Here is a 113,640-nt window from a genome sequence, read left to right on the forward strand (position 1 = left end):
CCACGGGCCCGGAAATCTGGCGCGATACCGGAGGGCGGGTCACGCACTTTGTGTCGTCGATGGGGACCACCGGCACCATCATGGGAACGGGGCGTTTCCTGAAGGAAGCCAATCCGGCGATCCAGATCGTCGGTGTGCAGCCGATGGATGGCGCGGCGATTCCCGGCATCCGCAAGTGGCAACCGCAATATGTGCCGGCGATCTGCGATTTCTCGAAGATCGACCGCATCCTGGAAGTGGGCCAGATCGAAGCCGAGGAAATGGCGCGGCGGCTGGCCCGGGAAGAGGGCATCTTCGCCGGCATTTCGTCCGGCGGGGCGCTGGCGGCGGCGCTGCAATTGTCCGCGCAACTCGAAAACGCGGTGATCGTATCGGTGGTCTGCGATCGCGGCGACCGTTATCTGTCCACCGGGGTGTTTCCGGTCTGAAAGGCCGGTGATGAGCGGCCGATGACCGCTCCGGACAAGGCGCGAAACGTGGCCGGGGCCGGAGGGCCGGGTCGGTCGCGCCAAGGAAAATGAAATGAATATCGTCGATACGGTCGGCCTGCTGGCCGGCGTCTGCACTACGTTCGCATTCGTGCCGCAAGTCCTGATGGTGTGGCGCACCCGCTCCGCGCGGGATATCTCGCTCGGCATGTACCTGATCTTCGTCACCGGCATTGCGTTGTGGCTGGCCTATGGCCTGATGGCCCATGCCATGCCGGTGTTCGTCGCCAACAGTGTCACCTTGCTGCTGGCCGGATCGGTGCTGGTGATGAAGCTGCGCTTCGATCTGGGCGCGCGCCGGGCGCGCAGCACCTCGCCATGACGCCCGTCGATCTGCATTGCCACTCCACTGCCTCCGATGGCCTGCTGCCGCCGCGCGAGGTGGCCCGGCTGGCGGCCGAGCGCGGTTGCCAGTTGTTCGCGCTGACCGACCACGACGAACTGTGCGGGCTGCCCGAAGCGGCCGATGAGGCCGCCCGGCACGGCATGCGCTTCGTCAATGGCGTCGAGGTCTCGGTCAGTTGGGGCAAGCACACGCTGCACATCGTGGGCCTGGGCTTTGACGCCGCCAACGAAACGCTGCGCGCGGGCCTGGCCGACGTGCGCGCAGGACGTGACGCGCGCGCGGTGGCAATGAGCGATTCGCTGGCGCGCGCCGGTATCCCGGGCGTGCTCGAAGGGGCCAGGCGCTATGCGGACAATCCGGAGATCATCAGTCGCGCCCATTTCGCCCGGCATCTGGTCGAGCGTGGGCTGGCCAAGGATGTGAAGAGCGTCTTCAAGAAGTACCTGGTGCGTGGCAAGCCCGGCTTCGTCGAGCACGAATGGGCGCGACTGCACGATGCCATCGACTGGATACGCGGCGCCGGTGGCGTGGCGGTGCTGGCGCACCCGGCGCGCTACGATATGGGTAACGAAACGATGCGCGTGCTGCTGACCGAGTTCCGCCGCCTGGGCGGCGAGGGCATCGAAGTCGTGTCCGGCGTGCACGGTGTGCACGAGGTGGCGCGCTACGGCAGGCTGGCGCAGGAATTCGGGCTGCTGGCCTCCAGCGGCACCGACTACCATGCCACCGGCGAAGGTGCGCGCGACCCCGGGCTCAATCCCGACCTGCCGCTGGGCTGCGACCCGGTCTGGTCCCGCTGGCTGGAGGCCGCATGACACGTCCCCTCGTCACCCTGTACATCGCCACGTCGCTGGACGACCACATCGCCGGTGTCGACGGCGGGCTGGATTGGCTGCCGCAGATCGCCCCCAGCGGCGAGGACTACGGCTACGGTGAGTTCTATGCCGGCATTGATGCGCTGGTCATGGGGCGGACCACCTACACCCAGGCGCAGGGCCTGGGCGACTGGCCTTATGCCGGCAAGCCCAGCTACGTGTTCACGCACCGCCCGCTGGAGCACGCGCCCGCCGATGTCCATGCGGTGACCTGCTCGCCGGAAGAACTGCTGCAAACGCTGATCGAACGCGGCAGCCGGCACGTCTGGCTGGTGGGTGGCGCACGGGTGGCGCAGGAATGGATGGAAGCCGGCCTGATCGACGAATTCATCTTCACGCTGGCGCCGGTGATCCTCGGTACTGGCATCAGCCTGTTCGCCGGGGTGCCGCCGACGCGGCTGAGGCTGGTTTCCAGTCGGGCCTACGCCGACGGGCTGGTACAACTGCACTATCGCCGCCGTACCTGATACCGCGCAAAACCGTGGTAAATCGGACGCGTCCGCAACGCCGTCGCGCATAGTTCATTTCTTGCTGGCCGCGCTGGATAGTAAACTGTCGGGATGTCCCAATTCTTCTCGATCCATCCCGAAAACCCCCAGCAACGCCTGGTCAAGCAAGCCGTCGATATCATTCGCAAGGGCGGGCTGGTGGTTTACCCCACCGACTCCTGTTACGCGCTGGGTTGCAGCCTGGACAACAAGGACGCGCTCGAACGCATCCGCCGGATACGCCAGCTCGACGAACGCCACCATTTCACCCTGGCCTGTCGCGACCTGTCGCAACTGGGCAATTACGCCCGGGTGGACAACCAGGCGTTCCGCCGGCTGAAAGCGGCCACGCCGGGCAATTACACCTTCATCCTGCTGGCCACCAAGGAGGTGCCGCGCCGCGTCTGGCACCCCAAGAAGCAGACCATCGGTCTGCGCGTGCCGGATCACCCGGTGGCGCTGGCACTGCTGGAAGAACTGGGTGAGCCGATGCTCTCCAGCTCCCTGTTGCTGCCGGGCGAGGAGTACCCGCTGACCGACGCCTGGGAAATCCGCGATCGCCTGGAACGCGATGTGCAACTGGTGATCGAAGGGGGCTATTGCGGTCTGGAACCCACCACGGTGGTCGATCTGTCCGGCGACGCGCCCACGATCCTGCGCCAGGGCAAAGGCGACGCGGCGGTGTTCGGTCTGTGAGGCCGCCTGAACGTCGGCATGCCCGGTTTTCCTCGTTGCACCGCGCCAAAAGGCGCACCTTTCCGATCCCCCTCGCCGAGACACCATGGAACTGAACCTGATCCAGCAGATCGCCATCTGGACGCTGCCGGTGCTGTTTGCCATCACGCTGCACGAGGCCGCGCACGCCTATGCCGCCAAACACTTTGGCGACCCCACCGCCTTCCTGATGGGGCGGATGACGCTCAATCCGCTCAAGCATATCGATCCGATCGGTACGGTGCTGCTGCCGTTGCTGTGCCTGATGCTGCCCGGCGGGTTCCTGTTCGGCTGGGCCAAACCGGTGCCCGTCAATTTCGGCGCCTTGCGCAATCCGCGCGCCAACGGGCGCTGGGTGGCCGCCGCCGGGCCGCTCGCCAATCTGGCGATGGCCGCCTGCTGGGTGTTGATCCTGCGGCTGGCGGTGAACCTGGACGGCAATTATTTCCAGTTGCCGCTGGCCTATATGGCGCAGGCGGGCATCACCATCAACGTGGTGCTGATGGTGCTCAACCTGCTGCCGATCCCGCCGCTGGACGGCGGGCGCATCCTGGTCTTCAGCCTGCCGCGCGAAGCCGCGGCGGCGGTGTCGCGGATCGAGCCCTACGGCATGATCATCCTGGTGGTGCTCTTGGCAACCGGGATACTGGGCGGCATCATGCAGCCGTTGATGAAGCTGGTATACGGATTCTTGGCCCTGTTGGGTTGATGTTCAATAAAATCATATAGATAACAAGGATTTTTCAAGGATGTTCCCAGATCGGATCCTCTCCGGCATGCGTCCCACCGGCAAGCTGCACCTTGGTCACTACCACGGCGTGCTCAAGAACTGGGTGCGCCTGCAACGCGACTACCCGTGCCTGTTCATGGTGGCCGACCTGCATGCGTTGACCACCAGCTACGACGACGTCAGCGTCATCGAGCGCAGCGTGTGGGACATGCTGGTCGACTGGCTGGCTGCGGGGGTTGATCCGGAACAGGCGATCATCTTCATTCAGAGCCAGGTGCCCGAGCACGCCGAGCTGCATCTGCTGCTGTCGATGGTCACGCCGCTGTCGTGGCTGGAGCGTGTGCCCACCTACAAGGACCAGATCGAGAAGCTGTCGCACAAGGACTTGGGCACCTACGGCTTCCTGGGCTACCCGGTGCTGATGACCAGCGACATCCTGCTGTATCGCGGCAACCTGGTGCCGGTGGGGGAGGATCAGGTGCCGCACGTGGAAATCACCCGCGAGATTGCGCGCCGCTTCAACCACCTGTTCGGCAAGGAGCCGAACTACCAGGAACTGGCCGAGGCTGCGATCAAGAAAATGCCGGGCAAGACCGGCAAGCAGTACGCCCAGTTGCGTACCCGCTACCAGCAGGAAGGCGACGCCGAGGCGCTGCTGGCCGCGCGGGCGCTGCTGGCCGAGGTTCAGAACCTGAGCGCCGCCGACCGCGAGCGCCTGTTCGGCTATCTGGAAGGTGGCGGCAAGATGATCCTGCCCGAATCGAAGCCGCTGCTGACCGAAGCGTCGCGCATGCCGGGCCTGGACGGCGCCAAGATGTCCAAGTCCTACGGCAACACCATCAGCCTGCGCGAGGACAGCGAATCGGTGACCAAGAAAATCCGGCAGATGCCCACCGACCCGGCCCGGGTGCGCCGTACCGATCCGGGCAACCCGGAAAAATGCCCGGTGTGGAAGCTGCACGAGGTGTATTCCGATCAGCCCACCCGCGATTGGGTGGTGCAGGGCTGTACCAGCGCCGGGATCGGCTGCATCGAATGCAAGCAGCCGGTGATCGAAGGCGTGCTGGCCGAGCAGAAGCCGATGTTCGAGCGCGCCCAGCGCTACCTGGAAGACCCGGCGCTGCTGCGCCGCATCGTCGATAACGGTTGCGAGCGCGCCCGTGCGCTGGCGGCCGACACCATGCGCGATGTGCGCCAGGCGATGGGCCTCAACTACAAGTAGGAGCTTTTCATGCAAGACGACGACAAGCCCCGACCGGCGCGCGTGCGCATCGTGGGGGCGTCATGCTGATCCGTGCCGCCAACCATTGCGATGCGCCGCGCATCCATGCCATTACCGCTGCCGCGTTCGGCCAGGTCGCCGAGGCCGACCTGATCGACGCGCTGGTCCACGGCGGACACGTCACCATGTCGCTGGTGGGCGTGGGCGAGTCGGGCGATATCGTCGCCCATGTGTTGTTTTCCCCGGTGGAGTGCCCTGGTGCCGACGGCGAAGTGCTGGGCCTAGCCCCCATCGCCGTCGATCCGGCCTGGCAGAACCAGGGGCGTGGCGCGGCGCTGGTGCGGGAGGCATTGCGCCAGTTGCAGCAGGACGGCATCGCGGCCGTGGTGGTGCTGGGCGACCCGGCCTACTACCAGCGCTTCGGCTTCGTGCCCGCCAGCCGGTTCGGCCTGTCCTGCGCCTACGATGTCCCGCATGAATACTTCATGGCGCTGGAGCTGATCCCCGGCGCGCTGGCGGGTGGCAACGGCGTGGTGATCTACGCACCCGAATTCGCCGCCCTGTAACCGAGAGAGGCTACCCCTTGCGCAACGCACTGGTTCCCATCGCATTGATCGTCATCGGCGCCGGCTGGCTGGTGAACAGCCTGAATGTCGCCCCAGCCGTGAGCTGGATCGTCGTGTTCGGGCTGGTGTGCGCCGGCATCGGCGTGCTGCTGGTCGACGGCTGGAACAAGCGCACCATCGTCAGCGGGCCACTGTTGATCCTGGGTGGCGCGGCGGTATTCGCCAACCAGCAGTACGGCCTGGGCTGGGGCATCCTGTTGCCGCTGCTGATGATGGGGCTGGGATTGCTGATGCTGCTGGCGCGGATGGAAGCGGTTCCCGACGCGCCGGGCCCGGAGCCGATGCGCCTGCCTGGCCAGGACGACGATCCGGCATGAATGCCATCGTCGATGCCGGCGCCATCGACCCCGTCGCCCACCTGTTCGGCGAGCCGGTCACCGAGCTGCCGCAGGATCTGTACATCCCGCCCGACGCGCTGCGGGTGCTGCTGGAATCGTTCGAAGGCCCGCTCGACCTGCTGCTCTACCTGATCCGCCGCCAGAACATCGATATCCTCGATATCCCCATGGCGGCCGTCACCGCGCAATACATGCAGTATGTCGAAGCCATGCAGGCGTCGCGGCTGGAACTGGCGGCCGAATACCTGCTGATGGCGGCCATGCTCATCGAAATCAAATCGCGTCTGTTGTTGCCCCGCCCGGTATCGAGCGAGGAAGGCGACGAACTCGATCCGCGCGCGGAGCTGGTGCGGCGTCTGCTGGAATACGAGCAGATCAAGCTCGCCGCCTATGAACTGGATCGCCTGCCGCAGGCCGGCCGCGATTTCCTGTTGGTGGCGGTGCTGTTCGAGAAGGAGGCGGTGGTGCGCCTGCCCGATGTCGGCCCGGCCGACCTCAAGAGCGCCTGGCTGGCCATTCTGGCGCGTGCGCGGCGCCAGCAGCATCACAAGGTGCAGCTTGAAGCGTTGTCGGTGCGCGAGCAGATGAGCCATATCCTGCGCCTGCTGGCCGGTGGTCGTTACCTGCCGTTCCAGGACCTGTTCGACACCACGCGCGGCGTGCCGCTGCTGGTCGTCACCTTCATCGCCGTGCTGGAGCTGGTCAAGGAAAAGCACATTCTGGTAACCCAGGATGAAGGCTACGTGCCGATCTACGTGCGTCTGGCCGGCGCGGGCACCGCGCGGGAGGGGTCGCTGGTGGAGCAGGCAGCATGAGCGAAACACCGGAAAAACTCGACGACGCCGAGCGGGCGCACCTGAAAAAAGTGCTGGAGACCGCCTTGCTGGTCGCCACCGAGCCGTTGCCGGTCGCCACCTTGAAACAACTGTTCACCGTGCCATCCGGCGCGGCCGTGCTGAACGAGTTGCTCGACGCCATCGCCCACGACTGGAATGGCCGGGGGGTGGAGCTGGTGAGGCTGGCATCGGGCTGGCGTTTTCGCGCCCGGCTTGAGATGCAGCCTTACCTGGAGCGGCTGCACCCTGAAAAGCCGCCACGCTATTCGCGCGCGGTCATGGAAACGCTAGCGATCATCGCCTACAAACAGCCGGTGACACGCGGCGAAATCGAGGAGATTCGCGGCGTGACCGTGTCGAGCGCCATCATCCAGGCGCTCAAGGAGCGCGAATGGATCGACGTCGTTGGCCACAAGGAAGTCCCCGGTCGCCCCGAGTTGCTCGCCACCACGCGCGCCTTTCTCGACGACCTGGGCCTGTCCGGCTTGTCCGATCTGCCGCCGCTGGCCGAACTCGGCAACCTGGTCCTGCCCGAACCCGCGCCGGCGGCGCCGGCCTCCGAGGTGTAACGCCCGGCAGGCGCTACCCGTGCGCTGCCCAGGCTTGGAGTCGATCCAGGCACGCTGGCATGGGTAAATTGTCCATGGGCGATACTGGGTCTGACCGGAGCGGAATCCGGATCACCCGGAACCGATTGGTGCAAGTCCGGAACAGGCTCTAGAATCGCGCGATGCAACTTCATTTAGTCATTCCCCATGCCGCTTGGCCCGATCGCGATGCCGAAGCAGAGATCGTCACCGGCCTGGCGCTGCCTGCGCTGTCCTGGCTGATCGGGCGCGGCGCGCGAGAAAAACATCTCCCCCTGGATTTCCACACCTGGCTGGCCCAACGCTATGGCCTGCCATCGCTGCCGGTGGCCCCGCTGACGCTGGCCCTGGATGCCCCTGGCGAAGCGCCGGGGTACTGGCTGCGTGCCGACCCGGTGCACCTTCGCGCCAACCGCGACCAGCTCACGCTCAGCGATGCCGCGCCGCTGGCGATCCAGCCGGCCGAAGCCGCCGCGCTGGCCGAAGCCCTCAACGGCCTGCTGGCCGAGGACGGCCTGCGCCTGATCGCGCCGACGCCCACCCGCTGGTACCTGCATCTGCCCGCCGACCCCGGGCTGGACACCACGCCGCTGCATGCCGTGGTGGGACGCGACATCCATCCCGCGTTGCCCCGGGGGCCGGATGCCCTGCAATGGCACCGGCTGCTCAACGAACTCCAGATGCTGCTGTACGCTCATCCGGTGAACGACGCCCGCTTCGAAGCCGGGCAACCGCAGATCAACAGCCTGTGGCTATGGGGTGGTGGCGACTGGCCGCTGCCGGCCACGCCGGAAGCACCGTCGGATACGGTCTACACCGCCGACCCGCTGGTCGCGGCCCTGACCGCGGCCGGCAAGGGCAGGGTGGAGCCGCCGGCCCGGCCGGGCGAACTGGCCGAATCCGGCATGCTGGTCCTCGATCAACTGGCCGATCCGGCGGGCTATGGCGATGCCCATGCCTGGCGCGAAGCCTGGCTGGCGCTGGAGCGCGACTGGTTCGCGCCGCTGACCGAACGCCTGCGTCGGGGCGAGCTGGAAGAAGTGGCGCTCACCTTCCCGGAACTGGGGCTGGCGGTGGAAACCGGTACCGGCGCGCGTTGGCGCTTCTGGCGCGGCGACCGTTTGCCATGGGCGGGGGCCTGACATGCCCTTGATCCGCACCCGCGACGTACCGCGCGACAGTCATGGCTCGCTGCTGGCCGCGGGCCTCACCGCGCTGGAAGCACGCCTGTATGCCGCGCGCGGCATCGGCGATGCCGGCGAACTCGAACACGACCTGGCCCGCCTGTTGCCGTTTTCCGGGCTGAAGGATATCTCTGCCCTTGCCCAGCGGCTGGCGGACGCCATCGCCCGCCGCGAACGCATCCTGGTGGTGGCCGACTACGACGCGGACGGCGCCACCGCCTGCGCCACGGCGGTCAAGGGGCTGGGCCTGCTTGGCGCCGTGGTCGATTTCGTGGTGCCCAACCGCTTCGAATATGGCTACGGCCTCACGCCCGAGATCGTGGCGCTGGCCGCGCAGAAATCCCCCGACCTGATCGTTACCGTGGACAACGGCATCGCCAGCGTGGCCGGCGTGGCGGCCGCGCGCGAGCGGGGTATCGAAGTGCTCGTCACCGACCATCACCTGCCGGGCGACGTGCTGCCGGATTGCCTGATCGTCAACCCGAACCAGCCGGGCTGCACCTTTGCCAGCAAGAATCTCGCCGGCGTGGGCGTGATGTTCTATGTCCTGATGGCGTTGCGGGCCGAACTGCGCGCGCGCGGCGCGTACGCCGGCGTGACGGAGCCCAACCTGGCGCAATTGCTGGACTACGTGGCGCTGGGCACGGTAGCCGACGTGGTGAAGCTGGACGCCAATAACCGCATCCTGGTCGAACAGGGGCTCAAGCGCATGCGCGCCGGCCGCGCCAGTGCCGGGGTTCTGGCATTGTTCGCGGCGGCCGGGCGCAACGCGCAGAAAGCGAGTTGCTTCGACCTGGGCTTCACGCTGGGGCCACGCCTGAACGCGGCGGGCCGGCTGGATGACATGAGCCTGGGCATCGCCTGCCTGCTGGCCGGCAGCGAACAGGCCGCCATGCCGCTGGCGCGCGAGCTGGACCAGATGAACCGCGCCCGGCGCGAGATCGAATCCGGCATGCGCGAAGAGGCCGAGAACGTGCTGGCCGGCATGTCGCCCGAGGCCAGTTATTCCATTTCGCTGTTCCGCGCCGACTGGCACCAGGGCGTGATCGGTATTGTCGCCAGTCGGGTCAAGGATCGTTTCCACCGCCCCACGCTGGTGTTTGCCGAAGCCAGCGACACCGAAATCAAGGGATCGGGGCGCTCGATTCCCGGCCTGCACCTGCGCGACGCGCTCGATCTCGTTTCCAAGCGCCATCCCGACCTGATCCTGAAATTCGGCGGCCACGCCATGGCGGCGGGCCTGAGCCTGCGCCCGGCCGACTTCGACCGTTTCAGCGCCGCGTTCGAAGCAGTATGCCGCGAGCTGATGCCGGAAGAGGCTCTGACCCGCGTGATCGAAACCGACGGCGTGCCGGAAGCCGACGACTACGCCATGCACGTCGCCGAGCGGCTGGAGCGGCAGGTGTGGGGGCAGGGCTTTCCCGCGCCGCGTTTCCACGACGAATTCCGCGTGGTGGAACAGCGGGTGGTGGGCGAGCGCCATCTCAAGCTCAAGCTGCGCAACCGTCACGGCCTGCTGATCGAGGCCATGCGTTTCTCGAATGCCGACCCGTTGCCGGCCAGCGTGAGCGCCGTGTTCACATTGAGCGTCAATGAATTCAGAGGCGAGCGGATGCTGCAACTGATGATTGAGCACTGCGAATGAGCTGGAGCGGCTGACAAAGCCCTTCTGGCTGCGTCATGCTTACGTGCGTACGCTGGTACTGTCTGCGTGCGGTACTTCTTGCCAGAATTGCCAGGCTGGCTCTTGCCAGCCCCCGAGGCTGCCGGTCGTCTTCACGGCAGCGCTCGCACCGGTGCCCCGCGCGCGCCGGATCATAACAGCCGCCAGCGCGGCACAAGGATGGATGGCCGATGAATCGATTCCGCACGATTGCCGCCCTGATCGCGGTCAGTCTGCCCCTGGCCCACGCCGTGCTGTTGACGCCCTCCGAGGCGCAGCAGCAGGGCGACCGGGCCTGCACGCCGCTGGATAATGGCATGCTCGATTGCGTGGACATCGCGCCGCCCGCGCCGGGCCCCGCCAACGACCCCAGTATCGAACCGCTGCCGCCGATCGAGTATCCCGGCGAGCAGTTTCCGCCACCCACCACCGAGGCGCCGATCAAGCCCGCGCTCGATCCGATTCCGGAAAAGCTCACCGGCAACCGGCTCATCATCGGCTGGGACATCGGCTTTGGCACCACCGCGCAGTATTGGGAAGTGTGGGACAACGGCGAACTGCGCATGCGCAGCCGCAACTTCACCACGCGCCGGCTGGCCGGCAGCAGCGTCGAGGGGGCGGAGCAGATGACCGAAACGCAGGTGATCTCGGTGCAGAGCGGCGTCTACACGCTGACCAACCTGCCGGAGGGGCGGCACGATATCGAAATCCGCCTGTGCAACACCGACCGCAATGGCGATCCCGCCTGCACGCCGCTCAAGGCCAGCACGTGGGTGGGTGCGCAGCACGCCGGTGCGGACGACGACGAACAGCTCACCGGGCAGCCCAGCGCCCCGCAACTGGACTGGCTGCCGCAGGTCAGCACCGGCGAGCCGGTGGAGCTGGCCTGGAATGTCTGGTGGGGCAAGCCCGGCCGCTACTGGCAAGTGCTGGATGGCGACCAGGTGCTGTACGAATCCACCGCCTTCAAGGAAGTCACCCCCAACAGCCAATCGGCTGGCATGACCCTGGCCGGGCTGCCCAAGGGCGTGCACAACCTGTCGGTCAAGTTATGCAACCAACTGGAATGCGCGCGTAGCGAGCCGGCGCGGCTGGAGGTACTGCTGCCGCCCGAAGGTACCGTCAAACCGCTGATCACGCTCAATCGCGGCACGCCCGACAGCGTGTTGCTGGCCTGGGCGCTGCCGCAGGCGCAGGCCGAAGGCCGGCCGGATAGCTGGCGCCTGCTGGACGCGGTCACCGACGATCCGCTGCCTGAGCCGTTGGGCAATCTGCGTAGCGATGTGCGGGTCTGCCAGAGGACCGACGCGGCCAATCCCGGCGTCACGACCGCCAGCTACTGCGGTGACCTGCGCCTGCCGATGCAGGTGGCGACGTTGAACGGCAGTACCAGCAGCGTGCGGGTGGCCGTGTGCCGCAAGGAGGAATGCGTGGAGAGCGATGTGGTGTCGCTCTTGCCGGATCAGCCCGCCATCGAGCCGGTACCCGCATCGGCATCCAGCGTATCGCGCGGCGCACCCAGGACGGCAAGCTCGACCACGGCGCCGGCCGCAGAGATCGATACGCCGACGCCGACGCCCGTTCCGCCCGCGCCGCGTGGTCGCTTTGTCCTGCCCGACGAAGTGCTCGATTCGCTGCTCGACGAGCGCGAACTGTCGGCACCCAAGCCCAGCCGGCGGTGAACGCACCCATCCTGGTGTTCGTCTACGGCACGCTCAAGCGTGGCGGCTGGAACCACCACTGGCTGAACGGCGCGCCTTGTCTGGGCGTCGCCAGCACGGTGGCGCATTACAGCCTGTACGCGCACAGCTACCCCTTCCTGGTAAAAGCGCCGCGCTATCCGGTGCGCGGCGAGCTGTATGCGGTCGATGCCGGCACGCTGCACGACCTGGATCGGCTGGAAGGGCACCCGGACGACTATCTGCGCGAGCAGATCGACGTCCGTGGCGTCGATGGCGAAACGGTGCGGGCCTGGGCGTATTTTCATCCGCGTCCCGACGGCGTTCTGCTGGCGGAAGGCGAATTCCGCAAAGCGCAAGGCAGCGACCCGCCGGTCGGATAGCGCCGCAACCCGCGTCAACGGTGCTTTTGCTCACCCTGTGAGGGGATCACCATAGGGTATCTCCATTATTGCCGCCAAATGTTGCATTGCGGGATAAAGGGATATCGTTTTCCTCGCACAGGGATGGCCGACATGACGCGCATCCTGTTGATTACCGATACCGACATGCCTGTCGCCGCCCTGGCGCCCGCGCTCCAGGCCGCCGGCATGGAAGTGGTGGGCGAAGCGAACAGTACGCGTTTCCTGGTGCAGCGGCTGGCCAGCCTGGGCCCGGACCTGGTGCTGATCGCCGTCGATTCACCGCTGCGCGACACGCTGGAATCGTTCGCCATCACCCATCCCTATGGCCCACGGCTGGCGGCCAGTGCCTTGCGGGTGGCGCTGGCGACCGGTGTGGCCGTCTACGCGGCGCAGGATGTTCCCGAATCCGTATCGCAACACGCCTTCCTGGTGGCGCGCGCCATGCTGGCGGCGGAGCGCCCCACGCGTGTTTCCGCGGGTGAACCGCCGGATCGCGGCTTGATCGAGCACGCCAAGAATGTGCTGATGCACGAGCAGGGCATGCCCGAAAACGAAGCGGTGACCGCGCTACGGCGCCAGGCCCGCGACCAGGGCGTCCGGCTGGTCGACGTGGCGCGCAGGGTGATTGCCATGTCGGTGCCGCCGCGATGAATCCCCATCTCGAAAAGACCCATCTCAAGCTGGGTTACCTGCCGTTCACCGATTGCCTGCCGCTGGTGGTGGCACAACGGCTGGGCCTGGCCGCCCACTATGGGCTGGAACTGACACTGAGCCGGCAACCGACGTGGTCGTTGCTGCGCGACCGCCTGCTGGTGGGCGAGCTGGATGCCGTGCAGTCCTACTACGGCCTGCCGCTGAGCCTGCATCTGGGCTTGGGCGGCCCCGCCTGCCCGATGGCGGTGCTGATGACGCTGAGCCAGAACGGCGAGAGCGTCAGCGTCTCCAGCCAGTTGGCGGGTAATGTCCGCGATGGGGACAGCCTGTATCGCGCGGTGCTGGCGGCCACGCGGCGGCTGGTGTTCGCGCATCATCTGCCGCCCAGCGCGATGTGGTTCTACTACTGGCTGGCATCGCACCGCATTCATCCACTACGCGACGTGACGATGCTGGTCACGCCCGCCACCGAACTGGCGACGGCGCTGACCCGGGGCGAACTGGATGGCTACGGCGCCAGCGAGCCGTGGGGCGCATTGACCGAACTGGATGGCAGCGGCCACACCATCGTCAGCAGCGCGCAGGTCTGGCCCGATCACCCCGGAAAGGTGCTGACCACCACGGCCGCCTTTGCCGACCGCTACCCGAACACCGCGCGGATGCTGGTGGCGGTGCTCCTGGAAGCCTGTCGCTGGCTGGATCACCCGATGCATCGCGTCGAAGCCACGCCCTGGGTGGCCGAAGCCATCGGCGTGCCGATCGCCGCCATTGCGCCGAGGCTGGTGGAAGGGCATGGCTGGGGTGGCCAGTCGCACGCGGTGCGTTTCTTTGGCGCCAAGGGCGAGGTGGGCATGCCGTGGTTGTCCGACCTGATCTGGTTTCTTACCCAGCTTCGTCGCTGGGGCATTCTGGAAACGGCGCCGGACTATCGCGCGGTGGCCCGCGAGATCAATCGGGTGGATGTATTCCGCGATGCGGCGGCAATGGCCGGGGCCAGCGCACCGACGCACGACATGCGCCGCAGCGTGCTCAACGATGGCCGGGTCTGGGATGGTAGCGATCCGGAGGGTTATGCCACCTCGTTCGCGCTGCACAGCCTGGCAACGGAAAGCGGGCGACGCGAAATCTGGCACTGAACTTGCCAGCGGGAGCGTCTACAGGAAGTAGTTCAGCACACCGTCCAGGCCCACATGGTTGATCGCGTAGGGCGCCTCCGCCTGAACCTTGGGCTTGGCATGGCAGGCCACACCGAAACCGGCTTCATGCAGCATCGGCAGATCGTTCGCGCCATCGCCCAGCGCCACCACCTGCTGCCGGGCCAGCCCCAGTTCATCGCGGTAGCGCATCAGTTCATCCCGTTTACGCGTTGCATCCACGATGTCGCCGTTCACCTGGCCGGTGAGCTTGCCATCGGCCACTTCCAGCACATTGGCGATGGCGCGGCTCAGGTCCAGTCGCGTTTGCAGCCTGTCGGTGAAGAAGGTAAATCCACCGGAAATCAACAGAGTCCTGGCGCCTGCGGACTGAAACCCCTTGAGCATGCGTTCGGCGCCCGGCATCAGCCGCAGGCGTTCGTCGTACACGCGTTGCAACGCGGCGAACTCCAGCCCCGCCAGCAGCGCCACGCGCCGTGTCAGGCTTTGTCTGAAATCCAGCTCGCCCCGCATGGCCGCCGCCGTGATCTCGGCCACTTGCGGCTTGAGGCCCACCATGTCGGCGATCTCGTCGATGCACTCGATCGTGATCAGCGTGGAATCCATGTCCATGACCACCAGCCCGATGTCGGCAACGGTGATGTCTTCGGGGATGAAGGCGTAGTCCAGTTGATTGGATTCGCAAAAATCCGCCACGGCCTCATCGTTGTCCACGTGCGCGCCCAGCAGTTTGAATGCCTGTGGCGTAATGGCCTGGATCTCGTAGGCATCCGACAGGCGGGCGAGTTGCTTCAGATCCTGGGTGGCGACTTCGGGCGCCTGGATGACGAGACGGTACATGGTGGCGGGGTCAAGGCGGGAAAGAGCCGCGATTGTAGCAGGCCCGGCCAGTGCCGGGCCCGTGGTCAACGGGCCGATACCGCCTAGCCGTGCAGCGCCCGATACGCTGCCTGCAACGCGGCCAGCGGCACGCCATCGATGATCAGTCCGGCAGTGTCGCAGCCTTCGATGCGGACATCGCGCAGGTTGCAGCCCACGATATGACTTCCGCCCAGGTCGCTGGCATGAACAGTGAGCGGCTTGCGTTCCCCGGCCCAGCCCAGATGGCAATGATCGATCCGCGCGCCGCCGAGCGACACATGATGCAGCGCCAGGCCATCGAGCCGCGAGTTGCCGAAGGTGGCATCGCTGACATTACAGTTGGTGACCAGCAGGCGCTGGAGACCGGCGTTGCGGATGCACGTATCGGCCATGCCGCTGTTGCTGATGCTGGCCTGCGACAGATCCACCTCGTTGAAATCGGCCCCGCGCAGGTTCGTGGCGCGAAAGTCGCACCCCTCACGCAACCCGGCGGCGCCGGGCAGATGCTTCACCAGGTAGTACTCATCCTCGTCCTCGCCCGTGACGACATAGCCGTGCCGTTGATAGAACGGCAGGTTGCGCGCGCTGTGGCGAGTGGTATCGAGCGACCAGGTATGGACTTGCGGATATTCTTCCTCGATCCGCTTCAACACCTGTCCACCCAAGCCCAGCCCCTGATGGGCCGGATCGAGGTAGAGCAGCTCGATGCGCGCATGTTCGCGGCCGCTGCTACTGACCAGCACCACGCCGGCCAGCATGCCGTCGAACACGATCTTGCGATAGTCGCCGGTGCGCCGATGAAAGCGGTGCATCGCCGGCAGATGGTGATTCGGAATGAATGGGCTTTCGCCATCCAGCCAGTGCCGCGCCTCGTGCTCCGCCACGCGAACCAGCAAAGCGCTGAGCGCGGTTGCGTCCTCGTCGAGCACCGGCTCCAGGGTCAACACGGCAGCGGGACGTTCCAGCACGAACAACTCAAAGCGCCCGCCCTCGTCGCACACCGCATGCCCGCGCGGCGCGAAGCCGCTGGCGAGTGCCACGCGCCGCGATGGCGTATCGGGTTCCTTGACCAGCGCCATCAGCGCTGGAACCGGCCCTTGCGCGAAAAACCAGCGTGTCGCGCCGCGAATGGCCTCACTGGTATAGCCCTTGCCGCGATGCGCGGGTGCCAGCGCATACAGCAGCTCCGGCATCGCCAGATGTGCGCTGGGCCTGGGCCGGATGCCCAGCCAGCCGATCAGCTCACCGTCGGGTAGGCAGATCGCCAGAAATAGGGTGGGCGCGGCAGGGCTGAAGTGGTCGAGCTGGGTGACGTGCCGATCCAGCCACGCGGTGCAGTGCTCGTGGCTTGTTGCCCAGCCGGGCGGCGGATCAGTGATGGAGGACTGCCGGGCCAGCGCATGCAGCGCATCGAGATCGGCAAGGGAAAGTGTGCGCACGCACAGGCGTGCAGTAGGGATGCGCAGGGCGCGCAGCGAACGTTCCATGAGTGTTCCTGATCGGTATGCCAGACGCACTGCCCGTGGGCAGCGTTGCGAAATGGGAAGGGGGCCGATCAGAAGGGCATGGGAGCATCCATCACAGGTTGTGAACGGCACGATAACGCCATCCGGTGATACGGACAAGGCCAAGGTTGGCGAGGGGCGAGGGGCGTGCCGGTTGTGGGGGAGGGGGGCGTAGCGGCTTCGTTTGCTAATTCATTATCTATTGTTTTTCAATTGAAAAATCCAATGAAATTACTTTTGAAAAATCCTCGCCATCATTTGAAACAACCTCTAGATAGTCAATTTTTCCAAAGCTGAAATGAAGTATTGCTGAGGCATCTCCCTTTAGCTGCGGAGAAATGACCTTTACTCCATGAATTGCATGATTATCAACTTGTTCAAGCTGCGTGTCGGGCGGGGCATCTTCAATCGAAAAGGCCAGAAAAACCCCAGAAGGTGAGTACTCAATATTAACAATTGTTGCCGATGAAATTTGACGCTCGATTTCTGAAGATTCGGCAGAAAATGAACGAAGTAATTTATTCCATTTGTCAATTTCATTTTCCTTCACTTGAAGTCCCCCTGTTCTCTTTCATCGTGTTTCTTGTTGATGTTCCGGGGTGGGTGTTTGTATTTTTCACCTCCCCTTGGGGTATATTTGCCATTGCTGTAGCCTCACTATCGCTTATTGTCGCAGCAATAGAGTTGTCTCCTTCCTTAAGGGGCCTTTCTTCAATGGCTTTCTCCATGGCCTTCTTTTGTTGAAGCTTTTGCCTCATCTTTGCTTCCGGGTGAATCAAATTTTTCTCTTGAGAGTTTTTCCTGCCGATCTCCATGTGCCAAATTGCCCAGTTAATTTACACCATTTTCCAAAATCAATACGGCATTCATTTTTTTAATACGATTAAATAAGTTGCTATTTTTCAATATCGGATTTATCGTCACCAGCACACACAAAAGCTTTTCAGTAAACCCAATAACCGTATCCTTGTAAGTATTGCGGCGCACCGTGGAAATATGAGCCAGCTCCTCCCATTGCAAACCCAGGCTCGATGAGAACAGAAGATCCTTTTGAATTGGCGAACCAACTCCGATTGAAATATCGTCACCAATGGGGTTCATTAGCAAATACAGGTTTTGGTGGCCCGGGTCGCAAAATGCCACTCTATTCCCTTTGCTTAGTTCATGGCACGACTTTAAAAAAAACAAAGCGAGATCACTCAGAATATACCAATTTGGCACATATTCCTCATCTTTATGAAGAGTCATCCCATAAGAATTCCATTTCCCCTGCCCCGACACTTCAAACATGCCATAAATTTAAATGTCTTCCAAATCGGACACTGAAGCATTTTTCAAAAATCCATTTTCGTCGCCAACTACAAATTTTATAATCACTTTATTTAACTCAAAAATCAGAGAAGACAGGCCCTTTGTACCAGTACTAATTGGAATCCCAGGCAGCCCTCTGGTCCTCCTTCCGCCAGACCAACCGTTGCGGTTCACCATTTATGATCATTGAGAATTTGCCACTCCTAACTCCGGCTTCCACTGCTTCAGCATATGCTTTTGGTACCGCTGCCTCTATCTCTGCTTCGTACCATGAGGAGTGGTGGTGCTGTTCTGGATGCCCACCAGTTTGGTGCGGCCATGGTAGATGCAGTCTTTGGTTACGTTTCTGAATATGCCCCATCTATTCTCGTGGCCTGATTTTCCATAAATTCTTTCAGCCCTTTTTTCCAATCGTATCCTCAACCTGAAGAGTAGCCCCATCCTGTATCGCGTCCAAAGTTAGGGCGCCACCATGATCTAGCCCCCAGCCTTTACGCATCCCAGCCAAAACCCTCTCTCCAGTGAATTTCATTTAGTGTATATTTTCCTATTGAAAATCCATCCGGGTAATCTCGAAACCCCGGGAGGTTCTTTAGAAATTCAATCGCTTTTTCGGCTTCTATTTTTGATTCAAAAACTCCTAAAAACTTGTAACTTTCGGTCTCATCATCACCATAGGTATGCTGCAATATATATACGTTCATTAGCTTTTATTCGCTCCGATTTTATTTTGGGTTGACAAAACTTCTATCCCCTCATTTATATATTCGATTAGATTTCGTTCCGGGCCCCGCTTCGTTTGTTAATTCACCTTTCTTAACTTTCAACAGATGCCAATAGCGCCTCGTGAATTTCGACAGAAGTGCCATCTTCGAATTCAATCGAGTAGATTATGCCTGGAGGAAATTTTTCAAAGAAACCCTCTTTCCTTTCTTGGAAAACACCAACAATCCAAGCAATACACCCGGGCCGATATTCAGCCGGGGCCCTTTCGACAACCCTGACAATATCATCATAAGAAAAGCCACTCATTAATTCACCCATTTAATTGGAAGATGCGGGTTTCCAGTGTAGATCAGTAGCGATCCGTGCGTTTTGAGCGCTGCGTTGTAGTCATGCCAATTGGTGGTCTTGTCCCGTCATCAGGTTCAGGTGCCCTTGGCGCGCCATGGGAAGTGGCATTTGCCTCCAGCCTCTAAAGCGTAGCGCTATTCTAGACTGGGTAACGTCGAAACATTTTCGAAAGTAATCCTCTCTGCCAACACACAGACCTGAGCCCCATAAACGGGCTTAATTTCCAGATATTTCAAGCTGCCATTCTTAATATGCTCCACCTTCTCTATTAAAGGCTTCCATGTAAAATCTTCATCGTGAGGCTCACGGCCTCTCATAAGAGCAAAAACTCTCGCCTTTATCAAAAGTTCATCTTTTTTTTTCATCAAAAAAAACAATCCTATCAACAACATTGGAAAGGCGAACCTCAGAAATAAAAATATCATCGATTCCTTCTGCAAGAATCCGCCACTCCCTCTCTGCTTTTTCAAAATAAAGCTGCAACATCCTTTCCTTTTTCAAAAATAGTATTCTTGAAAAATTCGCCTCAATTAAAGCAGTGTATTTATCCATAAAGATTCCAAAAACATTAAAACGAACAGGAGAAACATCTCGGTCAGGATGTTCTCTTTTTCCATCCGGCCATTCATGAGCGTGATACCGATCATAACCCTGATGAGGCTTGTCAATATCTATATCCGGCTTCCCATCCTTTGTATACTTACAAGAGCACCGCGCCGTAGTAGCTCAGCCCCATTTGCTCCTCAAACGGTCTGCCGATGAACCACTGGGTGTTCTGGTCGGTAGCCCCACCAGCTTCTCGCCGTACGGACGATAGTTGGTACGCCAGGCCAGTACGCCATTCTGGTCGGTCGCCGCCATGGGGTTGCCGGCCGGGTCGCTGTGGTACCAGGTGGTGGTGGCGCCTTCGATGTTGGCCAGTTTGCTGCGGCCGTGGTAGATGAAGTCTTTGATCGCGCCGGTGGTGAGGTTGATCTCGTGATACAGCAGGCCGTTGGCGCCGATGAATTCCAGATAGGCTAAATTTGGCAGCTTTGTCTGTTAATTCATCTTTTATTTCAATTTTATCGGCAACAACCGCGAGGTTAACCTCATTGATATAGCTGATCATCGACGGCGACGAATTATTGGCGAGCTCAACACAACAGTTTCGCTCGTTAAATCATTCAATCTTCTGCATTACAAAAAGCAGAAACTGTTTTTTCATTTTCAAACCAGATTTGAATTCCAAAACTGAAATATTCATATGGGGTTTGCAATCTTTCCTCACTAACCCACAGGCTCTCTCCTATCTCATCTGGCTGACCCAACAAGGAAATTAACTCATCTTCCGCCAATCCAATCAATGGCTTCCCAAACAAAAAGCACTCTGTAAAGCAAGCTATGCAGACCACAACCCCATCTTCAATGTAGCACTCTGGCATGTCTTTTTTTTGTATATAATTTCCACTTTGTTATATCGTCATAGGCCTCAAAATCTTCTGAATATCCTAGGGAAACCAGAAAATCAACATCACAAAAAAAAGGAATTCCGCCGATATTTTTCTTTGGGTAAATATTAGTCATCGCCATTTTCCTTTCATTCAGTGGGTTTCTCCTTTTTCATTTTTCTCAGCCGTTTTTGAAGTATTTCTGATTTTCCTATTTGTTTGAAACCTTTCTGTTCTCGTTGTTGCCTTTTTCAAATTTTCTTCGAACTTTTCAATATCCCGCTGTGCTTTGCCAAGGGCATTTTTATCCCCATGCTTATCGCTCTTGCCAGTTTCTTTGCCCTTGGGAGTCTTATCCTCGTCATCAAAGCCTTCCAATCCACCGGGTCCATCGCCATGAACCGGCCCAAGGTCGGGTCATACCACCTTGCTCCGTAATAGCTCAGCCCGATCTTGTCCTCAAACGGTTTGCCGGTGAACCACTGGGTGTGCTTCTTGTGATCGCACCATGATCTGGCAGCCAGTTCCTTTGCTACCCTGTTCTAGTCATGATCCTTAGATCACCGCCCGGAATGCGACAACTACCTATATGGATTAATTCCAATAAAAGTTAATAATTTCGCCACCATCCAACGCCAGAAATAATGCGTAACATACCCCATTGAGCCAAACAACATACACAAGAGAAATTTGAAATAATTCCAAACCCCTCCGGCTGCAACACTTTCTTCACTAACTCCAAGAAAAAACATTGAAATTTTAAAAAAAACGACAAGGGAAATACTGCAAAATGCAATACTGACCACCAAAACAAATTGACTATATTTTTCTTTTTCCCATTTCATTTTTTATCTCCCGGCGATTGCTGACTATTAATCACAGTTGCTGTTGTCTGCGTCGCCGTAACTCCTGTGCTGTAAGCAGATCCGGCGGGAATTTCACTAGCCGCCCTAGTTGCATCTTCCGTTACTTTACTCGGAATACCACTAAGTCTCTGCGTCTTTCCGGCCAGTCGATCTGCAATAGCAGTTGGCAAAGTTTGGCCTGGGTAATTCTTTGCAGGTGTCAGCGCGCTACCTTTGCCCGGAATGCTGAGCAGCGGAATACCCAACCGCACCCCGCCAGTGAAGACGTCGATGTCTTCGGCCAGTTGCTGCGCACCGCCGCGTCGCTGGCTGGCGTGGTCTTCGCTGTAGTAGTCCTGGGCGGTGACGGCGATGCCGCCGCCCACTGCGTCGGTGGGAGCGGCGTGGAGAAGGGCAGGCAGCAAAATGGCCGTGCACAGCACGGCCACGAAACGATGGGCGAGGGAGGACGACATGGCGGGGAACGCTTTTTATTGGTATGAGGAGGTGCCGCTTATCTGTGCGCGGCGATGCAGATGTTTACACCTCCTCCTCTAAATATCAAACCGTCTCCCACCCTTTGCTTACAGAGCATTTTGATCGCTGGATCAGTCTCACCCCACCCATGTTTTAAGGGTCATCTTTTGGTATCACTGCCTTGCGGGAAGGTTGGGCTGCCGTGGATGGGAAACGGCGCCAGCGGGCTCGCCCTCTTGCGTGCGTTGTTTGAAAGAAAATGGAAAGAATAAAACCGACTTGATTTGATCCGGATCAAGAGGGGCAGGGGGCTGCATAAGCCCAGAAGGGGACCAAGCGGCTCCGGATTCCCCTAAACCTTCAACAATCCCTGCTCGATCAATTCATCCAGCAAATACGAGAAGTCGTTGGCCGCGCCGCTTTCCGGGGCAAAGTTGAAGAGGTCTTCGCCGCTGTATGCCGCGCGGGCCAGTTCCGGTTCTTCGCGGATGGCGGTACGCAGCAGTTCGTCGCCGTAACGTTGTTTGAGCTGGGCAAGCACCTGTTCCGATGTGTCCTGACCGGGAAGGTAACGGTTGATCAGGTAGCGGCGCGGGACGCGGCCGCGAAAGCGGTTGAGGCCGGCCAGGGTGCGGTCCAGCAGTTGGGCGCCGTGCAGGGCGAGGTAGTCGGCGGCAACGGGAACCAGCACCAGGTCGGCGGCGAACAGGGCGGAGAAGGCCAGCGGCCCCAGTGCCGGGCTGCAATCGATCAGGATCGGCATGCCGCTGCCGGCGAGCATTTCGGCTTCCAGGCCCAGTTTCAGGCGCCAGATGTGATCGCGATGGCGGATCACCTGGGCATCCACTTTGGATAATTCCAGCCCCGATGGGACAAAGTGCACGCCGCCCGGCAGGGGCCGGGCGAGGTCGGCGAGTGGCGTCAGGCCCTGGTAGAAGCGCAGCACCGAATCGCCCGGCGTCACTTTCTGGCGCCACATCGCGGTCAGGTGGGCCTGTGGGTCGAGGTCGATCACCAGCGGTTCGATGCCGTTGCGCGCCAGCGTTGCGGCGAGATGCGCCGTGACCGTCGTCTTGCCGACGCCGCCTTTCTGATTGAACACCGCAATGACCGTCATGGGGGCTTCGCACTCCGCCTGGGATGTTGCCGGGCCGCCCGGCTGAACTGCGTATTCTGCCATCGCGAGCGATGTTTGCGGGGTTGGGGCGGGCGGGATCGTGGTCGTGGATGGCGGGCCGCGCATGAATAACGGCGCATGGTTGTCATGCGCGCTGGCCGCTAGCGCCATCTGCGCGGCACGGTTCTTGTTCCATGGTGTGATCGCGCTGTCCGCGAGGACCCCCCCCGTGAAACGATCCAGTCCGACCGTGCTGCCGTGCGGTGCGGGCATCGATCAGGCAAGCCCGGTTCAATGGGTGGCGCCACTGGCCGGGCGCGTTGCGCCGCTGACTGGTGGCGTACCCGTGCTCGCTGTGCCACTGGCGGGGGTGGTCGTGGTACGTGGCGCTGTGCCGCTGGCTGGCGCGGTGACGGTGCCGGATGCGGCGCCGCTGCCCGACGCTGTCGTGGTGCTGCCGCTGGCGGCGGTTGTGCCGCTGCTGCTGCCGGTAGTGGTGCCGGTGCGCTGGCCGGGGATCGGCAACGGCGTGCTGGCCGGGGCCATGCGGCTGGCGGCGTCGATGGCGCCGGAGATCGAGCTTTGCCGCTGTTGTTCGGCGGTATGCTGTGCCGCCAGCCGCGCCTGGCGTTCCGCACTGGCACTGGTTGCCGAACTGGTCTCTGCCACGGGGTTGAGCGAGGCATTGCGGATACGGTCGGCCTGCGCGTCGGCCGCCATGCGGTTCAGTGGCAGGTAGTCGGTACGGAAATTCAATTCCACCGACGAATTGAGTTCCACGTCGGTGTTGATTTCCTCGGTATTCTGCGTGCGCTGCGTGGAAACATAGCTGATGGTGTTTTCCACCTCGGCGCTCGCGCCCCATGCGCCGATGCCGAATGATCCACCGGCGCGCACACGGTTCTGCATGCCGAACTGGCTGCCCTGGTCGCTGTTGGCCGCGCTGCGGGTGTCGATGTGAAAGCGCATCGCCGCGTTGATCTTGCCGCTGTCGATCACGATGCGCTGCATGCCCATCTGTACCATCGTCGCCAGCATCTGCTGCCGTTGCCGTGCGATATGTCGCCGGGCCAGCGGTACCAGTTGCTCCGGGTTGCCCGCATCCACGCTTTCGGTCGGCTCCATGCCCAGCACCGCGCGGATATCCTCAGCCGACGGCATGCGCGCGCCGGAGCGCAGGCGGAGCTGGATTTCCTCGGCGGCGCGCACATCGTCCGGGTCGGGCGTTTCGCCGGGTTCCAGTTCGGGCTCGTCGTATTCGATGCTTTCGGGAAAATGCTCTGCCACCCAGCGTCGCACCGCCACCAGCGGGTACTGCGTGCGCTCGAACCCTTCGGCCGATGCCGAGACGTTGTTCAGCAACTGGACGTACATCTGCATCTGTTGCGAGGTGGAATCGAGCATGGCGCGGAATACGCCGTTCACCAGATCGGTGACGAAGCGCGGAAACGAGATCGCGCCCAGCACGTTGCGCGTGGTGTCGGCAATGCGGTCGGTGGCGGTGCCGAAGGGTGGGGCGTCCATGGCGCGCGCCACCGGGCGCTGCGCGGCTGGGTCCGATGGCGCGGCCAGTGCCTGGGCTTGCGCGCTGGCGGTTTCGATCTGCGCCTGGGCTTCGTTTTCCTCGGTGAGCAGGTCGGCCGCCATGGCGGAAACTCGCACCATCGACTGCGCCAGCGCGCGGCGGTGCTCCGGTGACAGTTCGGCATATCCCGGCGAGCGTTCCAGTACTTCGCGTACCGCGCCGCGCAGCCAGTCCGGTGGCGGCGATGCGGTCGGCGCGGCGGGTGGGCTGGCCAGGAAAGGCCGGACGGCGACGACGTTCATGCCGCGCCGGCCAGCGCGGGAGCGGGGCGGGTGCCCGGCGATGTACCCAGGCTTTCCTGGGTCATCAGCCAGCGCTGCGCGGCGGCGAACAGCCGCGCCGAATCGTCGTTGCCCGCGTTGAGCGATGCCTGACCGGCATCCGCCCGTGCCACCCACGTCAGCAGGGTGACGCCGGCGTTGGCCAGTTCGACATGCTGGCGTACCTGGTATTCGGTGCGTTCGCCGTTGGCGGCCAGCAGCCCCCACATGCTGCGTACCGAAAACGCCGCCAGTAGCCGGGGATCGCGCAGGAACGCCACGGCATCGCGCACGGCGGCCAGGATATCCTCCGCTGCGAACGCCACCATGCCACCGGAGCGTTGGAACAGCAGTTCGCGCACGCCACGCAGCGCCAGGTCCAGTGTCACTTCCTCGCGCGCGTCGCGCGTGCCGGCGTTGTCCGCCAGCGCCAGCATGGCGCCGCACAGGCGTTCCAGCGCGCGGTCGAACACGCCCGGTTCGAACACCTGCTGCAACATGGCCGTGCGCTCGGTGCCCGACAGCCGTTCGCGTCGCTGACGCCAGAAGCGCGTGATGAGTTCGCCGGTGGGGCCCAACGGTTGGGTGATGGCGCCGCTGGCGAATAGCCCCGCCACCTGGTCCGCCATCGGCAACAACCCCGCCTGCTCCAGCTCGCGCGCCAGGTAGAGCGGGCCGAGCGGCACCAGTTGCGACAGGTCGTCCGTGGTCGGCGCTGCGTCGGGCAGGTCGATATCGCCCAGGTCGGCCAGCGCCAGCGCCACGGCCTGCCGATGCGTATCCAGCGCCCATTCGGCTTCGGCCAGGGCGAGCGCCAGTACCAGGGAGGGGTCTTGCGCGGTCATGGTAAGCGCCCGTCACAGGTCCAGGTGTTGATCGGCAGTCATGGATGCCACGCCTTCGCGAGCCAACACGCCCTCGCCACAATGCCCTCGGCGCTGCCGTGCGCCCCAGCCCGGTGGCCTGCTGCGCTGTAATCGACCGCAAACTGCTGCGCACGCATCACGGCATCCCACGAGCAATGCGAGGCTCCCGCGCGGCGGCGAGGGCGGGGGGATCGAACAAGGTGCGCCAATGCCGGCACATTGCTTCTGCTGAGCGTCCGGCCTGGCCGGGCGCCTGGCGGTTTGCGATCGACAACCGACAGATGCGCTTTCATGGTGCTGCGCTAGCCCGCTGCCGGCGCCGGTGCCGGGGTGCGCGCCTGCGGCACCACGTTGGGGTCGGCCGGTGTGGCGTTGCCCTGGATCGAGGCGATCATCTGCGGCGATGCCAGCTTTTCCATCGGGAAGTAATCGCTCTTGAAGTTCACCTTCACTTCGCCGGTGAGTTGCGCCTTCATCGTTGCCTTCGATTCGGAGGTTTCGTCCACCGACGACGACACTGTGGTCATGTGCTTCTGCTCGTTGGTGTTGTCGGTGGCGGCGCCCCAGCCCCAGCCGCCGGCTGCGGCGCGGGTACGGTTGCGGTTGGCGCTGGATTGCTTGTCGTACAACGATGCCTTGGCGTCGCGCTGGGCGGTGTCGGAGCTGCGGAAATCGAACACCACCTTGGCGTTGATCGCGCCATCGGTGACCACGATGCGGTTGATGCCCAGGATGACCATGGAGGCCAGCAGTTGCTGGCGGCTGCGCGCCATCTGCAAGCGGGCCGACTGCACCAGCCGGCCCTCCTGTTCGGGGTCCGAGAGGTCGGTGATCGGTTTCGCCAGGCTCATTTCCTGGTTCAGCCGGGCCAGGATGCCTTCTTCGTTGTCGCCCTGCACCGCGAGCGACGGGCCGCCGGTTTCCTCGGCGTTGCTGTCATCCAGCCCCAGCTCGCCGGGGAATTTGTCCACCAGCCAGTCGCGGGCGTTGTTCAGCGAGATGTTGTCCTGCGCGAACTGATCCACCGTCTGCGCCACCGATTTGAGCATTTCGGCGTAGGCGTTCATCTGCTGGATCGACGCATCGACGATGGCCTGGAATACGTTCTGGATCAGTCCGCCGACGAACTTGGGGAAATCCACCGAGCCGACGAACTTGCTGAACTGCTCGCCGCCTTCGCGCATGGCACCGGCGGTGAAGTCCTTGCCGGCGAAGGTCCCCACTTTGTCCGAGGCTTTTTTCTTGGCGTCGTCCACCGCGTCCTGCGCGCGGGACAACACGCCTTTGCCGGGGGTGAGTTCTTCCTTGGCCAGCCCCTGCGGGTTACTCATGTAGGCCGCTACGCGCACCATGTTGCGGGCGATGTCGCGTTGCTGTTCCGCGGGCAGGGCGCGAAAGCCGGGCGATTGCTGCAACAACTGGCGTACGTGCGGGCGCACCGCGCCCAGTGTGTCGTCATCCAGCCACGCGGGGTCGCCGGCCAGTGGCCGGGCGGTGGGCGGAGGGTAGGTGGTCGCGCTCATGGGGCACCTGTCAGGTCGTCGGCGTGGCGGGGGCCGGGGCGGGCGTACCTGCCGGTGCGGGCCGGCTGGCCATGGTCTTGACCATGCCCGGCTGCGCGTTCATCTGGATGGCGGCGATCGATTCGGGGTTGGCCAGCTTTTCCAGCGGCAGGTAGTCGCTCTTGAAGTTCACTTCCACCACGCCGGCCAGTTGCGCCTTGGTGGTCAGGCTGGCGTCCTGGCTGGTCTGGCTGACGGTGGAGAGCTTGAGCACTGGCTGCGCCGAACTCTTGTACTTGCCTTTGGAGTAGTAGCTGGCGTCGCGCTGGTCGTCCTGCCAGCCGTTATCCTTGCTGCTGGAACGGGTGCGGCTACCGCCCTGGTAGTCGGTTTCGGATTCGCCTTCGCTGCTGTAGACGTACTGGTCGCCGTAATCGAAGCTCTGCGCGGTCTTGCGGAACTGCATGTTGTCGCGCGCCTGGAAGTCGTACATCACTTTGGCGGAAATCTTGCCGTCGGTGACCACGATGCGGTTGATGCCCAGCATGATGGTGGTGGCCAGCAATTGCTGGCGGCTGCTGGCAAGCTGGCTGCGTGCGGCGGGCACCAGCAGTGCCTCCACCAGTTCGTCGTCCAGCCGCGTGGCCGGCTGATCCAGCGGCAGCGACTGGTTGATGCGCGCCAGCGCCTGTTTTTCATCCACGCCTTCGCGGATGGTGACGCGCGGGCCGGGCGGTGGCGCGGGCTGGCCGTCGTCGCTGCCGAAGCCACCGAAATCGCCGCCGAAGCCGCCGCTGTCCATGCTGATCTGGAATACGTCGGGGAACTGCTCCACCAGGTGGTCGCGGCCCTGGTTGGCCGTGGTGTTCTCGTCGCGGAACTGGTTCAGGCTCTTGGAGACATCGGCCACCAGCTTGGCATAGGCTTCCATCTGTTCGATCGAACTGCCGACGATGGAGTGGAACACCCCGTTGATCAGCCCCGATACGAATTCGGGAAAATTGACCGCGCTGAGCAATGCGCCCGCCGCCGCCGCGCCTTCGCGCGCGCCCTGGGCGACGAAGGTGCCGTCGGCCTGGGTGTTGTTGCCGGCGCTGGCAACCTGCCGGCCCGAGCGCGCAATGCCTTGCTCGGCCAGCGCGCGCACTGCCGGTGCCTGCTGTGACGGGTTGATGCGTTCGCCGCCCGGCTCGACCAACTGGGTGCCGATCTGCACCAGGTCGTTGGCCAACTGACGGCGCTTGTCGCCATCCAGCGCGCTGAATGCCTCGCTGCGCTCCAGCAACGCACGCACAGCCTGGCGCGTGGCATCGATGTTTTCCCGACTGGTCGGCATGGCGTGCTCCTTGGTTTTTTCTGCTGGGAAGAGGGAAGGGAGAAGGGGAAAGATGAAAAGCAGAGTCAAAGCCGGTGATGGCGTTGTGCCTTGACTCTTCCTCTTTCCCTTTCTCTCTTCCCGCGTCGGGCAAGCCCGGCGCTTCACCCAAACGCGCGCGATTCTTCGATGGTGTCGCGCATTTCGAATTCGATCGGCCGTACGTACAGGCTGATCCGCGCCGGAAAGCGCGCGCTGACGCGTACGCTCAGCACCGAAAAATGGCCTTGCTCGTTGGCATCGTCCACGCCGAACGCGGTCAGCCAGCGATCCAGCGCGGCGACCTGGCGCGGGCGTTCGGCCAGCCCCAGGCGTAGCAGGTCGAGGAAGCGGCTGGGCAGGTCGGGCAGCGAAGCCAGCAGGATTTCCAGCTTCAGTTCCACGCCGTCGCTGGTTTCGCGCAGGCCCAGCAGCACCCCGCCATTGGGCAATTCGAAGCGTCCGCCGAGCGCTACGCCCACCACGCGCATCAGGCTGGGCAATTGGTGGCCGATGCCGAGGCGGTTCATCAGCGGCCCCAGCGACGACACCACCAGCGGGCCGCGATGCATGAAGGTGACGCGCTGGCTGCCGATGTCGCGCTTGCAGCCAATGGAGGTGAAGATCGGCAGCAGCGTCGGCATCTCGCTCATCAGCATCCGCGTCAGCCGCGCCAGGTTGGGTGACAGCGCTTCGATCTGGCTGGGCATCAGCTCGTAGTAGATCTTGGTGGCGTAGAGGCCGTCCTCGTCGAATGCGCTGCCGAACCACGCACCGTAGGACATCCAGCCCAGGCCGTTCATGCCGCGCCATTCCTCGCTGCGGCTGTCGAACCAGCGCAGCGCATCCTTGCCGAAGCAGGGCGAGATCAGCCGCCGCATCTCGCGCGTGGCTTCGTCGCGGCGCGCTACCGGCGACGCATTGGGGCCGAGCGGTTCGATGGTGAAGCGCAGTGTGTCCGGCTCGGTTTCGGAGAATGAGGGTTCGTAGGGTACGGCGCCGGGCGTCAGTGCGTTGTCGGCATAGGACAGATCGTCCTCCGGCAGGCTGAAGGTGCGGTCGAGCAGGCCATCCACGTAGGGCAACGGGCTGCGCACGCCCAGCGCGTGCGAGGCGTGCGCCAGCGAATGCTTCACATAATCGGCCATGGGGCGTTTGCCGTTCGGCATGGCGGTTCTCCTGATGTGTCTAAAACCGGCGGGGCTTTGAACCTCAGAATCTGTGGACACAGAGTGCACAGAGGCCACAGAGAACGGCAAAAACGGGGAGTGACCGCTTTTCGCTTGGGCTCTCTGTTTTTCTCTGTGTTCTCCGTGTACTCAGTGCGCTCTGTGTCTACAGAACTGGGTTTTACATCCCGTGGTTACATCCCCGGCAACGAAATACCCACGCTGTCGAGCACGTCGCGCGCTACGCGCGGCATTTCGATCGGCTTGCTGGTGATGACCGGCGATTCGATCGGTTGCGAGTACTGTTCGATGCTCTGGTCCTGCACGCCGCCGACGGCCAGCCATTGTTCGCAGGCGTTGACCAGATCCCAGTCGGACGGCGATACCAGCGGGCGGTCGCTGCTCAGGGCGCGCAACTGCGGGTTGGTCAGGGCATCGATCGAGATCACGTCCATGCCGTAGCGGCCTTGCAGCCGCTGCTGGTTCTGCGCCAGCCAGCGCACGATGATGGCGCCGGAGTTCGCCTGCACGCGGTAGCGATAAGTGTTGCGCGTGCCACCCAGGTAGTTGGCGTTTACCTGATCCACCACCTGCCACATGTCGCGTGCGCCGAAGGCGCCGCGCACTTCGGGATCGGACAGGATGTCGCGGAACTCCAGGATGCTCTGTTGCAGGTCGGTGGCGGCGAAGTAGGCGATGCCGTAGCCGTGCAGCGACAGGTTGGCCGCCAGGTCGCGCGCCGATTTGCGTACCTGTTCCTGCGACACGGCCATCGGTACGTTCTGCCGCAGCAGTTTTTCCACCGAAATCTGCCGGGCGAAGTTGGACACCGCCGAGACAAAGCGCAGCCACAGTTCGTTGAACTCGCGGTTGGGCATGCTGCCGTTGGGGTCGCCCCCCGGCGCGCCGAAGGCCCGCATGTACAGGTCGCGACGCTCGGCTTCGGTGATGCGTTCGCCCGCTGTCTTGTAGTAGCGGAACAGGTAGTCGCCGGCTTTGCCGCGCCCCAGTGGCAGCAGGCCCTGGCGGAACAGATCGACGATGCGCTCGACCACCTGGAACAGCCGCGCTTCCTCCAGCATGTAGCTGAAGTAGATGGCCTGGACCGCGTGCAGGTTCTCCTGGACGATTTCCACGTCCGAGGCATCGTCCAGGTCGGGCAGGCAGATTTCCAGCGACGAGGCCGGGCCACCGGCCAGTACGCCAGTCAGCGAATCGAAGGCGGCGTCGATGCGGCTGGACAGCCACGGATCGGCAGCGCTGACGCGATCGGCCGCCAGCTTGCGCACGATGCCGGCCACGCTGCGCGTGGACAGCGCCGCCACGACGGTGTCGCGGCCGGGCAGTACGCCTTCGCCATCCTTGATCTCACCGCTGTACGGATCGCGCCGGCGGCTGATCAGCTTGTTTGGCGTGATGCAGCCGACGATTGCGTCATCCACCAGCCCTTGCTGAATCTGGCTGCGCACCGATACCAGATGCTGGCCGGACAACGCGCTGAATACGGCGGTGAACAGCTCGCGGTGTTCGCGGTATTCGCCTTGCGCCTGTGTCACCTTGGCGCGGAATCCGGGGCGGTCGGGTTCGGTGTAGTTGTCGAGCAGCAACAGCCCGCACACAGCGGCGGCTTCGCGCTCGCGGCCGTCCAGCCCGGCGCCATCGCCCGGCACGCCGCGCTGCGACCCCAGAATGCCGTGCGCGTGCAGCAGCTCGCTCAATGTGTCGCTACTGCGTTGCAGCAGCGTTGCCACTACTTCGCGGTAGAACGGGTCCATTACTTCGTCGAGGTCGAGCTTGCGGCGGTACTGGTCGTATTCCAGGCGCTGCTTGGCGGTGAGGCCGCCGCTCTTGTCCTTGGTCTCGTCGATGGTCTTGTAGCGCTGCACGATCTCGGCGACCGTGGCGCGGCGGCGCAATTCGCGTTCGCTCAGGTCCACCAGCAGGATGCGGTTCATCTTGTTGTCTCCATACGGGTACATGCCGTCTTTCTTGATCGTGTCGTAGCCAATCTCTTCGGCTGCTTCGGCCGTTTCGACCGTGGCGGGCGCCGCGGGCTTGCGTGGCGCGGGTCGTTTGCGCGTGCCGCCCACCACCTTGGTTTTCGTGACGAGGAGTTTTTCCGGCGCGGCCTCGCTGGCCTTGCTGTCCTCGGGTTTGCCGGCAGGGGCCGGCGCCTTGTCGTCATTCGCCATGGGCTGAGCTCCTTGTCTGGTTGCCACCGGCATGAGGGTGTGTAGCTGGTTTGCCGCGACTTCGTGGTGCGTCGCGCGGCGAGCGGCGTCGTCGCGCGGTCATGGTTCGTCCTCCAGCAGGCTGTCCAGCCGCGCATCCAGCGCCTGAAGCGCGGCCAGTGCGTCCAGCACGCCAGCGCCGGCGCCTTCCACGCCCGCGCTGGCGAAGGGCCTGGCTGAGGCCACCAGCACTTCGCGCGCCAGTTCGGGCGTCAGCGGCATGGCGCGGCGCTGGGCGTACGACGCCAGCAGCGCGCATACGGCCGATACGAAGGGTGCGGCGAAGCTGGTGCCGGTGGCGCGCTGGTAGCCGCTCAGGCCGGCGGTCCAGATGTCGCGGCCCGGCGCCGACAGCGCCACGTGCGCGCCGCGCGTGCTGAAACCGCAGGGCTTGAGCGATTGATCCACCGCGCCGACGGCGATCACGCCGGGATGCGCGGCGGGGAAGTAGCGTTCTTCCTTGCCGGAGTTGCCGCTGGCGGCCACCAGCAGCACGCCGCGCGCCAGTGCGTAGCGCACCACTTCCTGGTGCGGTGGCGTATCGTCCGCGCGCAGCGCGGATTCCGGCGTGCCGAAGCTCATGTTGATCACCTTCACGCCCAGGTCGATCAGCCGCTTCATGCCGGCGTCGATGTTGGATAGCGCGCCGATGCCCACGCGTTTGTCGTTCTGCAACGCGGCACCCAGTACCCGCACGGGTGTGAGGCCGCACTGGCCGGCGCCGCCGGGCGGCAGCGACAGTCCGCCCGCGTGCAGGATGCCGGCGCAGCCGGTGCCGTGGCCAACCTCGTCGTCCGGCTCTTCGTCGCTGGCGGTGTTGTCGCCGACCAGGGTCAGGCCGGCGGCGATGGTGGCGTCCAGGTCCACGGTGTCGAAGCCGCGCCGCAACGGGTTCAGGTCCTGGTGGCTGGCCATCACGCCGGTGTCGGCCAGGCCCACCAGCACCGCGGGATCGCCCGGTTCGAAGCCCAGCGCTTCGGGCAGGCGGATCAGTTCGCGCGGTTGCCAGGCCGCGGTTTCGTCCGGCTGGCCGGGCGTCGCCACGCCGTCGAACGGCGTGCCGCTCAGGCGATCCGGCCGCACCTGTTCCACGGTGGCCACCTGCGCCAGCGCCTGCAACAGTGCCGGCATGTGGCTGTCGTCCTGCACCAGCACGCGCAATACCCGCGCCACGCCGGTGAGTTGTTCGATGTCGTCGTAGCGGCGGGCGCCCGCCACGCCGGGGCGCTGGTCGTGCCGGGTGCGTGCGTTGTGCAGCCGGGTGCAGCGCAATGCGCCGCCGTGGTGGCGCAGCAGGCGGTCGATGGGGCCGCCGTCGATGCGGTCGGCGGGCGCCACGCCGTAGCGGCGGCAGGCCAGCAGGCTGGGCAGGTGCTCGGGTGCTTCGCCCAGGCGCAGTGTCAGCAGCAGGCGGCGCGGTACGCGAATCATGAGCGCCTCCCGTCGTCGCGCATCCGGCCGACGCTGCCGGCGGCCAGTGCCACGTGCCCGACCTCGCCGTCGCCGAAATCGATTTCGGCCTCGCAGCCCAGTTGCATCGCCAGCGGCGCCAGCACCATGCGGCCGTCGCTGGCCTCCACCACCGGCACCGCTTCGCCGGCGGCGCGCACCAGCGGCAGGCGGCCGGTGCGCAGCAGCGGGCTGGTGAGGTGGACGCGGTTGCTGGCGCTCACGACGCCACCGTTGCCGGCCTCGGTGCGGCTTTCCACGTCGGTGACGCGCGGCGCGGCGGCGCTCAGCAGCGCCTGTTGCAGCCGGTTCACCGGCAGCCGCGCCAGCCGTGCTATCACGTCGGTGCCGGCGGTCTTGCGCAGTTCGGTGAGCTGCTGCACGTTGCGCACGCCGATGCGTTCCAGCCGGCGCTGCATGTCTTCGCTTTCCTTGCTGTCGCCCAGCGCTTCGCGCAGCGAGAACTTGGGGTCCTCGGGCTGGAAGTCGATGGCGTTCTCTTCGATCATCGGCTTGGTGATGGTGGTCAGCGCCAGCTTGATGGTGCTGGCTTCGGCGTCGCCGGGGCCGGCGGGGCGCACGAAGACGTCGTCGTCCACCATCTGGATGAAGGCGCGCAGATCCAGCGAGACCTCCTTCACCGCGAAGGTGAGTGGCAGTTTGCCGACCCGCGCCTTGAGCGCCATCGCGGCCTGCGCCTTGTCGAGCTGTTCGGTCAGCGCCTGGATGAACATGTCGAATGGAACGCCGCTGTCCTGCACCAGCGGTGGGATGCCGGGATTCATGGCAGTTCCTCCGTCGGCATTTCATTCCAGACCACCTGCAGGCGGGACGGCGACATCTGCCAGCCGCTGTCGGCGTAGTTGCGCAAGACGTCGGCCAGCAGTACGCAGCCGCCGTCACGGAAGATGGCGCGCACGTCCATCGGCAGCGTCATCTCTGCCTGCGTCAGCCGCATGCCCAGCCGCCAGCGCGCGCTGGCGCCGGTGACGCCTTCCTGCAATTCGACCAGTACGTCGGAGAGATCGCGCAGCATCAGCGACCTCCCGCATCAGGCACCGGCGCGGCGGGCGCGGCCGGGGGTTGTGGCGCAGCCGGCAGCGGTGGCGCATTCAGGCTTTGCATGCCGGGCAGGTTGCGCTGTACCAGCGCCATCTTGGCCGCGTCGGCCAGCTTGTCCAGCGGCAACGTCTCGCTGACGAAGTTGAGCTTCACCTCGCCGAACAGGTCGGCGCGCAGGTTGGTATCGTTCTGTGCGTTGACGCCCAGCGTGGACACCATGGTGTTGCCGCCGGAATAGGTGTTGCTGCCGCGCTGTCCCCAGCCGGTGGATTGCTGCGCGGGATCGCTGCCGGCGGCGTAGTTCACCTTGGCGCTGTCCTGCGCGGTGGCGCGGAACATCACCTTGGCGGTGATCGAGCCATCGCGCACGGCGATGCGGTTGATGCCCAGCGTGACCATCGCCGCCAGCAATTGCTGGCGCTCGGCGCCCACGGCCAGCCGCACCCGTGGCAGTACGCGCTTTTCCAGCAGCTCGGTGGTCATTTCCTCGCCGGCCACGCCGTAGTCGGCCAGCCATTGCGGGCTCAGCCCCTCGGCGCGCGGCACCAGTTGTGGCGTCGGTTGTTCGGCGGTGGGCAGCGAGATCGCCACTTCGCCGGCATAGCGCTGCGCCAGCCAGTCGCGCGCCTGGTTGGGGGTGATGTTCTCTTCGGTGAACTGGTCCACCGTCTTGGCCACCGCCGACACCAGGCTGGAATAGCTTTCCATCTGCCGGATCGCGGCATCGACGATGGCGTCGAAGGTGCCGTTGACCAGTTGCGAGACGAATCCGGGAAAGTCGATTTCATTGACCAGCGCGCCAGTGCGCGATGCCAGCGTTTCGGTGGCGGGCGGCTTGGCCGGTGGCGCGGCCGGGTCGGCGGCCGGCGCCGGATCGGCCAGCGCCCGCGCCGGCAGGCGTTCGCTGTAGCCGATCAGGGGCGGCGGGGCGGGGGGACGGTTGGTCATGGTCGTATCCGGTCAGAGGGATGACGGGAACCATCGACAAAACCCGGCGAAGCGATGCTGGCAAGGCGTGCGAGGCGCGGCCAGCGGGGTTTTGTCGAGGGCTCCTAGAACATGCCCGTCTGCTCCCAGCGGAACTGCACGTTGCGCGTGCCGTTGCCGTACAGCCGCACGTCCACGATGGCGATCTGGTCCTGCACCAGGACGTGCGTGAAGCGGTACTCGAAGCGGATGCGCAATGCCGCGAAGGTGGGGTTGTCGCGCGGGTAGACGATGTTGTCGTCCATGATCTTGGCCTTCACCACCAGCCCCCAGCCGATGGCGTCGTTGGTCGAGATATTGCTGATCAGTACGTTGCCCACCGATTTGCCGGTGTATTGCCAGTTGATCTCGAAGCCGGCGTAGATATCGTCGATATACGAATCGCTGACGCGTGGCCAATCCTCCAGCCGGATCACCTCACCGTCGCGCGTGGCGGGCGCGGGGTCGGGTGCGCGGTCGTTCGGGTGCTTCATCCCGCGCAACTGGTCCAGTTCCCACGTGATGTCGCCGACGTTGTTGGCGACACGCTCCATGGTGGCGCCGGCAATGGCGGACGCGATCTCCACCGCCACGCCCGGCCCGGTCAGCGCGTGCGAGCGGCCGGAGTACGACAGCGCTTCGCCCATCGGCGGCGGCGCCGGTGCGCGGCTGAAGCGCGGGGCCTGCGAGGTGTCGCCGCTGGCCGAGTCGGCGGTTTCCAGCGAGAACGGCGCGGCGGTGACGGGACGTGCGTGCGACGGAATCGACGCCGCATGCAGCAACTGGTACTGCAATTGGCCACCGCTGTTGCCGGTGCGGCCTTCGTACAGCGCCAGGAAGTCGGCGTAGCTGACCTTGATGCGGCCCGGCGTGCCGTACCAGGGGTCGTGCAGGTACATGAAGGTATCGCTGCCGTCCTCGGCGCCGTCGCTGGTCATGCCGACCAGTACCCGTACGTGACCGCCGCCGTCGGTGTCCCAGGTCATGTCCACGTAGACGGGGCCATGGTTTTCCAGCAGGCGGCGCCATTCGCCGATGGGGTAGGACGCGGGCGGCTCGGCCACCAGGTTCCAGGCATCGGCCAGTTGCTGGCGCTGGCTGGGCCACAGCCCGTTGCGGTAGGCATTCAGCACCGGCACCATGCCGGCGATTTCCTGGTCGGTGACGCGGCGGTTGTCGCGCCAGCCGACGATCATCGCCGCGCTGGCGGCCCAGCACGAGCCGTCGCTGGTCTGCGGGTAGTACGGCGTGGTGTCCCAGTGCACCGAGAACGATTCGCCGGACAGGCCGCGCGCCAGGCCCAGCGGGCGCGAAACGCCCAGCGACAGTGGGATGCCCAGCGGCACGTCGCTGGCGATCAGGTGGCCGACATAGCCCAGTTGTGTGCCGAACAGATCGACGATATCGCTGGGGCGGCTGTCGGTGGGGCGGGCGCCCGGCAACGGGATGCCGGCGTCCTGGAAGGCGTCGTACACCAGCTCGGAGCAGTAGGCGGCGCCAGCCTGGCCGACTTCCAGTCCCAGCACCCGCGCCAGCGCGTCGATCAACGCCGCGCCGCCAGGGTTGAGGATGCGATAGCCGGTGAATGCCACGCCGGCATAGTTATACGGGTTGCCGACGCGGCCGCGCGCATAGGCCACCATGGCGGCCGCCTTGCCGCTGTCCACGCGCGGATCGCGATATGCCACGGCCAGCAGCGCGCCGTTGATGGCGGTGGCCAGCGTGGTTTCGCGCACGCCTTCGCCAACGGCTTCGATCACCTTGCCGCCACCTACGTAGAGCATGGCGTGGCTGATCGCCGACAGCGTGCCGGCGCGGATGCCGTACGAGACGATGTGGCGCGCGGTGGAGACAATGACGTCGCCCGGTTGCAGCGCATCCAGGCCGATGGAACGGCCGCCGTCGCCCGGATCGAGCGGAATCGCCAGCGCGCGTGCCGCGAGCGCGAACGAGGTGGCGCGGCCTTCGATCCAGTCGATCTTGCGCGGCGTGATGAAGCAGCCCCGGTTCAGCCCCTGCGCCGCCGGTTCGCCGGTGACGTGCACCGCGCATACCAGGGCGCGTAGCGTGCCACCGTCGTTGGCGATGTGATACACCGGCGAGCCACTGGCGCCTTTCAGCGTGAGGATCGGGTATTCGATCACCTCCGGCCCGCTCTGGCTGGCGGCATAGCCGCCGTGCAGGTGCTGCATGTCGCCGTCGATGGCCTGTGTCAGCGCGGGCACCGCCACCGATTGCAGCGAGTAGCCGCAGACCACGATGGGCAGTTGGTCGGAGGGCGTGGCGTTGAGGAACTCGAACCATTGGTCGTTCGGCGCCGCCAGCGGCACGTTGTCGATCACCGCCAGATCGTTGGCCCAGTTGCCGCTGCCGGTGTAGCCCGGCGCCACGCGCCACGACGACGATTGTACCGTGGTTTCGCCGAATGGCTTGCCGCCCGCGCCGTTGCGCCCCGGGATGATGGTGACCCGGGTCTTGCCGTGCAGGTTGTGTGCGCAGGTGAGGATGCGGTTGCGCCCGATGTAGAAGCCGGTGCCCTGGTAGACGCTACCGTTGGGCGCTGTCATCAGTAACTGGCAGATTGCTGAGTGCGGAAAGAGGGTGGTGTTGGGCACGCCGGCGAACCACTGTTCGCGCTCCGCGCTGAAAGCGTCGTTCTGGCAGGTGAGGGCGCTGGATGGATCTGCCGGGTCGTAGAACGGCGTGAGGATCTCCTGCGCGCGCACCAGCGCCGCACGGCGTTGCGGCGGCGCGTAGCCCTGTGCCAGCGCCAGGCCCGAGGCGTAGCTGCCCTGCAACGACAGGAACACCTGGATCGGTTCCACGCCCAGGCCCAGGCCCAGGCCGAAGGTCACGCCCTGGAATTGCAGCGAGGTATTGAACAGCGCCTGCGCGCTGACCGATACGCCGGCATCCACTTCGGCCGCGACGGCCCAGCTGATGCCGCCGAAGGAATCGATGCCGCCGCCGACGATGGTGATCTGGAGTTCGACCGAGGCGCTGTCGATCCAGCCGCCCCGGATGTCGAACTGGCCGTAGTAGCCGATCTGGTCGCCCGGCGCGAAAATCAGGCCGGCGCCGATGCCGCCGCCGATGAGAAAGCCGACGCTGGCCGACGGCCCGATGCCGATGCTGACGTTGAAGCGGTTGGCCACCGCGCGCAGCGCCAGGATGGTGCCGGCCAGGCCGGGGTTGAGCACGCCGAGCACGCCCAGCGCGATGGCGGCCTCGGTACTGCCGAGCGTACCAGTGGCGGGAAAGCGCGCTTCGCGGCGGTTGGTATCCAGTGCCACCACCGGGTAGGCACGCAGGCTTTGCGCCGTGGCGGGTGCGGCGCCGTTGCCCGGCGCGGTGGCGGAAGGTGCGGCCGGTGCCGGTGCGGGGGCCGGAAAGCTGCCGAAGCCGTCGTCATAGGGTGCGGCACCGTTGCCGCTGCCGTTGGTGGTCGGCGCCGGCACGGTGGCGCCGTTGCCAGGGCGGGCTTCCGCGCCGGCGGGACGGGCATCGCCGCCCCATTCCAGGCTGGGATCGTGACCGTTGGTGGCGCCATACGCCGACGGCGCGGCCGGCGACACCAGCCGCCGCAGGCCGCGCCCGGACAAACCGGCGATGTTGACGTACATATTGCCGCCGCTGGGCGCCTGTACCGTGATCGGCGAGCCGCCGCTGCCTTCGGCATAGGTGGCCAGGCCGAAATAGAGCCGCGGCTGGCCGACGAAATTGGACAGCACGTCCGGCGGCACCAGGTAGACCGCTTCGCCCCGTCGCGCCCGGATCACCCCACCCGCGCCCCGGCTGGAATAGAAATTGGCCCGGGTGCGCTGGCCGCGCCGCTCGGGCTTGAACAGTTCGGGATCGGTGGCGATGCCCACTTCGAACAGCGGGCTCTCGGTCCGGATCGTGAAACCCAGCACGCTGAATCGATCGTCGATCGACTCGCGATTGGCTCGAATGACTGGCATGCGTCCTCCTACCGGCTGCTGCCGATGTGTGGCGTAGGCGCTGGCCCGGGGGCGGGACCGGGGGGCGCCGTGTCGTCGGACGGCGGAGCCGTCGCTGCGTCGAACATCGCGGGGGAGATCTGCTCCCAGAACCGTTGGGAGGCATCGACCCCGATTTCCTGAAGCAAGGGCGCCATGAAGCGCTCCATGCTGGCCAGATCGCGGAAAAAGCCCTTCTTGCCCGACTGGACATGCTCGATGGAGCCACGCCATTCGCCGGGACCGGCCTCGTATTCGCCTCGCTCGCGCCAGACCCGCACGATGAACGAGGCGGTCTGGTCTTCCAGGAGCGACATGCACGGACTCCCCGCTGTTCGCCCTGGAGTGTCGGCCTGCCGGATCACGGGTGAATCACGGCGATATCACGGGGGGATCACAGGGTCGTAAGCCTGTGGGATGCCGCCGTGATGTCGGGCGGGAACGGGATGCGTGCACTTTGGCGCAAGCTAGTTGCCGCGCGGTCTGGCGAGGCGGCGGGGGTTGTCAGGCGGTGGGCGGCGGCGCCCGCTCGCAACGGTGTCGATCGGGCGTATGCTGGGGCCTGTAGTCACTACGGAGTTGGGCGATGGCGGAAACCTTTACCATCGGCACGCTGGGCAAGGCCGCGGGCGTCAATCTGGAAACCGTGCGTTATTACGAGCGCATCGGCCTGCTGCCTCCGGCGCCGCGCAGCGAAGGCGGCTATCGACGCTACGACGGCGTGGCCGTCAAACGCCTGCGTTTCATCCGGCGTGGGCGCGAGCTGGGTTTCGGCATCGACGAGATTCGCACGCTGCTGCAACTGGCCGATCATCCACAGCAGCCGTGCGATGCGGCGGATCATCTGGCGCAACAGCACCTGGCCGAGGTGGAGGCCAAGATCGCGGACCTGCTGGCAATGCGCGACGTGCTGGCACGGCTGGTGGGTTGCCACAGCACCAGCGCCGAGCACTGCCGGTTGCTGGAAACGCTGGAACAGCGCGACTGCTGCGTCGGGCGGGACTGAACGCGGCGCGGCGCGACGTCGGACCGGTTTGCTCCTTCATGCCAGGGCTCGATCCACCCCGCCGGGATGCGCCGCGCTTCGCGCAACCATCCAGCCCGCGATCCAACGCATCCCCGTTTGAAGGTCGATTCGCCCCAGGGCGTGTCATCCAATGTTTCGCGGCAGCGCTGGGCCGAAAAAGCACCAGGCACCAGGCGCATGACGCAGGCAATAACCGGTTATTGGCAAGGCGTGCAACGCAGTGGATGGTGTTTTTTCGGCCCAGCCCTGCGGGTTCGGTGCATTTCGGGCGCCGCGCGGCGTCGCTGGCCGCTTGCGGTATCCATACCGCCGCGCGTCCAGCTCCTGGCGCGGCATCCCGAACTGCACCGAACGCTGTCGTGAAACATTGGATGACACGCCCTAGAATACTGCTGGTTATCACTTGCGACTGTCCGGTCGCCCGGAGCCAGCCATGAACATGATCAAGACCCGCGCCGCCGTGGCCTGGGGGCCGAACCAGCCGTTGTCGGTGGAAGAAGTGGACCTGATGCCGCCGCAACGCGGCGAAGTGCTGGTGCGCATCGTGGCCAGCGGTGTCTGCCACACGGATGCCTATACCTTGTCCGGCAAGGATGCCGAAGGCGTTTTCCCCGCGATCCTGGGGCATGAGGGCGCCGGTGTGGTCGAGGCGCTGGGCGAGGGCGTCACCAGCGTGGCGGTGGGCGACCATGTGATCCCGCTGTATACGCCCGAATGCGGCGTGTGCAAGTTCTGCACGTCCGGCAAGACCAACCTGTGCCAGGCGATCCGCGCCACCCAGGGCCGGGGCCTGCTGCCGGACGGCACCACCCGTTTTTCCAGGAACGGCCAGCCCATCCATCACTACATGGGCACTTCGACATTCTCTGAATACACGGTGGTACCGGAAATCGCACTGGCGCGGATCGACAAGGCCGCGCCGCTGGAAGAAGTCTGTCTGCTGGGCTGTGGCGTCACCACCGGCATGGGCGCGGTGATGAATACCGCCAAGGTGCAGCCGGGCGATACCGTGGCGATCTTCGGCCTGGGCGGCATCGGGCTTTCCGCCGTGATCGGCGCCAGGATGGCCGGCGCCGGCCGCATCATCGGCATCGATATCAACCCGGACAAGTTTGCGCTGGCGCGGCAACTGGGCGCCACCGACACCATCGACCCGCGCGATTTCACCCAGCCGATCCAGGAGGTGATCGTGGCGCTGACCGATGGTGGCGTCGATTTTTCGTTCGAATGCATCGGCAATGTGAACGTGATGCGCTCGGCGCTGGAATGCTGCCACAAGGGGTGGGGCGAATCGGTGATCATCGGCGTGGCCGAATCCGGCGCGGAGATCAGTACCCGGCCGTTCCAACTGGTGACCGGGCGCGTCTGGCGCGGCTCGGCGTTTGGTGGCGTGCGCGGCCGCAGCGAACTGCCGGGGTATGTGGAGCGCTATCTCAAGGGCGAGTTCCACCTGGATGACTTCATCACGCACACCATGCCGCTGGAGGAGATCAACACCGCGTTCGAGCTGATGCATGCGGGCAAGTCGATCCGCTCGGTGATCCACTTTCGCGAGGGCTCCCGATGACGGCCGCGCTGGAGCGGATTTCCAGCCAGCGCGCATTCGGCGGCTGGCACCAGCGCTGGCGGCACGAATCCACTGCCACCCGCTGTGCGATGACATTCGGCCTCTACCTGCCGCCGCAGGTAGAGGATGGCGCCCGCGTGCCGGTGGTGTACTGGCTGTCGGGGCTGACCTGCACCGATGAGAACTTTGCGACCAAGGCCGGTGCGCAACGGGTGGCGGCCGAACTGGGCCTGGCACTGGTGCTGCCCGATACCAGCCCGCGCGGCGAGGGCGTGCCGGACGCGGAGCGCTATGACCTGGGCCAGGGGGCGTCCTTCTATGTCAACGCCACCCAGGCGCCCTGGGCCACGCACTTCCGGATGTACGACTACGTGGTGGACGAACTGCCCACGCTGGTCGAGGCGAACTTCCCGGTGAGCGATGCGCGCGCCATCGCCGGGCATTCGATGGGCGGGCACGGGGCGCTGATGGTGGCGTTGCGCAACCCGGAGCGCTATCGCAGCGCTTCGGCATTGGCGCCGGTCGTCAATCCGATGCAGGTGCCCTGGGGACGGGAGGCCTTTGCCCAGTATCTCGGCGCGGACGAAGCCGCCTGGCAGCGCTATGACAGTTGTGCCTTGCTGCGTGCGGCCACGGTGCCGGTGCCGATGCTGGTGGACCAGGGCGGGGCGGATGCCTTTCTCGACACCCAACTACAGCCCGATGCGTTGCGGCAGGCCGCTACCGAGCGCGATTGGCCGCTGACATTGCGCATGCAGCCAGACTACGACCACAGCTATTACTTCGTGGCCAGCTTCATCGAAGATCATCTGCGCTTTCACGCCCGGCATCTGCCGTAGCGGAGCGCCTGAGCGCAACCTCTTTCGGGGGGCAGGCCTTTCAGGCGACAGACGGCGGTGTGCAGATTCCCACTGACATCGGTTTTTTTCTCCAACCTTGGCGATTTCTTTCCTGGAAATGATTGAAATTCGCCTGTCATCTTCGCTGATTATTGCTTTGTCTATTCATGCCGATGTCGGAAGATATCGGGTTGAATTGATGGCAGCGCTTGCGCCAATTCGGTATTCGACTGAATCGGCAACGAATTGAAAATGGAAACACAGCCCGCTGGCATGCGATGAAAAAATGACTGCAAGGCAAGCAGGGCAAGGCTTGGCCTGCTGCGGTGACGCCGCTGCGCAAGCCCGGCATATTCTGTTTTCCTGACGCCAGGAAAACCGGTATTGCACCTGACAGCCGCCGCTGGGATCATCCCGGGCGACGTCAATCGGATTCCTCCTCATCTTCTTCGAGATATTTTTACCTGGAACAAACAAATCGCACCTGAGGGTAAAGCCCGCATAGTCATCCGTCCGATTGCCGGCTATCCTGACAGGAATACTTTGGTTGCCGTCCGAAAGCAGGGCCATTCTGGCGGCGGCGTTTGTTCGAGGCGCCAGCGCGGCGAATTGGCAGGGAGACTGGAAAATGACGTTAAGGCAGAAAGCATGGGGTTTGACCGGGGTGGTGCTGGTCTTCCTGCTGGGCATGATGCTGGTGGGGCTGTACGTATTGCGCGATGCCAGCGACAAGGACAACCGGGCCCGCATCAAGCAATTGATGAAGAGCACCTACAGCACCATCGTGCAACTGGAGAACATGGCCGCGTCCGGCAAGCTGCCGGAAGACGAGGCCAAGGCCATCGCCACGCAGATCCTGCGCGAAAACAAGTACCACGACTCCGAATACGTCTACGTCACCGATGAAAAACTGATCTTCGTCGCCGCACCGCTGGACCCCCAATTGCACGGCACCAGCTTCAATGATTTCAAGGATTCCAAGGGCAATAGCGTTGGCGCCATCGCCAAGGCCGCGCTGGACAAATCCGGCGGCGCGCTCACCGAGTACTGGTGGGATTCCGAGCGCGAAGGCAAGGTGGTGGACCTGCTGTCGGTGGCCGAACGCACTCCGCGCTGGAACTGGGTGGTCGGCAGCGGTATCAGCTTTGCCGAGGCCGATCAGCGCTTCTGGGCCAACGCCCGCTGGCAGGTAATCATCTGTGTGATATTCGCCGGCATCATCGGCACGGTCCTGGTGCTGGCGGTCCGTCGCCTGATGCTGAGCCTGGGTGGCGAGCCGGACGACGTGGTGCATCTGGTGACCAAGGTGGCCGATGGCAATCTTTCGGACGATGGCCGCGTTTCGAATGCGCCGCAGGGCAGCATCATGGGCGCGGTGGAGCGCATGCGGGGCTCGCTGCGCACAGTGCTGAGCGAAGTGCAGCGCGACGCGCAGCAACTGGAACAGCATGCCACGCTGATTGCATCGGCCAGCCAGCAGATTTCCGTCGCGTCGGATCGCCAGACCGATTCCACTGCCTCGATGGCGGCGGCGATGGAAGAACTGACGGTCAGCATCAACCATATCTCCGACAACACGGCCGATACCGAGGAATCGTCGCGCACTGCCACCGCGCTGGCGGCCGAGGGCGTGAGCCAGGTGAACCAGACGTCGTCCGCGATGGCGCACATTGCCGACAGCGTGGCGCGCGCCTCTGGCCAGATTCGCCAACTGGACGACAAGGCGAAGGAAATCTCCAGTATCGCGGCCGTCATCAGCGATATCGCCGGACAGACCAACCTGCTGGCGCTGAACGCGGCCATCGAGGCCGCGCGTGCCGGCGAGCAGGGCCGCGGTTTCGCGGTGGTGGCCGACGAGGTGCGCAAGCTGGCCGAGCGTACCGGCAGCGCCACCGTGGAAATCGAGCAGATGCTGGCTTCGGTGAAGGCCGAGACCGACTCGGTGGTGACCGTGATGAACGAGGCGCTGCCGCAGGTGGAAAACGGCGCGGAGATGGCCAAGCACGTGAGCGACTCGCTGCAACGCATCCATAGTGGCGCCGAGAGCACTTTGTCCCGCCTGCGCGAAATGGCCACGGCCACTCGCGAGCAGAGCCAGGCCAGCAATGCCATCGCCGGCCGCGTCGAGGACATTTCGCAGATGGTCGAAGAGACCACCCAGTCGATCCGCAGCGCAGCGCATACCGCTGGCGAGATCGAGCATGTGGCGCACAGCCTGAACCGCGTGGTGCAGCGTTTCCGGCTCTGATGCCCCGTTGCATGGCGCATCCGGCAGGCCCTTCCACTGGAAGGGCCTTTTTCATGTTCGCCCCCGATGACGGGTGGCCGACAACCGCGTGGACCATTGGGGCTTGGTGGGGCCGGGCGGGGTTTGTACGATGGGAGCAGATTCCATTCATCCAGGTCCATCCATGACGAGAATGCAGCGCTGGGGTCTTCTGATCGCCGTGGTCATTCTGTTGCTGAATACCGCGGTGCCGTTTCTCGTATCGCGCCAGGCGGCGCTGAAACGGGAGGAAGTGGGCGCGCAACGAGAGCTGATTCATCAGCTCATCCAGTTGCTGGGTGGCTACGTCGATGCGGAAACCGGCGTGCGTGGTTTCATGCTGACCCACGACGAAACGTTCCTCGCCCCGTATGTGCACGGCCGTGGCGAAGTACGGCGCTTGTTGCCGCAGGTGGCGCGAGCGGTGCACAGCCAGCCGGAACAGAAGCGCCGGCTGGAGAAGTTGCTGCAAATCGAGCACCCGGTGAACGCGCTTCAGACGCAGCGCATCGAAGTGCTCCGTCGCAATCTGCCAATCGATACCGCCAGTGTGATCCAGGGCAAGCGGTATATGGACGCGATCCGGGCCGGAATCGGCGCGATGGACGCCGACGCCCGCCAGCGCGCGGCGGTGCTTGCCGCCGATGTGGCAAGGCTGGATCGCTGGAGTCGCATTGCCGTTGCCGGCATGACCTTGCTGGACCTGCTGCTGATCGGAGCCGCCTGCCTGCTGGCGTTGCGTGCCATCCGCGAGCAGCGTGCCGCGATGGTCGCGGCCGACCGGGCCAATCGCCACCTGCTGAACGAAGTGGCCCAGCGTAACGAGACCATGGGCCAACTGGAACAACACACCGCGCGGCTGAACGAGGTGATCGCCACCCAGGCGTTGCTGGCCCAGTCGGCGCTGGATCTGGATCGCTTTCTGAAACTGGTGGGGGACAGCATGATGCGGCTGACCCCGGCACAGGGGGTGGTGGTCCAGATGATCGAGGGCGAGTTGCTGGCCTGTCGCGCGGGAAGTGGCGTCGGCAGCAGCCTGATCGGCACGTGGGTCGAGCAGCGGAGCAGCCTGTCGGGCCTGTGCATCGCGCAGGAACAGGTGCTGGCGTCGTCCGATACCGAAAACGATCCCCGGGTGAATCAGGAGGCCTGTCGTCGCGCTGGCGCCCGCGCGTTGGTGGTGGCACCGCTGTTCCAGGCGGGCGTTGCCGTGGGCGTGTTGATGATGGTGGCGGACCATCCGGACGCCTTTTCGCCGCACGACACGCAGACGCTGCAATTGATGGCTGGCCTGATGGGCGCGGCACTGGGCTACCAGCGGCAGTTCGAGCAGAACCAGGTGCTGCTCACCGGCCGGACGCAGGCATTGGCCGCGCTGGAACGGGAGCTGTCGCGCCGCGAGCGATACGAAGCGGAACTGGTCAGCAGCCGCCAGCGCACCCAGGCGATCATCGAGGCGTCGCACGAGATGTTCATCTGCATCGATCGCGATGGGCTGGTGATCGACTGGAACGCCCAGGCCGCCGCCGTCTTCGGCTGGACCAAGGACGAAGTGCTGGGCCGCCCGCTGACCGAGCTGATCGTTCCCGAACGTTTCCGCCTGCGGCATCAGGACGGCATTGCACATTTTCTCAAGACGGGCGAAGGCGCCGCGCTCAACCGGCGCATCGAGTTGCCGGCGATGCAGCGCAATGGCAACGAGGTGCTGGTGGAACTGACCATCACCGTCCTGCACCACGGCGACACCGTCGAGTTTCCGTGTTTCCTGCGCGACATCAGCGCGCGCAAGCGCGCCGAGCAGGCGCTGCTCAACCAGCAGCAGACGTTGCGGGCGATCACCGATGCCATTCCCGCGCTGGTGGCCTTCCTGGATGCCACGCAGCGCTATCGCTACTGGAATGGGCAATACCTGGTGCTGCTCGGCATCGAGCCGACCGAAGGACAACTGATGGTCGACTTCATGGGCAAGGATTACTACGAGCGGGCGCGCCCCTATGTGGAAAGCGCCCTATGCGGCGAAAAGGTGCATTTCGAGACGACCATGGTGGCGCTGCGCGGCACCCGGCACATCGTCAGCGACCTGATCCCGCAGATCGGCGAGCAGGGAACCGTGTCCGGCTGCTACGTGGTGTCCTGGGATGTCACGGACCGCAAGCAGCAGGAGCTGGCATGGCGGACGCTGGCATCGTTCGACACGCTGACCGGGGCGCTGACCCGTGCCTTCTTCCTGGAGGCGCTGGATCTGGCGCTACGCCGGCATCGCCGCAGCGGGCAACCGCTGGCGCTGTTCTATCTGGATGTGGATCATTTCAAGCCGATCAACGATCAGCACGGCCACGCCGTGGGCGACGCCGTGTTGCGCGGTTATGCCCAGGCCATCGAACGATCGCTGCGCGAATCGGATGTGGTGGGCCGTCTGGGGGGCGACGAATTCTGCGTCATGCTGGATGAGGTCAGAACCGAGGAGAACGCCATCGCCGTGGCGGAAAAAATCCTCGCAGCCGTCCGCATGCCCATCGAAACCGAAAGCGGCCCGATGCAGATTTCCACCAGCATCGGCATCGCGTTCATCGTGCGCACGCAGCGCGCGCCGGATCAACTGGTGGCGCTGGCGGATTCGGCGCTGTACCAGGCCAAGCAGATCGGCCGTGATCGCTTCGCCCTGATCAGGGTGGACGATGAAGGCAGCCTGTAGCGGCGCGGCGGCTGGGGCCATGCGCTGTCGCATCCGCGCCGCCGGCGTTGCCCCACTTGTTCGCGCCCTGGTTTGCGCCGCTCAGTGCCGGAGCGGCCGTGCCTCGCGTTGCAGTCCGATCCCGGTCACGGTGCCTGCGTCGTCCAGCTCCACGTACATGCCGATCAGCCGCAGCGCATCCGCGTGCAGTGTGGCATCCAGGTGGATCACGTCGTTGCGGTGCAGCCAGAAGGTGCCGGCCAGGGTATCGGCCGAGCGCGTCACCAGATGCTCGATCAGCGGGGTGGGCACGCGCAGTACGTGCTTGCGGATGGCGGCGGATTCGGAAAAACGGAAACGCGGGGCGGTGTGCATTGGTTTATTCCTGATATAGAACGAACGTTCTACAATGTAGTGATCGGGCATTTTTCTGGCAACTACCGTTCGGCGGGTTGCCGCCGGCTTCGCCCGCGCCCGGGGCGCTCGCAGCGCGCCAGGTTTTGTTGCACCATCTCGCCGCCACTTTGCTCCAAGAGGTTCCATGATCGTTCCTTGCCACCTTTCCACCTTCGAACCAGCCGGGCGCTACCTGCCCGGCGCGGCGCGCTGAGCATGTGCGTCAACTTCCTGCCGCCCGCGAAACGCACGTTGGCCGACCATTTTCGGGTGATGGAACCGGACGAAGCCTGGCCGGAGGAAACATGGCAGGGCTATGCGGCGCCGATCCTGGTGGATGTGGGGCAGGGGCCGCAGGTCATGGTCGGCAGCTATGGCATGGTGCCGCGCGGGAAGATGCCGGCCGGTGCCAGGCCCTATGCCACGATGAATGCGCGGGCCGAAACCGTGGGCGAGAAGCGCGCCTTTCGTGGCGCCTGGCGGGTAGGGCAGTTGTGCCTGGTGCCGATGCTGGGCTTTTTCGAGCCCAGCTACGAAAGTGGCCGTCCGGTACGCTGGCGCATCGGCGCCGCCGATGATGCGCCCTTCGCCGTTGCCGGGCTTTGGCGGGCCTGGGATGAGCCCGACGGCACGCTGAGTCATTCGTTCACCCAGTTGACCATCAACGCCGACACCCACCCGGTGATGCGGCGCTTTCACGCGCCCGGCGACGAAAAGCGCAGCCTGGTGGTGGTGCCCGAGCACGATTACGAGCTCTGGCTTACCTGCCGTAATCCCGAACTCGCGCGCACCTTGCTGCGCCCGTGCCCGGACGATTTCCTCCATGCCGTGCCCGCGCCGTTGCCGCGCCGTGGCGCCCAATCAGCGGGCGATCTGTTCGGAAACCCCGATTAGGGCGTGTCATCCAATGTTTCGCGGCAGCGCTGGGCCGAAAAAACACCAGGCACCAGGCGCACGACGCAGGCAATAACCGGTTATTGGCAAGGCGTGCAACGCAGTGGATGGTGTTTTTTCGGCCCAGCCCTGCGGGTTCGGTGCATTTCGGGCGCCGCGCGGCGTCGCCGGCCGCTTGCGGTATCCATACCGCGGCGCGTCCAGCTCCTTGCACGGCATCCCGAACTGCACCGAACGCTGTCGTGAAACATTGGATGACACGCCCTAGGCGCGAGCGCTACCGCGGGTGTTGCATCGACGCGCCACGGCATGGGCCGTTGCTTGCCGGCGACCGGTACGCCGGCGCAGACTGCGTATCCCATTCATCCACAGGAGATTGTCATGCGTACCCTGGACCTTGCCCTCCTGTCGGCCATCCTGAGCGGATTCCCGTCCCGCACGGATCACTGATGCGCCGCGCCCACCGGGCGCGGTGAACACACGGATTCATCCGGGCGCCAGCCGCCCAGCATGGCCGACCGACCCCTGTCGTTGCCTTGCCGCGTTTGTCGCGGCGTTGCCCGCGCGCGTCGCGGGCCTGACAACCTGGATCGAATCTACCCATGCTCGAATACGATTTCGTCGCATTGAATACCCTCGGCCTGCAATCCGCCTTGCTCGCCGCCTTACCTGAAGTACCCGCAGCCGATCACCCCGGCGCCTGGCTGGCGCGTATCACCGAAGTCCAGCGCGAAGGTTTGTTTCTTCATGATGGCCACATCGAGCACGCGGCACGGCCGCTGCCCGGCCTGGTGCATGCGCTGGTGGCGCAAGCCACCGCGCTGGTCGTCGGCGACTGGGTGATCGCCGAGCGCAATGCGCTGGGCGAAACCTGGGTCACGGCGCTGGTGCCGCGACTCAATCATCTGGCGCGCCGCGCCAACGACGGCCGCCGCCAGCCACTGGCCAGCAATATCGACACCGCGCTATTGGTGATGGGGCTGGATCATGACTTCAACCCGCGCCGGCTGGAGCGCTACCTGGCGTTCACCCGCATCGCGGGCATCGCCCCGGTGATCGTGCTGACCAAGGCCGATCTGGCCGACGATCCGGAGGCGCGGCTGGCGGAGCTGGCGGCGCGTCTGCCGGCACATACACCGATGCTGGCGGTCAATGCGCTGGCGGATGGTGCGCGCGATGCGCTGGCGCCCTGGCTGGGCGCGGGGCAGACGGTGGTATTGCTCGGCGCCAGCGGCACCGGCAAATCGACGTTGACCAACACGCTGCTGGCAACGCCGGCGCAGCAGACCGGCGCGGTGCGGCATGGGGACAACCGGGGCCGGCATACCACCGTGGCGCGCCATCTGTTCCGTTTGCCGGAAGGCGCCTGCCTGATCGATACCCCCGGCCTGCGCACCTGGCGCCCCGATGCCGATGAAGCCGAACTGAGTGCCGGTTTCGACGATATCCAGGCCCTGGCCGCACACTGCCGCTACCGCGACTGCCAGCACCGGGAGGAGCCGGGCTGCGCGGTGCGCGGAGCCGTGCCGGACGATCGGCTGCGCAACTACCACAAGGTGATGCACGATGCGCGGCAAGGACGGCTGACCATGCTGGAGCGCAAAGCGCAGACCGCCAAATGGAAGGTCATCAGCAAGGCCGCCGTGGCGCACGCCAAGGCCAAGCGGGGCGGCTGACGCCCCGGGGCGCTCAGGCGGGCTGCAGCGCCGCGACGAAGGCCATCTCGATCAACAGGTCGGGTGACGCCAGCTCGGCGCGTACGCAGGCCCGCGCGGGCGCGCAGCCTTCCGGCAGCCATTCGCGCCACAGTTCGTTCAGTGCCTGCCGGTGGGCGAGATCCGGCAGGTAGATCGTCACCATCAGCAGCCGCGCCTTGTCGGAGCCGATCGCGTGCAATGTGCGTTCGGCCTGGGCCAGCAGGGCGCGGGTCTGCGCGGTGAAGTCCGTGCCGCTTTCGGGCACTTCGACAAAATACCCGGTGCCGTTGAAACACACGGCATCGGACCAGAGTGGCGTCGGGTTGATGCGTTGAAGGTCGGTGGTGGTCATGGTCAAGGTCCGGACAATGGGATGCGCATTGTGCCGCTCGGGCGGGCCCCGCGCTGCGGGTTCGGTGCATTTCGGGCGCCACGCGGCGTCGCAGGCCGCTTGCGGTATCCATACCGCCGCGCGTCCAGCGCCTTGCACGGCATCCCGAACTGCACCGAACGCTGTCGTGAAACATTGGATGACACGCCCTGGCGTCATCGCCACGCTGTTCGTCAGATAAATTCACGCATTCGCATGGCTACGGGTAAGCCCACATTCAATATCGGCGGGTGGCGCTGCTAGGATGGGACGGTCTTTTTCCGGGAGCGGCACGATGCGGCAGAACACGGTGTGGGCAACGATCCTGTTGGTGGCGGCGTTCGCCGCCCATGCGGCGCAGCCGGTGGCCACCGGCCACGGCGGCGCGGTGGCCACCATTTCCGATGAGGCGAGCAAGGCGGCGATGGAGATCCTGAACACCGGCGGCAATGCCGTGGATGCCGCCGTCGCCGCGGCGGCGGTGCTGGGCGTGACCGATCCGTTCAGTTGCGGCATCGGTGGTGGTGGCTTCATGCTGATCTACTCGGCCAAGGATCAGCGCGTGATCGCGCTCGACCATCGCGAAACCGCGCCGGCCTATTTCAGCCCTGGCGTATTCCAGCAGGATGGCAAGGCCATGGATTGGTCCGCAACCGTGCCCAACGGCATCGCGGTGGGGGTGCCGGGCACCGTGCGGGGCTGGCACGAGGCACTGGCCCGCTATGGCAACATGCCGCTCTCCAAGGTGCTGGCGCCCGCCATCCGCGTCGCTACCCGGGGCTTTACGGTGGGCCCCAACTTCAACCGCATCGCTACGCTGAACGAGGCGAAATTCGCCCGCTTCAGCAGCACCAGCAAGCTGTACCTGCGCGATGGCAAGGCACTGCCGGTGGGCACGCACTTTCGCAACCCCGATCTTGCCGACACCTATCGCCTGCTGGCGCGCAGTGGCGTCAAGGCCTTCTACGAAGGGCCGCTGGCGGCCAGCATCGTCAAGGCGGTGAACACGCCGCCGACCAATCCAGGGGTCAGCGTGCTCAGCGCCCGGATGACGCTGAACGACCTGAAGGACTATGAAGCACGGCTGCGCCAGCCGATCCACTCGACCTATCGTGGCTACGAGGTCTATGGCATGCCCACGCCATCGAGCGGCGGCATCGCCATCGCCGAGGCGCTCAACATTCTGGAGAACTACGACCTGAAATCACTGCCGCGCGCCGAGGCGGAGCACCTGTACCTGGAAGCGTCGCGGCTGGCGTTCGCCGACCGCAATGCCTACGTGGCCGATAGCGAGTTCATCGACGTGCCGCGCGATGGTCTGCTTTCCAGGGATTACGCCCGCGAGCGGGCACGGCTGATCGACGCCAGGGCCACGCATGGCAAGGTGGCGCAGGGCGATCCGTATCCCTACCAGGACGACCAGTCGGTGCCGCTGCGCCCGCAGCCTGTGCTGGCCGCCGAGCCGGCGCATACCACGCATCTGACGGTCAGCGACCGCGAGGGCAACGTGGTGGCCTACACCTTCACCATCGAAGACTGGGGCGGTAGCGGCATCGTGGTGCCGGGGCGCGGCTTCCTGCTGAACAACGAGATGACCGACTTCGATTTCAGCGGCCCGCACCCCAACGTGCCGGAAGCCGGCAAGCGACCGCGTTCCAGCATGAGCCCGACCATCGTGCTGCAAGCGGGCAAGCCGGCCTTTGCCCTGGGCTCGCCGGGCGGCTCCACCATCATCACCACCGTATTGCAGACGCTGGTCAACCATGTGGACCTGGGCATGTCGCTGGCCGATGCCGTGGCGGCGCCACGCTTGAGCCAGCGCAATGGCGACAGGACCCAGGTGGAAACGCTCACCGGGTTTCCGGGGAGCGCCCAGGCCCGGGCGCTGGCGAAATTTGGTCACCAGTGGAATGAAACCGACCAGATCGGCGCCGCCAATGCCATCCGCTTCAACGATGACGGTACGGTCACCGCCGTGAGCGAGCCGGTGCGCCATGGGGGTGGCAGCGCGCTGGTGCAGAAGCCGTAGCAGACCGGGCGGCGTGCGGTCAGTGCTCGGCCTGTGCCTTCAGGCTGGCCAGCCCGCTCTCGAAATCCTTGCCCACCATGCTGTCGGTGCTGAAGAACACGCCCATCAGCTTGAACAGATAGGGCTGTGGGCCGAACATCGCCCAGGTGAGGCGGGTGCCGTCGCCCTCGGGTTGCAGGGTGAACTCGGCCTGGTTGTGCGCTTCGAAGGGCTGGAGAAAATCCAGCTTGATCAGGATGCGGGCCGGGCTGGATTCGATGATTTCCATCCGTCCCTGGCCGACCTGCTTGTTGCCCTGGTATTCGTAGATCGCACCCACGCCCCGCTGCGGGCCGCTGAAGGTGCGCTGAAGTGCGGGATCGCGCTTTTCCCAGGGCGACCACGCCTGCCAGGCGTGGAAATCGTCGATCAGCGCGGCGACCCTGGCCGGCGGCGCCTGGATGCGGGTGCTGCGTTGTACGCGGAAGGTATCGGGGCGGGTGGCGGCGTAGATCAGTACCACGGCGATGGCGGCCACGACGATGAGCAGGATGATTTTCAGCATTTGCAGGAAACTCCGGTTCGGCCCGGGCGGGGCGAAGGGAAGGCCGCCCGCTGGCGGCCTTCGTGGTTCGACGGCAGGTCGGGAAGCGGGGACTTACGCGCCGCGAGGCAGGCTGGCCAGGTAGTCGGACAGTTGTTCGATGGTGCCGGAGAAACCTTGCTCCATCGACTTATGGCCGGCGACAAAGGTGCGGATTTCTTCCTCGTCGGCGGTCAGCGGGCTGGAACGGATGGTCAGCCGGGTCTGCGCGCCTTCTTCTTCCAGCGTCAGCGTGGTGAGCATTTCCAGCGGCCAGGTGGCGCTCCACGGATTGCGCACGATGCCGCCCTGGGCATCCGCGAAGCTGTTGACGTAGACCATGTGGCGCGGTGCCTCGATCTCGCGATAGACGAAGCGGCCCCAGATGGGCGGTTGTTCCTGCCAGCGCATGGCGTAGTGGAACAGGCCGCCGGGGGTGAAATCCAGCTTGGCCACGTCGATGGCGCAGCCTTTCGGCCCCCACCAGCGGGCCAGGTGGGCCGGATCGCTGTGAACCTGCCAGACCAGCGCGCGCGGGGCGTCGAGCAGGCGGGTGATGACGAAATCGCTATCGGTGTTCATGGTGTGCTCCAGGGAAGGACGACGCGTTCTGCGGCGCGTTCGTGGTCGGGCGAAAGGTTCAGGCGGTGCTGCCGCGATCGTGGCGCAGCGCCGCTTCGAGTTTGTCCAGCACCGAGCGCCATCCGCTTTCGCGCGAGGTGGCGCTGTCGGCGCCGTCGAGAATGGCGATCTGCTCGGTAAACAGCAGCCGGGTGCCGTTGGTGCGTGGCTGGAATTCCAGCGTCAGCAGCGATGACGAGATGCGTTGCCCATCCAGCGACATGGTGTAGGCGATGACGATGCGTGCGTCGGGCACGATGTCCTCGATGCGGCCGTCGTACTGGTGCAGCGTGCCGCCATTGCGTGGGCGGGATCGGTCGAATTCCTGGCCGCCAACGCGAAAATCCAGCCGGTACTCCAGGTTCTCCCATTCCTCGTCGTTGGCAAACCAGCGGCGCTTGGCCTCGGGGCTGGCCCAGGCGGCGAACACCTGGGCGGGCGTGGCGTCGTAGGGGCGGTCGATCACGATGCGCTCGTGGCGCACGTCGGGGGGCGTTTCAGGACTGCGGGTCATGCCGTTGCTCCTGTGCTTGCAGTTCGCGGAGGTAATCCTCCAGGCGGTCCAGCCGCTGCTCCCAGAAACGGCGATATTCCTCCACCCAGTCCGCCACCTGGCGCAGCGGACCTGCGTGCAGCCGGCACGGGCGCCATTGGGCGTCGCGGCCGCGGGTGATCAGGCCGGCGCGCTCCAGCACCTTGAGATGCTTGGTGATGGCGGGCGCGCTGATGGCGAAGGGCTCGGCCAGTTGCTTGACCGAAGCCTCGCCCTGCGCCAGCCGGGCCAGGATGGCGCGGCGGGTGGGATCAGCCAGCGCGGCGAAGGTGGCGTTGAGCGCGTCGTCGGGAGCCATGTTGCGTGAACCTCTCGGGTGTTGCGGGTGTACCAATTGGTTAATTAACCAATTGGTAAATTAAAGGGCGCACCGTAGTGCGTCAAGCGGCGGCACCCATCGCCCGCCGAGTGGCGGGCGATGGGTGAGGAAGGGCGGGTCAGCCGGCTTTGGCCAGCGCCGCCACCAGGTCGGATTGCGTCAACATGCCGACGACGATGCCGGCGGCGTCCACCACCGGCATATGGTGCAGGCCGCCGTCGGAAAATACCGGCACCAGCTCCGCGATGGACTGATCGGGTCGGGCGCTGTGCACCCGCTGGGTCATGATGGCCGAGACAGGGCGTTCGCCGTCGAACGGGCCGGTGGGAAAGCGCGGTTCGGCCGTATGCTCGACGAAGAAGTCGTGCAGCGACACGATGCCCAGCAAGCTGCGTTGCGCATCGGTGACCGGCAGTGCCTTGACCTTGTGCCGGGCTAGGAGGCCCCAGGCTTCGCGCAGCGTGCTGTCCGGCCCGACGCGGATCACGTCGCGCGACATGATGTCTTCGCAACGTACGCTGCCGAAGCGGCGATGCAGCGCCAGCGCCTGGGCCTGCCCCAGCAGCTCGGCGAGGTCGTCGCGCGTGATGTCCAGCGGCTCGCCATGCGCGGCCAGCGCGGCATCCAGGTCTTCGCGGGTGAGGCCGCCGCGTTCACTGGGCAAGGGATCGTCGGTACGGTGCGGTTTGGATTGCGGCACCGGGCCATGCGGATAGCGGCGGTGCGTCAGGTTGTTGAATACCAGCGCCACCAGCAGCAGCAGCGCCGAGTTGACCAGCACCGGCCACAGCACGAAATCCCATCCCATCGCCGCCACGGCCGGGCCGCCGATCACCGCCGTCAAGGCCACCGCGCCGCCCGGCGGGTGCAGGCAGCGCAACTGGAACATCACGCCGATCGCCAGTGCCCCGGCGAGGCCCGCCGCCAGCCCGTTGTGCCCCAGCAGCAGACCGCACGCCACGCCGATCAGCGCCGAAACGGTATTGCCGCCGACGATGGACCACGGCTGCGCCAGCGGGCTGGCGGGTACCGCGAACAGCAGTACCGCCGATGCGCCCATCGGTGCGACGAACCATGGATTCACCGTGCCGAGCGCGCGGCGGCTGACCCACTCGCACAGCAGCAATCCCAGCCCCGCGCCCAGGCAGCCGAACAGACGCTCGCGCCAGCCGGCGGCGAGCGGGGCGGGGTGGAAGCTACGAAACCAGGCAAGGGCAGCGGACACGGATTGCTCGCGCAAGAAAAGAAAAGCGGGCGATTTTACGCTCCACTCCGGCCGGTACGCCAAATGTCGGCCCTGCCGGTAGTGATATGCGACGACGGGCGGATGGTATGGCGATAGACCCAGCCTGTTTGCGATAAGTGGCACATTAGTCACGTTCTATTGCGATTTGCACTGTTATCAACTAGAGTAATCGCAACTTATGGACACCTACGCAATGATCCGTCGCCCTAACCGCCTTCAGCAGTCGATTGCCGCCCTCGTGGCAGGCGCGCGCCTGCCGGTCGGTGCGCACGCATTGTCGGTCGCCATGACTTAGCCTTCCGCCCCGCACCGGAAGGCCATCGCCTTTCGGGAGCCCACACCCCCGCATGGCGATGCCAGCGGGGGTTTTGTTTTTTCATCCACCACCAACAAACGCCGATACGAACTTGAGCACGACGCGCAAGCGTCCAGCGAATCGCGAGACGGTTTCGCAGCGAAGACGGGAAGGGGCGCTTCGCGCCCACGACGCCACAAGTTCACGACGGCCAGAGAGGCAGCGCCATGCGTACCTACGACAAGCTGATCGCCACAATTCGTTCCAGCCAGGGGAAAGGGGACTTGCGCCCATCCTTTGGCTCGATCGTGGCCGTCGCCTGCGTCGCAGCGCTGGCGTCCACGCAGCCGCAAGACATGGCCTGACCATCCGGCGCGACCAGCCGGAAGGTCGACGATCGTTTGGCCGCCACCGCCCAAGACGCGGTCGGCGGCGCTTTGTGGATGAACCTCATCATGGAAGACAGAAACCTACGCAATATCGGCATCATCGCCCACGTCGACGCGGGCAAGACCACCACCACTGAACGCATTCTTTACTACACCGGCGAGAACCACCGGCTGGGCGAGGTGCACGACGGCGCGGCCACCATGGATTTCGATCCGCAGGAGCAGGCGCGCGGCATCACCATCAACAGCGCGGCCACCACCGTGTTCTGGCAGGGTCATCAGATCAACGTGATCGATACCCCCGGCCACATCGATTTCAACATCGAGGTGAACCGTTCGCTGCGCGTGCTCGATGGCGCGGTGGTGGTATTCGACGGCGTGGCCGGCGTGGAGCCGCAGACCGAGACCAACTGGCGTCTTGCCGACAAATACCATGTGCCGCGGCTGGCCTTCGTCAACAAGCTCGACCGTATCGGCGCGGACTTCCCACGCGTGGTCGCCATGATGGCGCAGCGCCTGGGCGTCACACCGCTGGTGCTGCAACTGCCCATCGGCAGCGAGGGCCAGTTCTTCGGGCTGGTCGATCTGGTCGAGATGCGCTCGCGGACCTGGCCCGCGCACGGCGAACCGGCGCCGGCCGAGATCGGCGCCATCCCGGTGGAGCTGGCCGAAGCGGCCGCGCAGTACCGGGCGCGCCTGGTCGAGGCTGTGGTGGAGCAGGACGATGCGCTGATGGCCGCGTGGCTGGACGGCGTGCTGCCGGATGCCGCGCAACTGCGCGCCGGTATCCGGCGCGGCACCATCGCCGGCCGGTTCGTGCCGGTGCTGCTGGGCTCCGCGTTCAAGAACAAGGGCGTGGAGCCGCTGCTCGATGCCGTGGTCGCCTACCTGCCGGCGCCCGCCGATGTGCCGGTGGCGGGCGAGCACGACATCCAGCCCGACCCGGATGGCCCGCTGGCGGCGTTGGCGTTCAAGGTGACGCACGACGACCACGGCACGCTGACTTTCATCCGCCTGTATCGCGGGCGGCTGTCGGCCGGCGACACGGTGTACAACGCCACGCAGGACCGGCGCGAGCGGATTTCACGGCTGTACGAGATGCACGCCGATCGCAAGCATGAGCGCGATGTGGTGGGCGCGGGCGCCATCGTGGCCGTGGCCGGGCTGAAGGGCACGATCACCGGCGACACGCTGACCGCGCAGGATCATCCGTTGGTGCTGGAGCGCATCGATGCGCCGGAGCCGGTGATCGACGTGGCGGTGCAACCGCGCACGCAGGGCGATCAGCAGCAGATGCTGAAGGCGCTGCACGCCATCGTGCAGGAAGACCCCAGTCTGCGGTTGCGGCTGGATGCCGAATCCGGCCAGACCATCCTGTCCGGCATGGGCGAACTGCAACTGGAGGTAGCGCTGGAGAACATGCGTACGCGGTTCCATGTGAACGTCGAGCTGGGTCGGCCCCAGGTGTCGTACCGCGAGACGATCGCGCGGACGGCCGAGGCGCGTTACCTGCACCGCAAGCAGACCGGCGGCTCGGGGCAGTATGCCGAGGTGGTGTTGCGCGTGGAGCCGTTGCCGCGTGGCAGCGGGCTGGAGTTCGTGGACAAGAATGTCGGCGGCGCCGTGCCGCGCGAATTCGTGCCCGGCGTGGAGGCCGGTGTGCGCAAGACGGCGGCGGCCGGTGTGATGGCGGGATTCCAGGTGGTGGATGTGCGGGTGACGCTGCTCGATGGCAGTCATCACGAGAAGGATTCGTCGCCACTGGCGTTCGAACTGGCCGCGGCTGCCGCGTTCAGGCAGGCGCTACGCGATGCCGAGCCGCAGTTGCTGGAGCCGGTGATGGCCGTCGAGGTGATCACGCCCGTGGAATACGTGGGTGACAGCATCGGCGACATCAACCGCCGACGCGGCCTGGTCCGCGATCAGACGCAGCGTGCCAACGCGGCGGCGATCGAGGCCCAGGTGCCATTGCAGAACATGTTCGGCTACATCGGGCAACTGCGCGCGCTGAGTTCCGGTCGTGCCAGTTTCACCATGCAGTTCGACCATTACGCGCCGGTACCGCCGCAGCTCATGGCGGACATGGTGCATTGACCGGACGCCAGTTCGGCATGGCGGGCCTTCGGGCTCGCCATTTCTTTTGGATGCGGGCGGCGCGGCCCTATCATCGCGTGCCCGCCGACCCAACCCTGGAGACTTTGATGTACAGCGCCACGTTCATTTTCGATACCCGCCAGTTCGACGACGATTTCCATCGGCTGGACGCCCGGATCGCGGCCGCCGCGCGCGATACCGAGGGCTATCTGGGCGAGGAGGCCTGGGAGGACCCCAGGACCGGGCGTATCTGCAATGTCTATTACTGGTCGTCCGAGGCGGGTTTGCAGGCCTTGATCGCGCATCCGCTGCACCAGGAGGCGAAGCGCCGCTACAGCGAGTGGCTCAGTGGCTACCAGGTGATCATTTCGCAGGTGCTGCGCAGCTATGGCGACCGCGCGTTTGCGCATCCGGCGCAGCATGACCGGTGATGCTTCCGGCATGCAGGGTGATAACTGTTGCTTGGTCAGCATCGCTTGCACTGAAGCGCTGACAGGATTGCGGATCCCAACGGGATTCATGGTGACGGGCTGACCCGGCCTGGGCGGGCCTAGCACTTTGTTTTGTCTGGGCAATCGTTGTCTTTGCTCACAGTAAGTGTAAGTGAAAACCCCTATATTTCAGATGCCTGCTATTGCATTTGCACCACAAGTGTGCATTTCGGCCATGTGTCGTATTCCATTCACATCTTCTTGTTTTTGCTCAATAGCAGCATTGGAATCACAGGCCGTGCTCGCATAGAATGCCCCGCTTTGGTGCGATTCACACACTTTGCCGGGGTCAAAAAAATGAAATACCAAAACGCGCACGAGTTCCTTTCTCTGGTTGCAGAACGCAACCCGGGCCAGCCGGAATTCCTGCAAGCTGTTACCGAGGTCATCGAAAGCCTGTGGCCGTTCATCCAGGAACACCCGCGTTATGCCGAGCACGGCCTGCTCGACCGCCTGGTGGAACCCGAACGCGTGATCATGTTCCGCGTCTCGTGGGTGGATGACCAAGGCGAAGTGCGCGTGAACCGCGGCTATCGCATCCAGCACAGTTCGGCCATCGGCCCGTACAAGGGCGGCCTGCGTTTCCACCCGTCGGTGAACCTGTCCATCCTCAAGTTCCTGGGCTTCGAGCAAACCTTCAAGAACGCCCTGACCACGCTGCCCATGGGCGGCGGCAAGGGTGGTTCCGACTTCGACCCGAAGGGCAAGAGCCCCGGTGAAGTGATGCGTTTCTGCCAGGCATTCGTTTCCGAGCTGTTCCGCCACGTGGGTTCGGATACCGACGTTCCGGCCGGCGATATCGGTGTCGGCGGCCGTGAAGTCGGCTACATGGCCGGCATGATGAAGAAGCTGTCCAACCGCAACGATTGCGTGTTCACCGGCAAGGGCCTGTCGTTCGGCGGCTCGCTGATGCGCCCGGAAGCCACCGGCTATGGCACCGTCTACTTCGCCGAGGAAATGCTGCGCCACGCCGGCCGTACCATGGAAGGCCTGCGCGTCTCGGTGTCCGGCTCGGGCAACGTGGCCCAGTATGCGGTCGAGAAGGCCATGGCGCTGGGCGCCAAGGTGATCACCGTATCCGACTCCACCGGCACCGTGATCGACAACGACGGCTTCACGCCGGAAAAGCTGGCCGTGCTGATGGAAGTGAAGAACCATCTCTACGGTCGCGTCAGCGACTACGCCGAGCGCGTCAAGGCTCACTTCGAGCCCGGCATCAAGCCGTGGAACGTGCCGGTGGACGTGGCGCTGCCGTGCGCCACCCAGAACGAACTGGACGACAACGACGCACACGTGCTGGTCAAGAATGGCGTGATCTGCGTGGCCGAAGGCGCCAACATGCCTTCCACCGCCGACGCGGTGCGCGTGTTCGACAAGGCTGGCGTGCTGTATGCACCGGGCAAGGCCAGCAATGCCGGTGGCGTAGCGACTTCGGGCCTGGAAATGAGCCAGAACGCGATGCGCCTGTCCTGGAGCCGCGAAGAGGTGGACAGCCGCCTGCTGGAAATCATGCAGGGCATCCACGCTGCCTGCCTGCGCTACGGCAAGGGTGCGGACGGCAAGGTCAACTACGTGAACGGCGCCAACATCGCCGGCTTCGTGAAGGTGGCCGACGCCATGCTGGCGCAAGGCGTGATCTGATCGATCCGATCGGGCGGCGCGGCATTCGCCGCGCAGCGCTGACGGCGTGCCGGGGCTGATGCCCCGCACGCCGTTTTATTTTGTGCTGGATTCCGGCGAATCGGCCTGTTCCGCCCAGCGGGACACCGCCTGCGTCACGGGGGATTCCACCCCGAACTGACGTTGTGCCAGCTCCGCCAGCGATTCGGCTTGTTCGTCCCGGGCAAGGCTCGCCCCGGCGTTCAGCAGCATTTCGAATATGTTCAGCCGGCGCTTGTCCGCTTCGTCGGCCGGCAGTGCGGTGGGCGAAGCCAGCGTCACCCGCAAGGCCGTCAGGCCATCCTGCCGCCGGGCCTCCACATCGGCGCCGGCATCGAGCAGCACGCGCGTCACATCCACGTTCAGTTCCGCGATGGCCGCCAGCAACGGCGTCTCGCCGTGGATTTCGCCATTGTTGACGTCGGCGCCCAGCGCCAGCAGCGCGCGGACGATTTCCACCCTGCCGAGATGCGCGGCGAAATGCAGCGGGCAGCCCCCATTGGAAAGCCGGATATTCGGGTCGGCGCCGTGATGCAGCAGGACATCCAGGACCTCGCGGCGATCTTCGCGCACGGCGGTTTCCACGGGGCAGGGCGTCGCCGTGGCCGGGTCCGGGTTCACCGGCACGGCCGCCTCGGTGAGACGTCGCGCCATCGGGCCACTGGGGGCGAGGCACAACAGCAGCGCGGGCTGGGGCAGGTCGCTGGGATGAAAACCATGGCGCAGCGCGATGTTCACGCCTTCCACCCAGTCCGCCCGGACCAGGGCTTCGATCAGGGCTTCGTCGCCGTTCACGGCCATCGCGTTGCCACCGTGCAGGAACCAGGTTTCCAGACGCTGGCAGGCCTGGGCCTCATCCGTTTGACGCTGCTGGATGATTTCCCAGGCCTCCCCGATTTCGACATGCATGGCGCGCGACTCCCCTTCAACCGCCCGGCTGGGCAACAAGCCGTGACGATAGCATTCGGGCAGGGGGTTGCTCCACTCGCCACCGGGATGAATCGTGCTTTATGGCGTGGCGAAGGGCCTGTTTCGCCGGGCCGGAGCGCCCGGACGTCCTCCTCAGGGCAGGGGCTGGGTGATCCGGTCGATCATCGCCTTGACGGCGGCGATCTGCTTGCCCTGCTTCACGTGATAATCGGCGCCGCTGTAGCCCCACCAGTCCCAGCATCCCTTGGGGTTGTTCACATTGGGCCAGAACGATGACTGCCTGGCGATCTGCGGATACAGCACGACCAGCCGGTTGCTGTCCGCCCAGCGGTTGTAGCCGGATTCATCGATGAAGGTGAGGCCCAGGGTTTCCTCGTTTTGCTGGCAGCCATGGAATACCACGTGCACGCGGCAGCCGCCCCGCTCGCACGCTTGTGGCACATACACATGGCCGGTCTTCGCCAGGCCGGAAAGCCGTGTTTCGATCGAGCCACCCGTAAAGTCGAACTGTGCGAACGGGATCAGCCGGCCCTGCGGTTGCGTGCTTTTGGGTTGCAGATCGCCGAGCAGGTGCGCAAGCAGTTGCCCCGGCGCGTCGAAATCGCCACAGCGGTTGATGTAGGGCGGCGCCGTCACCGGGCAATCATTGCCGTCGGGCGCATCCGGCTGGATCAGGGCATGCCCCGCCGTCGGCACGTGCGCATAGGCCAGCGCCGCTGCGGGCGTCCAGTTGCGATAAAAATCGCGCAGCAGATCCACCGCCTTGGTGGTCACCGTGCGATCGCCACTGCCGGACAGCAGCCAGACACGCTGCCGGCGCAGGTTTTCCGGGGGGTCGATGGCCTTCAGGCGGCCTTGTGTCTCGGCTTCGGCGATCAGCCGGCTCACCGGCGGCGCCGGGAACAGGATGGAATCCCCGGGGGCCATGCAGTCGCTGGTATTGAAGACGCTGTTGCGCGCGCAGTAATAGCCGCCACCGGCCAGCACGCCGGCACCACGTACCAGCGCCGAATGCGCCACCTGCATCTGGACCGCCATGAAGCCACCGGACGACAAGCCGGAGACGGTCAGCATCTCCGTCGTCGCGCCCAGCGCCGGCAGCGCCGCTGGCGGCGCGGTATCGTCGTTCGCGCCGGCCTGGGCAAGCACGGCGAAGAGCAGTGCGAACATCGACCAGCGCCGTGACGGGATGGGAAGGATCAGGGAAGGGCGTTTCATCTGGGGCTCCTCGGGAGGTGATGTTGCGACGCAGCAATGGCGGTGCCGCTTGATCTTGGCACCGATCCCGCAAAACCCAAGGTGGCCCTCCGAATGCGCGGGCTGGAAGGCGATGCAGCCGATGCATGGCGCACTTGGCCAGTGCCCGTACGGCGCTCCACCACCCCGTGGATACGTGCCAGATGGGCCGAGGAGCCCGCCCCGATGATCATTCCGGCATGAACGCCCTCCCCGCGACGAAGTGCGGCGGGTAGAATGCCGCATCCCGTCAGCAATGCCCCAAGCAGCAGAAAGACCCCCGATGAAGAAAGAAAATTCCAGAGAAAACAACGCCCTGAACCACACCCCCATGATGCAGCAGTACCTCGCCATGAAGGCGGAGCACCCGGACAAGCTGCTGTTCTATCGCATGGGCGATTTCTACGAATTGTTCTTCGACGATGCGGTCAAGGCGGCCAAGCTGCTGGATATCACGCTGACCACGCGCGGGCAGAGCGCGGGCCAGCCGATCAAGATGGCCGGTGTGCCGCACCATGCGTGCGAGGGGTATCTGGCCAAGCTGGTGAAGCTGGGCGAATCGGTGGCGATTGCCGAGCAGGTGGGCGATCCGGCGCTGGCCAAGGGGCCGGTCGAGCGCAAGGTGGTCAAGGTGGTCACCCCCGGCACGCTGACCGACGCAGCCTTGCTGGACGACAAGCGCGAAAACCGCCTGCTGGCGCTGGTGGCGCACAAGGGCCGGCTGGGGCTGGCATGGCTGTCGCTGGCCTCGGGCGACTTCGCGTTGATGGACAGCGACGTGGACAAGCTGCCGTCCGAACTGGAGCGGCTGCGCCCGGCCGAGGTGCTGGTCGCGGACGATACCGCGCTGGCCTTGCTGGACCAGCTGACCATTCCGGTGCGGCGCCTGGCCACATGGCAGTTCGACACCCAGGCCGCCGCGCGCAATCTGGCCCGGCATTTCGCCGTGCATGACCTCGCCGGCTTCGGCGTGACTGATGGCATGGTGGCGCTGGGTGGCGCGGGCGCGCTGCTGGAGTACGTCAAGACTACACAGGGCGGCGCCTTGCCCGCCCTGGCGGGGCTGCGCGTCGAGCACGCCAGTCAGTACATCGAGCTGGATGCCGCCACCCGTCGCAACCTGGAACTGACCGAGACCATTCGCGGCGAAGCGGCGCCGACGCTGTTTTCCTTGCTCGATCAGTGCGCCACCGGCATGGGCTCGCGCCTGCTACAACACTGGCTGCATCACCCGCTGCGCGAACACCGGCTGATCCTGGAGCGCCAGTCGGCGATCTCCGCACTGATCGACGCCGGTAGCTATGTCGATCTGCATCGCACGCTGGACGAAGTGGCCGATATCGAACGCATTGCCGGCCGCATCGCGCTCAAGTCGGCGCGCCCGCGCGATCTGGCCAGCCTGCGCGACAGCCTGGGCCGCCTGCCGCTGCTGGCAACGCAATTGCCGGAAGGCGATTTCTTCCAGGGCCTGGCCGCCGCGCTGGTGCCCGACGCGCAGATACGGTCGTTGCTGGCCGCTGCCATCCTGCCCGAGCCGTCGGTAGTGTTGCGTGAAGGGGGCGTGATCGCCGATGGCTATCATGTGGAACTGGACGAACTGCGCGCGATCCAGACCCATGGCGGCGAGTTCCTGGCGCAGATGGAGCAACGCGAGCGCGAACGCACCGGGATTGCCACGCTGCGGGTGGAATACAACCGGGTTGCCGGCTACTTCATCGAAGTGACCAATTCCTTCGTCGGGCAGGTGCCGCCGGAATACCGGCGTCGCCAGACCATGAAGAACGCGGAGCGCTATATCACACCCGAACTCAAGCAGTTCGAGGATAAGGCGCTGTCGGCCCAGGAACGCGCGCTGGCGCTGGAAAAGCAGCTCTACGAACAACTGCTGGACCAACTGCTGCCATTCCTGCCGGCGCTGCGGCTGGCCGCGCAGGCCACCGCCACGGTGGACGTGCTGGCCTGCCTGGCCGAGCGCGCGGTGATCGGGCGCTACGTGGCACCGCAGTTCGTCGACGACACCGTGATCGACATCGATGCCGGCCGCCATCCGGTGGTCGAGGCGCAGATCGACGATTTCATCCCCAACGGGCTTTGCTTCAACCTGCACCGCAAACTGCTATTGATCACCGGCCCCAATATGGGCGGTAAATCGACCTATATGCGGCAGGCGGCGCTGATCGTGCTGCTGGCGCACGTGGGCAGCCTGGTGCCGGCCACGCGCGCGGTGATCGGCCGGCTGGACCGCATCTTTACCCGCATCGGCGCCTCCGACGACCTGGCCGGTGGGCGCTCCACCTTCATGGTGGAAATGACCGAGACCGCCAATATCCTGAACAACGCCACCGAACACAGCCTGGTGTTGATGGACGAAGTAGGGCGCGGCACCTCGACTTTCGACGGGCTGGCGCTGGCCTGGGCCATTGCCCGGCAGTTGATCGAAAAGAACCGCGCCTACACGCTGTTTGCCACCCATTACTTCGAATTGACCCGTCTGGCGCAGGATTATCCGCCGGTGGTGAACGTGCATCTGGATGCGGTCGAGCACAAGGACAAGATCGTCTTTCTGCACGCGGTGCAGGAAGGACCCGCCTCGCAGAGCTACGGCGTGGCCGTGGCCCAGTTGGCCGGTGTGCCGCGCGATGTGATCCGACAGGCAAAACGTAAGCTGGTCGAACTGGAGCAGAGCAGCATCAGCAATGGCTTACAGGGCGACCTGTTCGCCGCGCCGCTTCCGGCCGAGCCGGAACCGGTTGAACACCCCGCCGTGGCGTTGCTGGAAACGCTGGATGTGGACGCCCTCACACCCCGGCAGGCGCTGGAAAAACTCTACGAACTCCGTTCCATGACTCAGGTCAACCGTTTGTCACTTGCGGGCAAAGATTGAAAAATCCATTTGCTACGATGGGTGCACGATCGATACGTGACGCGACAGATATAAGGAAATGGCGATGAACATGGTGGGCGACGTGGAGGAAAGCTCCGCACTGGACGATGGTGTGGCGCGGTTTCTGGGAGCCAGCGGCGAAGACGGCGAAGTACGGCTTTCGGATATCCGCGCCAAGGCGGCAATCGAATTGAAGAAATATGGCGAGGACCTGGGCGCGCTGCTGGTGCAGCAGAAAATCACAATACCGCCGGCCATTCAGCTTACAAGTGCTGACGATGGCAGGGTGGCCGTGCAAGGCGATCACCCCGCGCGGGAGCAGATCGAAGCATTCATCAACGGTGATACCCGTCTGCTCAAGTGGTTCAAGGAAATCGAAGTGCTGTTCGAGATACTGCGGCGCACCGAATTGCGCGGCGCGGCCGATCCGCAGCCGGCGCAGCATTTTAACCTGGGCCTGACCAGCCTGGGCAGCATCGCATTCTTCGCCGCGCGCTGAGTTCCTTCCTGTCGCCACACCGGGGCCGCCTGCGGGCGGCCCTTGTCATGGATGGCACAGGTATACTCGCGGTTTGCTTTTGGATGATTGGCAATGAGAAACACCCGAGCTAGACGCCCGCAACCGGCGATCCGCGAGGAAAAGGCCGGCAATACCGCGCGCGGCCAGGTGGCCCAGCGCAAGAAGCCGCAGGGTGCCGCTGCTGGCGAGTGGGTCAGCAACAAGGCCGCTCTCGGCGGCGCCACCGCGCGGCGCAAGCCCGTGGTAAAGCCCGGTGCAAAACCGATGGATGGCGAAGTGACCACGCCCCCCGTGGCCCGCAAGGCGCCCGTGACGCGCGCCAAGAAACTGGCGGTGCGCGCCGGCTCGCAAAAGGAAGTGGCCAAGCAGAAGCAGTTGCGCGAAAAGCGCCTGACCGCCGAACAGGTGGGCGAGGAGCGCCTGCAAAAGGCGCTGGCCTTCTCGGGCTGGGGCTCGCGGCGCGAGGTGGAAACCTGGATCGCCGAAGGCAAGGTCACGGTGAACGGCAAGGTGGCCGAGCTGGGCTGCAAGGTGAAGCCGGGCGATGATGTCCGGGTAAGCGGCAAGCGGGTGCAGATGCGCTGGGCGGACCGCCTGCCGCGCGTGCTGCTCTATCACAAGCAGGAAGGCGAACTGGTCACCCGCGACGATCCGCAAGGCCGCGTCACCGTGTTCGAGCGCCTGCCCAAGCTGGCGTCGAGCAAGTGGATCGCCATCGGCCGGCTGGACTTCAACACCAGCGGATTGCTGGTGTTCACCACCTCCGGTGATCTGGCCAACCGCATGACCCACCCCCGTTTCGAGATCGAGCGCGAATACGCGGTGCGCGTGCTGGGTGAGCTGACCGATGAGCAGATCGCGCAACTGAAGCGTGGTATCGAGCTGGACGATGGCCCGGCCAAGTTCGAGCGCATCGACGCCAGCGGCGGCGAAGGCGTCAACCACTGGTACAACGTGGTGCTCAAGGAAGGGCGCAACCGCGAGGTGCGGCGCATGTTCGAGCACTTCGAACTGACCGTCAGCCGGCTGATGCGCGTCCGCTTCGGCATGTTCGGCCTGCCGCCGCGCCTCAAGCGTGGCCAGTTCTACGAGCTGAACGAAACCGAAACGATGGCGGTGATGAAGTGGGCCGACCTCAAGTTGAACGGGGAAGCCAAGGAATAGCCGCATGAGCAAGGCATTCACGCGCGAAAGCGACGACGACGCCGACGACGATCTGCCTCCCGAACTGAAAGTGCCGGCGGGCAGCAAGAACTACATGACTCCCGGTGGCTGGGATCGGCTGCGGGTGGAGCTGTATGACCTGGTGAACAAGGAGCGCCCGCATGTCACCCAGGTGGTGAACTGGGCGGCCAGCAACGGCGACCGCTCCGAGAATGCCGACTACCAGTACGGCAAACGCCGGCTGCGGGAGATCGACCGCCGCATCCGCTTTCTGCAAAAGCGGCTGGAGCACGCCGAAGTGGTCGATCCCGCGCTGCGCGAGCCGACGGATCAGGTGTTCTTCGCCGCCACCGTCACCTATCTGCGCGAGGATGGCCGCGAAGAAACGGTGTGCATCGTTGGCGTGGACGAAACCGATCTGAAGAAAAACCACATCAGCTGGACTTCGCCGGTGGCCCGGGCCTTGCTCAAGGCCAGGGAAGGGGATGTGGTGGCACTGCGCACGCCCAATGGCGTGGAAGACCTGGAAATCATCGAGGTCAGGTACCAGCCAATTGGATAGCCACCCGATTGGCTGAGAAATTCTCGGCAAACCTTTGCTAGTGCGCGAGCGTCCCGTTATGCTCGCGCCATGACAGCGCCCGCCACCCCATCCCACAGTCTGTTCCGCCGCGTACTGCGCAACATGGCCTTGCGCATCGGGCTGGTGGCGCTGGCCGTGACCGCGGTCTCGTATTACTACAGCTACTGGCGCTTCCAGGAGGAAGCGCTCGCCAACCTGGGCAAGTACATCGCGGCACGCAGCCAGCTGGAAAGCGAGCCCTTCCTTCAGGCCGAAACCAATACCCGGCGGCTGCGCGATGAATTCGTACGGCGCCTGTCGCACTTGCGGGATACCGATCCTTCCCCCGAATTCCATCGCCTGTTCAACCAGGAACGCGACGGCATGTGGCGTGTGCGGCTGGAGCGCGACGATTTCGAGCACCAGGCCACCGTGGCATTGCTGCCTTCGGCCAAGCTCACCCCCGATTTCATGCGGCAGGTGCTGGTGGGCTTCCAGCTGGCGACCGAATATGGACCGGCCTTCCGTAGCCGCTATTACGATACCTTCATCGATCTGAACATTTCGGACGGCAGCATCATGTACCTGCCGGACCTGAACTACGCGCGCAACGGCTCGGTGGCCGATTTCGCTTTCGACCTGGAAACGGAGCTGGGCGCCACCCCGGCGCGCAACCCCGAACGCAAGACCTTCTGGACCGGCATCTACTTCGACAAGCAGGCCGTGCAATGGATGGTATCGGTGGTCACGCCCATCGATTACCTGGGCCGCTATGTGGGCGGCGCGGGGCAGGATGTGCTGCTCGACGAGTTGATCGAGCGCACCAACAGCATCAGCATTCCCGGCACCCACAATTTCATCGTCGCCCGCAATGGCGACCTGATCGCGCATCCGGCGCGTTCCACGCAGATTCGCAAGGCGGGCGGTGCCTATAACCTGAATCAGGTCAACGATCCGGAAGTGAAGGGCCTGTACGAAGCGGCCATGACCGCCGGGCCCACCCAGCCTTTCGTCGAGGCCCCCGACGGCAGCGCCTGGCTGGGCGTGGCGCAGATCAAGGGCGCCAACTGGCTGTTCGTCTCGGTCTACCCCAAGCGGCTGCTCACGGAAAAGGCCGCCATGGCCGCCAGCATGGTGTTGCTGCTGGGGCTGGTGGCCTTGCTGCTGGAGCTGGGCGTGATGGCCTGGACGCTCAAGCACGACGTGGCGCTGCCGCTGCGTCGCCTGAAGGAGGCGATCGGCGCGCTGGCGCGTGGCCGCCGCAGCGCCGAGCTGGATACGCACCGTCCCGACGAGCTGGGCGACGTGGCCCGTACCTTCGACAGCATGGCCGTCACCATCGAGGAACATCGCCATAACCTGGAAGGGCTGGTCGAGGCCCGCACGCAGGAACTGGCCGTGCGCAACCTGGAGCTGGAGGCCGCCAACCTGCGGCTGACCCAGCTCAACGAAGAAAAGAACGAACTGCTGACCATCGCCGCACACGATCTCAAGAACCCCGTTGCCAGTATCCAGGGCATGACGCACCTGATCGTCGGCAAGCTGGGCGAGTGGTCGCAAGAGCGGGTGGAAGACCGGCTGCTCGGCATCGTCAAACTGTCGGAACGCATGCAGCGCATCCTCGGCAATCTGCTCGACATCAATGCACTGGAGGCGGGGCAGTACCAGTTGCGGCTGGAACAGGTCTCGCTGGATGCCGTATGCAGCGAGCTGGCGGCGTACTGGGAAAACCGGCTCGCCGAAAAGCAGCAGCTCTGCATCTACACACCTTCCGGCGCCACGGTGAAGGCCGACCGGCACGCCTTGTGGCAGGTGCTCGACAACCTGGTATCCAATGCCTCGAAGTACGCGCCGCACCAGACCACGATCCGCCTGGAAGCCATCGTCATCGGCGAGCGGGTGCAGGTCCGGGTGTCGGACCAGGGCCCCGGCATCGCGCCGCACGAAATGGAGCGCCTGTTCCGCAAGTTCAGCCGTCTTTCCGCCGTGCCGACTGGTGGCGAGCACACCACCGGTCTTGGGCTATCGATCGTGAAGCGGCTGGTGGAGGCGATGCGTGGCGAGGTCGGTTGCGAAAGCGTGCTCGGCCACGGTGCCACCTTCTATGTGGAACTGCCGCTGGTGCGGACCGCGCCCACGCTGGCCTGATGCCCCACCCGGCACCCCGCCATCCGGACCGCCCTTGGGCGGTCTTTCTCGTTTTCCTGCGCCTGGGTCTGACCTCGTTCGGCGGCCCGGTCGCGCACCTCGGCTATTTCCGTGATGAGTTCGTCGCCCGCCGTGGCTGGCTGGACGATCGTGCCTACGCCGATCTGGTGGCGCTGTGCCAGTTCCTGCCCGGCCCCGCCAGCAGTCAGGTGGGCATGGCACTGGGCCTGGGGTGCGCCGGCTTCGGTGGCGCGCTTGCCGCCTGGGCCGGCTTCACCTTGCCATCGGCGCTGCTGCTGGCGCTGTTCGCGCTGGGCCTGGATGCCTGGCCGGCGCTGGTGCCGCCCGGCGCGCTGCATGGATTGAAGGTAGTGGCGGTGGCGGTCGTGGCGCAGGCGGTGTGGGGCATGGCGCGCCAGTTGTGCACCGATGCGCCGCGCGTGGTGCTGGCATTGTGCGCCGCCGCGCTCGCTCTTGCCTTACCCGGCGTGTGGGGCCAGTTTGCCGCGATGCTGCTGGCCGCGGCCATTGGCGCCGTCTGCTGGCGCGCGCGGGTGGAGCAGGGCGTGTCGCTGCCGGTGCCACTGGGGCGCCGCCTCGGTGCGGGGCTGCTGGGGGTTTTCGCCGTTGCGCTGCTGGGGCTGCCGCTGGTGCTGCACTACTGGCCGAGCCACACCCTGGCGCTGGTCGATGCCTTCTATCGCACCGGCGCGCTGGTATTCGGCGGTGGGCATGTGGTGCTGCCCCTGCTGCAAGCGGCCGTGGTCCCGAATGGCTGGGTTTCGAACGATACCTTCCTTGCCGGCTATGGTGCAGCCCAGGCGGTGCCGGGGCCGTTGTTCACCTTCGCGGCCTTTCTCGGCGCGGCCATGACGACGCCGCCCACCGGCTGGGCCGGCGCCATGCTGTGCCTGGCGGCGATCTTTGCGCCATCGTTCCTGCTGGTGGCCGGCACGCTGCCGTTCTGGTCGCGCCTGGTGGCTTACCCGCTGGCGCGCGGCGCGCTGGCCGGGGCGAACGCGGCGGTGGTCGGGCTGCTGCTGGCCGCGTTTTGCCATCCAGTCTGGACCAGCGCCATCCTGCGGCCGCTGGATGCTGTGGTGGCCACCGCCGCGCTCTGGGCGCTGATGCGCTGGCGTTGGCCACCGTGGCGGGTGGTGCTGGGGTGCGCGCTGGTCGGCGCGGCACTGGGGTAGGCGCGGCAAAGCCCGCCCGGCGGTGTTGCTTAGTGGCGCCGGGCTTCAACGTCCGCTGTGCGGCCGTGGGAAATCCGGTTCGCCGCCTTTCAGAGCGATTCACGCTGTCTGCCAGGGATGCTTTGCCGGGTTTTGTCGTCCCCGCCGAGCAGCATCGAACAGCAGGCCGCTTTCGCATAGAATCGCGGAACGCCGCACCCGCGGCGCGACCGCTTTCCAGGAGTGCAGCAATGCGGCAGTACCTCGACCTTCTCCAGCACGTTCTCGATCATGGCGTCCGGAAGGAAGATCGCACCGGCACCGGCACACTGTCGGTGTTCGGCCACCAGATGCGCTTCGATCTGGCCGAGGGCTTTCCGCTGGTGACCACCAAGAAGGTGCACCTGCGCTCCATCATCCAGGAACTGCTGTGGTTCCTGCGCGGCGAAACCAACAACAACTGGCTGAAGGAACGCGGCGTCACCATCTGGGACGAATGGGCGCGCGAGGATGGAGAGCTGGGGCCGATCTACGGTTACCAGTGGCGCAGCTGGCCTACCGCGGATGGCCGCCACATCGACCAGATCGCCCAGGTGTTGCAGCAATTGCGCCACAACCCGGATTCGCGTCGCATCATCGTCTCGGCCTGGAACGTGGGCCAGATCGAGGAGATGGCGTTGCCGCCCTGCCACGCCTTTTTCCAGTTCTACGTGGCGCCGGCCCAGCCGGGCGAGGCCGATCAGCGTGGCAAGCTGAGCTGCCAGCTTTACCAGCGCAGCGCCGACATTTTCCTCGGCGTGCCGTTCAACATTGCCTCCTACGCGCTACTGGTGCTGATGCTGGCGCAGGTGTGCGATCTGCAACCGGGCGATTTCGTCTGGACCGGCGGCGATTGCCATATCTACCTCAACCACCTGGAGCAGGTGCAGACGCAACTGTCGCGCCAGCCGCACGCCTTGCCACGCATGCGGCTGAATCCGGCGCGTAACGACCTGTTCGCCTTCGAGTTCGAAGACTTCACGCTGGAAGGCTACGAATCCTGGCCGGCGATCAAGGCGCCGGTCGCCGTCTAGGGCGTGCCATCCAATGATTCGCGACAGCGCTGGGCCGAAAAAGCGCCAGGCACCAGGCGTGCGACGCTGCCAATAACCGGTTATTGGCAAGGAGTGCAACGCAGTGAATGGTGTTTTTTCGGCCCAGCCCTACGGGTTCGGTGCATTTCGGGCGCAGCGCGGTGTTGCCGGCCGCTTACGGTATTCATACCGCGACGCGTCCAGCGCCTTGCGCCGCATCCCGAACTGCGCCGAACGCTGTCGTGAACCATTGGATGGCACGCCCTAGCGCGGCCAGGAAAACCCGGCGGGTGGTTTTGTCGCCCACGCCGGGCAACCATCGGCGGCACCACTCGCAAACCCGCATCGGAGCGGCCTTCCTCGCCCCTTTGCGGTAGACTTGCGCCCCATGATCCGCCTCAAATCCCTGACATTACGGCGCGGCACCAAGGTCTTGTTGGACCAGGCCGAGCTGACCATCCATCCCGGCCAGAAAGTGGGCGTCGTCGGCGCCAACGGTGCCGGAAAATCTTCCTTCTTTGCGCTGCTGCGGGGCGAGTTGCACCCTGACGGCGGGGACCTGGAACTGCCGCCACGACTGGTGATCGGCCATGTCGCGCAGGAAACGCCCGCGCTCCCCGCCAGCGCGCTCGACTACACGCTCGATGGCGATACCGAACTGCGCGCCATCGAAGCCGAGCTGGCCAAGGTGGCCGACGACGGCGTGCGCCATGGCGAGCTGCTGGGGCGGCTGGAGGCCATCGACGGCTACAGCGCGCCGGCGCGCGCGGCCAAGCTGCTGGCCGGCCTCGGGTTCTCCGAAGCCGAAATGCGCCGCCCGGTCTCGACGTTCTCCGGCGGCTGGCGCATGCGGCTGAATCTGGCGCAGGCGCTGATGTGCCGCTCCGACCTGCTGCTGCTGGACGAGCCGACCAACCACCTGGATCTGGAAACCGTGGTCTGGCTGGAAAGCTGGTTGCGCAGTTACCAGGGCATGTTGCTGGTGATCTCGCACGATCGCGATTTTCTCGATGCCACCATCGGCGCAATCCTGCACGTGGATGGCGGCAAGCTCACGCTCTACACCGGCGACTACGCCGATTTCGAAGCGCAGCGCGCCGAAAAGCTGTCGCAGCAACAACAGGCGTTCGACAAGCAGCAGCGCGAAATCGCCCACCTGGAATCATTCATCACCCGCTTCAAGGCCAAGGCCAGCAAGGCCAAGCAGGCACAGAGCCGGGTGAAGGCGCTGGAACGGATGGAGCGCATCGCCGCGGCGCACGTCGATACGCCCTTCACGTTCACTTTTCGCGAGCCGGAATCCAGCCCCAATCCCTTGCTGAAACTGGAGCATGGCGAAGCCGGCTATGCGCCGGGGCAGCCCTTGCTGCGTGGTTTGAGCCTCAGCCTGGAAAAGCAGGCCCGGCTGGGGTTGCTGGGGGTGAATGGCGCCGGTAAATCCACGCTGATCAAAACCTTGCAGGGTGAACTTCAACTGCTTTCTGGGCAGCGTATCGAAGGCAAAGGGCTGAAAATCGGTTATTTCGCCCAGCATCAGCTCGATCATCTGCGGCTGGACGAGTCGCCGCTGTGGCATCTGCAAAAGCTGGACCCGCAGACCCGCGAGCAGGAGCATCGCAACTTCCTCGGTGGCTTCGATTTCCATGGCGAGATGGCCACCGGGCCGGTGGCGCCGTTCTCCGGCGGTGAAAAAGCGCGCCTGGCGCTGGCGCTGCTGATCTGGCAGCGGCCCAACCTGCTGCTGCTCGATGAGCCGACCAACCACCTGGACATCGAAATGCGCGCCGCGCTGACCCGGGCGCTGACCGATTTCGACGGTGCGCTGATCGTGGTCTCGCACGATCGCCATCTGCTGCGCGCAACGGTGGACGATTTCTGGCTGATCGAGGACGGCAAGGTACGGCCATTCGATGGCGACCTGGACGACTACAGCCGCTACAGCCAGGAAAAGCGGCAGGAGAGCAATCGCCAGGATGCGCTGGCCGCGTCTGGCGAGGCAGTCGATCGCAAGGCGCAGAAGCGCGCCGAGGCGGAGGCACGGCAACAACTGGCGGCCCAACGCAAGCCGCTGGAGCAGCAACTGGCCAAAGTGGAAAAGGAAATGACGCCGCTGGGCACCGAGCACGCCAGCCTGAGCGCCGCGCTGGCCGAGGAGGGCATCTACGCGCCGGAGCAAAAGCAGCAGTTGCAGGACACGCTCAAGCGCGAGGCCGAGGTAAAGGCCCGGCTGAATGAACTGGAAGAGCGCTGGCTGGCCCTGCACGAAGCGCTGGAGGCGCTGGCGGGCGCCTGATACCTGGCGCTCGATGCCATGGCGAGAACGCCGCGTTGCGCCATCCTGCGCGATGCGGCGTTTTTTTGCCCGCGCGCAACGTCACGCCACCCCGCCCACGTGCGAAGATGGCGTCATGCGTACAAGCCTTGGTCCCCTCATTGTCTGGTTGCTGGTGTTTGCCGGCGTGTTCCTCGTCATGCAGCGCTTCATCGAAGCCCGCCAGCAGCCAGCCATGGCCATCCGGATGGCCGAAGGGCGCGAAGTGGCGATACCGCGCTCACCCGATGGCCACTACCGCATCCGTGGCGAAATCAATGGCTCGCCCGTGGTGTTCATGGTCGATACCGGCGCCAGCGCCATCACGCTGTCGGCACCGCTGGCGCGGCAACTGGGCCTGCCGCGCGGCGAAACGATGATTTCGCACACCGCCAACGGCACTGTCGAAGGCTACGAAACCCGGCTGGATACCCTGACTCTGCCCGGCATGACGCTCGAACACGTGAATGCGGGCGTCGTACCCAATATGCCCGGCGATGAAGTGCTGCTGGGCATGAACGTGCTGGGCCGCCTGGAGGTGGTGATGCGCGGCGAGCGCATGATCCTGCGCCATCCGGCCGAGGAATAGGCGCGACCACAAAGGCCGCCGGCGTGACAGTACCGTGCCGGGGTGCCTGGCCCCATCGGCATCGGGCTGGTCCTGCCGTGGCCGAGGGCAGTCCGGTTTGGCGCCTATCAGGATGCTTCGCATAACTGGCCCGAACCACCGCGCCGGGTTTGTCGGTCACGCCAAACCGCTGACGCCTGCCCGGGCGATGTACCCGATCATCCGGCATTCAGCGCATTCGCCACGTTCGGCGCACGAGATGCTGTTGTCCTCATCGACTCGCATGTAATATCCGCAGGCTTTCACTTGGCGCCTACTCTTCGAGCACGGCGCACTCCTGTCGAATTGATCCGCGAGCCTGCTTTGAGCCACTGGTACGGCCCCTACATGCGTAAGTCCCTCTGGCGTAAAGCCCTGGGGATGGCGCTGTTCGCCGTTCTGCTCAATGCGCTGGCACCGTCGATCAGCATGGCGCGGGCCGCGCTGGCCGAATCGCCGCTCGATAGTCTGGTGGTCTGCTCAGTGCAAACCGATGGGCATAACACGTCGCCGACCACCACGCCCAGCACGCTCGATCTGGCAACGGCCAGTTTCTGCCAATACTGTGTCACCCACGCCGGCAGCTTTGGCCTGGCCGCGACCGAGCATTCGGCGCCCACGGCGGTCGTCAACGCGTCGCCAACGCTGCGTCTGGTTGCCTCCCTTCCTTCCCGCCTCGATCCTGCGCGGCTGCCTCCGCCGCGCGGCCCGCCCGTCCTTTCCGTCTGATCCCTGAGCGGGCCGCGCCGTCTTCGGCCCTGCCCGCGCCCCGCAACACCCTTGGCTTGCCGCACATCGCGCGCCATCGCGCCGTGCCTGTTCATTTCTTGCGAACCGGTACGGCCGTGCGTGCCCGATGCGCACCGACGCTGAATCGACGGCACCGGCCCGACCCGGGCCGGCGGCACGTACACACATAAAAACCTAGGACACACGATGAACATCAAGACCAGCACCTGGACTCTGCTTGCGCCCCTCGCCATCGGCGCGTTGTTGACCGCCTGCGGCGGTGGAGGCGGGGACAGCTCCGGCCCCGGGCCGACGCCGGCACCGACTCCGACGCCCACGCCAGCACCGCAACAGATCGCCATCGATTTCACGGCCAAGGCCGGCGCCGTGCCGGTAAGCTGCGGCACCGAGATTGCGGGCCTGGGCAGCGGCAATGTGGCGGCGCAATTGCAGGACCTGCGCTTTTACGTATCCAGCGTGTCGTTGCTGGACGCCAACGATGTCGAAACCCCGGTGACCCTGGCCAACAACGATTGGCAGCGCGACGGCGCGGCGCTGATCGACCTGGAAGACGGCAGCGGCAGTTGTGCGGGCGGCAATGCGGCAATGAATCGCCAACTGGTGGGGACAGTACCTGCGGGTGACTATACCGGCATCAAGTTCGTGGTCGGCCTGCCCAGCGCGCAGAACCACAGCAATGTCGCCACGGCCGCGGCGCCGCTGGACGTGCAGGCGATGGCCTGGAGCTGGACGGCGGGACGGCTGTTCACCAAGATCGAGCTGGCCGATCCGCAAGGCGCGACAGGAAGCTGGGCCAGCCATTCGTTCCAGGTTCACCTGGGTGCCGGTGCCTGCACCGGTAATCCGGCCAACAATGAAACGGTCACCTGCGCGCGCCCCAACCGCATGGACTGGCATTCGCACAGCTTCAATCCCGCCACCCAGCAGATCGTGGTCGATCTGCAAACGCTGCTGGCCACGTCCGATATCACCGTCAACGCCGGCGGCGCACCCGGTTGCATGAGCAGCCCGAGCGATCCGGAATGTGTGGCGATCTTCGATGCACTGAAGATCGACCTCAACACCGGCCTTGCCATCGATGGCGGCCATGGTCAGAAACTGTTCCGCGTCGAGGCCAAGTGATGTCCGCCAGCCATTTCGTCCGTGCGACATGGCTGGCCGCGCTGCTGCCGGGGCTACTGGCCCTGGCGGGGTGCGGGGGTGGCGGCGGAACCACCGTCGTCGATGAAACGCCAGGCAGTGGCGCATTCGACTGGCACCTGCCGGCATTCTTCCCCGCGCCCGCCGTGCCGGAAGCCAACCCGATCAGCGCGGCCAAGGTGGAGCTGGGGCGCCGGTTGTTCTACGACGTGCGCCTGTCCGGCAACGGCCAGCAGGCCTGCGCCTCCTGTCACCAGCAGGACAAGGCGTTCACCGACGGTCGCCGGGTAGCGATCGGCTCCACCGGCGAACCGCACCCGCGCAACGCGCAGGGTCTGGCGAACGTGGTGTTCAGCCCGACGCTGACCTGGGCCAACCCGGTGATGACCAGCCTGGAGCGGCAGATGGAAGTGCCGCTGTTCGGCGCCCGGCCGGTGGAGATGGGCATCAATGACGCCAACAAGGACGAGGTGCTGGGCCGCATCGCCAGCGACGGCGACTACCAGGCGCGCTTTGCCGGCGCCTTCGCCGGCGAAGCACAGCCGGTGAACTGGGGCAACATCGTCAAGGCGATTGCCAGCTTCCAGCGCACCATCCTGTCGGGCAACAGCAAGTACGACCAGTACCTGGCAGGCAAGGCAGCGCTGTCGAGTGCGGAACTGCGCGGCATGCAATTGTTCTTCGGTGAGAAGGCCGAGTGCTTTCATTGCCATGGCAGCTTCAACTTCAACGACCAGACCATACACGCCGCGTCGCGCTTCGTGGAAACGCCGTTCCACAACACCGGCCTGTACAACCTGGGCGGCACCGGCGCCTTCCCCGAGCCCAACGTGGGCCTGATCGAGTTCACCCAGCTTGCCAGCGACATGGGCAAGTTCCGCGCGCCCAGCCTGCGCAACGTCGAAGTCACCGCGCCCTACATGCACGACGGTAGCGTGGACACGCTGGAAGACGTGCTGGCGATCTACGCGGCAGGCGGGCGCAACGTCATCGATGGTCCGCACACCGGCGACGGCCGCGCCAACCCCTACAAGGACGAGTTGATCACCCGCATTTCGCTCACGCAGGCGGAGATCGACGACCTCATCGTATTTCTCAAGACATTGACCGACCATGACCTGCTTACCGACCCCAAGCTCGCCAACCCGTTCCAGCCTTGAGTGGCTGCTGGCGCTGTGCATGCTGACCGGCACCGCCCAGGCCCACGACAGCGGCGAGGCCGCGATTCCTTCCTTGCCGGGCTGGCGCATCGGCGCGGGACTGGCAGGCGAGTACCTCGATGCAGACCAACCCTACCCGGCACCGACGCTGCCCGGCGTGCTGGGCAATGGCAGCCGCTACGACGACGAGCGCGGCTGGCGGCTGGAGCACGCCACGGTGGAACTCGCCGCCCGACTCAACCCCTGGTTCGGCGGGCATGTCGCCGTGGGCTGGCACAGCGGCGAAAAGGCGCATGTCGAAGCGGCATGGTTCGAGGGGACATTCCCCCTGGAATCGACCGATCTGGCATTCGGCGCCGGCCGCGACACCATGCCCATCGGCGAGGTAATCGAAACCGGTGGCCACTTCGACCGCTTTCTCACCATGCCACTGGCCAAGCGCGCACTGTTCGACGGCGACTGGCAGGAAAACGGCTTCAATCTGCGCTGGCAGCGCGGCAGCGACGAACCCTGGCCCTGGCTGCGCCGCGTGGACCTGGGCGTCTGGCGCAGCGATGCGTTTCCCGGTGATGGTAGCGCCGATCTGTTTCCCATGCTGCGGGTCGGACTGGGGCGCGATGCGCTGCGCGCCGATGTGTTCTACGCGCACCTGGAACCGCAGCGGCGCGGCGCCTTTGCGCAGAACAGCGGGGCGGGGCACGTCCACGGTTCGCCCGATTGCGAGGGCGCGTTGACGCAGCGCGTCTGTTTCGACGGCAAGGTGGAACTGGCCGGTGTATCGGGATCGTGGGCTACCCCATTCACGCCGCTGACGCTATCCGGTGCGGCACTGCTACGCCACGAGGTTGGGGCGCTTTATGGGGAAAACGGCGATACGCGCTATCGCGGCACGACCTGGGGTGGCTGGGCGCAGGGGACCTGGCAGTTTGATTCACGCTGGGAGGCCGCGCTGCGCTATGAATGGCTGGATGCCGACCAGGACCTGCGCGGCCCCGGTGCCACATCGGTGGCGCGGGATGCCAACCTGCTCGACAATCCGGGCGCGACGCGGGTGGCGATGATGGTCGGCTGGCGCCCCTGGCATGATGTGCTACTGAGCATCGAGGCCGGCAGCGAGCAGGTGGCCGACGCGCACAATCCCTACGTGGCATTGCGCGCCATGTGGCAGATGCCCGAGTTGTGGTCCGGGGGGTGGTGAGCGTAGCGCAACCGCCTGGCTGCGTTGCCAAAATGCTTCGGTGGACTCGGCTTTCGGCAGGGCGGCTTTTTTTTCACCGCCCTGCCGAACAAAGCGAAGGCCATGCCCTCGCGTACGACAAAGCCGGTTGGATCACGAACGGAAATCTACTTCTCGATTGGCTGCGCTTCTGGAAGATTCGGATGGGTGCACGATCCAATGAAAGCCACAACATCACCACTACATTCACCCTACATATAGTAGCCACCTGCCAAGTAGAATCCCATATTTAGTGTTTTCCGCTTGCGCTTGCCCAAGGACACCGCTAGCATGCTTACTGGCACTCTTGCATAGGGAGTGCCAAAAATGGAAAAAGCCGCCAAGGCGGCAACCCTGACGGCTTTTTTGCGGAGTAAACGACAGCTCCGCAGTCCTGCAAATGAAAATGCAGGCGAAATGTAATGCAATTCTTGGCGAAGTGCCAAGTACATTCGCCGGTAGCGGGGGCCCGATGTCGACAATTTGCCATTAAAGGAGATCTACGATGGCTAATGGTTTGACCCCCGGTAGCAATACCGGCAAAGACGGCGGTATTTTTCAGGAACAAGGTCCGCGAGGTGGTCTCAAGGACAACTACGCGACTGTCCCTGATGATCACCGACTTCCACCCACCACAGCACCCGGGAACACCTGGGTGCCGGTGCAGAGGACGCCGGACAGCAACCGCTAAGCAGTGAGCAGGATGAAAGGGACGGGTTGCCGTCCCTTTTTTCATTTTTGGCGTCGTAGTTTCACGCACTGGCGGCACGGGGGTTGACGCTATGCGGCATAAAAATGCGCTGGGTGCGCGCGCCGGCCCTTGAGGGAATGCCGCGTGTTATGGCGTGAGTTGAAGAGGGCGGTAAGTGCTTATAAGGTCACGGGCATCCCTCAATGCGATCTCATAGCGGTCAGCCGAGGATCGTTGAATTTTCTCGACAACAACACGGTGCTCATCGCTGCAGGTCCTAAATTCGATCACCCCGAAGCGGCGTGTAATGTCTTTAAGCGAGGCTTTACCCCAAGAGTCCTCAGCTAGGCCATCAGGGTGCAGAACGACGCTGTGGAAATAGCCAGTTTCGCTACGCCGGGTTCCCTCGAATTGGGGGGAGAAGCGTACGGCCAAAAGGGCGACAGGCTGAAGTCCGGTTAGATCACGCATCGCTTCGGCAAAGGCCGCACAAAGGCCGTAAGTAAATCGGGCTGCTTGGTGCGCCGGAATTGAGGGTCGCATCCTTGTCGGGATGGCAGCAAGGTAGTAACGATTTGACTGAATCTCCGCAACTGCATGGGCAATCTTTGCCTCGTCAGGCTGGCTTCGTAGAGGTAGCGACGAGAGCTGTTCCTCTCCGTAAAATCGCGTGTAGACCCCACCTTACCCTGTTCCGATCTTGTGGGCTTGTTTGATGACGATGCGTTGATTGAAGTCCCAAATGGACAGGAGATGTGTATAGATTTTCCCTTCATCCCTGCATGACCCAAAAAAAGCCCCACCGATGCGGGGGGCTTTTTTCCTACTGAGCCATCCATTTCTTGGCGGCTGGCTTGGCCTTGGCGGCTGCTTCGGCATTTTTCACCACCGCCTTCATTTGCGTGCGTTCGTAACCTTCTACCCAGGCACGACCATCGAAGCTGTCGAGCAGCAGTTGCTTAATGGCACTTGGTGACCGGCCGGCCGTACTGGCTGAAGGGGGCCTGTTTGGTCGGGAGGTCGGCAGAGTTGTAGCGGATCACGTTGGCAATCAGCACTGCGCATGCAGTGTGCCGCTTGGGCTAGTTGACCCGTTTTCATGGCAGATGCCTCATGCGGTCCCGACCCCGATTCTAGAATATTTTTCATATACATCAATTATTTAGGATGTTTGGCGTGGAAGTTTTGGCCTCGCCCCTATTCCTTGTCGGAAGCGCAGGCAAAAGGGGAGGCGAACCGCATGCAAGTGCGGTCGGTCGGCATCGTTGGTGCACGGCTGAAAAGCCCGGATAATGGCGGCCAGTCATTTTGAGCACACAATTCTGGAAGTACCCCCATGGAAATTAAGGTCAGATTCCTCGACAAGCTTCGACTGGAAGCCCGCTTCGATGATTTCACGGTGGTGGCCGACCAACCGATCCGCTATAAGGGCGACGGTTCGGCGCCCGGGCCTTTCGATTACTTTCTGGCCTCATCGGCGCTGTGCGCGGCTTACTTCGTGAAGCTGTATTGCGTCACGCGCAATATACCCACCGAAAATATCCGCCTGTCGCAGAATAATATTGTTGACCCGGAAAACCGCTACCAGCAGATTTTCAAGATACAGGTCGAGTTGCCGGAGGATATCTCCGCCAAGGATCGTCAGGGTATTTTGCGTTCCATCGATCGTTGCACCGTGAAAAAAGTGGTGCAGGCCGGCCCCGAGTTCGTGATCGAAGAAGTGGAAAACCTGGATGCCGATGCCCAGTCATTGCTGATGCTGAACCCGGCCTCTGAAACGAGCACCTATATCGCGGGCAAGGATTTGCCGCTGGAACAGACCATCGCCAACATGTCGGGTGTTTTGGCCGGCCTGGGCATGAAGATTGAAATTGCCTCATGGCGCAATATTGTTCCCAATGTATGGTCGCTGCATATCCGTGACGCCCAGTCGCCGAAATGTTTTACCAACGGCAAGGGCGCGACCAAGGAAAGCGCATTGGCGTCGGCATTGGGGGAGTTCATCGAGCGGCTGAATTGCAATCATTTTTATGGTGGCAGTTTCTGGGGCGAGGACATCGCCAACGCGGCATTTGTTCATTACCCGAATGAGCGCTGGTTCAAGCCGGGCCCCGAAGATGCGCTGCCGGCTGAAATTCTCGATGAGTATTGCCTGGATATTTACAACCCCGACGGCGAGTTGCTGGGTTCGCACCTGTACGATACCAATTCCGGCAATGTGCAGCGTGGCGTCTGCTCACTGCCCTATGTGCGCCGCTCGGATGGGGAGGTGGTGTATTTTCCGTCCAATCTGGTCGAAAACCTGTACGTCAGCAACGGCATGAGCGCCGGCAATACGCTGGCCGAAGCACAGGTGCAATGCCTGTCGGAAATCTTCGAGCGGGCGGTAAAGCGCGAAATCCTGGAAGGCGAAATCACGCTTCCCGATGTGCCGCACGCTGTATTGGCGAAATACCCGGGCATTCTGGCGGGTATTCAGGGCCTGGAAGAGCAGGGCTTTCCGGTACTGGTAAAGGATGCATCGTTGGGCGGGGTATACCCGGTGATGTGCGTGACCTTGATGAACCCGCGCACCGGCGGCGTGTTTGCCTCGTTTGGCGCGCACCCGAGCCTGGAGGTGGCGCTGGAGCGCAGCCTGACGGAGCTGCTACAGGGACGCAGTTTTGAAGGTCTGAACGATCTGCCTCAGCCCACCTTCGAAAGCCACGCGGTGACCGAGCCGAACAACTTTGTCGAGCACTTCATTGATTCCAGCGGTGTGGTGTCGTGGCGCTTTTTCAGCGCCAAAGCGCATTTCGAGTTTGCCGAATGGGATTTTTCCGGACACGGCGAAAACTCCAACGCCGAGGAGGCCGCAACGTTGTTCGGCATTCTCGAAGACATGGGCAAAGAGTCGTACATGGCGGTGTATGAGCATTTGGGCGCCACCGCCTGCCGCATCCTGGTACCGGGTTATTCGGAGGTTTATCCGGTAGAGGATCTGGTCTGGGACAACACCAACAAGGCGCTGTTGTTCCGGGCCGACATCCTGAACCTGCATCGCCTGGACGATGCCAGCCTGGAAGCACTGCTCGAGCGCCTGGATCACAGCGAGCTGGATGACTACACCGACATCCCCACGTTGATCGGCATCCAGTTCGACGAAAACACCGCCTGGGGGCAACTGACCATTCTGGAGCTGAAGCTGCTGATTCATCTCGCTTTGCAGCAGTTCGAGGCAGCGCAAGAACTGGTGGGCGCGTTCCTACAATACAACGACAACACGCTTGAACGCGGTCTGTTTTATCAGGCCTTGAATGTGGTGCTGGAGGTGTTGCTGAACGATGGGCTGGAACTGGATGACTACATGGTCAACTTCCGCCGCATGTTCGGCAATCCGCGGATGGATGCGGTCATGGGCTCGGTGGACGGCAGCGTGCGCTTCCATGGGTTGACGCCAACGAGCATGAAACTGGAAGGGCTCGACAAGCACCAGCGCCTGATCGACAGCTATCAGAAACTGCATAGGGCGCGGGCCAGTGTGGCGGCGCAATTCGGTCAGGTAACGCGTTAGGGCTGTTGACCTGCCGAGCCTCCCTGGCCATCGGGACCGCCCTGCCTTGAATCGCGAATCAAAAAAAGCCCCAGCAATGCCGGGGCTTTTTCTTGCCGTGAGTTGCAATTACTTGGCGGCGAGCTTGGCCTTGGCGGCTGCTTCGGCCTTTTCCACCACAGCCTTCACTTGCGTGCGTTCGTAGCTTTCCACGTAGGCACGACCATAGAAGCTGTCGAGCAGCAGTTGCTTCAGTTCGCTGATCAGCGGGTAGCGCGGGTTGGCGCCCGTGCACTGGTCGTCGAACGCTTCTTCGGCCACGGCATCCAGCTTGGCCAGGAAATCTACCTCCGATACGCCGGCGGCTTGGATCGACGCCGGGATGCCCAACGTGGTCTTCATGCCATCCACCCAGGCGATCAGCGACTCGACCTTTTCGTCGTCATTGCTGCCGCCCAGGCCCAGGTGCTCGGCGATATCGGCATAACGGCACTTAGCGATCGGCCGGTCGTACTGGCTGAAGGCAGCCTGCTTGGTCGGGATGTCGACAGAGTTGTAGCGGATCACGTTGGAAATCAGCAACGCGTTGGCCAGACCGTGCGCCAGATGGAACTCGGCACCCAGCTTGTGCGCCATCGAGTGGCACACGCCCAGGAAGGCATTGGCGAATGCGATGCCGGCAATCGTCGCGGCGTTGTGCACCATCTCGCGGGCCTTCGGATCCTTGGCGCCGTTGATGTAGGAGGAGGGCAGGTAACCCTGCAACAACTTCAACGCCTGCAACGCCTGGGCATCCGAATACTCGTTGGCCATGATCGACACATACGCTTCCAGTGCGTGCGTCACCGCATCGATACCGCCAAATGCAGTCAGGCTCTTGGGCATGTTCATGACGAGGTTCGGATCGACGATGGCCATGCTCGGGGTGAGTTCGTAGTCGGCGATCGGGTACTTGGCGCCGGTCTTTTCGTCGGTCACCACCGCGAACGGCGTCACCTCGGAACCAGTACCGGACGTGGTCGGAATCGCGACCAGTTGTGCCTTCACCCCCAGCTTCGGGAACTTGTAGATGCGCTTGCGGATATCCATGAAGCGCAGTGCCAGTTCTTCGAAGTGGACATCCGGGTGCTCGTACATCACCCACATGATCTTGGCCGCATCCATCGGGCTGCCACCGCCCAGGGCTAGGATCACGTCCGGCTTGAAGCTGTTGAGCATGGTCACGCCCTTGCGCACCACTTCCAGCGTCGGGTCGGCCGAAACTTCATAAAACACTTCAACTTCCATGCCCATCTGCTTAAGGATACGGATGGTTTCATCGCAGTAACCGCCGTTGAACAGATAGTTGTCGGTTACGATGGCGGCGCGACGGCGATCGGCCAGTTCTTCCAGCGCGAAGTCCAGGCAACCGCGGCGGAAATAGATGCTTTTAGGCAATTTGTGCCACAACATGTTTTCAGCCCTCTTCGCCACGGTCTTCTTGTTGATCAAGTGCTGCGGACCGACGTTTTCCGAGATCGAGTTGCCGCCCCACGAGCCGCAACCCAGCGTGAGCGAAGGTGCCAGCGCGAAGTTGTACAGGTCGCCGATACCGCCTTGGGAGGAGGGCGTATTGATCAGAATCCGTGCCGTCTTCATCTTGTCGCCGAAGTAACGGATGCGTTCGGATTGCAAATCCTGGTCGGTGTACAGCGCGGAGGTATGGCCAATGCCGCCCAACGCCACCAGTGCCTCGGCCTTGGTCACCGCATCATAGAAGTCGCGAGCGCGATACATACCCAGCGTGGGGGAGAGCTTTTCGTGGGCGAAGGCTTCTTCGTTGCCCACGGAAGTCACCTCACCGATCAGCACCTTGGTATACGGCGGCACGGCAATGCCTGCCATCTCGGCGATCTTCAGCGCGCTCTGGCCGACGATGTTGGCATTCAGGCCGCCATCGACCAAGATCACCTTGCGCACGGCGTCGGCTTCCTTCTTGCTCAGCAAGTGACCACCGGCATTGCTGAAACGCTCGCGCACCGCGTCGTAGATGCTATCGACGATGATCACGGCTTGTTCAGAGGCGCAGACCACACCGTTGTCGAAGGTCTTGGACATCAAGATGGATGCCACCGCGCGCTTGATGTCGGCGGTTTCGTCGATCACAACCGGGGTATTGCCCGCACCGACGCCAATGGCCGGCTTGCCGCTAGAGTACGCCGCACGCACCATGCCCGGGCCACCAGTGGCCAGGATCAGGTTGACATCAGGGTGGCGCATCAGATGATTGGACAGCTCGACCGTCGGCGCATCGATCCAGCCGACGATATCCTTGGGTGCGCCGGCCTTCACGGCGGCTTCCAGCACCAGGCGCGCCGCTTCGCAGGTGGACTGCCTTGCACGCGGGTGCGGGCTGAAGATGATCGCATTGCGCGTCTTCAGCGAGATCAGCGCCTTGAAAATGGCGGTGGACGTAGGATTCGTGGTCGGGACGATGCCACAGATGATCCCGATCGGCTCGGCAATGGTCAGCGTACCGAAGGCGTCATCCACGGACAGGATGCCGCAGGTCTTTTCGTCTTTGTACTTGTTGTAGATGTATTCGGATGCAAAGTGGTTCTTGATCACTTTGTCTTCAATGACACCCATACCAGTCTCGCCAGCGGCCATCTTGGCCAGCGGGATGCGCGCATCGGCGGCAGCCAGCGCGGCGCAGCGGAAAATCTCATCGACCTGCTGCTGCGTATACGTGGCAAAAAGCTGCTGAGCCTTCTTGACCCTTGCCACCAGAGCGTCGAGTTCCTGGATGTTGGTAACTGCCATTGTGTTCTCCTTGATATATTCCGGTTGTCGGTTGTCGACGATCAATTGATCGATAGTGGGGAAAACACTCCGCGCCAAGCTTGGTCCCACCAGTTGCCCGACAGCCGCAGGTTGGAAGATACGCCCCGGGACCCCGACAGAATTTGATCCAGCGCAGGAATCGGAGAAAACCGAAATTTTAGTTCCGATAATGTATATTATGTAAAGTAAAGTTGATCCCAGGAGCAGGACAGAAACCGCTCGCGCGGCATCTTCAGGACTCAGGCCGGAGGCCCCGAACAACACCCCCACCAGCGCTAGGCACACCGCCACCTTCCCAAAACGCTGCTATCACTGATCGGGACACCATCCCAGTGACGCGCTCGCCAGCGCGGCGACCACTCCACCTCGGCAATCACCAGCCTAGCCGGGCCGCTGTTGGCGTGCTCAATCGTGTTGTTTGTATGTCCCACATACAAACAGCACTAGGTGCAGGAGCCACAGTCGTGCTTATAGGTATGCCTAATAGCGGCGCTTATCGTATGATTCACTTTGAATCAAAATGAATCAGGAGGCTCTATGGCTCACGGTGAAACCAAGGTCCTGACGGCGCACGTGCCGTTACCCCTGGCAGAAAAGGTCGATCAAATGGCCGCGCGCCTGGAGCGCTCCCGCGGCTGGATCATGAAGCAGGCCCTGTCAGCCTGGATCGATCAGGAAGAGGAACGCAGCAGGCTCACGCGCGAAGCACTGGCCGATGTGGACGCCGGCAACGTGATCGACCATCAGGCGGTACAGGCCTGGGCGGATAGCCTGTCCACAGAGAACCCGCTGCCGGTGCCGCGCTGATGGATCTGAAGTGGACGAGTAAGGCGTTGGCGGATCTGTCGCGGCTGTATGACTTTCTGGCGCCCGTAAACAAGCCTGCGGCCGTTCGTGCGGTCCAGACACTGACCAGCGCACCGACGACGCTCCTGGCCAATCCGCGCATTGGTGAACGTCTGGATGAGTTCGAATCGCGTGAAGTGCGCCGCATCTTGGTTGGACACTATGAGATGCGCTACGAAATCCAGGACGGAACCATCTTCATCTTGCGGCTGTGGCACACCCGCGAGGACCGCTGAAGGCGGTTGGAGTTTGACGTTCCCTGCGTCGCTTAAAAACAAGCAGCACTACGCTGCCCACATCTTCCGAGCAAACATCCCCACTAGCACCAGGCACACCGCCACCCTCCCAAAACGCCGATTCCAGAGAACTGGTACTTCCTGTCTTTTTCACACTCCAACTCGGCGACGGCAATGATGTCTCTATCGGATCGATGCTCGGCACGCCCACGAGGGTGCGTGCTGCGCAGTTGCTGGACTTGGACATGCCCGTATATCTCTAACCAGACAAACATTGAGCAGTAGCAACGGCAGTGCTCGACGCAACTCCTGCTCCGTGCCTGATCAAAGCAAAGCCCCCGAAATCGGGGGCTTGTCGGCCGGTTTTTTAAAACGTTCCCGCACACTTTGATTCGGTCAGGCCCAAGTTTGAGGCCGGCGCGCAATGATGCCTGGTGGCCATTGCGGGATGTGCTACGAAATACCCGCAAGGACCGCTGACGGCGACATTTTGCCTAGAGGCTGGCCGCAAGAAAGCATCGCGTTCCGCATCCTTGTCCCGCTTGTTGCGGTGGGAGGAATCATCCAGCTCGATGACGGCTACTACCGTGAAATCCTTCCGGCAAATCACGAAATCCGCCGTTTTCTGGCTGATGCGCCGGAAAAGATGCAGGTTCTGAAGATTGTTGCCCCCCTTGGCCTGCACCAATTGCGAGAACGAGACCTGAGCCAGCACCACGAGATCTGGCGAGAACGCCTCAACCAAACGCCAGTACATCGGCTGCTCGTTGATCGTCAGTACGCTCTTGGGGTGCAGCCTCGAGGGGATGGCCGCCCTCGCCTGCTTTTCTTCCCAGTAAACACGGCCAGCACGATAGCCAGGAAAATCAAAAACCCAAGGAACGACGTCATGCTCATGCCTTTGTTTTGTGACAGTCACACAGGAATCAGAGGCAGCCATCAATCCGTCCATGGTTCACATCACGCGTATTGCGGCCGTATTCATCGCCTCCACCCAGCGAATGCGAACGAATAGCCTGTTCGATGGCTTGTTTGCACTCAACTCGTGACTTCGAATTGCCAATCTCCGCGACTTGAGGTTTACGCATTGCCTCCTCACGCTCCAGCGCTTTTTGGGCCTGTACATGATGCTGAAGCGACACCGTGCCGCCTGTGGTGTCTGCAACGGTCAATTCCTTCACCTGCTCCAAGCCATCCGGGCAAGGGCCAGACTGATAGCTGATGAGGCCATTGGTGGAGCGGCACTTGCTGATACCGGCGCCCTTGGCACCAAGCCCTTGTCGATCAAGTGTTAGCTGACGATCACCGGCACGATCTTCGGGCGCAACAGGCACCAGGTTTTCTTTCACTTGCTGGTTCTGTCGCTCCCAGGCCGCCAGATCGTCAATCCTGTTGCCGTATTGATCCACGAAGACAGGCTTCGGCACCTTTTGCTCGACCAGAATCACTTTGGGCTCAGGCATTTTGTGCCACGGAAGCGCGATGACCACCTGCCCCCCGTGTTCCACAGGAATCACGATCGGCCCGCCAAATACGAAGAGGCCAAGCGCCCCGAAGAACACCACCATCCCGCCAATGAGAAAAATTCGCATAACATTTCCTGAAAGCTTATGCCGGGTAAATTATCAGGATCACGGATGTATGCAAAGTGTGTCGTCGGCCAGCGGAAGGGAAGTGATGGATTTAACCTCACCAAACTAACAGTGGCTGCCCGCATGTGCCGGGCCAACCGGCCACTCAGTCCAAACCAAGCAGGTCGCGCGCCTCACGCCTTGTGGGCAACCAGCAGGGCCGTATCCACCGTGAAGCTGCCATCCGCTTCGATGGCGAAATGGTCGGCCACTTCGCTGGCGGCCATGCCTTGCAGGGAGCGGATGGCTGCCTCATGTGCGGCGGCGGTCTGCATGCGCTCGATCCAGGACTGGAACTCCAGGCGCAGGCGAAATGGCACAATCTGGTCGACGACAAAGCCTGCCTCATTCAACTCGTAACGCCATGTTTTCACCGATGCATCGCGCACGTGGGATGGGTCGCGCAGCAACTCCAGGCTTTGCAACCAGGTGTCCAGCAATGGTTGCCCTGGCGAAACCACGTCCATGAACAAACCGAGGCCTCCGGGCTTGAGGGCGCGGTGCATCTGCTTCAATCCGGCAGGCAGATCACGCCAGTGGTGTGCGCTGTAGCGCGTGGCGACTACGTCGAATACCTCGTCCGCGCACGGCAACGCTTCGGCTGTGCCCTGTTTGGTCACGATGTTGTCGAGCCCACGGCGTTGCGCTTCCGCGGCCACGGTTTCCAGCATGCGCGCGGACAAGTCATACGCAACCACCTGGGCTACTGTCGGGGCCAGGCGAAACGAAACATGGCCACCCCCACAGCCCATGTCGAGGACAACCGCATCCGGACGGATGCCGACTCGTTCAGCCATCAAGGCCAGGTCCTCGCCGCTGGCGTGGACCGCGCTGGTGAGGTATGCGTTTGCCCTGGGATCGTACTGGTGGACGACGACGGCGTCATGGCGCTGCTGGCTCATTGGAGGCTCCGGAGAACATGGATGGGAAACCCATTCTTTCGTCGATTCACTACCGGTACAAGACGGGTGGTTATCCTAGTATCTGATGTACCACCAAGAATGATTGCGGGTGAGCGGCAAGCTTGTTCGAGGCGATCGTGGTGATTGGCCTCATGACGCGTTACCCAGGCAGGGCGCGTCGCTGCCGCCCTATCATGCTCAGTCATGCACCAACGTTTGAGTGGGAGCGTACTGCAACAGCAGGTGCACGGAGGCGATTGCCATTACCCCGCCCAGCCCGCTGTCCGACAGCACGGCACGCATTCCAGGCTCAACGTGTGCAATGCCGTCCAAGGGCACGATCAAGAGGCGGCGCCTTCGGCGACGACGGGGCCGAGGTGATTATTCTTGCGGTGGGTACGATGAACCGTGATGCATGAGCACCGACGAAAAAGCCACCGGACGATTGCCCGGTGGCTTGCTATTTCGCGCCAATTGCCCGCTCAGAAACGGCAAGCAATTTGGCTACGGCTTGTTGGCAAAACCCATCAGAACGAAACGTAGTGTAGCGATGCCAGCCGCTTTCGCACGATATCGCAGGACGGGCTCTGCCACCAATACCTCGCTTATTGCAGCACGACCTGGTAGATCGCGGTCGTGCCGCTGACTTCATTGCCCACGATCAGCATCGGCTTGCCGTTGGGCGACTTGGATGCCGGCACGAATATCAGCCCTTCCGGCCCAAGGTCGCCGGCGGCCGGGGTGGCGGGATCGGCAGCGGTGAAATCGCGGGTGTTCAAGTAGCTCACGTAAAACGGTGCCTTGGGATTGGTGATGTCGTAGATCATCACACCACCCACGCGCTCCAGGCCGATGAAGGCAAACGTCTTGGTGCCGATGCGGCCCAAGGTCACGCCTTCCGGTTCGGGGCCCTTGTTGTCGCTGCGGTCGTCGAAGGCCGCTTTCTCATGGTCGGAGTTGAAAAAGGTGGGGTTCAGCTCGGCGAGCTTGGTTTCCAGTTGATCGCCGGAATCCCACACCTGCACACCGTTTTCGTCCCAGATCGAGATCGAGCGGCCACCAAAGCTGTACAGCGCGTCGTAGACCAGTTTGCCTGCGCCGTTCAGCTTGGGCGTGCCGTCCGCATTGGTCTGGTAGCCCATGGTCCAGGTGACATTCAACCGTCCAAGCTGTTCGTCCTTGGTGCAGTTGCCCGGGTTGGTGGCCGTGGCGCCGCAGTAGCCGAAAATGGCGGGGTTGAGCGTACCGCCGACAGCCAGGGCGCGCAGTTGCGGCGGCAGGTCGTCGTTCTTGCGGCGATCGAACCCATCCTTGTGCACCAGGTGCTTGACGCGGAACTCCTCGACAAAGCCCTTGCTGGCATCGCCAGCGAAATAGGCGGTTTCGTCGCTGAACCAGGCGCGGCTATCGCCTTCGTTGGCGGTGACGAGGTAGGTCTTGCCGTCGACCGCGTAGGCGGCGATGGCGTCCGGCAGGTACAGGCCGCGCAGGCCGGGCCAGGTGCGGATGTCGATCTTGCCATCGGCATCGCTCACGTCCAGCCCGTTGCCGGCCAGACCGTGATCCTTGAAGCCCAGCGGCAGGATGTCGATGACCTTGGCCTGGGCGATATCGACCTTGGCCAGCGCGTTGTTCTCCTGCAATGTCACCCAGGCTGTGGTGCTATCTGCCGAAACGGCGATGTACTCGGGTTCCAGATCCTGCGATGCCTTGGCGTTGGGGCCATAGATGCGCACACCCTTGGCGCGCAGTTCGGCCTCTTTGCCGTCCCAGGCGGTGAAATCAGCGGTGCGCACCACGGGATGGGCGATATCGCGTACGTCGATCACGCTGATCGAGCCGGGAGGGTCGATCTGGTAATCCGGGCTCGGCTCGGCTTCGTTGGCGACCAGGACGGTCTTGCCATCCGGCGTGAAGGTGATCATGTCCGGCAGCGCGCCGATCTGTACATGGCTGAGCGGCGCCAGGTCGGCCGCGCGATAGAAGGCGGCGTAACCCGGCGCGGTCTTGTCCGGCGCCTGGATCGCCACGGCGACGATGCCATCGTGCAGCGACACGCTGTTGATCTCGGCTCCCGCCAGGATGGCTTGCGCGCTCAGTTCGCCGATATGTACCGGCTGCGCCGGGTCGGTCAGGTCGAGCACGTCGATGACGCCCTTCTTGGCGTTCACGATGAAGCCCCGCTTGCTGGCCGGGTCGAATGCCGGGATTTCGGCGGCACTTTGCGCGAATACACCGGTGCTGAAGCGGCCCAGCAGCTCAAGCGAAATCGAGTCGGGCGTGACTTCCGGCACGGGCGTCGGTGCGGGCGTCGGAGCAGGCGCGGGCGTCGGGGTCGGCGTGGCGGGATTGCTGTCGTCCGTGGCACAGGCGGCAAGCACGCCCGCCAGGGCAAGGGCACTCCCTGCGGCGATCCAGGTCTTCATCGTTATTGTCCTTGTGGGTGGGGTCGCAAAGGGCCGCAGCATAGGAACAAAGCGATTACGATTTGATTTCCAGTGTGTGACGTGGCGATGAATGCACGCCAAAAATCCTGATACTGCTGCATTTTTTCCGCCCTATCTGCCCGGCATACCGCAGGTCCCCCGCCCTCTTCCGCTCGTGCGCCGTGTGTTGACGCGCTTTCATGAAAGCCCTTTCATTACGTCACGAGCGCCAGGTGGATGTACTCCCTGCGCGCCCAAAACAGCCCGGATGGAGCGACAAAAATGAAGATGCGATGGAGAGTGTGGCTCGTCAGTCTGCTGACGAGCCTGTTCTGGCTGGTTTCGGCCCACGCGGCCGATTTCAGCAATGGAGTGAGCGTGGCCGGCAATGTGGCCACGATCTGGTTCAAATCGAATGTATCCACCACCTGGGTGGATATCCACTATGCGGTGAACGGTGGCGCCAAGCAGAACATGCGCATGGGCTACAGCGCCGGCAACGCGCGCTACGAGCAACAGGTCAATGTAGCCACCGGCACCCGGCTGGATTACTTGTTCACCTACAACAACGGTACGCCGGCCTATGATTCGCCGGCCTTCAGCCATACAGTCGGCGCAGCCAACCCGACACCGACGCCGACCACTGCGCCCACGCCCACACCGGCCGGTACGTCCGGTTGTCTGGCCTGGGCCGAAGGCAATACCTATGCCGCAGGCACCGTGGTCAGCTATAACGGCGCCACCTATACCGCCCTGGTAACGCATACCGCCTATGTCGGTACCAACTGGAACCCCGCTGCGACACCCACCTTGTGGCGCCCAGGAGGCAACTGCGGTTCGCAACCGACCCCGACGCCGACACCGGTGGTCACCCCTACCCCGACCGCCACCCCGACACCTGTGACGCCGACGCCGGCTGGCGCGGCGGTACCCGGTCGCATCCAGGCCGAAGCCTGGACCGCAATGAGCGGCGTGCAGACCGAAACCACCACCGATAGCGGCGGCGGCCTGAATGTCGGCTGGATCGAAACCAACGACTGGATGGACTATCGCGTCAACGTGGCCACTGCACGCAGCTATACGCTGCAACTGCGCGTCGCCAGCCCCAACAGCGGCGCGACGCTGCAATTGCGCAACGCGGCGGGCGCAGTGCTGGCCAGCGTTTCGGTGCCCAATACCGGCGGCTGGCAGAACTGGGCCACTGTACAGGCCACGGTCACCCTGCCCGCCGGAAACCAGGTGCTGCGTATCCATGCCAGCAATGGCGGCTTCAACCTGAACTGGCTGGAGTTCGTCACCGGCAGCGTCACCCCCACGCCGACACCGGTCACGCCGACTCCCACGCCGGCCAACCCCGATCTGCCGGTGGGCAATGGTGCAATGACCATCAAGCTGGAAAACGCCACCCGGGGTACTTACGGTGATCAGCAGGTGTACTGGGCCATCATCGGCTACCACCCGGTCACCAAGGTGTTGTCGTACGTGAACCGCAGCGGGCAACTGGTGCCTGCCAATCTGGCGGACAACGATGCGGCCGGCCGCCTGACCAAGGGTGGGCAGAACTATGCCAATTACTTCTCCACCCTGAGCCAGGCCAACTGGGTATCGATCCCGCAGATCGATTCCGGGCGGCTGTTCGTCAGCGTGGGCTCACCGATGTACATCAAGATCAATATGGCCGCCGACGGCCGCCTGGGCTTTGCCGGGCCGGACCTGGGCAACCCGACCGACCCCAACCAGGACGTGTACTTCGAATGGGTGGAGTTCACCGTGGACCAGTACGGCTATCACGGCAATTCCACGCGGGTGGACCAGTTCGGCTTCCCGATCCGCACGCGCCTGATCGGCCTGGATGGCTATGACCGTACCCTGGGCGAGACCGAAACGCGCGAAGCGCTGTTCAGCGCGTTCGAGCGCGACGTGCCGGCGGAATTCAAATCGCTGGTGAAGCGGCCGTACCGCATCGTCGCGCCGGGCAAGGGTGGCTTTGGTCACGGCGGCGCCAACAGCAGCTACTACACCAACTATGTGAACCAGGTCTGGAGCTATTACGCCAGTAACGATCTGGTGTTCACCGCCGAGGCTGGCACCTTCCGTGGGCGGGTGATCGGTAACGACTTCGTGTTCTCGAAGAATGGTGGCCCGCAGAACCTGTACATCCGGGGCAAACCGGTGACGCAGGACATCATGGAAGGCTCAGGCAACCTGGCCGCGGGCAATGCCGAGGAGAAAGTAGTGCAGGCGCAGATCACCGCCGCCTTCAATCGTCATCTATTGCTGACGGTGGACCCGGGCAACTGGAGCAATGCGTCGTACTACTACCTGCAAGGCCCGGCCAACTATTTTTCCAAGTTCTGGCACGATCACAGCATCGACGGGTTGTCGTACGGCTTTTGCTATGACGACGTACGCGGGCACAGCAGCCTGCTGGAACACCCCTCGCCCAAGGGGTTGATCGTCACCGTGGGCTGGTAAGCGCATTGCGCCCATGAAAAAGGCGGCAGAATCATCTGCCGCCTTTTTTTGCGAGCGCTAGAGCGCCGTGTTGGCTTCGAACACACCCGAGCTTTCGCCCCACGGATGGTAGCCGATGCCGATCCGCGTAAACCCGTAGCGTTCGTAGTAGCCCACGTGATCGGAACACAGGTAGAGCGAGTTGAAGCCCATCGCCGCACTGTCGTGCCTGGCCTGCTCGATCAACAGCCGCCCCAGCGCCCGGCCGCGCTGCGCCGGCTCGATATAGAGCGCGCACAGCCAGGGCCACAGGTCGCCGCAACTGATGAAGTCGTTGGTGATCAGGCCGGCACAGCCGACGATCTCCCCTTCGTCTTCCAGCAGATACCACACCGGTAACGGGTTGCTGGCCACCACGCTGCGACGGATGCTGTCGTCGTAGACGGGCTTGCTGGCCTCGGATGCCCATTTGCTCTGGAAATACTGGATCGCCCGTTCGGTGTATTCGGGCTGCTTCCGTATGTTGATGACCTTCATTCGATGCGTTTTCTCCGCATAAGGGGTGATGACAGATGGTTGGGTCCCGGTCAGTTGAGAATAAACATGTCACTGCCTCCTCGAATCGAGCGCGCATTGTAGTGGGCCGGGCAATTGCGCCGCCATGGCGCGGATATGCTTCTGTTGCGCTTTGTCCTACGCGCGATTGGGGAAAACGCCGATGCGCCTTGCTGCGCCGCACCAATACATTGGAATGGTCACCCACCAGGAGCAACGCCATGGCCGATCTCGATCCGCTCGCCCCGCGCGAAACGCCGCAGCACGACCCCCGTGAAGCCGAGGACACCGTCGCCTACGACAGCGTGGACGATGCGCACGATGTGGATTGGTTCACGCTGCAAGTCTGGGAGTAACGCATCCAGATGCAAAAGAAAGCCCCGCTTGATGCGGGGCTTTCTTTTGTTGTGACGGTGACGTCCCCTATTGTATTGCCCTACCCGGGATCGTCCCGCAAGGTGGCCAGCCGGGATCGATGCCACAGGCATGCCGAAGTGATGGCGCAGCCCACGGACAACACGGCGAAAATAAACACCTGCGCCCATCCACGCTGGCGGCGCGGGTTCATGGCTTCGGGCCCTGGCTTCCCGGGATCAGCCCCGCCTCTCGCATCACCTGCTGTTCGTCGTCGTGCGAGATATAGAACGCCACCCGGGGCCCGACACCGGCATCGAACAGGAAGTAGGTGATGAAGAACTCGAAATCGCGAAGCTGGCCGGGCGGGTTTTCGAAGGTCATCCGCCAGAGCACCTTGGCCATGGTGTAGCGCGGGTCCAGCGGCGTTTCGATCACCTCCAGCACTTTGGCGGCGCGAAAGCCGATCTGGCTGAAGAAAGCCTCGCGTTGCGGAATGGCATCGCGAAAAACCTGATCATTGGGGATGGCCGCGACGCCGTTGGGATCGGCGCCCATGAAGACATCGGTGAACTGCCCGCAGACGAGATCGGGATCGAAGGTGTTCGCACCTTCTTCGTAGCGCGCGAAAAACTGCCTGACCTTGCTCATGGAAGCATCTCCGGCACCCACGTCAACGATGGGGGCTTCTTATCACCAGCGTGCCCGCCATCTTGTCGTGCCAGCCTTGTTTGCGTGCATCGAAGGCCACCCAGATCAGGCCAAGACATAGCGGAATGGTGGAAACGAAATAGCCGAGGTAACGCACCGCGTATTGTCCTCCCGTCGGCACGCCACCGGTGCGCGCATCGACGATCCGCGCCGAGATCGCGCGCTTGCCCGGCGTGGCCTGCCATTTCAGCCAGAACGCCACCACCACCACCGCCGGCAGCACCCAGGAAATCAGAAAGTCGGCCGGCCCGGCAACGATGTCCTCGACCTCGAAATACTCGCGCCCATAGATGGCCAGGCTCAGCGGCAAGGTGATGAGCATCAGCAACAGCGTGTCGATCAGCGTGGCGCCGACGCGGGGCCAGAAGCCGACGTACTCGTATTCGGGATTCGCCTGTTCCATGGGGTACTCCGTCATGCGGGACTCTGGCGGTTATACACGCGCCCTTACCTACCGACAATCAACCTCAGCAATTCATCAAGAATTCGTAAGAATGAATGGATACGCAAAATTGCTGGCCACCGTTTTCAGATATCGGCGAGGTGGCCGGTGATTCCCCCGGTCGCTAACAATAGACGGCGCGTGGCAAGCAAGGCACTGCGCGATGCAGCCAACGCGTTGTATCAACAGGGCCTAGCCGCGTTGCCGCAGCGCGGGAAGTACATGGTCGCGCAACAGCGGCGCCAGTGTGACATCGGGCTGCGCTGGGTCGATCCACGCCAGCGCCTCGATCTCGGCGGCCAGGCGCGGTGGCGCGTCGAGGACGCCGGTATAGACGGTGGCATTGACGGTACGCCCTGGCTCGTTCGCCGCCTGGGCACTGAAGCGGCCCAGCTCGCGCAATGTGCCGGCCTGAACGCCGCAGCCGAGTTCTTCCCGCAACTCGCGCAGCAGCCCCGCCAACGGCGCTTCGCCCGATTCCGGCTTGCCGCCCGGCAGCATGAAATGCGCCGTGCCGCGCTTGCGCACGGTCAGCAGGCGGCCTTGATGCAAGGTGACGAGGGTAACGACTTCGATCGGGAGCATGGCGCTGGATACTGGCGAAATGCCGATTATGGCCCGGATGCCTGTGGAAAGCGGTTACTTGTCGCCTTCCTCCTGCTGTGTTGCCCGTCGCGTTGGTATTTAGCCCCACCGCGATGTCAGCCTGGCAACCTAGGATGAGGGCTGGACCACGCCGAGGAAACAGCATGAGCAAGACACCGCCGCCCGAACAGTCTTCCGACACACCAGCGCCCCCTGCGGACCGCGCCCGCCTCTACGATGCGGAACGCCAGTCGGGCGAGCTGGATTACCCCGATACGCCACAAGAGGCGCACCATCAACAGGAACTCGACCGCCTGCGCGGACAGCATCGCAAGTAACGCGTTCGCCCCAAAGGGCCGGCACCCGGATGGTGTCGGCCTTTTTTTCATGGCACCGGGGGTCAGCGCTCCGCATTCCAGTGCAGCGGCGCATCGTAATACGGGCGTTGCAGATGATTGGCCAGTTGGCCAGGTAGCGGATCGTAGTCGCCGTCGTCGGTGTCCCAGTTTTCCGGGGCCAGCCATTCGGACGTATCGGCACGCAGGCGTTCGTCGTAATCGAGTTCGTAGGGGTAGGCCATGGTTCGCTCCTTCCACAGTGTCGCGGATACGGCACCACGATACGATCCGCGCTGTGGTGCGGCAGTCGGCGCGCCGCGCGCGTTGCGGTAGGTGGGCCGCAGGCATTCGCCGTAGAATTTGCGGCCTTGCCTTGTAGGAACGCACGCCATGAATGACAGACAACTGGTTGCCGCCGCTGCGATCAATCTTTTCATTGCCGTCGGCGCCGGCGCGTTCGGCGCCCATGCGCTGAAAACGATGCTGAGCGCGCCGATGCTCGCCATCTGGCAAACCGCCGTGACCTACCAGATGGTGCATGCGCTGGGCCTGTTTGCCATTGCGCTGCTGCTGCCACGCTTTCCCGGACACCTGCTGGCCTGGGCCGGCGGGCTGATGCTGGCGGGTATCGTCCTGTTCAGTGGCAGCCTGTATGCGCTGGCCTTGAGTGGCGTACGCGTGCTGGGCGCGATCACCCCCTTGGGCGGCACGGCATTTCTGCTGGCATGGGCACTGGTGGCGTGGCGCGCCCTATCGCGTTAAAAAGCTATGGGTTTGATGGGAACAATCAATTTTCGATATTGGATGAGAATCGCTATCATCTGCTCATCGAATAACGGTTACATCAAAGGGAGCCCATCATGGTCAAGGCATGCGAAGTCAGCAGCGGCGTCGTCCTGCACCTGGTGGGCTTCGGCGTCACTTACGCCATGACCGGCAGCCTGGCAGCCGGTGGCGTGGTGGCGGTGGTGGAGCCGCTCTGCATGAGCGTGGCGCATCACTTCCACGATAAGGTGTGGCACGGCTTCAAGGCGCGCAGGCTCGCACGGGTCGTGGCGGCCTAGGACAAAAACCGGGGCATGGCCCCGGTTTTTCTTTGCCCTGCCCGCTCAGCCGCCCACCTGTTTGGTGCGGATCGCCAGCAGCGCCTGATTGCGCAGGGTCTTGAGCAGGTTGAGTTCGTTGTGCGAGAGCTTCAGGCTGCCGGCTTCGCGCATGTCGCCATAGAAGCAGCCGATCACCCGCTGATCCAGCTTGAGCGGGAACACGATGAAAGTGCACGACGGCACCAGCCGGCGATACCACTCGGGCACGCGGTCGTGGATGCTTTCGGCGTTGATGTCCTCGATCAGGATATCGGCGTTGCGTGCCATCGCCACCTGGAACACATCCACCACCGGCCCGACATCGATCTGGAACCCACCCACCAGCGCACCGATGCCTTCGCCGAAGCCGAAACGGCCCTGGATCACCGGCCGTTTGGTGTCGCGGGTGGCAAAGATCACGCGCTCGAAGCCGATGGCGCGGTACATCGTTTCCAGGATCATCCGCAGCAGATCGTTCAGTTTGAAGTCGCCCACCAGCGTGTTGGTGATGTCCTGCACGCCGGCCGCCAGCACCTCGGCCGGTTGCGCCTGCTCGGTGGCTTCGAATGGCGCGTCCAGTGTTGCGCGATCCAGCATGTCCTCGAAGGCTTCCGGCCCGCCGGCCGTCAATGGGCTGGCGTGGGCGCGGCGCAACTGGCGCATGAATTCGCTGCCGCTGTGGTTCACCCCGATCACGCTCAGATAGGAAATGAAATGGTCGGCGGTTTCTCGCATCAGCTCGTCGATATCGCGCGAGGAGATGCCCAGTGGCCGGCCGTAGCGTTCGACCAGCGCCGCCTGCATGCGCGGCGCCTCGCGGGCGCTGCTGCCCACCAGTTGCTGCATGTCCGCGCCCAGGTTGGTGTACTGGCGCAGCCGCTCCAGGTTATTTTGCGGCTCGCGCAATGGCCCCGGTGGCAGTGGGCGCATGCTGTTGACGATCCGTTCCGGAAAACTCCAGTGCTGCGCCACGCCGATGCCAAGGTCGCTGTAGCCCAGCCCCAGCACCTGCTTCGCGGCGACCTCGACCGTCATGCCACCCTCCACCCGCTTGCCGATCTCCACGCTTTCCTCATGGAAGTAGTACAGCGTCAGCAGTTGCCCCAGGTGGTGGAACATGCCGCAGATCAGCGCCTCTTCGGCATCGCGGGTACCGATGCGCTTGCCGATGCCCCGGCACAGCAGGCCGGAGAAAAAGGCGCGCAGCACGCTTTCGCGCAACGTCACCGCCTGCGCCTTGTTGTGCATGTGCTCGAACAGCAGCAGCGTGATCGCCAGGTTGCGGATGGCGTCGAACCCCAGGATCACGATGGCGCGGGAAACGGTGCTGATGGTGCCGCCGAACTGGCTGTAGGTGGCCGAGTTGACGATGCGCAACAGCTTGTTGGTCAGCGAAAAGTCCTTGAGGATCACCTCGGACAGCACTTGCAGCCGCTCGGCATCGTCGCCGCTGATCTTGTTGATCGCGCTGATCGCCTGCGACAGCGCGGGAAAATCCGCCGTGTGCCGCATGCGGCGCAGCAGGAACTCCACCGTACTGCTGCCAGTGGCGGATTCGCCCTCGGCGCGCTCGTCGTGGTGACCCTGCCACGTGCGCAGCGCGTCGAACATGGCATCGGCGTCGGTGTAACGCTCCCGGGGCTCCTTGAACAGCGACACCATCACCAGATGATCGAGCTTTTCGTCGATATCCGCCTTGAAACGCGAGGGCGGCGTGAAGGGGTTGTTCAGGATGTGATACAGGATGGCGATGGTGGAATCGCCTTCGGCGGCGGTGCGCCCGGTGAGCATTTCATAGAGCGTCATCCCCACGCCGAACAGGTCCGCCTGCGCTTCGGCGGGCAGGCTCTTGAGCATTTCGGGCGCCATATAGCTGGCGGTACCGGATAGATCGACCTTGGCGCCGCGTAGCGCGGCAATGCCGAAATCCATGATGCGGGGCCGCCCGGCGCCATCGACCATCACGTTCTGCGGTTTGATGTCGCGATGGATCACGCCCTGGCCGTGGGCGCAGATCAGGCCCTGCAGGATGCCGCTGGCCAGCTCCACCGCGCGGGTGGGTGGCAGCGGGCCTTCCCGTTTCAGCAGCGCGCCCAGGGTTTCGCCTTCCACGTACTCGAACACCAGCCAGGACTGGCCCTGCGCCTCGAAGGCATCGAACAGCGTGACGATGTTGGGGTGCTGCAACCGGCTGGCCAGGCGCGCCTCTTCCATGCCGGCCGCGCGCCCCTGGCGCAGTGCTTTCAGCGCCACCTGACGACCGAGCTTGGCATCCCTGGCCAGGTAGACTTTTCCCTGGGCTCCGTCTCCAAGGGTACGAACGATTTCAAAGCGTTTTTGTAGTGTTTCAGCCATGGCCCCTCCCGCTGACCATGATAGCTGTACCGAGAGGAAAGGCGCTGGGCGAAAGCCGGTTCATGACAGGAAACTTCGGACGCGCGGTCGACCTTCCCATTGCCCGTATCTGTTGCTCAGGCTGGATTTGCCGGCACGTCAAGCCGGAGAAAGACGCACATCAAAGCAAGCACTCGAACAATCAAATCTGTCTTTTTGAGAAAGATACCAAGACAGCCGCCGCGCACAAAAAAGAGGGCGCCGCAGCGCCCTCTTCCTCACCTTCGAATCGCTCAGGCGCGACGCCACCCTGTGCCCTGCGCACCGTCTTCCAGCACCACGCCTGCCGCAGTCAGTTCGTCGCGGATGCGGTCGGATTCGGCCCAGTTCTTGTCGGCACGGGCCGCTTTACGCGCGGCGATGGCGGCTTCGATGCGCTCCGCCGTCCATTCGCCCTCGCCCGCCGCGCCTTGCAGGAAAGCCTGCGGCTCGCGCTCCAGCAGGCCCAGCACAGCGGCCAGTGCCTTCAGCTCGCCAGCCAGTGCCGCCGATTGCTGGCGGTGGGCTTCGTGCGCCAGTTCGAACAGCACCGCCACCGCTTCGGTGGTATTGAAATCATCGTCCATCGCCGCCTTGAAGCGCACGGCGTACGGGCTTTGCCAATCCAGCGCCACGGGTGCGGCCGGAACGGCCTTCAGCGCGGTATACAGCCGGGTGAGCGCGTTGCGCGCGTCGTCCAGATGCACATCGCTGTAGTTGAGCGGGCTGCGGTAGTGCGCGCGCAGGATAAAAAAGCGTACCACTTCGGCGTCGTATTTCTTCAGTACCTCGCGGATGGTGAAGAAGTTGCCCAGGCTTTTGGACATCTTCTCGTTGTCCACGCGGATAAAGCCGTTGTGCATCCAGTAGTTGACATAGCGCTGGCCACTGGCGCCCTCGCTCTGCGCGATCTCATTCTCGTGGTGCGGGAACTGCAGGTCGGCACCGCCGCCGTGGATGTCGAAATGCGCGCCCAGGTGGTGGCAGCTCATGGCCGAGCACTCGATGTGCCAACCCGGCCGGCCGGCACCCCACGGCGAGGCCCACTTGGCGTCGGCCGGTTCGTCGGGCTTGGCGGCCTTCCACAGCACGAAATCCAGCGGGTATTGCTTGTTGGGGTCGACGTCGACGCGCTCGCCGGCGCGCAGATCCTCCAACGATTTGCCGGACAACTTGCCGTAGCCGTCGAACTTGCGCACCGCGTAGTACACGTCGCCGTTCGGCGCGCTGTAGGCCAGGCCGTTTTCGATCAGCCGGGCGATCATCTCGTGCATGGCGCCGACGAACTCGGTTGCGCGCGGCTCGTGATCCGGGCGCTGGACGCCCAGTGCCGCGGCATCCTCGTTCATCGCGTCGATGAAGCGCTGGGTCAGCGCGTTGATCGATTCGCCGTTTTCCAGCGCGCGCTTGATGATCTTGTCGTCGATGTCGGTGATGTTGCGCACGTAATCCACCGCGTAGCCGGACGCGCGCAGCCAGCGCGCCACCATATCGAACACCACCATGACGCGCGCATGCCCCAGGTGACAGTAGTCGTAGACGGTCATGCCGCAGACATACATGTTCACCTTGCCCGGTTCGATGGGCTGGAAGACTTCCTTTTCGCGCGAGAGCGTGTTGTACAGATTGAGCATGGCGGGGGTATGCGGAACGGAAAAGCGGCCATTCTAGCAGGCGGAGCGCGGGCGTCGCCGCCCGCCACGCATGCCGGTCAGATATGTTGATCTGTCGAAGGCTTTTCCCACAGATTGATGCCGCTTTCCACCGCGTAGCGGTCGATCTCCGCCAGTTCCTCGGCGGTGAACGCCAGGTTGGCCAGCGCGCCGACGTTCTCGCGAATCTGTTCCGGCGTGCTGGCGCCGATCAGCGTGGTGGTCACCGCCGGATGGCGCAGCACCCAGGCCAGCGCCATCTGCGCCAGGCTTTGCCCGCGCCGCTGGGCGATCTGGTTCAGCGCACGCACCCGCGCGATGTTTTCATCGCTGAGATGGCTGGCCTGCAACGAGCCGCCACCCGGCTGGTTGACGCGTGCGCTGGCGGGAATGCCGTTCAGGTACTTGTCCGATAACAGCCCTTGCGCCAGCGCGGTGAAGGTGATGCAGCCGATGCCGGCGTCGGCCAGTGTGCCCAGCAGTTCCTGCTCGATCCAGCGGTTGAGCATGTTGTACGACGGCTGATGGATCAGCAGCGGCACCTTCCATTGCGCCAGCAGCGCGGCCATCTCGCGGGTCTTGCCTGGCGAGTACGACGAGATGCCGACGTACAGCGCCTTGCCCTGTTGCACCGCGCTGGCCAGGGCGCTGGCGGTTTCCTCCAGGGGGGAATCCACGTCGAAACGGTGCGAATAGAAGATATCGACGTAATCCAGCCCCATGCGTTGCAGGCTCTGGTCCAGGCTGGCGAGCACGTACTTGCGGCTGCCGCCGCCCTGGCCGTAGGGGCCGGGCCACATGTCCCAGCCGGCCTTGGTCGAGATGATCAGCTCATCGCGATACGGCTTGAAATCCTGGCGGAACAACTGGCCGAAATTGGCCTCTGCCGCGCCATAGGGCGGGCCATAGTTGTTGGCGAGGTCGAAGTGGGTGATGCCCAGATCGAAGGCCGTGCGCAGCATGGCGCGCTGGCGATCGAGCGCCACGGCGTCGCCGAAGTTGTGCCACAACCCCAGCGACAGCAAGGGCAGTTGCAGGCCGCTGGCTCCGCAGCGGCGATAGGTCATGGTGGCGTAGCGGTCGGCGGCGGCTTGGTAGGTCATGGGCGGGGCTCCGGGTCAGCGATAAGGATCACGATAGCCTGCGCTGGATCGCCGTGCGCGCCCAGTCAGGGAACGGCCTATTGCGGGCATGAAAAAACCGGCGCAAGCGCCGGTTCGGTCCACTATCCGTGCGGAAGGCCGCTCAGGTCTTGGGCAATGTCACGCCGATCTGGCCCTGGTACTTGCCGCCCCGGTCGCGATAGCTGGTTTCGCAGATATCGTCCTCGTCGGCCTCGAAGAACAGTACCTGCGCCACGCCCTCGTTGGCGTAGATCTTGGCGGGCAACGGCGTGGTATTGGAGAACTCCAGCGTCACGTAGCCTTCCCATTCCGGCTCGAACGGGGTGACGTTGACGATGATGCCGCAGCGCGCATAGGTGGATTTGCCCAGACACACCGTCAGCACGTTGCGCGGGATGCGGAAATATTCCACGGTGCGCGCCAGCGCGAACGAGTTCGGCGGGATGATGCAAAAGCCCTTGCCCGACACATCGACGAAGCTGTTCGAATCGAAGTTCTTCGGATCGACGATGGTGCTGTTCAGGTTGGTGAATACCTTGAATTCGTCGGCGCAGCGGATGTCGTAGCCATAGCTCGACGTGCCGTAGGACACGATGCGCTGGCCGTTCACTTCTTTCACCTGGCCCGGCACGAAAGGCTCGATCATTCCGTTCTGCTCGGCCATGCGACGAATCCAGCGATCGCTCTTGATACTCATCGTTGTCACACCATCTTGGAAAATAGCTGCGTATTGTAACCATGACGGCGAAGCGCTTGTTGGCAAAGAACAACCCTGCGATTCCCGATCTTGCCCGGCCGATGGGCTTTGACCAGAATAAGCCCGTCGGGGCGTCTTCAAATATCACCGGAGATTTCATGTCCAGTATTCCCGCCCTCGCGCTGCCCACGACCAGCGGCGCGACGTTCGATCCGGCCACGCTCAAGGGCCAGGCCTACGTGTTGTACTTCTATCCCAAGGACAACACCCCCGGCTGCACCACCGAAGGCAACGATTTCCGCATCCATCACGATGCGTTCGCCGCCGCTGGCGTGAAGGTGTTCGGCGTCTCGCGCGATTCGGTGAAATCGCATGAGGGCTTCAAGACCAAGCAATGCTTTCCGTTCGAGCTGATCAGCGACCCCGAGGAGGCGCTGTGCGAGGCCATGGGCGTGATGAAGCTGAAGAACATGTACGGCAAGCAGGTGCGCGGCATCGAACGCAGTACGTTCGTGATCGACGGCCAGGGAGAGGTCGTCAGGGAATGGCGCGGGGTGAAGGTTCCCGGCCACGTGGAGGAAGTTCTCGCCTTCGTCCAGAGTCTGAAGCAGTAACCCAGGGCGGCCCGCAAGGCCGCCTTTTCGTTTGTCATCCAGCATCCATCACAACAAGGAAAAGCCATGGCCGCACGCAAATCCCGCCGCGCTCAGGAAACCAAGCTCTTCGTGCTGGACACCAACGTGCTGATGCACGATCCGACGTCCATCTTCCGCTTCGAGGAACACGATCTGTTCCTGCCGATGATGACGCTGGAGGAACTGGACAACAACAAGAAAGGCATGAGCGAAGTGGCGCGCAACGCGCGCCAGACCAGCCGCTTCATCGAAGAGCTGATCGCCGGTCGCGAGCAGAACCTGAATGAAGGCGTTTCGCTGGAGGATGCCAGCAAGGGCCAGGCTGGCGGGCACCTGTTCCTGCAAACCGAGGCCATCACCAGCGTATTGCCGTCGCAACTGCCGATGGGCAAGGCCGACAACCAGATCCTGGGCGTGGTGCATCATCTGCAACAGATGCAGCCCAAGCGGCAGGTGATCCTGGTTTCCAAGGACATCAACATGCGCATCAAGGCGCGTGCGATGGGCCTGGCGGCCGAGGACTACTTCAACGACAAGGTGCTGGAGGATACCGATCTTCTCTACACCGGCATGCGCGAGATCGAGCCCACCTTCTGGGATACCAACGGCAAGGATCTGCAAAGCTGGCAGGAGAACGGCCGCAGCTACTGGAAGATCAAGGGGCCGGACTGTCCCGACCTCTACACCAACCAGATGCTTTACCAGTCGGTCGATGGCTTCGCCGCGCGGGTGATCGCGGTGGAAGGCAAGCAGGCCACGCTGGAAAGCCTGAAGGACTACAGCCACGGCAAGAACGCCATCTGGGGCATCACCGCGCGCAATCGCGAGCAGAACTTCGCGCTCAACCTGCTGATGAACCCCGACATCGATTTCATTTCGCTGCTGGGCCAGGCCGGCACCGGCAAGACGCTGCTCACGCTGGCCGCAGGGCTGGCGCAGACGCTGGAATCCAAGATCTACACCGAGATCATCATGACCCGCGTCACCGTGCCGGTGGGCGAGGACATCGGCTTCCTGCCCGGCACCGAGGAGGAGAAGATGCAGCCGTGGATGGGCGCGCTGGAGGACAACCTGGACGTGCTCAACCAGACCGATGCCGAGGCTGGCGACTGGGGCCGTGCCGCCACCCGCGACCTGATCCGCTCGCGCATCAAGGTGAAGTCGCTCAACTTCATGCGCGGCCGCACCTTCCTCAACAAGTTCCTGATCATCGACGAGGCACAGAACCTGACGCCCAAGCAGATGAAAACGCTGATCACCCGCGCCGGCCCCGGCACCAAGGTGGTCTGCCTGGGCAACATCAGCCAGATCGATACGCCCTATCTCACCGAAGGCTCGTCCGGCCTGACGTTCGTGGTAGACCGTTTCAAGGGCTGGGGGCACTCCGGACACATCACATTGCAACGCGGCGAGCGCTCGCGCCTGGCGGATTACGCGGCGGAAACGCTGTAGGCTGGTCGCCACGAGCTCCCCTGCTTCCACCCCCATCAGCCGGCCGCAAGGCCGGCTTTTTCATGCCGCGGCGCGATGCAAAAAAAAGGCCCCTGCCCGAAGGCAGGGGTCAATTTTCAAGAGGTGTGATCGACTACATGTCGCCTCAGTTGCGGACCTTGGCCATTTCCTTGGCCAGTTCAGCATCCTTGGTATCGCCGTCGAGCGACCAGGCAAATACACCGCCCAGGCGCTTGCTCTTGACGTAATCCACCTTGACCGCGATGTCTTGCGGGGTGTCGTAGCTCCACCAGTTGTTACCGTCGTACTTCCAGGATTGCTTGGTGGTCGGATGGTAGTAGACCTTACCAGCCGCAGTCTTCAGCACCTTGTAATCCTCGTTACCGGCTTCGTACGTGCCCCTGGCTGCGCCAGTGGCCGCCTGGTACAGACCATCACCGTTCGGGCCCGGCTGCACGCCGGTCCAGCCACGGCCGTAGAACGGCAGGCCCACCACCAGCTTGTTGGCCGGCACGCCCTTGGCGAGCAGCGACTTCACGGCGGAATCGGTGTTGTAGTGCGTCGCCAGGCTAGCTTCGCCAGTCTTGGGATCGATGGCGTTGGGGTTTGTCGGATCCGGATACAGGTGCGCCTGGAAGTCCGTCGGGCCTTGCGCTGCCCAGGTGCCGTTGTAGTCGTACGACATGATGTTGATCCAGTCGAGGTGCTTGCTGTACTCGGCCGGTTCGGTCAGGTCGATCTTGTCCTTGCCGGCACCGATCGCCACCGTCAACAGCTTATGACCATCGTTCAGCGCATCCAGCTGCTTGCGGAACTCGGCCAGCAACAGCGTGAAGTTCTGCGTGTCGGCCGGGCTGACGATGTTGTACGGCTGGCCACCGTGCGAGCCGGGGAATTCCCAGTCGATGTCGATGCCGTCGAACACACCCTTGCCAGTGCCGGGGCCGCCGCGACCGTCGTAGGAAGCCAGATCACCCTTGATGAAGGTATCGACGCAGCTCTTCACCAGTTGCTTGCGCAGTGCATCGGTGGAAGCCGCCGCGGAGAACCACTTGGACCAGGTCCAGCCGCCCAGCGAGATGAACACCTTGATGTTGGGGTACTTGGCCTTCAGCGCCTTCAGTTCGGCGAAATTGCCGCGAATCGGCGAATCCCACTTGTACGGCTGGCTCGGATCGACCAGACGGGCCGGCACGCGGCCATAGTCGGACCAGGCGTCGCCACCCGTGCCGGCTTGCGGATGGGTCGGATCGGTGGCACCGGGCTCCAGCTTGTCGATGCCGGTTGCGCACTCGTAGCCACCGTTCTTCTGGTAGAGGTTACCGAAGGCGTAGTTGATGAAGGTGAGCTTGTCGGCGGCGCCGGACGATGCGATGTCGGCCACTTCATAACCACGGCCATACACGCCCCACTGGCTGAAGTAACCACCCACCTGGGCGCCTTCGACCGGTGCCGGTGTCGGGGTGGGGACCACCGGGGTCGGGGTCACAACGGGCGGGGTCGGGGTCACGACCGGAGTCGGGGTAGGTGTTACCACCGGAGTCGGGGTCGGCGTTACCACCGGGGTCGGCGTGGGGGTGACCACCGGGGTAGGCGTCACGACGGGGGTCGGAGTGGGCGTGACGACCGGGGTCGGGGTCACATCGCCCGAGCAGGCGCCCAGGTTTTCCCATACGCCCCATTGTCCGGTCTTGGTGGGGTCGTCACCCTGGGTCCACCACTTGGCCTTGTAGTTGGTGCCGGCATGCGTCACCAGGCTGCCGGTGTTGTAGACGGCCGTGGCATTCCAGGCGACATGGCAACCAGCGCCCGCCGGCGTGGGTGTGACGACAGGCGTCGGGGTAACAACGGGGGTCGGGGTCGGCGTAACGACGGGGGTCGGGGTCGGCGTAACGACGGGGGTCGGCGTGACCACCGGGGTCGGGGTCGGGCCGCTGGAATCGCCTACCAGCTTCCACAGCGTGGGCGAGCTGGCGGGGTTCCAGTTGGTGCCGACGTGCGCGGTATGCGTCACCAGTGCGCGATAGTCCTTGCCGCTGTAGCTGACCAGGGTGCCGGCAGCATAGGTGCTGCCTTCCTGCCATGCCGGATAGGCGGCAAAGGAATATGCGGCGGCCAGTGCGGCCGGAATGGCCAGTAATGTCATGTGATGTAAACGCGACATGTTTTAGAAATCCTCCATCCTCGTTAGTCTCTTTGTAGTTTCTGTCAAAAATAGACAGATAACACTTATGCCCCGATCTCGAGCCTCCCCCGAATTCTGGATACCAAGGGGCGCAGCCGTTCAGGTCTCGACGGCGTGCATCGAGTGGCATGGCGCACATATTCCGTCAGCCAATGTAGCCTGTCAAAATTCACTACACCGACATTTATTACTTAAAATTCATTCACTTATATACATTCGACAAGATAGGAAAACTACCGTTTGTCAATGACGAACGGTTGAGTGTAGTTTTGTGAAACCCACTGTTTTTCAGGTGCTTATGGTTTATTTGTCACTGAGTAGGCAAAAACCCTACCTATAAGTAAGTAAGTAAAATCTTAAATACGTGCAGAAAAATGCCGAGGACATGTTGTAACTTTCAAGGAGTGGGCAGCATGCCGACCATGCTTCATATGGAGCATGCTGACGGCATCTGCGACATGGTGATTGCAATACGACAGCAGGCTGTCGGGCGGTGGACAGTGAACGGACCAGGAGCGGCTACATGAAAAAGCGATGGGTACTCATGCCATAGGTGCATATCGCCCCGGCGAGGATATAGAACCAACTCGTCACCGCCTCCACCCAGGGTTTGTCTTCATCGCGATAGAGCAGCATCAGCAGCAGCGGAATGATGTAGTAGCGCTGTTCGATCAGCCAGGCCGGCAACACGGCCAGCATCGAAAACACCCCGATCACCACCCAGGCGGGCCGGCCCTGACAGCGCGCGAGGAAATCGCATAACGCCAGCAGCAACGGGCCGAAGCACAGCATCTTGATCCAGACCGACGACACCATCGTCATCAGCACCATGTTGCGCAGGAAGTATTCCGGATAGACCTGGTTGTAGGGGTGGCTGTTGGTGAACCCGAACAGATAGATCGTCAGCAACAGCGCCAACAGCAGCGTCTTGGTCGGCACGGCACGCGCGAAGGCCAAGGTCTGCGGCAGACGGGCGATGATCGCGGGTAGGAACAACACCAGGTAAACCAGCAGCATGAAGAAGAAATTGCCGCAGTAGAAACTCAGCGGAGGATGTGCCCACTGGTCCCCGACCGCCACGCCACCGTTGATGATGAAAAAAGCCAGAAACACAGCGGCACAGATGCCGAACGGCCAGCACCGCAGCAGATGTCGCCCCAGTTGCCGGCGATCCGTCCACACACCGCCCTCGGTTGCGTAGAGCAGGAATGGCATCATCGCCAGCCATACGATGTTGTTCTGCCGTATCCCCAGACTGAGCGTTCCCACCATCGCCGCCAGCAACATCCGCCGCGACAAGCCCAGCGACAGGCACAACAGGATCAGCAGCAGACTGACCGCATCGGTGTAGATCAGGAAATAGAACGGCAGCACCACCGGCAGGAAGAGCAACTGCGTCAACCGGGTCAGGCAGAGCCGGCCACGCACCTGGCAGGTGAGCACGATCAGGGTGGTGAGCGTACCCAGCGCGACGAAGGCATTGATGCGCCGCACCAGCACGGCGCCCGGCGAATCCCAGGGCATGGCCAGCAGCGCCATCAGCCAGTGATAGCCGGGAATCGTGGTCAACCCCGGGTGTACGGTGAAATCGCCGGCATGGAACCGCTGGATCTGGTACAGGTGTATCCCTTCATCCGCCATCGGGCTGATATCGGGGAAATAGAAGGCAACGATCAGGATGAATACATATAGCAGGGCATAGGGGTATAAACCCGCCAGCTTTGCGGACATGGGGCGAACTCCTCTCTCGCGGCGCCGCAACTCCATGGATGGACGCTCGGTTTAGTGGTGACCTCTCCGGTTTGCGGCCCCCCGTACCCAAGCCTTGCCGCCATGCGGCCCCCGGGGTGCGGCGTAGACATGCGCCACCCGCCCCGACATCCCCATTGCAGGGCGTCGTCAACCCGAACCGCGCGCGCCACACGATCCCGCAGATGGTGGATTGCCACAATGGGCCTGCTTGTAGTACCGGCGCCGGACATCCTCAAAAAGCCCCCACCTCGAAAGGTGGGGGAAGAGGTAAAAGAGGATGTTTCGGGCGAAACGATTACTGGCGGACCTTGGCCATTTCCTTGGTCAGCTCGGCATCCTTGGTATCGCCATCCAGTGACCAGCCGAATGCGCCGCCCAGGCCCATGGACTTGATGTAATCGACCTTGACCGCGATGTCCTGCGGGGTGTCGTAGCTCCACCAGTTGTTGCCGTCGTACTTCCAGGACTGCTTGGTCACCGGGTGGTAATGGACGGTCCCCGGCGCATTCTTCAGCACCTTGTAGTCCTCGTTACCGGCTTCGTACGTACCCCTGCCCGCGCCCGTTGCTGCCTGATACAGGCCATCGCCGTTCGGGCCCGGCTGCACGCCGGTCCAGCCACGGCCGTAGTACGGGATGCCAAGGTGCAGCTTCTTGGCCGGTATGCCCTTGGCGAGCAGCGACTTCACCGCGGAATCGGTGTTGTAGTAGGTCGCCAGGCTAGCTTCGCCAGTCTTGGGATCGATGGCGTTGGGGTTTGTCGGATCCGGATACAGGTGCGCCTGGAAGTCCGTCGGGCCTTGCGCTGCCCAGGTGCCGTTGTAGTCATACGACATGATGTTGATCCAGTCGAGGTACTGGCTGTACGCGGCCGGCTCGGTCAGATCGATCTTGTCCTTGCCGGCACCGACCGCCGCCGTCAACAGCTTGTGGCCGTCATTCAGCGCGTCGAGCTGGGTACGGAACTCCTTCATCAGCAACGTGAAGTTCTGCGTATCGGCCGGGCTGACAGTGTTGTATGGCTGGCCACCGTGCGAGCCGGGGAACTCCCAGTCAATGTCGATACCGTCGAACACGCCCTTGGCCGCCGCCACACCGCCGCTACCATCGAACGCGGCAAGGTTGCCCTTGATGTAGACGTCGATACAGCTGCTCACCAGTTGCTTGCGCAGACTGTCGGTGGCCGATGCGGCGGAGAACCACTTGGACCAGGTCCAGCCGCCCAGCGAGATCAGCACCTTCAGGTTGGGATACTTGGCCTTCAGGTTCTTTAGTTCGTTGAAGTTGCCACGCAGCGGAGCACCCCAGGTCGTGGTCTTGGTCGGATCGACCAGCCTTGAAGGCGGACGCACGTAATCCGCCCAGGCATCCCCACCCAGGCCGGCATCCGGCGCATTCGGGTCGCTTGCGCCGGTTTCCAGGCGATTGACGCCCGACACGCATTCGTACCCGCCATTCTTCTGGTAGATGTTGCCGAAGGCATAATTGATGAAGGTAAGCTTGGGGGCGGCGCCCGACAGGTCGATATCGGCCACTTCGTAACCGCGATCGTAGACACCCCACTGCGAGAAGTAGGCCCCGACCTGGGTACCACCCGGCGGCACCGGGGTCACTGGCACGGGAGTTACCGGGACGGGGGTCACGGGAACCGGTGTTACTGGCACCGGCGTTACTGGCACCGGCGTTACCGGAACCGGGGTCACCGGCACCGGCGTGACATCACCGCCACCGGCGCAGGCACCCTGATCCTTCCACACGCCCCACTCGCCACCCTTGGTCGGCTCATCGTTCTGGGTATACCAACCGGCCTTGTAGTTACGGCCGTTGTACGTCACGAGCGCTCCGCCGAGATAGACCTCGGTGCTCGACCAGGCCTGATGGCAGCCGGTTGCAACCGGGGTTGGGGTCACCACCGGTACGACCGGCGTCACCCCGGGTGGTGTCACCGGTGGCGGTGTCACCTCGCCGCTACCGCCGGCCACCACCACCCACAAGGTGGGCGAACTGGCCGGATTCCAGTTGGCGCCGATGTGAGCGGTATGGGTGGTCCGTGCGCGGTATTCGGCACCGGCATAGCTGACTACATCGCCTGCCGCATAAACCGATCCCTCCTGCCATGCCGGCGCGGCGGCAAATACATAGGCCGCCGCCAGCATGGCGGGCAGCGCCGCCAGGGTGAAACGTTTTAATCGTGACATGCCATAAACTCCTTTCGATTGTTTTATTGCCTCTTCCTTTACTCAAAGGAAGCCCCTCCCTTTATT

At 63.7% G+C, this 113,640-nt stretch carries 105 protein-coding genes and 1 pseudogene (1 of these 106 cut by a window edge); 52 read left to right on the top strand and 54 right to left on the bottom strand.

Going from position 1 to position 113,640, the window contains the following annotated elements; translation table 11 throughout:
• The 17 genes from cysM to FAZ21_RS05285 form a co-directional block, all read left to right on the top strand.
• Window positions 1-428, top strand: partial view of a cysteine synthase CysM gene (gene cysM / locus FAZ21_RS05205; RefSeq protein WP_136772224.1) — the final stretch only. The gene continues 451 nt to the left of window position 1, outside the view; the window shows 428 of its 879 coding nt (coding positions 452-879); the start codon falls outside the window, past its left edge; the stop codon is at window positions 426-428.
• Between the two features lie 94 nt (window positions 429-522).
• Window positions 523-810: a SemiSWEET transporter gene (locus FAZ21_RS05210; RefSeq protein WP_136772225.1), complete on the top strand. Its 288-nt coding sequence runs from the start codon at window positions 523-525 to the stop codon at window positions 808-810.
• Window positions 807-1,649, top strand: coding sequence for a 3',5'-nucleoside bisphosphate phosphatase (locus FAZ21_RS05215; RefSeq protein ID WP_136772226.1), 843 nt, complete (start codon window positions 807-809; stop codon window positions 1,647-1,649). Before FAZ21_RS05210 ends, FAZ21_RS05215 begins: the two co-directional genes overlap by 4 nt.
• The gene (locus tag FAZ21_RS05220; RefSeq protein ID WP_136772227.1) at window positions 1,646-2,176 is read left to right on the top strand and encodes a dihydrofolate reductase family protein; all 531 of its coding nucleotides are present in this window, start codon (window positions 1,646-1,648) and stop codon (window positions 2,174-2,176) included. Before FAZ21_RS05215 ends, FAZ21_RS05220 begins: the two co-directional genes overlap by 4 nt.
• 93 nt (window positions 2,177-2,269) lie before the next feature.
• Window positions 2,270-2,893, top strand: coding sequence for an L-threonylcarbamoyladenylate synthase (locus tag FAZ21_RS05225; protein ID WP_136772228.1), 624 nt, complete (start codon window positions 2,270-2,272; stop codon window positions 2,891-2,893).
• A gap of 85 nt (window positions 2,894-2,978) precedes the next feature.
• On the top strand, window positions 2,979-3,620 hold the full coding sequence (locus FAZ21_RS05230) for a site-2 protease family protein (protein WP_136772229.1): 642 nt from the start codon (window positions 2,979-2,981) through the stop codon (window positions 3,618-3,620).
• Window positions 3,621-3,660: 40 nt separating this feature from the next.
• Window positions 3,661-4,863 (top strand): tryptophan--tRNA ligase, encoded by a 1,203-nt coding sequence (locus tag FAZ21_RS05235; RefSeq protein ID WP_136772230.1) that lies wholly within the window; start codon window positions 3,661-3,663, stop codon window positions 4,861-4,863.
• Between the two features lie 62 nt (window positions 4,864-4,925).
• Window positions 4,926-5,429 carry a GNAT family N-acetyltransferase gene (locus FAZ21_RS05240; protein WP_136772231.1) on the top strand — a complete coding sequence of 168 codons (504 nt, stop codon included), beginning with the start codon at window positions 4,926-4,928 and terminating at the stop codon, window positions 5,427-5,429.
• 17 nt (window positions 5,430-5,446) lie between these two features.
• Window positions 5,447-5,806: a hypothetical protein gene (locus FAZ21_RS05245; RefSeq protein WP_136772232.1), complete on the top strand. Its 360-nt coding sequence runs from the start codon at window positions 5,447-5,449 to the stop codon at window positions 5,804-5,806.
• Window positions 5,803-6,642: a segregation and condensation protein A gene (locus tag FAZ21_RS05250; protein ID WP_136772233.1), complete on the top strand. Its 840-nt coding sequence runs from the start codon at window positions 5,803-5,805 to the stop codon at window positions 6,640-6,642. The genes FAZ21_RS05245 and FAZ21_RS05250 overlap by 4 nt, the downstream gene beginning before the upstream one ends.
• Window positions 6,639-7,232 (top strand): SMC-Scp complex subunit ScpB, encoded by a 594-nt coding sequence (gene scpB, locus FAZ21_RS05255; protein WP_136772234.1) that lies wholly within the window; start codon window positions 6,639-6,641, stop codon window positions 7,230-7,232. The genes FAZ21_RS05250 and scpB overlap by 4 nt, the downstream gene beginning before the upstream one ends.
• A gap of 161 nt (window positions 7,233-7,393) precedes the next feature.
• Window positions 7,394-8,392 carry a hypothetical protein gene (locus tag FAZ21_RS05260; RefSeq protein WP_136772235.1) on the top strand — a complete coding sequence of 333 codons (999 nt, stop codon included), beginning with the start codon at window positions 7,394-7,396 and terminating at the stop codon, window positions 8,390-8,392.
• Window position 8,393: 1 nt separating this feature from the next.
• A complete protein-coding gene (gene recJ, locus FAZ21_RS05265) occupies window positions 8,394-10,079 on the top strand; it encodes a single-stranded-DNA-specific exonuclease RecJ (protein WP_136772236.1) in 1,686 nt (561 codons plus the stop codon).
• A 209-nt stretch (window positions 10,080-10,288) separates the two neighbouring features.
• Window positions 10,289-11,779, top strand: coding sequence for a chitinase N-terminal domain-containing protein (locus FAZ21_RS20530; protein ID WP_136772237.1), 1,491 nt, complete (start codon window positions 10,289-10,291; stop codon window positions 11,777-11,779).
• The gene (locus tag FAZ21_RS20535; protein WP_211243377.1) at window positions 11,776-12,159 is read left to right on the top strand and encodes a gamma-glutamylcyclotransferase family protein; all 384 of its coding nucleotides are present in this window, start codon (window positions 11,776-11,778) and stop codon (window positions 12,157-12,159) included. Before FAZ21_RS20530 ends, FAZ21_RS20535 begins: the two co-directional genes overlap by 4 nt.
• 132 nt (window positions 12,160-12,291) lie before the next feature.
• Window positions 12,292-12,831, top strand: coding sequence for an ANTAR domain-containing response regulator (locus FAZ21_RS05280; RefSeq protein WP_169307261.1), 540 nt, complete (start codon window positions 12,292-12,294; stop codon window positions 12,829-12,831).
• Window positions 12,828-13,970 carry a CmpA/NrtA family ABC transporter substrate-binding protein gene (locus FAZ21_RS05285; RefSeq protein WP_136772240.1) on the top strand — a complete coding sequence of 381 codons (1,143 nt, stop codon included), beginning with the start codon at window positions 12,828-12,830 and terminating at the stop codon, window positions 13,968-13,970. The genes FAZ21_RS05280 and FAZ21_RS05285 overlap by 4 nt, the downstream gene beginning before the upstream one ends.
• A gap of 18 nt (window positions 13,971-13,988) precedes the next feature.
• Here the strand turns inward: FAZ21_RS05285 and serB are convergent, their stop codons facing one another.
• The 27 genes and pseudogenes from serB to FAZ21_RS20175 all read right to left on the bottom strand — a co-directional run bounded on the left by serB (window position 13,989) and on the right by FAZ21_RS20175 (window position 39,349).
• A complete protein-coding gene (gene serB / locus FAZ21_RS05290) occupies window positions 13,989-14,828 on the bottom strand; it encodes a phosphoserine phosphatase SerB (RefSeq protein WP_136772241.1) in 840 nt (279 codons plus the stop codon).
• An 83-nt stretch (window positions 14,829-14,911) separates the two neighbouring features.
• Complete coding sequence (locus FAZ21_RS05295; RefSeq protein ID WP_136772242.1) at window positions 14,912-16,336, bottom strand: GNAT family N-acetyltransferase; 1,425 nt, start codon at window positions 16,334-16,336, stop codon at window positions 14,912-14,914.
• 217 nt (window positions 16,337-16,553) lie between these two features.
• Window positions 16,554-16,904, bottom strand: coding sequence for a hypothetical protein (locus tag FAZ21_RS05300; protein WP_136772243.1), 351 nt, complete (start codon window positions 16,902-16,904; stop codon window positions 16,554-16,556).
• Window positions 16,891-17,169, bottom strand: a complete 279-nt coding sequence (locus tag FAZ21_RS05305; RefSeq protein ID WP_136772244.1) for a hypothetical protein — start codon at window positions 17,167-17,169, stop codon at window positions 16,891-16,893. The genes FAZ21_RS05300 and FAZ21_RS05305 overlap by 14 nt, the downstream gene beginning before the upstream one ends.
• 16 nt (window positions 17,170-17,185) lie before the next feature.
• Window positions 17,186-17,602 (bottom strand): hypothetical protein, encoded by a 417-nt coding sequence (locus tag FAZ21_RS05310; protein WP_136772245.1) that lies wholly within the window; start codon window positions 17,600-17,602, stop codon window positions 17,186-17,188.
• A 554-nt stretch (window positions 17,603-18,156) separates the two neighbouring features.
• Window positions 18,157-18,369 carry a DUF7336 domain-containing protein gene (locus FAZ21_RS05315; RefSeq protein ID WP_136772246.1) on the bottom strand — a complete coding sequence of 71 codons (213 nt, stop codon included), beginning with the start codon at window positions 18,367-18,369 and terminating at the stop codon, window positions 18,157-18,159.
• Between the two features lie 504 nt (window positions 18,370-18,873).
• On the bottom strand, window positions 18,874-19,104 hold the full coding sequence (locus FAZ21_RS05320) for a hypothetical protein (RefSeq protein WP_136772247.1): 231 nt from the start codon (window positions 19,102-19,104) through the stop codon (window positions 18,874-18,876).
• Window positions 19,088-19,291 carry a hypothetical protein gene (locus FAZ21_RS05325; protein ID WP_136772248.1) on the bottom strand — a complete coding sequence of 68 codons (204 nt, stop codon included), beginning with the start codon at window positions 19,289-19,291 and terminating at the stop codon, window positions 19,088-19,090. Before FAZ21_RS05325 ends, FAZ21_RS05320 begins: the two co-directional genes overlap by 17 nt.
• A 614-nt stretch (window positions 19,292-19,905) precedes the next feature.
• On the bottom strand, window positions 19,906-20,163 hold the full coding sequence (locus FAZ21_RS05335) for a hypothetical protein (RefSeq protein ID WP_136772250.1): 258 nt from the start codon (window positions 20,161-20,163) through the stop codon (window positions 19,906-19,908).
• Complete coding sequence (locus FAZ21_RS20170; RefSeq protein WP_169307262.1) at window positions 20,144-20,305, bottom strand: hypothetical protein; 162 nt, start codon at window positions 20,303-20,305, stop codon at window positions 20,144-20,146. Before FAZ21_RS20170 ends, FAZ21_RS05335 begins: the two co-directional genes overlap by 20 nt.
• 17 nt (window positions 20,306-20,322) lie before the next feature.
• Window positions 20,323-20,547 (bottom strand): hypothetical protein, encoded by a 225-nt coding sequence (locus FAZ21_RS20760; protein WP_246038498.1) that lies wholly within the window; start codon window positions 20,545-20,547, stop codon window positions 20,323-20,325.
• 53 nt (window positions 20,548-20,600) lie between these two features.
• Window positions 20,601-20,693, bottom strand: a pseudogene (locus FAZ21_RS21240) (hypothetical protein); the annotation flags it as partial.
• A 57-nt stretch (window positions 20,694-20,750) separates the two neighbouring features.
• The gene (locus FAZ21_RS05345) at window positions 20,751-21,014 is read right to left on the bottom strand and encodes a hypothetical protein (RefSeq protein WP_136772251.1); all 264 of its coding nucleotides are present in this window, start codon (window positions 21,012-21,014) and stop codon (window positions 20,751-20,753) included.
• Window positions 21,011-21,490 carry a hypothetical protein gene (locus tag FAZ21_RS05350; RefSeq protein WP_136772252.1) on the bottom strand — a complete coding sequence of 160 codons (480 nt, stop codon included), beginning with the start codon at window positions 21,488-21,490 and terminating at the stop codon, window positions 21,011-21,013. The genes FAZ21_RS05345 and FAZ21_RS05350 overlap by 4 nt, the downstream gene beginning before the upstream one ends.
• Before the next feature lie 353 nt (window positions 21,491-21,843).
• Window positions 21,844-22,608, bottom strand: coding sequence for a ParA family protein (locus FAZ21_RS05355; RefSeq protein ID WP_169307263.1), 765 nt, complete (start codon window positions 22,606-22,608; stop codon window positions 21,844-21,846).
• 291 nt (window positions 22,609-22,899) lie between these two features.
• Complete coding sequence (locus FAZ21_RS05360; protein WP_136772254.1) at window positions 22,900-24,435, bottom strand: hypothetical protein; 1,536 nt, start codon at window positions 24,433-24,435, stop codon at window positions 22,900-22,902.
• Complete coding sequence (locus FAZ21_RS05365) at window positions 24,432-25,298, bottom strand: hypothetical protein (protein WP_136772255.1); 867 nt, start codon at window positions 25,296-25,298, stop codon at window positions 24,432-24,434. Before FAZ21_RS05365 ends, FAZ21_RS05360 begins: the two co-directional genes overlap by 4 nt.
• Before the next feature lie 323 nt (window positions 25,299-25,621).
• Entirely contained in the window at window positions 25,622-26,842 is a 1,221-nt protein-coding gene (locus FAZ21_RS05370) for a hypothetical protein (protein WP_136772256.1), read from the bottom strand.
• Between the two features lie 10 nt (window positions 26,843-26,852).
• A complete protein-coding gene (locus tag FAZ21_RS05375; RefSeq protein WP_136772257.1) occupies window positions 26,853-28,157 on the bottom strand; it encodes a hypothetical protein in 1,305 nt (434 codons plus the stop codon).
• A gap of 143 nt (window positions 28,158-28,300) precedes the next feature.
• Window positions 28,301-29,344 (bottom strand): hypothetical protein, encoded by a 1,044-nt coding sequence (locus FAZ21_RS05380; RefSeq protein WP_136772258.1) that lies wholly within the window; start codon window positions 29,342-29,344, stop codon window positions 28,301-28,303.
• A gap of 194 nt (window positions 29,345-29,538) precedes the next feature.
• Window positions 29,539-31,536, bottom strand: a complete 1,998-nt coding sequence (locus FAZ21_RS05385) for a hypothetical protein (protein ID WP_136772259.1) — start codon at window positions 31,534-31,536, stop codon at window positions 29,539-29,541.
• A gap of 99 nt (window positions 31,537-31,635) precedes the next feature.
• Window positions 31,636-33,006, bottom strand: a complete 1,371-nt coding sequence (locus tag FAZ21_RS05390; protein ID WP_136772260.1) for a S8 family peptidase — start codon at window positions 33,004-33,006, stop codon at window positions 31,636-31,638.
• Window positions 33,003-33,809 carry a hypothetical protein gene (locus FAZ21_RS05395; RefSeq protein WP_136772261.1) on the bottom strand — a complete coding sequence of 269 codons (807 nt, stop codon included), beginning with the start codon at window positions 33,807-33,809 and terminating at the stop codon, window positions 33,003-33,005. The genes FAZ21_RS05390 and FAZ21_RS05395 overlap by 4 nt, the downstream gene beginning before the upstream one ends.
• Window positions 33,806-34,060 (bottom strand): hypothetical protein, encoded by a 255-nt coding sequence (locus FAZ21_RS05400; protein ID WP_136772262.1) that lies wholly within the window; start codon window positions 34,058-34,060, stop codon window positions 33,806-33,808. The genes FAZ21_RS05395 and FAZ21_RS05400 overlap by 4 nt, the downstream gene beginning before the upstream one ends.
• Window positions 34,060-35,034 carry a hypothetical protein gene (locus FAZ21_RS05405; protein ID WP_136772263.1) on the bottom strand — a complete coding sequence of 325 codons (975 nt, stop codon included), beginning with the start codon at window positions 35,032-35,034 and terminating at the stop codon, window positions 34,060-34,062. The genes FAZ21_RS05400 and FAZ21_RS05405 overlap by 1 nt, the downstream gene beginning before the upstream one ends.
• Window positions 35,035-35,138: 104 nt before the next feature.
• Entirely contained in the window at window positions 35,139-39,014 is a 3,876-nt protein-coding gene (locus FAZ21_RS05410) for a papain-like cysteine protease family protein (protein ID WP_169307264.1), read from the bottom strand.
• Window positions 39,015-39,022: 8 nt separating this feature from the next.
• Window positions 39,023-39,349, bottom strand: coding sequence for a hypothetical protein (locus FAZ21_RS20175; RefSeq protein ID WP_169307265.1), 327 nt, complete (start codon window positions 39,347-39,349; stop codon window positions 39,023-39,025).
• Window positions 39,350-39,618: 269 nt separating this feature from the next.
• Between FAZ21_RS20175 and FAZ21_RS05415 the strand changes: the two genes are divergently transcribed.
• The 3 genes from FAZ21_RS05415 (at window position 39,619) to fghA (ending at window position 42,465) form a co-directional block, all read left to right on the top strand.
• On the top strand, window positions 39,619-40,038 hold the full coding sequence (locus FAZ21_RS05415; protein ID WP_136772265.1) for a MerR family transcriptional regulator: 420 nt from the start codon (window positions 39,619-39,621) through the stop codon (window positions 40,036-40,038).
• 460 nt (window positions 40,039-40,498) lie between these two features.
• On the top strand, window positions 40,499-41,626 hold the full coding sequence (locus FAZ21_RS05420; RefSeq protein WP_373279528.1) for an S-(hydroxymethyl)glutathione dehydrogenase/class III alcohol dehydrogenase: 1,128 nt from the start codon (window positions 40,499-40,501) through the stop codon (window positions 41,624-41,626).
• A gap of 8 nt (window positions 41,627-41,634) precedes the next feature.
• Window positions 41,635-42,465: an S-formylglutathione hydrolase gene (fghA, locus tag FAZ21_RS05425; RefSeq protein ID WP_444542045.1), complete on the top strand. Its 831-nt coding sequence runs from the start codon at window positions 41,635-41,637 to the stop codon at window positions 42,463-42,465.
• Window positions 42,466-42,630: 165 nt separating this feature from the next.
• Here the strand turns inward: fghA and FAZ21_RS05430 are convergent, their stop codons facing one another.
• On the bottom strand, window positions 42,631-43,035 hold the full coding sequence (locus FAZ21_RS05430; RefSeq protein WP_136772268.1) for a hypothetical protein: 405 nt from the start codon (window positions 43,033-43,035) through the stop codon (window positions 42,631-42,633).
• Window positions 43,036-43,093: 58 nt separating this feature from the next.
• Here FAZ21_RS05430 and FAZ21_RS05435 point away from each other — a divergent pair, with 58 nt between their 5' ends.
• Window positions 43,094-44,713, top strand: a complete 1,620-nt coding sequence (locus tag FAZ21_RS05435; RefSeq protein WP_136772269.1) for a methyl-accepting chemotaxis protein — start codon at window positions 43,094-43,096, stop codon at window positions 44,711-44,713.
• A gap of 163 nt (window positions 44,714-44,876) precedes the next feature.
• On the top strand, window positions 44,877-47,426 hold the full coding sequence (locus FAZ21_RS05440) for a diguanylate cyclase domain-containing protein (protein ID WP_169307266.1): 2,550 nt from the start codon (window positions 44,877-44,879) through the stop codon (window positions 47,424-47,426).
• An 81-nt stretch (window positions 47,427-47,507) separates the two neighbouring features.
• On the opposite strand, the gene FAZ21_RS05445 is transcribed toward FAZ21_RS05440, so the two are convergent.
• On the bottom strand, window positions 47,508-47,780 hold the full coding sequence (locus FAZ21_RS05445; protein ID WP_136772271.1) for a hypothetical protein: 273 nt from the start codon (window positions 47,778-47,780) through the stop codon (window positions 47,508-47,510).
• 237 nt (window positions 47,781-48,017) lie between these two features.
• Here FAZ21_RS05445 and FAZ21_RS05450 point away from each other — a divergent pair, with 237 nt between their 5' ends.
• On the top strand, window positions 48,018-48,695 hold the full coding sequence (locus FAZ21_RS05450; RefSeq protein WP_136772272.1) for an SOS response-associated peptidase: 678 nt from the start codon (window positions 48,018-48,020) through the stop codon (window positions 48,693-48,695).
• A 602-nt stretch (window positions 48,696-49,297) separates the two neighbouring features.
• Entirely contained in the window at window positions 49,298-50,371 is a 1,074-nt protein-coding gene (gene rsgA, locus FAZ21_RS05455; RefSeq protein WP_136772273.1) for a ribosome small subunit-dependent GTPase A, read from the top strand.
• 13 nt (window positions 50,372-50,384) lie between these two features.
• Here rsgA and FAZ21_RS05460 read toward each other — a convergent pair whose 3' ends face one another.
• Window positions 50,385-50,744 carry a RidA family protein gene (locus FAZ21_RS05460; RefSeq protein WP_136772274.1) on the bottom strand — a complete coding sequence of 120 codons (360 nt, stop codon included), beginning with the start codon at window positions 50,742-50,744 and terminating at the stop codon, window positions 50,385-50,387.
• Window positions 50,745-51,057: 313 nt separating this feature from the next.
• Here FAZ21_RS05460 and ggt point away from each other — a divergent pair, with 313 nt between their 5' ends.
• Window positions 51,058-52,791, top strand: a complete 1,734-nt coding sequence (gene ggt / locus FAZ21_RS05465; RefSeq protein WP_136772275.1) for a gamma-glutamyltransferase — start codon at window positions 51,058-51,060, stop codon at window positions 52,789-52,791.
• A 19-nt stretch (window positions 52,792-52,810) separates the two neighbouring features.
• Here the strand turns inward: ggt and FAZ21_RS05470 are convergent, their stop codons facing one another.
• The 5 genes from FAZ21_RS05470 to FAZ21_RS05490 all read right to left on the bottom strand — a co-directional run bounded on the left by FAZ21_RS05470 (window position 52,811) and on the right by FAZ21_RS05490 (window position 56,071).
• A complete protein-coding gene (locus FAZ21_RS05470; RefSeq protein ID WP_136772276.1) occupies window positions 52,811-53,335 on the bottom strand; it encodes an SRPBCC family protein in 525 nt (174 codons plus the stop codon).
• 93 nt (window positions 53,336-53,428) lie between these two features.
• Window positions 53,429-53,935, bottom strand: coding sequence for an SRPBCC family protein (locus tag FAZ21_RS05475; protein ID WP_136772277.1), 507 nt, complete (start codon window positions 53,933-53,935; stop codon window positions 53,429-53,431).
• A 58-nt stretch (window positions 53,936-53,993) separates the two neighbouring features.
• Window positions 53,994-54,488, bottom strand: coding sequence for an SRPBCC family protein (locus FAZ21_RS05480; RefSeq protein ID WP_136772278.1), 495 nt, complete (start codon window positions 54,486-54,488; stop codon window positions 53,994-53,996).
• A complete protein-coding gene (locus FAZ21_RS05485; protein ID WP_136772279.1) occupies window positions 54,472-54,825 on the bottom strand; it encodes an ArsR/SmtB family transcription factor in 354 nt (117 codons plus the stop codon). Before FAZ21_RS05485 ends, FAZ21_RS05480 begins: the two co-directional genes overlap by 17 nt.
• Before the next feature lie 139 nt (window positions 54,826-54,964).
• Entirely contained in the window at window positions 54,965-56,071 is a 1,107-nt protein-coding gene (locus FAZ21_RS05490) for an HPP family protein (RefSeq protein WP_136772280.1), read from the bottom strand.
• A 543-nt stretch (window positions 56,072-56,614) separates the two neighbouring features.
• Between FAZ21_RS05490 and FAZ21_RS20180 the strand changes: the two genes are divergently transcribed.
• The 4 genes from FAZ21_RS20180 (at window position 56,615) to gdhA (ending at window position 61,002) form a co-directional block, all read left to right on the top strand.
• Window positions 56,615-56,752 (top strand): hypothetical protein, encoded by a 138-nt coding sequence (locus FAZ21_RS20180; protein WP_169307267.1) that lies wholly within the window; start codon window positions 56,615-56,617, stop codon window positions 56,750-56,752.
• Between the two features lie 90 nt (window positions 56,753-56,842).
• The gene (gene fusA / locus FAZ21_RS05495) at window positions 56,843-58,870 is read left to right on the top strand and encodes an elongation factor G (RefSeq protein WP_136772281.1); all 2,028 of its coding nucleotides are present in this window, start codon (window positions 56,843-56,845) and stop codon (window positions 58,868-58,870) included.
• A gap of 107 nt (window positions 58,871-58,977) precedes the next feature.
• Window positions 58,978-59,301 carry an antibiotic biosynthesis monooxygenase gene (locus FAZ21_RS05500; RefSeq protein ID WP_136772282.1) on the top strand — a complete coding sequence of 108 codons (324 nt, stop codon included), beginning with the start codon at window positions 58,978-58,980 and terminating at the stop codon, window positions 59,299-59,301.
• 357 nt (window positions 59,302-59,658) lie between these two features.
• A complete protein-coding gene (gene gdhA / locus FAZ21_RS05505) occupies window positions 59,659-61,002 on the top strand; it encodes an NADP-specific glutamate dehydrogenase (RefSeq protein WP_136772283.1) in 1,344 nt (447 codons plus the stop codon).
• 75 nt (window positions 61,003-61,077) lie between these two features.
• On the opposite strand, the gene FAZ21_RS05510 is transcribed toward gdhA, so the two are convergent.
• Window positions 61,078-61,929 carry an ankyrin repeat domain-containing protein gene (locus FAZ21_RS05510; protein ID WP_136772284.1) on the bottom strand — a complete coding sequence of 284 codons (852 nt, stop codon included), beginning with the start codon at window positions 61,927-61,929 and terminating at the stop codon, window positions 61,078-61,080.
• 153 nt (window positions 61,930-62,082) lie between these two features.
• Window positions 62,083-63,168 carry an extracellular catalytic domain type 2 short-chain-length polyhydroxyalkanoate depolymerase gene (locus FAZ21_RS05515; RefSeq protein WP_211243378.1) on the bottom strand — a complete coding sequence of 362 codons (1,086 nt, stop codon included), beginning with the start codon at window positions 63,166-63,168 and terminating at the stop codon, window positions 62,083-62,085.
• Window positions 63,169-63,469: 301 nt separating this feature from the next.
• Here FAZ21_RS05515 and mutS point away from each other — a divergent pair, with 301 nt between their 5' ends.
• From mutS to FAZ21_RS05590, 14 genes are all read left to right on the top strand, one after another.
• A complete protein-coding gene (gene mutS / locus FAZ21_RS05520; protein WP_246038500.1) occupies window positions 63,470-66,070 on the top strand; it encodes a DNA mismatch repair protein MutS in 2,601 nt (866 codons plus the stop codon).
• Window positions 66,071-66,134: 64 nt separating this feature from the next.
• Window positions 66,135-66,569, top strand: a complete 435-nt coding sequence (locus tag FAZ21_RS05525) for a hypothetical protein (protein ID WP_136772285.1) — start codon at window positions 66,135-66,137, stop codon at window positions 66,567-66,569.
• A gap of 93 nt (window positions 66,570-66,662) precedes the next feature.
• Window positions 66,663-67,754 (top strand): 23S rRNA pseudouridine(2605) synthase RluB, encoded by a 1,092-nt coding sequence (gene rluB / locus FAZ21_RS05530; RefSeq protein WP_136772286.1) that lies wholly within the window; start codon window positions 66,663-66,665, stop codon window positions 67,752-67,754.
• Window positions 67,755-67,758: 4 nt separating this feature from the next.
• Complete coding sequence (greB, locus tag FAZ21_RS05535) at window positions 67,759-68,316, top strand: transcription elongation factor GreB (protein ID WP_136772287.1); 558 nt, start codon at window positions 67,759-67,761, stop codon at window positions 68,314-68,316.
• A 69-nt stretch (window positions 68,317-68,385) separates the two neighbouring features.
• Window positions 68,386-70,464: an ATP-binding response regulator gene (locus FAZ21_RS05540; RefSeq protein ID WP_136772288.1), complete on the top strand. Its 2,079-nt coding sequence runs from the start codon at window positions 68,386-68,388 to the stop codon at window positions 70,462-70,464.
• Window positions 70,464-71,660 (top strand): chromate efflux transporter, encoded by a 1,197-nt coding sequence (chrA, locus tag FAZ21_RS05545; RefSeq protein ID WP_136772289.1) that lies wholly within the window; start codon window positions 70,464-70,466, stop codon window positions 71,658-71,660. The genes FAZ21_RS05540 and chrA overlap by 1 nt, the downstream gene beginning before the upstream one ends.
• A gap of 230 nt (window positions 71,661-71,890) precedes the next feature.
• Window positions 71,891-72,712, top strand: coding sequence for a thymidylate synthase (locus tag FAZ21_RS05550; RefSeq protein WP_136772290.1), 822 nt, complete (start codon window positions 71,891-71,893; stop codon window positions 72,710-72,712).
• A 388-nt stretch (window positions 72,713-73,100) separates the two neighbouring features.
• Complete coding sequence (locus FAZ21_RS05555) at window positions 73,101-75,005, top strand: ATP-binding cassette domain-containing protein (RefSeq protein ID WP_136772291.1); 1,905 nt, start codon at window positions 73,101-73,103, stop codon at window positions 75,003-75,005.
• Window positions 75,006-75,120: 115 nt separating this feature from the next.
• Window positions 75,121-75,612: a retropepsin-like aspartic protease family protein gene (locus tag FAZ21_RS05560; protein ID WP_169307268.1), complete on the top strand. Its 492-nt coding sequence runs from the start codon at window positions 75,121-75,123 to the stop codon at window positions 75,610-75,612.
• A 366-nt stretch (window positions 75,613-75,978) separates the two neighbouring features.
• Entirely contained in the window at window positions 75,979-76,359 is a 381-nt protein-coding gene (locus FAZ21_RS05565; protein WP_136772293.1) for a DUF2946 family protein, read from the top strand.
• Window positions 76,360-76,566: 207 nt separating this feature from the next.
• Complete coding sequence (locus tag FAZ21_RS05570; RefSeq protein WP_136772294.1) at window positions 76,567-77,502, top strand: MbnP family copper-binding protein; 936 nt, start codon at window positions 76,567-76,569, stop codon at window positions 77,500-77,502.
• Window positions 77,502-78,680: a methanobactin export MATE transporter MbnM gene (locus FAZ21_RS05575; protein WP_136772295.1), complete on the top strand. Its 1,179-nt coding sequence runs from the start codon at window positions 77,502-77,504 to the stop codon at window positions 78,678-78,680. The genes FAZ21_RS05570 and FAZ21_RS05575 overlap by 1 nt, the downstream gene beginning before the upstream one ends.
• Window positions 78,634-79,878: a hypothetical protein gene (locus FAZ21_RS05580; protein ID WP_136772296.1), complete on the top strand. Its 1,245-nt coding sequence runs from the start codon at window positions 78,634-78,636 to the stop codon at window positions 79,876-79,878. Before FAZ21_RS05575 ends, FAZ21_RS05580 begins: the two co-directional genes overlap by 47 nt.
• Before the next feature lie 2,045 nt (window positions 79,879-81,923).
• Window positions 81,924-84,140, top strand: coding sequence for an OsmC domain/YcaO domain-containing protein (locus FAZ21_RS05590; protein WP_136772298.1), 2,217 nt, complete (start codon window positions 81,924-81,926; stop codon window positions 84,138-84,140).
• Between the two features lie 108 nt (window positions 84,141-84,248).
• Here FAZ21_RS05590 and adhE read toward each other — a convergent pair whose 3' ends face one another.
• Window positions 84,249-86,921: a bifunctional acetaldehyde-CoA/alcohol dehydrogenase gene (gene adhE / locus FAZ21_RS05595; protein WP_136772299.1), complete on the bottom strand. Its 2,673-nt coding sequence runs from the start codon at window positions 86,919-86,921 to the stop codon at window positions 84,249-84,251.
• Between the two features lie 558 nt (window positions 86,922-87,479).
• Here adhE and FAZ21_RS05600 point away from each other — a divergent pair.
• Window positions 87,480-87,749, top strand: coding sequence for a CopG family ribbon-helix-helix protein (locus FAZ21_RS05600; RefSeq protein WP_136772300.1), 270 nt, complete (start codon window positions 87,480-87,482; stop codon window positions 87,747-87,749).
• Window positions 87,749-88,024: a type II toxin-antitoxin system RelE/ParE family toxin gene (locus FAZ21_RS05605; RefSeq protein WP_136772301.1), complete on the top strand. Its 276-nt coding sequence runs from the start codon at window positions 87,749-87,751 to the stop codon at window positions 88,022-88,024. The genes FAZ21_RS05600 and FAZ21_RS05605 overlap by 1 nt, the downstream gene beginning before the upstream one ends.
• A gap of 367 nt (window positions 88,025-88,391) precedes the next feature.
• On the opposite strand, the gene FAZ21_RS05610 is transcribed toward FAZ21_RS05605, so the two are convergent.
• From FAZ21_RS05610 to FAZ21_RS05625, 4 genes are all read right to left on the bottom strand, one after another.
• The gene (locus FAZ21_RS05610; RefSeq protein WP_169307269.1) at window positions 88,392-88,964 is read right to left on the bottom strand and encodes a DUF2726 domain-containing protein; all 573 of its coding nucleotides are present in this window, start codon (window positions 88,962-88,964) and stop codon (window positions 88,392-88,394) included.
• Window positions 88,951-89,616: a hypothetical protein gene (locus tag FAZ21_RS05615; protein WP_136772303.1), complete on the bottom strand. Its 666-nt coding sequence runs from the start codon at window positions 89,614-89,616 to the stop codon at window positions 88,951-88,953. The genes FAZ21_RS05610 and FAZ21_RS05615 overlap by 14 nt, the downstream gene beginning before the upstream one ends.
• A 173-nt stretch (window positions 89,617-89,789) precedes the next feature.
• On the bottom strand, window positions 89,790-90,557 hold the full coding sequence (locus FAZ21_RS05620; RefSeq protein ID WP_136772304.1) for a class I SAM-dependent methyltransferase: 768 nt from the start codon (window positions 90,555-90,557) through the stop codon (window positions 89,790-89,792).
• 605 nt (window positions 90,558-91,162) lie between these two features.
• Window positions 91,163-92,983: a choice-of-anchor I family protein gene (locus FAZ21_RS05625; RefSeq protein ID WP_136772305.1), complete on the bottom strand. Its 1,821-nt coding sequence runs from the start codon at window positions 92,981-92,983 to the stop codon at window positions 91,163-91,165.
• A 282-nt stretch (window positions 92,984-93,265) separates the two neighbouring features.
• Here FAZ21_RS05625 and FAZ21_RS05630 point away from each other — a divergent pair, with 282 nt between their 5' ends.
• A complete protein-coding gene (locus FAZ21_RS05630) occupies window positions 93,266-95,458 on the top strand; it encodes a beta-1,3-glucanase family protein (RefSeq protein ID WP_136772306.1) in 2,193 nt (730 codons plus the stop codon).
• 57 nt (window positions 95,459-95,515) lie between these two features.
• Here FAZ21_RS05630 and FAZ21_RS05635 read toward each other — a convergent pair whose 3' ends face one another.
• The gene (locus tag FAZ21_RS05635; RefSeq protein WP_136772307.1) at window positions 95,516-95,974 is read right to left on the bottom strand and encodes a GNAT family N-acetyltransferase; all 459 of its coding nucleotides are present in this window, start codon (window positions 95,972-95,974) and stop codon (window positions 95,516-95,518) included.
• A gap of 239 nt (window positions 95,975-96,213) precedes the next feature.
• Between FAZ21_RS05635 and FAZ21_RS21020 the strand changes: the two genes are divergently transcribed.
• Window positions 96,214-96,348, top strand: coding sequence for a hypothetical protein (locus FAZ21_RS21020; RefSeq protein ID WP_281279737.1), 135 nt, complete (start codon window positions 96,214-96,216; stop codon window positions 96,346-96,348).
• A gap of 208 nt (window positions 96,349-96,556) precedes the next feature.
• Here FAZ21_RS21020 and FAZ21_RS05640 read toward each other — a convergent pair whose 3' ends face one another.
• From FAZ21_RS05640 to FAZ21_RS05650, 3 genes are all read right to left on the bottom strand, one after another.
• Entirely contained in the window at window positions 96,557-96,997 is a 441-nt protein-coding gene (locus tag FAZ21_RS05640; protein ID WP_136772308.1) for a hypothetical protein, read from the bottom strand.
• Between the two features lie 22 nt (window positions 96,998-97,019).
• Entirely contained in the window at window positions 97,020-97,460 is a 441-nt protein-coding gene (locus FAZ21_RS05645) for an RDD family protein (RefSeq protein WP_211243379.1), read from the bottom strand.
• A gap of 231 nt (window positions 97,461-97,691) precedes the next feature.
• The gene (locus FAZ21_RS05650) at window positions 97,692-98,084 is read right to left on the bottom strand and encodes an NUDIX hydrolase (protein ID WP_136772310.1); all 393 of its coding nucleotides are present in this window, start codon (window positions 98,082-98,084) and stop codon (window positions 97,692-97,694) included.
• Window positions 98,085-98,248: 164 nt separating this feature from the next.
• Here FAZ21_RS05650 and FAZ21_RS20185 point away from each other — a divergent pair, with 164 nt between their 5' ends.
• Entirely contained in the window at window positions 98,249-98,422 is a 174-nt protein-coding gene (locus FAZ21_RS20185) for a hypothetical protein (protein WP_169307270.1), read from the top strand.
• Between the two features lie 62 nt (window positions 98,423-98,484).
• Here FAZ21_RS20185 and FAZ21_RS05655 read toward each other — a convergent pair whose 3' ends face one another.
• Window positions 98,485-98,664, bottom strand: a complete 180-nt coding sequence (locus FAZ21_RS05655) for a hypothetical protein (protein ID WP_136772311.1) — start codon at window positions 98,662-98,664, stop codon at window positions 98,485-98,487.
• 148 nt (window positions 98,665-98,812) lie between these two features.
• On the opposite strand from FAZ21_RS05655, the gene FAZ21_RS05660 reads away from it, so the two are divergent.
• Together FAZ21_RS05660 and FAZ21_RS05665 are read left to right on the top strand one after the other, a co-directional pair.
• Complete coding sequence (locus FAZ21_RS05660) at window positions 98,813-99,184, top strand: DUF423 domain-containing protein (protein WP_136772312.1); 372 nt, start codon at window positions 98,813-98,815, stop codon at window positions 99,182-99,184.
• A 98-nt stretch (window positions 99,185-99,282) separates the two neighbouring features.
• Window positions 99,283-99,486 (top strand): DUF2061 domain-containing protein, encoded by a 204-nt coding sequence (locus FAZ21_RS05665; protein WP_136772313.1) that lies wholly within the window; start codon window positions 99,283-99,285, stop codon window positions 99,484-99,486.
• Window positions 99,487-99,531: 45 nt separating this feature from the next.
• Here the strand turns inward: FAZ21_RS05665 and FAZ21_RS05670 are convergent, their stop codons facing one another.
• The 4 genes from FAZ21_RS05670 to dcd form a co-directional block, all read right to left on the bottom strand.
• Window positions 99,532-101,862, bottom strand: coding sequence for a serine/threonine protein kinase (locus FAZ21_RS05670; protein WP_136772314.1), 2,331 nt, complete (start codon window positions 101,860-101,862; stop codon window positions 99,532-99,534).
• A gap of 272 nt (window positions 101,863-102,134) precedes the next feature.
• Window positions 102,135-103,514 carry a cysteine--tRNA ligase gene (gene cysS, locus FAZ21_RS05675; RefSeq protein ID WP_136772315.1) on the bottom strand — a complete coding sequence of 460 codons (1,380 nt, stop codon included), beginning with the start codon at window positions 103,512-103,514 and terminating at the stop codon, window positions 102,135-102,137.
• Window positions 103,515-103,591: 77 nt separating this feature from the next.
• On the bottom strand, window positions 103,592-104,635 hold the full coding sequence (gene mgrA / locus FAZ21_RS05680; RefSeq protein ID WP_136772316.1) for an L-glyceraldehyde 3-phosphate reductase: 1,044 nt from the start codon (window positions 104,633-104,635) through the stop codon (window positions 103,592-103,594).
• 142 nt (window positions 104,636-104,777) lie between these two features.
• Window positions 104,778-105,353: a dCTP deaminase gene (gene dcd / locus FAZ21_RS05685; protein ID WP_136772317.1), complete on the bottom strand. Its 576-nt coding sequence runs from the start codon at window positions 105,351-105,353 to the stop codon at window positions 104,778-104,780.
• Between the two features lie 158 nt (window positions 105,354-105,511).
• Between dcd and FAZ21_RS05690 the strand changes: the two genes are divergently transcribed.
• Together FAZ21_RS05690 and FAZ21_RS05695 are read left to right on the top strand one after the other, a co-directional pair.
• Complete coding sequence (locus FAZ21_RS05690) at window positions 105,512-105,967, top strand: peroxiredoxin (protein ID WP_136772318.1); 456 nt, start codon at window positions 105,512-105,514, stop codon at window positions 105,965-105,967.
• Window positions 105,968-106,033: 66 nt separating this feature from the next.
• Window positions 106,034-107,440, top strand: a complete 1,407-nt coding sequence (locus FAZ21_RS05695) for a PhoH family protein (protein WP_136772319.1) — start codon at window positions 106,034-106,036, stop codon at window positions 107,438-107,440.
• 145 nt (window positions 107,441-107,585) lie between these two features.
• Here FAZ21_RS05695 and FAZ21_RS05700 read toward each other — a convergent pair whose 3' ends face one another.
• The 3 genes from FAZ21_RS05700 to FAZ21_RS05710 form a co-directional block, all read right to left on the bottom strand.
• The gene (locus FAZ21_RS05700) at window positions 107,586-109,604 is read right to left on the bottom strand and encodes a glycosyl hydrolase family 18 protein (RefSeq protein ID WP_373279524.1); all 2,019 of its coding nucleotides are present in this window, start codon (window positions 109,602-109,604) and stop codon (window positions 107,586-107,588) included.
• Window positions 109,605-110,144: 540 nt separating this feature from the next.
• On the bottom strand, window positions 110,145-111,356 hold the full coding sequence (locus FAZ21_RS05705; RefSeq protein WP_169307271.1) for a Dol-P-Glc:Glc(2)Man(9)GlcNAc(2)-PP-Dol alpha-1,2-glucosyltransferase: 1,212 nt from the start codon (window positions 111,354-111,356) through the stop codon (window positions 110,145-110,147).
• 316 nt (window positions 111,357-111,672) lie between these two features.
• The gene (locus FAZ21_RS05710) at window positions 111,673-113,574 is read right to left on the bottom strand and encodes a glycosyl hydrolase family 18 protein (RefSeq protein WP_169307272.1); all 1,902 of its coding nucleotides are present in this window, start codon (window positions 113,572-113,574) and stop codon (window positions 111,673-111,675) included.
• Window positions 113,575-113,640: the final 66 nt, after the last annotated feature.

Source organism: Chitiniphilus eburneus (assembly GCF_005048205.1).
In the GTDB taxonomy this organism is placed as follows: domain Bacteria; phylum Pseudomonadota; class Gammaproteobacteria; order Burkholderiales; family Chitinibacteraceae; genus Chitiniphilus; species Chitiniphilus eburneus.

Excerpts from the sequence above, each read along its gene's own strand:
- FAZ21_RS05210 (WP_136772225.1), top strand. The coding sequence starts at position 523 with ATGAATATCGTCGATACGGTCGGCCTGCTGGCCGGCGTCTGCACTACG.
- FAZ21_RS05215 (WP_136772226.1), top strand. The coding sequence starts at position 807 with ATGACGCCCGTCGATCTGCATTGCCACTCCACTGCCTCCGATGGCCTG.
- FAZ21_RS05220 (WP_136772227.1), top strand. The coding sequence starts at position 1,646 with ATGACACGTCCCCTCGTCACCCTGTACATCGCCACGTCGCTGGACGAC.
- FAZ21_RS05225 (WP_136772228.1), top strand. The coding sequence starts at position 2,270 with ATGTCCCAATTCTTCTCGATCCATCCCGAAAACCCCCAGCAACGCCTG.
- FAZ21_RS05230 (WP_136772229.1), top strand. The coding sequence starts at position 2,979 with ATGGAACTGAACCTGATCCAGCAGATCGCCATCTGGACGCTGCCGGTG.
- FAZ21_RS05235 (WP_136772230.1), top strand. The coding sequence starts at position 3,661 with ATGTTCCCAGATCGGATCCTCTCCGGCATGCGTCCCACCGGCAAGCTG.
- FAZ21_RS05240 (WP_136772231.1), top strand. The coding sequence starts at position 4,926 with ATGCTGATCCGTGCCGCCAACCATTGCGATGCGCCGCGCATCCATGCC.
- FAZ21_RS05250 (WP_136772233.1), top strand. The coding sequence starts at position 5,803 with ATGAATGCCATCGTCGATGCCGGCGCCATCGACCCCGTCGCCCACCTG.
- scpB (WP_136772234.1), top strand. The coding sequence starts at position 6,639 with ATGAGCGAAACACCGGAAAAACTCGACGACGCCGAGCGGGCGCACCTG.
- FAZ21_RS05260 (WP_136772235.1), top strand. The coding sequence starts at position 7,394 with ATGCAACTTCATTTAGTCATTCCCCATGCCGCTTGGCCCGATCGCGAT.
- recJ (WP_136772236.1), top strand. The coding sequence starts at position 8,394 with ATGCCCTTGATCCGCACCCGCGACGTACCGCGCGACAGTCATGGCTCG.
- FAZ21_RS20530 (WP_136772237.1), top strand. The coding sequence starts at position 10,289 with ATGAATCGATTCCGCACGATTGCCGCCCTGATCGCGGTCAGTCTGCCC.
- FAZ21_RS05280 (WP_169307261.1), top strand. The coding sequence starts at position 12,292 with ATGACGCGCATCCTGTTGATTACCGATACCGACATGCCTGTCGCCGCC.
- FAZ21_RS05285 (WP_136772240.1), top strand. The coding sequence starts at position 12,828 with ATGAATCCCCATCTCGAAAAGACCCATCTCAAGCTGGGTTACCTGCCG.
- serB (WP_136772241.1), bottom strand. The coding sequence starts at position 14,828 with ATGTACCGTCTCGTCATCCAGGCGCCCGAAGTCGCCACCCAGGATCTG.
- FAZ21_RS05295 (WP_136772242.1), bottom strand. The coding sequence starts at position 16,336 with ATGGAACGTTCGCTGCGCGCCCTGCGCATCCCTACTGCACGCCTGTGC.
- FAZ21_RS05305 (WP_136772244.1), bottom strand. The coding sequence starts at position 17,169 with ATGGAGATCGGCAGGAAAAACTCTCAAGAGAAAAATTTGATTCACCCG.
- FAZ21_RS05310 (WP_136772245.1), bottom strand. The coding sequence starts at position 17,602 with ATGACTCTTCATAAAGATGAGGAATATGTGCCAAATTGGTATATTCTG.
- FAZ21_RS05315 (WP_136772246.1), bottom strand. The coding sequence starts at position 18,369 with ATGAACGTATATATATTGCAGCATACCTATGGTGATGATGAGACCGAA.
- FAZ21_RS05320 (WP_136772247.1), bottom strand. The coding sequence starts at position 19,104 with ATGAAAAAAAAAGATGAACTTTTGATAAAGGCGAGAGTTTTTGCTCTT.
- FAZ21_RS05325 (WP_136772248.1), bottom strand. The coding sequence starts at position 19,291 with ATGGATAAATACACTGCTTTAATTGAGGCGAATTTTTCAAGAATACTA.
- FAZ21_RS05335 (WP_136772250.1), bottom strand. The coding sequence starts at position 20,163 with ATGCCAGAGTGCTACATTGAAGATGGGGTTGTGGTCTGCATAGCTTGC.
- FAZ21_RS20170 (WP_169307262.1), bottom strand. The coding sequence starts at position 20,305 with ATGACTAATATTTACCCAAAGAAAAATATCGGCGGAATTCCTTTTTTT.
- FAZ21_RS05345 (WP_136772251.1), bottom strand. The coding sequence starts at position 21,014 with ATGAAATGGGAAAAAGAAAAATATAGTCAATTTGTTTTGGTGGTCAGT.
- FAZ21_RS05350 (WP_136772252.1), bottom strand. The coding sequence starts at position 21,490 with ATGTCGTCCTCCCTCGCCCATCGTTTCGTGGCCGTGCTGTGCACGGCC.
- FAZ21_RS05355 (WP_169307263.1), bottom strand. The coding sequence starts at position 22,608 with ATGACGGTCATTGCGGTGTTCAATCAGAAAGGCGGCGTCGGCAAGACG.
- FAZ21_RS05360 (WP_136772254.1), bottom strand. The coding sequence starts at position 24,435 with ATGAACGTCGTCGCCGTCCGGCCTTTCCTGGCCAGCCCACCCGCCGCG.
- FAZ21_RS05365 (WP_136772255.1), bottom strand. The coding sequence starts at position 25,298 with ATGACCGCGCAAGACCCCTCCCTGGTACTGGCGCTCGCCCTGGCCGAA.
- FAZ21_RS05370 (WP_136772256.1), bottom strand. The coding sequence starts at position 26,842 with ATGAGCGCGACCACCTACCCTCCGCCCACCGCCCGGCCACTGGCCGGC.
- FAZ21_RS05375 (WP_136772257.1), bottom strand. The coding sequence starts at position 28,157 with ATGCCGACCAGTCGGGAAAACATCGATGCCACGCGCCAGGCTGTGCGT.
- FAZ21_RS05380 (WP_136772258.1), bottom strand. The coding sequence starts at position 29,344 with ATGCCGAACGGCAAACGCCCCATGGCCGATTATGTGAAGCATTCGCTG.
- FAZ21_RS05385 (WP_136772259.1), bottom strand. The coding sequence starts at position 31,536 with ATGGCGAATGACGACAAGGCGCCGGCCCCTGCCGGCAAACCCGAGGAC.
- FAZ21_RS05390 (WP_136772260.1), bottom strand. The coding sequence starts at position 33,006 with ATGATTCGCGTACCGCGCCGCCTGCTGCTGACACTGCGCCTGGGCGAA.
- FAZ21_RS05395 (WP_136772261.1), bottom strand. The coding sequence starts at position 33,809 with ATGAATCCCGGCATCCCACCGCTGGTGCAGGACAGCGGCGTTCCATTC.
- FAZ21_RS05400 (WP_136772262.1), bottom strand. The coding sequence starts at position 34,060 with ATGCTGCGCGATCTCTCCGACGTACTGGTCGAATTGCAGGAAGGCGTC.
- FAZ21_RS05405 (WP_136772263.1), bottom strand. The coding sequence starts at position 35,034 with ATGACCAACCGTCCCCCCGCCCCGCCGCCCCTGATCGGCTACAGCGAA.
- FAZ21_RS05410 (WP_169307264.1), bottom strand. The coding sequence starts at position 39,014 with ATGCCAGTCATTCGAGCCAATCGCGAGTCGATCGACGATCGATTCAGC.
- FAZ21_RS20175 (WP_169307265.1), bottom strand. The coding sequence starts at position 39,349 with ATGTCGCTCCTGGAAGACCAGACCGCCTCGTTCATCGTGCGGGTCTGG.
- FAZ21_RS05415 (WP_136772265.1), top strand. The coding sequence starts at position 39,619 with ATGGCGGAAACCTTTACCATCGGCACGCTGGGCAAGGCCGCGGGCGTC.
- FAZ21_RS05420 (WP_373279528.1), top strand. The coding sequence starts at position 40,499 with ATGATCAAGACCCGCGCCGCCGTGGCCTGGGGGCCGAACCAGCCGTTG.
- FAZ21_RS05430 (WP_136772268.1), bottom strand. The coding sequence starts at position 43,035 with ATGGCCCTGCTTTCGGACGGCAACCAAAGTATTCCTGTCAGGATAGCC.
- FAZ21_RS05435 (WP_136772269.1), top strand. The coding sequence starts at position 43,094 with ATGACGTTAAGGCAGAAAGCATGGGGTTTGACCGGGGTGGTGCTGGTC.
- FAZ21_RS05440 (WP_169307266.1), top strand. The coding sequence starts at position 44,877 with ATGACGAGAATGCAGCGCTGGGGTCTTCTGATCGCCGTGGTCATTCTG.
- FAZ21_RS05445 (WP_136772271.1), bottom strand. The coding sequence starts at position 47,780 with ATGCACACCGCCCCGCGTTTCCGTTTTTCCGAATCCGCCGCCATCCGC.
- FAZ21_RS05450 (WP_136772272.1), top strand. The coding sequence starts at position 48,018 with ATGTGCGTCAACTTCCTGCCGCCCGCGAAACGCACGTTGGCCGACCAT.
- rsgA (WP_136772273.1), top strand. The coding sequence starts at position 49,298 with ATGCTCGAATACGATTTCGTCGCATTGAATACCCTCGGCCTGCAATCC.
- FAZ21_RS05460 (WP_136772274.1), bottom strand. The coding sequence starts at position 50,744 with ATGACCACCACCGACCTTCAACGCATCAACCCGACGCCACTCTGGTCC.
- ggt (WP_136772275.1), top strand. The coding sequence starts at position 51,058 with ATGCGGCAGAACACGGTGTGGGCAACGATCCTGTTGGTGGCGGCGTTC.
- FAZ21_RS05470 (WP_136772276.1), bottom strand. The coding sequence starts at position 53,335 with ATGCTGAAAATCATCCTGCTCATCGTCGTGGCCGCCATCGCCGTGGTA.
- FAZ21_RS05475 (WP_136772277.1), bottom strand. The coding sequence starts at position 53,935 with ATGAACACCGATAGCGATTTCGTCATCACCCGCCTGCTCGACGCCCCG.
- FAZ21_RS05480 (WP_136772278.1), bottom strand. The coding sequence starts at position 54,488 with ATGACCCGCAGTCCTGAAACGCCCCCCGACGTGCGCCACGAGCGCATC.
- FAZ21_RS05485 (WP_136772279.1), bottom strand. The coding sequence starts at position 54,825 with ATGGCTCCCGACGACGCGCTCAACGCCACCTTCGCCGCGCTGGCTGAT.
- FAZ21_RS20180 (WP_169307267.1), top strand. The coding sequence starts at position 56,615 with ATGCGTACCTACGACAAGCTGATCGCCACAATTCGTTCCAGCCAGGGG.
- fusA (WP_136772281.1), top strand. The coding sequence starts at position 56,843 with ATGGAAGACAGAAACCTACGCAATATCGGCATCATCGCCCACGTCGAC.
- FAZ21_RS05500 (WP_136772282.1), top strand. The coding sequence starts at position 58,978 with ATGTACAGCGCCACGTTCATTTTCGATACCCGCCAGTTCGACGACGAT.
- gdhA (WP_136772283.1), top strand. The coding sequence starts at position 59,659 with ATGAAATACCAAAACGCGCACGAGTTCCTTTCTCTGGTTGCAGAACGC.
- FAZ21_RS05510 (WP_136772284.1), bottom strand. The coding sequence starts at position 61,929 with ATGCATGTCGAAATCGGGGAGGCCTGGGAAATCATCCAGCAGCGTCAA.
- FAZ21_RS05515 (WP_211243378.1), bottom strand. The coding sequence starts at position 63,168 with ATGAAACGCCCTTCCCTGATCCTTCCCATCCCGTCACGGCGCTGGTCG.
- mutS (WP_246038500.1), top strand. The coding sequence starts at position 63,470 with ATGAAGAAAGAAAATTCCAGAGAAAACAACGCCCTGAACCACACCCCC.
- FAZ21_RS05525 (WP_136772285.1), top strand. The coding sequence starts at position 66,135 with ATGAACATGGTGGGCGACGTGGAGGAAAGCTCCGCACTGGACGATGGT.
- rluB (WP_136772286.1), top strand. The coding sequence starts at position 66,663 with ATGAGAAACACCCGAGCTAGACGCCCGCAACCGGCGATCCGCGAGGAA.
- greB (WP_136772287.1), top strand. The coding sequence starts at position 67,759 with ATGAGCAAGGCATTCACGCGCGAAAGCGACGACGACGCCGACGACGAT.
- FAZ21_RS05540 (WP_136772288.1), top strand. The coding sequence starts at position 68,386 with ATGACAGCGCCCGCCACCCCATCCCACAGTCTGTTCCGCCGCGTACTG.
- chrA (WP_136772289.1), top strand. The coding sequence starts at position 70,464 with ATGCCCCACCCGGCACCCCGCCATCCGGACCGCCCTTGGGCGGTCTTT.
- FAZ21_RS05550 (WP_136772290.1), top strand. The coding sequence starts at position 71,891 with ATGCGGCAGTACCTCGACCTTCTCCAGCACGTTCTCGATCATGGCGTC.
- FAZ21_RS05555 (WP_136772291.1), top strand. The coding sequence starts at position 73,101 with ATGATCCGCCTCAAATCCCTGACATTACGGCGCGGCACCAAGGTCTTG.
- FAZ21_RS05560 (WP_169307268.1), top strand. The coding sequence starts at position 75,121 with ATGCGTACAAGCCTTGGTCCCCTCATTGTCTGGTTGCTGGTGTTTGCC.
- FAZ21_RS05565 (WP_136772293.1), top strand. The coding sequence starts at position 75,979 with ATGCGTAAGTCCCTCTGGCGTAAAGCCCTGGGGATGGCGCTGTTCGCC.
- FAZ21_RS05570 (WP_136772294.1), top strand. The coding sequence starts at position 76,567 with ATGAACATCAAGACCAGCACCTGGACTCTGCTTGCGCCCCTCGCCATC.
- FAZ21_RS05575 (WP_136772295.1), top strand. The coding sequence starts at position 77,502 with ATGTCCGCCAGCCATTTCGTCCGTGCGACATGGCTGGCCGCGCTGCTG.
- FAZ21_RS05580 (WP_136772296.1), top strand. The coding sequence starts at position 78,634 with ATGACCTGCTTACCGACCCCAAGCTCGCCAACCCGTTCCAGCCTTGAG.
- FAZ21_RS05590 (WP_136772298.1), top strand. The coding sequence starts at position 81,924 with ATGGAAATTAAGGTCAGATTCCTCGACAAGCTTCGACTGGAAGCCCGC.
- adhE (WP_136772299.1), bottom strand. The coding sequence starts at position 86,921 with ATGGCAGTTACCAACATCCAGGAACTCGACGCTCTGGTGGCAAGGGTC.
- FAZ21_RS05600 (WP_136772300.1), top strand. The coding sequence starts at position 87,480 with ATGGCTCACGGTGAAACCAAGGTCCTGACGGCGCACGTGCCGTTACCC.
- FAZ21_RS05605 (WP_136772301.1), top strand. The coding sequence starts at position 87,749 with ATGGATCTGAAGTGGACGAGTAAGGCGTTGGCGGATCTGTCGCGGCTG.
- FAZ21_RS05610 (WP_169307269.1), bottom strand. The coding sequence starts at position 88,964 with ATGGCTGCCTCTGATTCCTGTGTGACTGTCACAAAACAAAGGCATGAG.
- FAZ21_RS05615 (WP_136772303.1), bottom strand. The coding sequence starts at position 89,616 with ATGCGAATTTTTCTCATTGGCGGGATGGTGGTGTTCTTCGGGGCGCTT.
- FAZ21_RS05620 (WP_136772304.1), bottom strand. The coding sequence starts at position 90,557 with ATGAGCCAGCAGCGCCATGACGCCGTCGTCGTCCACCAGTACGATCCC.
- FAZ21_RS05625 (WP_136772305.1), bottom strand. The coding sequence starts at position 92,983 with ATGAAGACCTGGATCGCCGCAGGGAGTGCCCTTGCCCTGGCGGGCGTG.
- FAZ21_RS05630 (WP_136772306.1), top strand. The coding sequence starts at position 93,266 with ATGAAGATGCGATGGAGAGTGTGGCTCGTCAGTCTGCTGACGAGCCTG.
- FAZ21_RS05635 (WP_136772307.1), bottom strand. The coding sequence starts at position 95,974 with ATGAAGGTCATCAACATACGGAAGCAGCCCGAATACACCGAACGGGCG.
- FAZ21_RS21020 (WP_281279737.1), top strand. The coding sequence starts at position 96,214 with ATGGCCGATCTCGATCCGCTCGCCCCGCGCGAAACGCCGCAGCACGAC.
- FAZ21_RS05640 (WP_136772308.1), bottom strand. The coding sequence starts at position 96,997 with ATGAGCAAGGTCAGGCAGTTTTTCGCGCGCTACGAAGAAGGTGCGAAC.
- FAZ21_RS05645 (WP_211243379.1), bottom strand. The coding sequence starts at position 97,460 with ATGGAACAGGCGAATCCCGAATACGAGTACGTCGGCTTCTGGCCCCGC.
- FAZ21_RS05650 (WP_136772310.1), bottom strand. The coding sequence starts at position 98,084 with ATGCTCCCGATCGAAGTCGTTACCCTCGTCACCTTGCATCAAGGCCGC.
- FAZ21_RS20185 (WP_169307270.1), top strand. The coding sequence starts at position 98,249 with ATGAGCAAGACACCGCCGCCCGAACAGTCTTCCGACACACCAGCGCCC.
- FAZ21_RS05655 (WP_136772311.1), bottom strand. The coding sequence starts at position 98,664 with ATGGCCTACCCCTACGAACTCGATTACGACGAACGCCTGCGTGCCGAT.
- FAZ21_RS05660 (WP_136772312.1), top strand. The coding sequence starts at position 98,813 with ATGAATGACAGACAACTGGTTGCCGCCGCTGCGATCAATCTTTTCATT.
- FAZ21_RS05665 (WP_136772313.1), top strand. The coding sequence starts at position 99,283 with ATGGTCAAGGCATGCGAAGTCAGCAGCGGCGTCGTCCTGCACCTGGTG.
- FAZ21_RS05670 (WP_136772314.1), bottom strand. The coding sequence starts at position 101,862 with ATGGCTGAAACACTACAAAAACGCTTTGAAATCGTTCGTACCCTTGGA.
- cysS (WP_136772315.1), bottom strand. The coding sequence starts at position 103,514 with ATGCTCAATCTGTACAACACGCTCTCGCGCGAAAAGGAAGTCTTCCAG.
- mgrA (WP_136772316.1), bottom strand. The coding sequence starts at position 104,635 with ATGACCTACCAAGCCGCCGCCGACCGCTACGCCACCATGACCTATCGC.
- dcd (WP_136772317.1), bottom strand. The coding sequence starts at position 105,353 with ATGAGTATCAAGAGCGATCGCTGGATTCGTCGCATGGCCGAGCAGAAC.
- FAZ21_RS05690 (WP_136772318.1), top strand. The coding sequence starts at position 105,512 with ATGTCCAGTATTCCCGCCCTCGCGCTGCCCACGACCAGCGGCGCGACG.
- FAZ21_RS05695 (WP_136772319.1), top strand. The coding sequence starts at position 106,034 with ATGGCCGCACGCAAATCCCGCCGCGCTCAGGAAACCAAGCTCTTCGTG.
- FAZ21_RS05700 (WP_373279524.1), bottom strand. The coding sequence starts at position 109,604 with ATGTCGCGTTTACATCACATGACATTACTGGCCATTCCGGCCGCACTG.
- FAZ21_RS05705 (WP_169307271.1), bottom strand. The coding sequence starts at position 111,356 with ATGTCCGCAAAGCTGGCGGGTTTATACCCCTATGCCCTGCTATATGTA.
- FAZ21_RS05710 (WP_169307272.1), bottom strand. The coding sequence starts at position 113,574 with ATGTCACGATTAAAACGTTTCACCCTGGCGGCGCTGCCCGCCATGCTG.